Genomic DNA, 112,541 nt, shown 5'->3' with positions numbered 1-112,541 from the left:
CCACCATCGCCGCCGGCACGGCAGGTGCGATCAGTTCCGGCAAGCGCTCCAGCGCCTCGCGCGAGGCGCCGCCCCAGCGCGGCAGCACCTGCACGCATTGCTGGCCATTGCGCTCGATCTGGCGGCACACGGCATCGGGCACCGTGCCATCCATGTTCGACAAATCCAGTACCACCACCGTTGGACGTGCCTGTATGCCTAGCAGGGCCGCCCTGCCCCATGCAGCCCGCGTCATGCAGCTCGCGCTGCCCGACGCGCAGGCGCAGGGTCGGTTCCGGCTGCGGCTCCGCCAAGGCGTGCGACGGGTCGAGCAGGTGCGCGAACAAGGCGGCGGTGTTGTCGCGGCCCCCGGCCTGCCACAACTGGCGCGCCGCCAGCCACTGCCCCGCTGCCGGACGGGCCTTGGCCGCCTGCAGCGCCGCTTCCGGCGGCTGCTCGGTCGACAGCTGGCGTAGCGTTTCCGGCGCAAAGCCTTGCAGGCTGCCTTGCCGTCCGCGCGACAGCAGGCTGAGCGTGGCTTCGCCATTCATGGCCAGCACTGTGGCTTGCGGCCGGGCGTGGCGCGGCAACGCTTCCTTCAGGTGCCGCGCCGGGTCGCCGAACAACGATACCGCCAGGATGCTGTCGGCCTGCGCCAGCCACTGGGCGGCTTGCTTGTCGTCGGCCGCCATCCACTGCGCCGGCGTGCGCAGCACGATGCGGTCCTGGGGATGGCTGGCGAGGTGGCGGTGGGCGGCCTCGATGGCGACGGGCGCTGCGCGCTCGGTGACGATGGCAAACAGCACGGCGGCATTGGCACGCGCGCAAGCGAACGCACATAGCAGGACCGCAATGGTCCGGGCAAAGGTAGTGGTAGGCACAGCAGGTTTCCGAGCACGCAAAACCACACCCCGGGTTTTGCACAATCAAAGTGACTGGCCGGTCTTCTGGCTCGCCTTCATCCTCGGTTGGCCTGGCCTTCCCGTGCGGTGCACAGTGGCGTTGGTCAGCTTCGTCCGGCTTACAGCAGCGGGGGCTGCGCCGGACTGGCGCAAGATGGCTATCTCGCGCGGCACCGGCTTCCCGTTTCACCTCCCTGCAGGTTTGCAGGAAGGCACCAATCACATAACGTGCGCCATTCTAACAGACCGCATTTGGCGAACAATCTAGCCAGAAGAACAACGACTGTTGTTAGAAAGATCCACTTCTTCAAAATGATTGGTAATTCGAGAGAATTAGGTATTTACTGCTAAGTACGCGTCAAAGAACGTGTCTGGGAGAGTAAAAATGCATAACAAGACAACATTACAAGTCCTGGCTGCCGCCTCTGGACTTGGGGATGAGCGCATCCAGGAACTCTGGGAAGGGGCAGATATGTATGCCCGTGCCCAGGCTGGGAATCCGGATTCGCCGCGCTACCAGCAGGTGCTGCATGAGCGCATGGCGGCCATGGTCGAACGCGAAGTGGCCAAACGCCACGCCGCGGAAGGCGAACCGTGGGTGCTGGCCGACGCCCACCTTGGCCAGATTGAAGTGTCGCTGTCCGACGCCCTCAAAGCCTTCGGCGGCCGCACGCAACACGTTATCCATTAGCAAGGCAAAGCCGCCAACACGGCTGTGAACCGCACCCCGATCCCGTGCCGTCCACAATGCGGTGCCTGTTGTACGGCGCCCGCAATCTCCAGCCCGATTCCCGGCATGCCTGAAGGCAAACCGGCGGGCGTGCCCTGCATCCAGCTCGATTCACACAAGCGCTGCAAGCTGTACGGCTTGCCCGAACGTCCCCCTGTGTGCGTCGCGTTCAGCGCCGACGAAGCGGTGTGCGGCGAGTCGCGCGAGCAGGCCATGCGTTGGCTGGGGTGGCCGAAGCGGTAAAATACTGCCCCATTATGAGTTTCCAATGCCGCCCAGCCTGTGGCGCCTGCTGCACGGCGCCCTCGATCACGTCCCCGATTCCCGGTATGCCGAACGGCAAGCCGGCCGGGGTGCCTTGCGTGCAGTTGGGTGACGACAATCTCTGCAAGATCTTCGGCCAGCCCGAGCGCCCGGCGTTCTGCGGCGGCCTGCAACCCTCAGCCGAAATGTGCGGTGGAAACGCGCGGGCAAGCCATGCACTGGCTGACTGCGCTCGAATTGGCCACGGCGCCCTGAACACAGCTGCAGCGGGCATTGGAAACGATTCCCGGCTAGAATGTTCAGCTATGAATCAAGCCATCGACCAACGCCACCGCCTTTCCACCCGCCTTGCCTTCCTCACTGCGGGGCTTGCCATGTCCGCCTGGGCGCCCCTGGTGCCCTACGCCAAGGAGCGCCTGCAGCTGGCGGAGGGCCCGCTTGGCCTGCTGCTGCTTTGCCTCGGCTTGGGCTCGCTGCTGGCGATGCCGCTGACCGGCGCGCTGGCGGCGCGTTTCGGCTGCCGCAAGGTGGTGCTGTGGTCGGCGCTGGCGGTCTGCCTGGCCCTGCCCGGCCTGGCACTGGCGCCGACGCCGATCCTGCTTGGCCTGGTGTTGTTCGTGTTCGGCGCCTCGCTGGGCACCATGGACGTGGCGATGAACGTGCAGGCCGTGATCGTCGAAAAGGCCAGCGGCGGCGCCCTGATGTCGGGCTTCCACGGCATGTTCAGCCTGGGCGGCTTCGCCGGCGCGGGCGGCATGGCGCTGTTGCTGTGGCTGGGCAGCGGCCCGCTGCTCGCCTGCCTGGCCATCGTGGCGCTGATCGTGCTGCTGCTATGGCGCGCCAGTCCCGACCTGCTGCACCAGCCGGAAGCGCGCGACGGCGACACCCCAAGCTTCGTCATGCCGCACGGCGCCGTGATCTTCATCGGCGCGCTGTGTTTCATCGTCTTCCTGGCCGAAGGCGCCATGCTCGACTGGAGCGCGGTGTTCCTGACCGCCGAACGCGGGCTGGAAGAAGGCCGTGCCGGCCTCGGCTACGCCGCCTTCGCCGTCGCCATGACTGTGGGCCGCCTGACCGGCGACCGCGTGGTGGGCCGCTTCGGCGGGCGCCGCGTGCTGCTGGCGGGCGGACTGTGCGCCGCTGCCGGCTTCTTCACGGCGGTCGTATCGCCGACGCCGGCCGTGGCGCTGGCCGGCTTTGTGCTGGTCGGCCTCGGTGCCTCGAATATCGTGCCGATCCTGTTCACCGCCGCCGGCAACCAGCGCGCCATGCCGGCCAGCCTGGCGATTGCCGCCATCACCACCATCGGCTATGCCGGCATCCTGGCCGGCCCGGCCATGATCGGCTTCGTGGCCCACCTGTCCAGCCTGACCCTGGCTTTTTCCATCCTTGGCGGCGCCTTGTTGCTGGTGGCCGCCAGTAGCCGCCTGGTGCGGGTCCACAGCTGATACAGCGCAAACCGGTGCCCCGGCAACGGGGCTACTCTTGACTCATGTGCATCGGTGGGCCGCGCTCATGGTAAGCTTCGTGCCCGCGCAGCATCCCGCCCGCGTTTCCCCACCGAAACACATAACAGAATCACAATGGATATCGTTCTCGCGCTGAAGGCTCTGATCATGGGTCTGGTCGAAGGATTTACCGAGTTCCTGCCGATTTCCTCCACCGGCCACCTGGTGCTGGCGGGGAGTTTGTTGAATTTCACGGGCGAGAAAGCCAAAGTGTTCGAGATCGCGATCCAGGGCGGCGCCATGGTTGCCGTGATCTGGGAGTACCACAAGAAGATCGGCGAAGTCCTGTTGGGCATGTTCAGCGAGGCGCGCGCGCGCCGCTTTGCACTCAACGTGGTGGTGGCCTTCATTCCGGCCGCCGCGCTGGGATTCCTGTTCGAAAAGAAGATCAAGGCCGTGCTGTTCGCGCCGGAACCGGTGGCGCTGGCCTTCATCATCGGCGGCCTGATCATCCTGTGGGTCGAGCGCCGCGCCATGAATAATCCGGTCGCCGTGCGCGTGCAGTCGGTGGACGATATGACCCTGCTGGATGCGCTGAAAGTCGGCTTCGCCCAGGTCTTCGCCCTGATTCCCGGCACCAGCCGCTCCGGCGCCACCATCATCGGCGGCATGATGTTCGGCCTGTCGCGCAAAGTGGCCACCGAGTTCTCGTTCTTCCTCGCGATCCCGACCCTGTTGGCCGCTACCTTTTACTCGCTGTGGAAGGATCGCGCGCTGCTGAGTGCTGCCGACCTGCCGCTGTTCAGCATCGGCGCCGTGGTGGCCTTCGTGTCGGCCTTCGCCTGCATCCGCTGGCTGCTGCGCTACATCAGCACCCACACCTTCACTGTCTTCGCCTGGTACCGCATCGTGTTCGGCCTTGTGGTGATTGCCACAGCCTACTCCGGCATGATCGTCTGGGCCGAATAAAAGAATGCAAGACCAGGAAATCAACCAGCGCGCACTGCACCTGCTCCAGACCGTATTCGGCTACCCAGCCTTCCGCGGCCAGCAGGGGGAGATTGTCGAGCAGGTCGGCAATGGCGGCGATGCCCTGGTGCTGATGCCGACCGGCGGCGGCAAGTCGCTGTGCTACCAGATTCCCGCCATGCTGCGCGAAGGCGTGGGCGTGGTGGTGTCGCCGCTGATCGCACTGATGCAGGACCAGGTCGACGCGCTGGCCGAAGTCGGCGTGCGCGCGGCCTTCCTGAACTCCACCCAAACCTACGAAGAAGCGGCGCGCATCGAACGCCTGGTGCGCACCAACCAGATCGACCTGCTGTACGTGGCGCCGGAACGGCTGCTGACACAGCGCTGCTTCGACCTGCTGCAGGATTCCCAGATAGCGCTGTTCGCCATCGACGAAGCGCACTGCGTATCGCAATGGGGCCACGACTTCCGTCCGGAATACATCAAGCTGTCGGTGCTGCACGAGCAGTTCCCGAACGTGCCGCGCATTGCGCTGACGGCAACCGCCGACCAGCAGACGCGCGCCGAGATCATCCACCGCCTGGCGCTGAACGATGCCGCGCAATTCGTCTCGTCGTTCGACCGCCCGAACATCCGCTACCAGATCGTCGAGAAAACCAATGGCCGCAAACAGCTGCTGGACTTCATCACCGCCGAGCATGCGGGCGATTGCGGCATTGTGTACTGCCTGTCGCGCAAAAAGGTGGAAGAGACGGCGGAATTCCTGAACGAGCATGGCGTGCGCGCCATGGCCTACCACGCCGGCATGGAGCATGCGAAGCGCGCCGCCAACCAGGCACGCTTCCTGCGCGAAGAGAATATCGTGATGGTTGCGACGATCGCCTTCGGAATGGGCATCGACAAGCCGGACGTGCGTTTCGTCTGCCACCTAGACCTGCCGAAATCAATCGAAGGCTACTACCAGGAGACCGGCCGCGCGGGCCGCGACGGCATGCCGGCCAGCGCTTGGATGTCGTACGGTCTGCAAGACGTGGTGCTGCAGCGGCGCATGATCGACGAGTCGGAAGCGGACGAGAACTTCAAGCGTGTGCTGTCGACCAAGCTCGATTCCATGCTGGGCCTGTGCGAGACCCTGAGCTGCCGCCGCATGCGCCTGCTGGAGTACTTCGGCGAGCCTGCCACGCCTTGCGGCAATTGCGATACCTGCCTGATTCCGCCAGTCTCCTTTGACGGCACGGTGCCGGTGCAGAAACTGCTGTCGGCGATCTATCGCTGCGACCAGCGCTTTGCGGCCGGCCACGTGATCGACGTGCTGCGCGGTGTCGAGTCCGAACGCATCCAGACCTGGCACCACGACAAGCTGTCGGTGTTCGGCGTCGGCGCCGACCGCAGCGAACAGGAATGGCGCGCCATCCTGCGCCAGGTGATCGCACTGGGTCTGGTCACCGTCGACCACGAGCAATTCAGCTCGCTCAAACTGACCGACGCCGCGCGCCCGGTGCTGAAAGGCGGCCAGAAAGTACAACTGCGCCAGTACCAGAAACCGGTCAAGCAGAAACGCAGCTCGGCGCCGAAGGGCTACGAGGAAAGCAACCTGGATGGCGACGAGCAGCGCATCTTCGACCGCCTGCGTTCGTGGCGCATGGGCGCGGCACGCGAGCACAGCGTGCCGGCCTATGTGATCTTCAACGACGCCACGCTGCGCGAAATCGCCAAGGTGCGCCCGGCCACGCTGGACGAGATGCGCGGGATTTCCGGCGTGGGCGAGAAAAAACTGGTCTCCTACGGCGACGAGATCGTCAGGCTGATCGCCGACCTGGGCTGAGGCGCCAGCTTCCCAGCAGCGCCAGCCCGGCCAGCAGCAGCGCGCCCTGCGCCGGCTCCGGCACGGGCGACAGCAGGAATATCGCCCCCTGATCCCATTCGTTGCCCCCGCTGACGAGAATCTGGCCGCCGACATTGATGTCCCAGGCGCGTTCCAGGAACCAGCCGGCATATTGTTCCTCGTTCCACAAGTGGTCCAGCACGTATGGCCGGTCCTGGTACCACAGCATGGCGCGTTCATAGGCACTTTCTCCCACGACGCTGCCGGCATCGTTGATGTCGAAGGCATACCGGGGCCACAGCTGCTGGAATTCCCGTTCGGTACCGCGCACGAGCAGCGTGTGGGCATAGCCATTCTCCTGGTAGCCAGCCCGGCGGCCCTCGTTGTTCAGCGCACTGGCGTAAAAGTCATACGGCGTGTGGTCGTCGCCGAAGACGCCGTCGCGCCAGCTCCTGATGCCGAATTCGTCGGTACGGCCGCCCAGCACCATGCCCATGTCATTAATGATGGTCGGCCCGTAATCGTCAAAGAGTTGTGGCGCCCTGCCATCCGCCCACTGGATGAAACCGACCGCTCCGCTTCCCGTCCCGAGCGCCTCGTAGTTGTAGCCGACAATGTCGCCGCGGTTGTTGATACCGGCAGCGACACCGCCCGCACCGGCGCTCTGCACCAGCTCCATCGCACCACCGTTTCGCCACATGAGCGCTTGCGGCTTCGCAAACCCTGGAATGAAGCCGTTACCGATCACCGTTCCCTGGTTATTGAAGCCGGTAATGCTCAAATCGTTGACGATACCGGGCAGGCGCACCACCGAACCATCGGGACTCCAGATGAGCGCCTTGCCATCTTGCCCTATGCCCGCCACCTGGCCAGCGTCGTTCAGGAACTTGGGCATGAGGCTTGCGTCGAACCGGGTCGCGCGGTATGTGGGCGCTTCTTGCGCATAAGCGCTGCAGGTCAACAGCGCCAGCAGGGATGAAGACAGGACCCGCGCAAACAGCTTGCGCTGCCCCAACCCGTGCAGCGCGAGCAGCGTGAGTCCTGCCAACAGCAGTATTGCGCCGCCTGGTTCAGGTACCGGCAACAGCAGGAAGGCCGCATCTCCAGCGCCGAAGCCGTTGGCGAGAATTGCGCCGCTGGCGTTGATGTCCCATGCATTGAGCAGAGACCAGCCCGAATATCGGGCGTCGTTCCAAAGGTGATCGAGCACGTACGCACGCCCGTCGAACCACAACATGGCGTGATTGCTCCACTCCGTAAAGCCGACCACGCTGCCGGCATCGTTGAGAGCTGTACCGGAGCCGGACCATAGTTCCTGCAGTTCGCGCTGGCCGTTGCGCTCGATCATCGAGAACGCGCGCATGGCGTCATGACTGCCTGACATGCGGCCCTCGTTGTTCAATCCGCTGATGTAGAGATCGTTAAACAGGGATTCACCAAAGACGCCGTCCTGCCAGCTCCTCAGGCCCCAGGCATCGCTGCGTTGCCCCAGCACCAGGCCGCGGTCGTTGATCATTTGCGGCTTGTATTCGTCAAACAGTTGCGGCGTGCTGCCGTCGCCCCATTGGATAAAGCCAAGCTGCCCCGATCCGGTATCGGACGCGCCGGCCATATAGCCGATAATGTCGCCACGGTTGTTGATACCCTCGGTGTAACCCCCGAGGCCCTTGAATGGCAGGCGCTGCACTGAACCGCCATTGCGCCAGGCCACGGGCTGCGGCAGGCTGTAACCAGGGATCATCGCATTGCCAACCACCGTACCCTGGTTGTTGAAGCCTGTGATGGTGACCTCACTGGCGGTGCCAGGCAGCTGCAGTATGGAGCCATCCGGATTCCAGATGGCCGGCCTGCCATCCTGGCCGATGCCTGCGACCTGGCCAAGGTCATTCAGTATTTGCGGCCGGAACTGCGCATCAAACTTGACCGCCTGATATGAGGGCGTGTTCTGGGCGTGCGCTGTGCAAGCCAGCAGCGCCAGCACAGACAGCAATATTCGAGCAAACCTGGGCATGGCAACCTCCTGTAAATTGGACAGGAGCTAATGCTGCGCCGACGCTGCAGGCCGCGCGCGCGCCACCTCAAATCGTGCGCACAGGCGCGATAGTCTTGCGCGCTATAGCGCGATGCTAGCCGCTGACGTGGTCAACTGGCGATAGCGGCCTGGCGGCGCGCCGACCGCTTCGCTGAAACGATGGGTGAAGTGGCTGAGGTCGGCGTAACCGCACGCTTCGGCGACTTGCTGCAGCGGCAAGCGGCCCGCGCGCAGCAGGCCGCGCGCTCGTTCGATGCGGCGTGCCGCGATCCACGCCGAGGGCGGCATGCCGAAGCTGATGCGGAACATGCGGGCCAAGTGGAATTCGGACATGCACGCGAGCTGCGCCAGCATGCCGAGCGTGATGTTCTGGTCAAGGTGGGCTTCAATGTATTCGTGCAGCCGGCGCCGCACCAGGGGTGCCAGGCCGCCGCGCAAGCGCAGGCCGGGCTTGCTCATCGACTGCGAGTGCAGCAACTCGCTCAAGGCCTCGTGCGTGATTTCGTTGGCGCGCAGTAGTTGGTCGGCGTCGTCCCACGGCTGCTGCAGCAGGTCGCCGCACAACTGCACCAGTTTCGCATTCTCAAAATAGGTGCGGTCCTGCAGCGTAAGCTCGCGCGGCTCGCGGTCCAGCTCCGCCACGGCGCGCTGCGTGAAATGCTCCGGCATGAAGTAGACGTGCAGCATGCGCAACTGGCCGCGCACCACCCACTCCGACTCATGCCAGTCCGGCAGTGAACAAAGTCGCTGCGGCGCGCCGTACTGGCCCGGCAAACCTTCGCGCTCAACGCTATAGCCGCCGCCCAGGTAACAGGACAAGGTGTGATGGCCTGGCTGGCGGTACTCCGTCAGCGCCTCCTCCGTGCTGCGATGCCAGACCGCTGCCGCCAGCCCGTCACCGAGCCAGGCAAAACGCTCCAGCGTCGCATCGGTGCCGGACATGGTGCGGAACACAGCGTGCGACATCGCATCGCCCGGCGTCCCCGCCAGCGCCGCGCGCGCCGCCGCTCCCACGCGCTTGCGCGGAACGGCATCATCAAGTTGTCCGGTCAGAGGCTTCACGCCGAAAAGTCTAGCACGCCCTTTTCAGCCCTGCCGACGGGCTATCCGATTTGCGCAAGATCAGACAAAGGCTGTCGGGAAGATTTACAGTCACACCCAACCCAAATACCACTTATCCATAAGAATCAGTAACTTGCTTGCATGGGGTATAAAAATTGCTTATTGCATTTGAGTTAATACTGTCAACAAGCTACTATTCTGAAAGGAATGATCGATGAAAAAGCTCGCTTGCCTCGCAGCCCTGTCACTCGCCTTCTCCGCAGCACAAGCAGGGCCGATCCAGCTGGACCTGACCAGTGGCACTTTCGCCAACAACAATGGCTCGGCCGTGGTTGATACCTACACCGAGGACGGTTTTCGCCTGCGTACGGTGCGTGCAGGAGACCATTTCGATCCAAATTTCCTGGGCGACATCGGCATCCACAACGGCTTCCAGAATGCCGATAACGTGAGCTGGGTCATCGACTTCTTCGGCGCCAGCTTCAACCTGGTCAACATCAATATCGCTGCTTACGTCGATGGCGCAACCTCGATCACCGTGACCGGCTCCAACGGTGTCACGCAAGTCTTGTCCGGACTCGGTACCCTGGCCATTGCCGGCATGGGCGACGTCACTTCCGTTGTCTTCAATATCGACCAGGACGGCGGCACGCAGGGCTTTGGCTTCTCCGAGATCAACGTCGACACCACGCCAGTGCAGCAAGTGCCTGTTCCCGGCACGCTGGCGCTGCTCGGTCTCGGCCTATCGGCGCTGGGCATTTCGCGCCGCCGCGCGGGGAAATAAGCTGAAAACCGCCGGTGTGCACCAAGGTACACTGGCGGTTTCCCGCGCCCGAGTCATTCATGTCCCCCATTCCTTGCCTGTCCCGATTGTGCTTGCCCGTCGCCTTGTTTTTCTCAGCGCCTGTCTTTGCCGCCGACAGCCAGCGGCAAACACCAGTAATGTCGACGCAACAAGCCGACAGTCTTGTCGCAGCACTGAAATCGGGAGAAATTGATCGATCGCCGCTATCGTCGCTCCCGCAAGTCGAAGGCGCAGATATCACTCGCCTGACCAGTCGGACTGGCTTGCCTTACATTACGCCAAGCGACAACGAAGACTACTTCGCCTTCAGCGCAGCGGCGGGCAAAAAGCACTATCTCTTCTGGTTCACTGTCACGCCCCGCTTACCGCAGGGCGCCGGAACGCCCACCCTGGCCGCCATCCTGGAACATGGCAGGGTGACCCAGTACCAAGTGATCTCTTTAATTCCAGGCAGGAAGGAAAGCAAGCAGCTTGCCTGCCATTCCCGCGAACTTGGCCCCGACTGCACATCGCTCCCGTCGGACTCAAATAGCAGCAAGATCAGACAACCAGCCCCGCGCAATTGACGGCATGCTGGGGGCACTATGAATATTGCCCTCTACCTCACCACGGTGCTCATCTGGGGCACCACCTGGATCGCGATCAAATTCCAGCTCGGCGTCGTCGCAGCGCCGGTGTCGATCGCTTATCGCTTCTGGATTGCGGCGCTGGTACTGATGCTGATCCAGCTCGTGCGCAGGCAGCAGATCCTGCCGCCGCGTTCGGGCTGGCGCTATCTGGTCGCGCAAGGCCTGGCCCTGTTCTGCTGTAATTTCCTGTGCTTCTATTACGCCACCATGTGGGTGCCGAGCGGATTGGTGGCGGTGGTGTTTTCGACCGCGCCGATCTGGAATGCGATTAATGGGCGCCTCTTCATGCAGCGGCCGATCCGCCGGCAGGTACTGGGTGGCGCGGTGCTGGGATTGGCGGGCATCGTGATGTTGTTCCTGCCTTCCATGCAGGGTCACTGGAACGATTCCGGCATGCTGGCCGGCCTTGGACTGGCGCTGCTTGGTACGCTGTGCTTTTCGACCGGCAACCTGCTCTCCAGCCGCATGCAGGCGCTGGGCATGCAGCCGTGGCTGACCAACACCTGGGCCATGCTGTGCGGCGCCACCATCCTGACGATTGGCGCGCTGGCCCTCGGCATGCCGTTCAACTTCGACCCAAGCCCGCGCTATGTCGGAGCACTGCTCTACCTGGCAGTGCCGGGATCGGTGGTTGCCTTTACGGCTTACCTGCTGCTGGTGGGGAGGATGGGGCCGGACCGCGCGGCTTACTGCACGGTACTGTTCCCGGTGGTGGCGCTGACGGTGTCCACCGTCTTCGAAGGCTACCAGTGGAGCAGCATGGCGCTGGCCGGGCTGCTGCTGGTTATCGGAGGGAATTTGCTGGCCTTCATGCCGGCGCGGGCCAAGACCCAGGCGCCGGCGACTGCCTAGCTTACTTCTTGGTGAACACCAGGTCCCACACGCCGTGGCCCAGCTTCAGGCCACGGTTTTCGAACTTGGTCAGCGGGCGGTAAGCCGGCTGCGGCGCGTAGCCTTCCGCAGTGTTCTGCAGCGCCGGCTCGGCGCTCAGCACTTCCAGCATCTGCACCGCGTAATCTTCCCAGTCTGTCGCCAGGTGGATGTAGCCGCCCGGCGCCAGGTGCTCGCACAGAGTCTTCACGAATGCGGGCTGGATCAGGCGGCGCTTGTTGTGGCGCGCCTTGTGCCAAGGATCAGGGAAGTAGATATGCACGCCTGCCAGCGAACCGGCCGGGATCATATCGCGCAGCACTTCCACCGCATCGTGCTGGATCACGCGCAGGTTGCTGATGCCCTCTTCGCCAATCATCTTCAGCAGGCTGCCCACGCCAGGCGTATGCACTTCGACGCCGATGAAATCCTTCTCCGGCATGACCTTGGCAATGTGGGCAGTGGTGCCGCCCATGCCGAAACCGATCTCCAGGATCACCGGCGCCTTGCGGCCGAAAGCCTGCTCGTAATCCAGGGCTTCCTTTTTGTGCTCAATCAGGAATTGCGGGCCGAACTCCTTCAGTCCACGTTCCTGGCCCGTGGACAGGCGGCCAGCACGCGTAACGAAGCTGCGAATGCGGTGTTCGGTCGGGTCATAGAGCATTTTGCCCTTTGGCGTGGATTCGGAAGACATGGCTAAACGTGCAAGGAAAAGGGGCGATTATACCATTCCGGTTTTATCGCCCGGCCTGCGATAATAGCGGGTCTTGTCCCTTAGGAAGCCCCCTGAAATGGCCCTCGCACTGAACATCCTGATCATCGTCCTGGCACTGGTAACGCTGTATTTCCTGCTGAAGGGCGGCCCGAATGCCTCGCAAGAGCCGGCGGGCAAGCCGGTGGGCGGCTCCTATACCCCGCTGCCGCAGGGCGAACCTGTGCACCACTGGAGCGACGAAGGCCGCTTCCAATTGGAAGTGCTGGGCGAATCGCGCTACTCGGACACCATCCGCGCGCTGGCCGGCGAACATGGCGAGGCCGCAGCCGAAGCCCGCCACAAGGCGCTGCTACTGGCGGACGACAACAATCCCTACGAAGACAAGGCGGTGGCGGTCTTCCTCAACAATGAAATGGTCGGCTACCTGGCGCCGAAAGATGCCGCGGCCTTCCGCATCATGCTGGCGCGCCAGGAAATCACCGGCCAGCTCACGTCGACCGACGCCGTGATCCGCGGCGGCCAGGTGTACGAAGGCAAGCGCCTGGCGTACGCCGTGTGGCTGGATGTTAACTTGTCGTAAAGCCCCCACGCACAATTGAGTTTTTGGCATCTCTATGCCATATTGCGGTTTTGTAATTTTTATAATTCCGCAAAGGATGTCCCATGAAGACCAAACTCGCCCTGCTGCTGCCAGTCCTGCTGCTGGCCGCATGCGCCAAGAAGCATCCGGAACCTGAAGCAGCACCGGCTACCGCTCCAGCCCCTGCCACTGCAGCCGCTGCTCCGGCCCCGGCACCTGCCGCCGCACCGGCACCGGCACCGGCCGCTGCCGCAGTAGCCGGCAACAATCCGCTGCCGACGCCAGAGCTCTCGACAGATAACATGAGCGACGAGCAAAGGGAAACCGCCAAGCGCCAGGCCAAGCTCGATTACTCGAATATGGAACAAGGCTATATGGCCGATCCTGCGGCACAGTGGGCCAGCGCTGCCAGCGCCAGTTCGATCTACAGTGACAGCTACAACGCTTCCAAAGCAACCGGCAAAGTCGATGGCAGCTACTGGTCTACCAAAGACGGCGATGTCGGCTTCGATTCGCTGGAAGTGACCTTTGAAAAGCCTGTCAACGCAACCCAGCTACGTGTCGCGGTGGTCGAATCTTACGGCCTGGAAGGCATCACCAAGATTGAGCTGCAAGATACCGACGGCAAATGGAACACCATCTGGTCCGGCGTGCACAGCGTGAAAGCCGACCATCGCGGCCCGCGCACCTGGTTCGTGCAGCCGATCGAGAAAACGGCATACAAGGCCAAGGCAGCGCGCATCACCAAGTCCAACAACATGACCAGTCACGGACTGCAGATCGACGCCGTACAGCTGGTAGGCTCCTGATCAGGCGCCCTGCCTTTGCCGACAGGCGTATGATGTCTCCAGCAGCTAGCAGGAGACAACCATGGAACGCGAACGGGCAAAGGCAGGGGATGCGGTGCGGCCAATCGGCTGGCGCCATAAGATGCTGGTGATCCGCACCACGCCGGGCCGCTCGGGCCGGAACGATGACGAGGACGTGCTGTGCCGATGGCATGACAGCGACGGCGAGCACCAGCAAACCTTCAAATCAGGGCAGCTTGAAGTCCTGAACTCGGCCGCGCAAGCCCGCAACCCGCGCGGCCGAACGCTTATTTGAGCAGGCCGAAGACCTTGGAAATCGCCTTGCTGCCGTAGGAAATCGGATTCTCGCGGATCTTCTTCTCTTCTTCCCCGATCATCAGGTACAGGCCATCCAGCGCACGCTGGGTGACGTAGCTTTCCACCGAAGCCTGTTCTTCAGTGGCAAGGCCGAATTTGGTGGCCTGCGCCATCGCGTTGTTGAACTGGCCGGACAGCTTGGACTTGTCCGTCACGCCCTTCACGATAGGCTTGAATTTCACCGCCAGCGGCGCAGCGGTCTTCTCCTTGAAGAAATCGGTGACCGAGGTTTCGCCGCCGGTCAGGATCGCCTTCGCATCGCTCAGCGTCATCGATTTGACCGCATTCACCAACAGCGGCTTGGCCAGCGGGACCGCTTGCTCGGCAGCGCGGTTCATCGCGTTCTCCAGCTCATCGAGTTGTTCGCCGCGGCCGGTCATTTCCAGGAGCGGGCGGGCTTTTTCCAGCACGCGCGGCAGCTTGATACGCACTGCATCGTTGTTCAGGAAACCGCCTTCAACACCCAGCTTGCCCACCGCCGCCACCGAGCCGGCTTCCAGCGCGGCTTTCAGGCCGCCGCCCGCTTCCTTCTCGGTCAACGCGTCCAACGGGTTGGCAAAAGCGCCGGCGGCGAGCGCCAGGCCGGCCAGCAGGGTAGATACTTGTTTTGTGATGCTCATGGCGCACCTCCTTGGTTACAAAGTCTCAACCCTACCATATGCAGCAGGCTTCCAGGCAAGACTCGCCACCGCTGCCAGCACGCAAACCATGCCGGCCAGTTGCGGCGGCGTAATCGCTTCATGCAGGATGATGTTGGCGAACAGCGTGGCCGAGATCGGCGACAAGGCCGTGAACAAAGCGGCCTCCGTCCCACTGACGCGCGCCGATCCGGCATACCACAGCACGAAGCCAAGCACAGTCGGCACCAGCGCGTAGTACAGCACGGCCTGCAAGGCGGCGGCATTCATGCTGATGCGCCACGCCTGCTCAAAAACCAGCGCGGCGCCGCCCGCAAGAAGCAGTCCCAGGGCGCACATCAAGGTCGACAGCGGCAATGCTTCAATCGGTGCGCTCAGGCGCTTGTTCAACAGGATGAAGAACGATTCGCACGCCACCGCGGCCAGTACCAGCGCCATCCCCAGCATTTGCCCCGCCTCGTTCGCAACGACGGGCGCAGGGCCGGCGAAGCGCCAATGCACGCCGCTCGCCACCAGCACGCCAAGTGAGGCCAAGGCGATCGCGGCCAATAAACGCAGCGTCGGCCTTTCGCCAAGCCCCAGCACTGCAAATGCCGCGGAGATGATCGGCAGCGTGCCAACCAGCACGCCCGCAGTCGCTGCGCTGGTGAACGACATCCCGGAAATCAGCAGTACGGTATAACCGACGCTTCCCGCGCCGGCCTGCAACAAAAGCAAAGCAGCATCGTGCCGCCCGATGCGCGGCCAGCGCACCCGCAACAGCCAGCACAGTGCAAGGAATACCGGCAACGCCACCATGAAGCGTAATGCCGTCGCCGTGAACGGCGGCAGTCCCGCCGCAATCACCTTGCTGGCCACCACCGTGCTGCCGACCGTCACCATCGCCAGCGCGCAATACAGGTATCCCACCATATTCAGCCTCCATCAACGAAAGCTGAAGGCTAAACCATCTTGCGAATTCAGGGCTTGAACGAAATTGCAAAGGCGCCGGGGGCGACGCCGTATTTGCGGGTGAATACGCGGGTCATATGGCTCTGGTCCGCGAAGCCGCTGGCGGCAGCGGCTTCGGCCAGCGCCATGCCGCAAGCAATCAGGCGGCGCGCCAGCAAGATGCGGCGATGCAGGAGGTAGGCGTGCGGCGTAAAGCCCGTATTGCGGGAGAATGACCGCACCAATTGGAAGCGGCTCAAGCTGCAAGCATCTGCCAGCTCGGACAACGACCAATCTGACAGGGGATCGTCTTCCATCATCGACTGGGCGACAGCGGTGGGCGCAGGCGTAGGCGCGGGAGCAGCGCGGCGACGGAGCAAAGTGCGCGCCATCAGGTCGAGCAAGTGGTGCTCGGCAGCCAGGCGCGCTGCCGGCAGCGCCGATGTGGCTGCAGTGTAGGCACGCATGAAACCCACGGCCAGGCAGGCATCCTGCAGCACTGGCGCCCTGAACTCAAGCGAAGCGCCGCCAGCGCCGACGTCCGCTTCGCGCAGCAGGTCGGCAGCAAAGCCAGGTTCCAGATACAACATCTTCCAGCTACGCCCGCCGTCACCAAGCGGCGCACCGTCATGAACCTCGTTCGGGTTCACGGTGATCACATCGCCCGGGCCAGCCTCCACCATGCCGCAGCTGCTGAATGACTTTGATCCGCCTTGCATGAGCAGGCCAATGCCAAACTGTTCGTGGGTATGCCGGGAAAAGGATTGGCTGCTATGCGCTTCCACCGCCTGGATGCGTGCATCACCGCACGGTAGCACCTGGAAGTTCGCTTTGGCCATTGTCAAAGTAGAGTTGGATTGAACTGCACCCGTTTGCCCCGCATGATAAGCGGGGCTTCGGGGCTTTGACAATGGCCAGTGCCAGCGGTCAGTAACTGCCCCGCAGCTTTCTGAATACCAGGTTCCGAACTTCATCGACAGCGACCTGGAATCCGGTGATCGCCCTGTTTTTACCTCGAATGAATTTAATGCCGGCCATGAAGCGTTTGTCGCCAGCAAACATGTCTGGATTCGTCGGTTTGAACTTTACCGTGCCCACCCGGATATTGTCTGCGGTGAGTCCGCCAGGCCCTGCATCAAGGACAAAAGAAGAATTCAGTTCTTCGCTGTAAAAGGTTCCGGCAAATTGCGCCAGTTCGTTTTTCGTGTAAGGAGTCGGCTTGTAGGATTCGTAAACAATCGGGTCGCTGCCGTCCATGGTGTATTGCAGGTCCAACCCAGATTTGGTTTCGACGAACTTGATGATGAATGTATCGTCGCCTTCAACCTTCACCTGGAAGACCGCTCCCCCCAATGGAAGCATCTCACGCCCTTCCGCCCCTTCGGTCCTGCTGAAATGCAGTGCGCCGTCCTTGACATAAACTTTTGCGGAAAATGCGCGCACTGGATTCCAGTAGTCTCCCGCGTACTTCTGCATCTGCCCGGCAGTCAGCTTGACGGACGCGATCTTGCCGTAATCGATGTTTGAGGGCTGAGGAAAATGGTCCTTCAACAGAACGGTTGCCAGGCGCATGCCGTAACCTCCGCTGTATGCCAGGCCGGAGCTCAATGTGACCACCGTGAAGTCCTGGCCGGGGAAGCGGAATATGGAACTCGCATAGCCGCCGGAGGTCCCCACCTGGTAGACCTTGGGAATGCCACGCTCCTGGCCAACGTGCTGCTGGCCGTAAATCGAAACGCTGGAAATATCCTTCACAACCGCGCCGCCGTCGAGCCGTATGGGCGACTCCAGCTTTTCGACCAGCGACTGAATGCCGGGCGCCCTGGACGAGACGTGCGCCCGCCAGATTCCCATGTCCCTGACGGATGTGTAAAGGTTGGTTGGACCGGCGACGTTGCCGCTGCCATAGTCCTTCTTGTAAGTTCCGTTCTCGCCAAGGCGATAAGGTATGGCCGTGTTCAGCAAAGGAACACCGTCGTCATAGACGAACAAGGTATTCGACATTCCCAGCGGAGCGAAGATGCGATCCCGGCAGTAGACGTCGAACGCCTGGCCCGAAACCGCTTCCACAATTTTGGCCAGCACGACGAAGCGCGTATCACCGCCCGGGGAGTACGCCTTACCCGGCTTGAAGTTCAAAGCCTTCTGGCTGCTGATGAACTGCAGGATCGTCTTGTGCTGCGCGGGCTCCCTGGACTCCCATCCTGCCAACGCTTTCAATACCTTATAGCCGTGCAGGCCGTCAGTTGAACTCAGCAAATGCCTGACCGTGAGTTTTTCTCCGAAATCCGGCATGTCGGGCAGGTACTTCCGGACATCCTCGTCGAGCTGAATCTTTCCCTGCTCCTCCAGCATCAGCGTGGCGATCGCGACAAACTCCCACGCCAGTTTATCGACCTGGAATTTGGTATCCACGGTTGCCGGGATTTTGTGCTCCAGGTCAGCGCTTCCGAAGGCCTTCTCGTAGATCGGCTTTCCGTTCCTGAGCGCGACGATCGCCAGCGCAGGTTTGTCGGGGGAATTCACTTCGCCAAGGATTTTCTCGATTGCTTGTGCCGACTCTGGATCGATATCATTCGCTGCGTATCCCGCCAAGGGCAAGGACAGCAGGCATGCGAGCAGCAGGTGCGGGACCACTAGGTAGTTAGTTTTCATCGCGTCTCCTCACTTTTCCTGAATGGTGTCGATGACTTTCTGTGCGACCGAAGCCGTGGCGGAAGGATCCTGCCCCGTAATGATCTTGCCGTCCGCGACGTGGAAATCGTCCCCAAACTTCTTTGAATAGACAAAGTTCCCGCCGTTCTTACTGATTTCCTTGTCGATCGAGAATGGGAAGGTCTTGTAGTAGTCAGCCTTGATGTCTTCAAACATATCGGGGAAGCCGGTCACTTTTTTGTTCAGGAAAACGGACTTGCCATCCCGGTCTTTCAGATGCGCGATCCCCGCGGTACCGTGGCAGACAGCCGATATGACGCCGCCATTTCCATGAATCCTTGCCGCGATCTGCTGGATGCCCTTGTTCTCTGCAACGCCAAACATTGCCGAGCCACCGCCGCTGAAATAGACCGCCTTGTAATCGTCCGCATTGATCTGCTCCGGCCTGCTGGTATTTTTCAACAGATTCATGAACGCCGGATCGTACAAATGTTCTTTTTGGACGCTATCGGACGTCTTGATATAACCCAGGGGAATGGCACCGCCATCGGGGCTGACAAAGTCCACGGTAAAGCCATTCCGTTTGAAGATTTCATAGGCGACCGCGATCTCTTCGAAATGGTTGGCGGTATTGAGATTCGTATTGCCGTAGGTATGCTGATTTGAGGTGACGAACAGGATTCTTTTGCTGTCTTTTGGAATTTCTTTCCACGTGAAGCTCTTCTGGATAATCTTCCAGGAGCCCTGGTATTTCAATAGCAGGAAATAGTCGGTGTATATCCTGTAATTCGGCACAAGAATTTCAGCCTTTGCCGTTGCCGCATTCTTTTCAACGTCGATCGCCAGGATCCGGCCAATACGATTGACTTTTTTGCCCGATGTTACTCCTGCGATGTACTGTTCTCCTGAGCGCACCAGGAGCTCATTCGCTTCGTTAACGCCGTGCAGCTTGAAATCCGGGTGAAAGGCTTTTCTGAGTTTGTCCGGCTCGCCATTCGCCGTGCCTTCAAAATATTCCGTGAGCGTTTTGGTGATTTGCTCAGTATCAGTTTGAGCCCGCGCCGGCAGGCAAAGAGATAGGAAAGCACCAAGGACGGCGCTCAGGAAAATATGTCGATTCATGGATTGACCCTAAGTTGTGGATAGAGCTGACAACTTAGCGGCTATGCGGCGTCCCGAAGTCCCGAACCATGATTCCGGACTCCGGATATATGATTTCGTAGTGTTACGAGGCGAATTCTGCGCGGTAGCTGGCCGGGGTCTGGCCGACTATCTTTTTGAAAGCCGAAAAAAATGTGGAGTTGGAGTTGAAGCCGCTGCGTTCGGCGACAAGCTCCATGTTCAGGTGCGATTCGCGGACCAACAGTTCCTTCGCGTGCTGGATACGGAACTCATTGATATAAAGATTAAAAGTCTTCCCGTGATTATCGTTGATAACCTGCGATATCGTTGTTTGCAGATTGCCGGCTTTCCGGGCCACGAGAGCGAGATTTAAATTTGGATTTAAATACAATTGATCGCGGTGCATTAATTCATCCAACGAGTCCAAAATGGCGCGGGCGTCCTCTTCGGCCAATTTCCGATTCTGGTATTTATCGTTTTTTGTTGCCTCTGGTTTGGCATCGGCCCGCAGGAAATACGTCAGGAGCGTGATATGGACGGTAAATGTGAAAGAAATTGCTCCGACGATATACGACGTAAAGCGCGTGCTGGCGTATGCAACCAGGATCACGCAGCTGCTGAAATAAACACTTTGGAGAAGGATGGCCTGCCGGTTAAATGCCTGTGCCCGCCACATGAGCCGGCCAGCCAGGACCAGGTATCCCAGCCAATAAACATGGATGCCGGTAATTGCACAACGCCAGGCATACGGATAGTCGGAAAACGGCAAAAACACGCCCAACCCGGCAATCAATGTGGGCGGCACAAGATGCCAGCGCCACAGTTTGTCGCCCGTGGCCTGAGCCAGGTCCGCGAGATAGCAGCTCACATACAGGTAGGTCAGCGGTCCGATAAACAAACAAGCCGAGATGCCGATCTGCAGGAAACCGGCGGCGAGATCAGGATTGAAATAGAAGAAAGAAGATTTGACGGTGCGGATACCGACTGCCAGCAACAAGGCGCCCAGCATGCAGTTCGCCATGCGATGAGTGCGGCGAGTGAAGAAGTAACACGCCAGGAAGATCCCGTTGACCGCTCCCAGCGCACTGAACAGAAATAGAAGTTGGCTTGAAATCATGGCAACATCATGCCATGTCCAGCGCTCTTTTTCGAGACCTGAGGAATGGAGCGGGTGAAGGGAATCGAACCCTTATATTAGGTTCAGGGAGAGTCAAACCTCATACACCCTTCTGCCACAAGGAATTATAACGTGCATCTGGATGCATATTGCGCGCTTTAAGGCTATCTAGTAGAACCGCCTGGTCGAGTTTGGTAGAAATTCAGCGACACGAATTGATGACCGTCCAGTTCTAGTGATCAAAGCAAGGCGTTCGGACCATGACCGCGGTACGGCTTATTGACTGCTCTAGCCTCTTGGAGAGCTTCGAGTCCATTCATTCAATTTCCATCAACGTGGGGGCATTCCATTTGGATGAGTTTTATAAAAATATTCAGCCGCCAAGTATAAAGCGTGCGTTAAATGCTCCCAGCAACGATTAGTGGGATAAATTTCATCGGCAGGGTTATGCAAGCCTTGATGCACGTTGGTATTTCTAACCGCATAGAGCGCGGCAGCAAAACTTCTAAGAGTCTCCGCAGGATTTTTTCCGTCGAATCGTCCCGTCAAGCAAGCGATATTCACAGGTGAGCAGGAACTAAAAATTTCTAACGGAATGAGTTCGAACAACGACATAATTGACGCCTGCTCGGTATATGACCATGAGGCGTTTTTCTTGCATTGATCAAACAATGTGAACTCACTGACCTGGCTGTTCAGCGACGCCTTCAATTTCATCATCCAAGGGAAATAGTATAGCCCCTCAATAATTCTATAGACCTCCAAGAAACTATGTTTCCAATGACTAGCAGATAAGGAAGTATAAATATTTTCTGCGGGCACATTCCCTATATCAACAAGCCGACCGGCGGAAGCAATAATAGGTTCAGTGACGAATGATGATCTGAAAGGATCATACTTTATAGAAAAATCGCAAAGAATATCCCATTTAGAAAGATTTGCGGCATTAGAAATATCAAAGACATAATATTCGTCATACAATGCTAAGAGTTGATCAGAATCGACAGAAATATTACTTCCGATATCAAGCATATCAACAATCGAATTCGGATTACCAACAAACCTCTGAGAGGGAAGAAAACTTCCTTGAAGGCTGTACGAAAATGCGAGCACATGCGAAATGGAAAGCTCTTGCTGAATCCCACCTGCAGACTCAATATTTCCAATCACATCATAGATTTGGCTTTCCGTCAGATTAGATAAGGGAAGAAATAGATAATTTCTTCCATCGAATCTAAAATCAAAATATGCACGAGACTGTGGGCCCAGCACAACATCTTCGGGTTCCTTGATGGCAAATTCCACAGAACTACCTAGCTTCGCCGCATCTGAGAATTTTATAACACCAGCCTTAGGTATTTGGTCGACCAATTTAAAAATAGGATTAAATACAGACTTTAAAAAGCCATTTACATCAAATACCTTAATTTCTTTAATGTTGGAAAATCCAAAATCATCGTAATTCTCGACAAAATTTATTGAAAAATGAGAGCCAGCAAACGACAAAAGCAAGGTAAGATCGGAAATCGGAACATCTCGGGAAATTTTCCAGACTTTGAAAGCGCCGAAGACCGAGCACGCAACATCGAAATCTAATTCAAAGGATTCACCAACTTGCGTAGCTCCCAATCTTTGAGTAAGACTTGCCGCTGTAAACGAGGGGTCGATACGAAGCCGAAGGCGATTAGCGACAAAAAAAATGAAGGGGTCTATGTCTTTTACAACGTCAAATCTAAATTCATCAGAATATTTCTCAAAACTTGCGTCGAATGCACCGGTGCTTGCAGGGCGGTGAAGAACGAGAAATTTTTCACCGGCTTTTGTCGTCAAGATGACACAAAAACCATCCGGACCGACCACCGCAGGAGATTTTTTATCAAATAACAATTCCTCCAAAATTTTGGACGTAGCCATCCTCTCCGCAGACACTTTTTTTGTGCGGACATTATTTGAAGGAACACCAAGCACATTCGCAAATGGTGCAACGAATGAGTTAAGCACGGGAGCCCAGTCCATTGCCATTTCAATATGCAAGCCAACCGGCTCTAAAATTAGAAATTCGCGTTACATTATTGAATATCGCCATGAATGCTTTTTCAAAATACTCACGTTCAAAGCGACCAACTTGCGATGTTCCAACCTTATGCTTTGCGATTCGCTCTTCTAAGTCTTCAAAATTTAGAATTTCTGCTTTCTCTTCCATTGATTGAGCATTACTCAACAATTCAACAATACGATTTATATTTATCTCGACAACATTAAACTTTTCATCGACCTTTGACCAAATTGGATCAAATCCAGGTGCATCAAAGAGATAAATTGCGAGCGCCGAAATAAAACCTGCCTTCGCTGGAAACCCTCTAAACAGTTCTCTACCTTGGCTATATCGCGAAAGTGGCATATCCACGGGCGCTTCAAACTTCGATATCTCAGAATTGAGACGGCTAAGCATTTTCAGCGCTCTGGTAAAGTAATCAATGAAATCGACGTGAGAGGAAGACTCAATCATGTCCAAGCGAACAAAATCTTGTGCGATATGATCCTTCAGATTTAGCTCTCGCTTTCTAGATGAGAATATTAGGAGTAACTCAACAACGTCTTCCGTCTCGTACTCCGCAGCACTAAGATTTGAACGCCGCCCAACATCTTTGGACAAGAACTCTAGACCATACCCTTGCGCCTCAACACGCTTTAGTAACGGACGATATACAGCTTCAAGCTGGCGAGCGACATCCCAAGGAACTTGCCCCGTATTCAGTACCAACATACGATAAACGAGGTTATTCGCACCGTCAGTAACCCAAAATTCCACTCTCAGGTTGCTCAAAACTGCATCTGCGTCAATTGCCAATGCTTCAAGAAGAGCCGTCGTACGTTGCATACCATCAATAATTGAAAGTCCACCTGGCGCTGCATCCTTTACGAATGCGAGAACTTGTTCAACGCTTTCAAAAGAGTTGACCCTGTCGGGGTAGTCTTTGGGATCAGCAAGTACCCCTATAACGATTGGAGGCAAGGACACCCCCTTTAAAATGTCCGCAACCATTCGCTCACGAATCGTTTTGGCCGTTTTTGTTTTCAGCGCAGCTCGCTGCCCAGGAATCCCACCTTGGTCATTTTTATAAATATGGCCGACCATATCGAGGTAATTACGAACGGGCATATCAACCAAAAATGATGTGCAGCGCATTTTGCTCTGAATTAGCTTATGAAACATTTTCTTACCCTTTATTTGTTAGCATCAACACCAACAGAAAAATACTAATGATCCTGCTAAGCCCCTACCTCTAACGGTGACGTCCATAATCGGGGAGCCAAATAAATTTATTGCGATAGTATGGCATAGAGCCGGGCGCGGCACATGAGAGGCGCTTATATGCAATTCAAGCGACCGATTTATGCCACATAAACTGGTCAAAACTCATCTGGGATCGGCTAATGTTCACCTACTTCAGCGATGAGAGCGGTCACTCCGGCGACCTGGCTGCAAGCACCGGAACAAACTTTGACTTCCAAGGACAAGCCCTATTTCGCACTTGCCGCAGTTGGATACTGGCAGTGCGCTGCAGCCGTTCCGCGAGCGATGGCAACTGGTCGCAGCCGGTCGGGCGTTGTGAATGTGCAGGACTTCCACAGCGATTCCCATCGTGTGCCTTGCTCGAACTGAGGTACACGGAGATCATACCCATTGGCGGTCGACGCAGCATGGATCGAGCACCAGCTTGGTGAACAGTTCACTTTCCCCGAAGCTCTGAACGGATCGGATGAGCCCCCCTGCAAGACTAGCTTGGACCCTCGATGAGATCGCGAACGCGTTGTGGCCAGGATGTTTGCGGGACGGATAGGCAATTCCGTGCACGGCGCCTTGATGGCCAGAGATAACCTGATCTAGTTGAACGCCGAGCCATTGGGACAAGCCATAATCCGGGCTTCGCAACATGTCATACACTCCCAGCTTGCTTGCGGCATGGCCCGTCAGATCGAGCAGGTGCAACGGTTGGTCGAAGACCAACGTTGCGATCAGCGCTCGATCCGCGCCGGGGGAGATGATGAACTTGCCGGGCATGGTCGCTGGGTTTTTGCAAAGCTGGGCTTCCCAGGTTGCTGTGAAGGGAAGCGGTGCGGCGTATACCCAGAAGAACGGAAATGCCCCCGCCGACGTTACCTCGTCCGGCGGACCGAAGCGATAGCCACGCGTAACTGCAGCTGGCCAGACAGCATCGGGCACCCAGGCTGCACGATAAATGGGCGTGCCGGGCGGAATGATCAACAGATCGGCCGACAAGATGGTATGCAGAAGTTCTATTGGCGGCAGTTTTAATGCAGTAACTTTTGGTACTTGAAGATTATCTGGCGCGTATGCCATGGTTTAGCCTGTATTTTCGGGCACCCCCTGGTTCCTCCACTTTGCCAAGTCCGAAACTCTTCGAACCCTTACATACGTTGGCAAACTCAAAAGAGCTTGCTGGCTGCTGTGAAGCGCGTCGCGGGACTCGAATGGTTTTCCAGCCATCACTTCAGCCGGGGAAAGTTCATTGAGTTCATCCGCAGCGCAAATCCAGAAAATGTGAACTTCGCTGCTCGGCTTCCCATCGAGTAAGGTCAGCACCGGGGGTATCAGTTCAGGAACTGGCGCAATAAACTGCCATGCCGGAAACTCCCTACCAATACTTCGCCCGAGCGGAGTGGTGCAATAAAATCGCCCTTGTTCCACTGCGCGGTATAACGACGCCTGAGACAAGTCCACCCAGCCTTGCTCGAGGACTTCCGAGACCTTTAGTTTTGACACCGGTAGCCGATCTGGCCCGCTTACTGCGTCGCTACTGCGAACAAGAGATTCTTGCACTTCTTGGACAGCTTGCTTCGCCAATTCAACTGGAAGCATCTGGTCAAGTCCTTGAGCTAGTGAGTCAATTTTCTCCCGAACTAATTGGGAAAAGTAATCGACCAAGCGCTTCTCATTTTCGCTCAAAGGGGCAGCGGTGCGCGAGCCAGCATGGCGTTCTGCAGTCGGTGTCATAGGTCAGTCCTCAAACAGCGCTAGGCGGAGCGAACGTGGGATGCGTCACATTGATTTGACGGACGCGATAAGCCGCAACGGTCTGTGGGCAGACCGTAGATTTTGCCATGTTGTGCAGTACCGCCATGCGGATAAGACCCGAAAGCGTCTTTTTCAAATTCGCGAAATACTGGCGGCGTGGTGCACGGCATTTTAAGCCGGCATCGATTGCCTTGTGGATGCGCGCTAAGTCATCCAGGAAGCCACGATACATCAGCTCGAATTCGCTAATGTCGTCGCGCACCTTCCGTTGGTTCTTGCTAAAAGCCCATGCTTCAAGAATGCGACGCAGCTTCGCGAAATCGATGCGCGCTTTTGCTTCTAAAGCAACATCATGCGAAATCCATACCGCTGCCATAACATCCTCCGAGGCACATTAAAGGTTTTGCTCAATACACTCAGGATACCCCACATTCCCAAGTTTATCAAGTTTATCGCAACTCCCAACTTTCCCAGAAATTTCACACTGGCATTTTTAAAGCTCGCAATGATCGCCTCGCCGCGCGGGGCGGCAGGAGTCTCCAATAGCGGGCCGAATTTGGTATCAAAGAGAAATTCCTAGTTACAAAGTGGTAACTTTTTAGGTATGATGCCAATCAGATCATAAATGAATAGTTTCCCGGGAGCACTTCTTGGCAGTCTACGTAGACAACGCTCGAATAGCATGGCGTGGACATCAATGGTGCCATTTGGTCGCAGATTCCCTTGAAGAATTGCATTCATTTGCTAAGACACTGGGCCTTAAGCGTTCTTGGTTTCAAGCTCATGCTTCGCTACCTCACTACGATGTCACCGTTGAAGTAAGGGGCATTGCCATAAGTCACGGCGCCGTAGCGGCAGATCGACGCACTTTAATCTCTCGTGGTCGTCAATTAAGAAGCGAACTGCTGGCAGGGGCGCCACAGTTACGCTTGTTTGACTGACAAAGGTTGCCTACGAGACGTACCAGTATTTCGGGTTGGCGCAACGTTGATTGGCTTATCACTATGTACTTAAGCGCGGAAACACTTGACGATCTCCTTTTCAAGCTCTATCGCCACCTGCTGCGCAAGCGCGGCTCGTCCGACATCGTTCCAACTAAAGGCCCTGCAACCGAAATCAACGGTGCCTTACTTCAGATCAAGAATCCCCGAGCACGTCTAAGTCGGACCGAGCGTAAGAATACATTCTTCAGCTGCCTCGGCGAATTTCTTTGGTACCTTGCGGGCACGGACAAAGTGAAGTTCGTCCAGTATTACATCAAGGACTATGGCAAGCACTCGGACGATGGCGGAAAGACCACCTATGGAGCTTACGGACCTCGTCTTTTCAATCTAAATGGGAGTATCAACCAGGTTCAGAATATTATTGATACGTTAAAAGCAAGCCCATCATCTCGCCGAGCAGTCATCCAACTATTTCGCGGCGAAGACTTAGCCGATAACCTCGAGAGCCGGCGAGAAGACTTGCCCTGCACCTGCACGTTGCAATTCACTGTCCGCGGTAACCAATTACATGCAGTGGTCATGATGAGGTCCAACGACGCATTTCTCGGGCTGCCACACGATGTCTTTGCGTTCACAATGCTTCAGGAGCTTATCGCGCGCTCATTAGGCGTAGAAATCGGCCCCTACAAACATGCGGTTGGCAGCCTTCATTTGTACACCAAGGATACTCAAGCCATACAAGACTACCTCGATGAGGGCGTGCAGGAACGCATTCCAATGCCGGCAATGCCATTTGGCGATCCCTGGCCATCTATCAAAAACCTATTGAAAGCCGAGCGCGCAATTCGCCGAGGCCAGCCGCCATCGTTCTCGAACCTCGACCCATATTGGTGTGACTTCGTGCGACTGCTCGAGGTCTTCCGCTATACACAGGACTCCACTCGCGGCGAACATCAAAAACGAATCGCCGAAATAAAAAAACAGATGAGTTCCCGTGTCTACGATGGCCATATTTTGAAGCGCCAACGCAGGTTACCCAAGCCTCGTCAGTCAATGGAACCGATGCTCTTTGATCCTGCAGAACTCGATGCTCTCCAGCAGTTGCGGACTGGTGACGAAGCAAAACGTTAAGAACTTTAGGACGTATTTCTACTATGAAGAACCCTAACCTCGCAGCAAGACTAGAACAACAGCTTACAGACTATCGCATCAATGGAAAGCCCCTACCAGGGCTCCCCTCTAATGCCGAGACAACTGCACTTGTCGCGCAGATGGTCGATAGTGTCGCGCGCATCAAGTTTGTAAAGACTATCGCAACACGAGACATCTCGCCAAGGCGCCTTGATCCGAAAGACATCATGTTTGACCCACTGCGAGCGGCCATCCATAACATCAGGAGCGGCAACGAAGATGAAGCTTTTTGGTTAGTATTCCTCTTTGTTCATTGTGGGAAGCATCTGAGAAAAGGATATGGTCTGCTGCGAATGGTCTACGGAGCCTTCAACGACCAGTTTATTTGGACGTGGGATCGCTTCTCCGCCAACCCCAACCACTTCTCCTTATGGCTTCACCAGCATCTGGATGAGATAAAGGCACAGCGAAGGAACTTCCCTTTCGGCAATCACCGCAAGTATGAAAGTCTCGCCCATCTCGATACTACACTTGCAAGCTACGCTGAATGGGTTGGCCCGAACCGCTCCCACCGCACACTTATCGACGCCGCCAAGGCGGAGGCAGGCACTGATCCAAAGGAACTGTTCGACTATTTGTACTACAGCATGGATGCCGTTCACCGATTTGGTAGAACTGGAAAATTCGACTTCCTAACTATGGTTGGGAAAATGGGTCTTGCAGATATTGAACCTCCCTCCGCTTATATGATTCACGGAACAGGACCTGTGGACGGGGCGCGCTTACTTTTCAGTGGGGCGAAAGAAAATGAATCGCTGTCCAAAAAGAAGTTGGATCAATTAGCCATAGACCTTGATAAAGTGCTAGGCGTCGGCATGCAGGTAATCGAAGATTCGCTCTGCAACTGGCAGAAGAGCCCAACTCGGTACCTAGCATTCCGAGGTTAATTGCTCCCACTTGTATCGGGTTTTCAAGCGATTAAAACGATCTGGCCGGACCAGGCCTCGAAACTGCATCTGACCTAATACGATGCCGTAAGAAACGCCTGCGTCGCGAGCCAACCTCATAATCCCAATTAAGGTTTTTGAGGCTGCCGGCAGGCGCTTTTGCAGCTCGCGCGACATCAACTGGTCCATCGCAAACTGATTGGCCTCTTCTTCCCGCGGTGACTTGGGGCCATCAGATGTTTCGAGTATCAGCAGGTCGGTATCCCAATGCAAAATCAAGTGACCAGCTTCATGGAAGAAAGAGAACCAGAATTGGTCGTCGGTTAAGTAGCGGAACGATAAAAGCAATACGGCTTTACTCGGGCTGGCGAAAAAGGTTGCGCCACTTGCGCGGCATCCTTTCGGCGCTTTGACGGTTACAACAGCGACCCCTGCTACTGCACAAAGTGCTCTTAGCTTGGGCAGAAAATCCAATGGATCTTTAAGCTGGGTTAAGCTACGTATCTTAGGCAACTGTGCAGCAAAACGCTCAGGATTCCATTCCTGACACTCAATACGCTCGGCAAGAAGTTCTCCTTGCCTTAGCCATGCAGCAGTAGCTGGCGCGTCTTCCAAGTATGCGTCGGTGGTACGGAAAGCAGCCGCCGCCTTTACGTCAACATAAGTTCGATACCACGCATCTAAATTCGGTACGCCAAAAAACTCGAGGCAACTACGGAGCTTCTCAGCCTTATCCTTTGTCGAGTCGACCCAACCTAGCGTTTGCATTTCCTTAAGCGGCAAACTCTTGAGCCAATCCTTATAGCTTTCACTGTCTGGGTCAACACCGTCGCACAAATCGGACAACTGCTTACGGTATTGCTCTTCACGGCGCAGCCAGAAGCAAGCAGGAGTTCCAAGCGCAGCTTCGAGGCCTTCAGCGACCCGAGCCGTCAAGGCACATTGCCCCGCTAGAAGATCGTCTAGCTCGAGCTCGCTCATGTCAACCAGACGAGCTAGGCGCGCAGAGGCAACCCCTCGTGACTTCATCAAATCAGAAATTGTTCGGCCTGGTGGAACTGCCCACATCGGAGCAAAATCAACATCAGTTCTCATTGGCACGCTCAATAGATAAGATTTTTACTCGGGTTACCTGCGACCAGTCCAAATTTCCTGGTACTCCAGGAGGAGGCTTGTGATTGGCTGATAAAAGAATTCGATAACAATCGTCAATGAAAACAACAATTCGGTCGTTGGCCGCTTCGTCAAATTCAGCAAATCCCCAATGGACCAAATCAGCAGGCGAGTTCGCTGCCCTAAGGTCCGCCAACCGCGCATGAAGCGACGGCCCCACGATTCCGCCATATTTCCGCTTTGCCGAAATAGTGCTCTCGCAAACTTTTCTAAGATTCTCGTCTTGAAACGCCAGTTGTATAGGCATCGGATTAATTTTGTCGGCAGCTATTACCTGGATGCCGACGCTTCATTCCCATCACGTGCGTCGTGGACCAATTGGATACGCTTTCCCGCTTCTGCTACACAAAAGTCGAATCTTTGTGACGCATTTAATATTACCATTCTATCAAAGCCTATAAGGCGATGGCAAAAAGACGAGACTAAGCAGTGTCGTCCGCTACAAGAGAAAACGAAGGGACACATGGCCACAAACTGGAAAGACTACCAAGAAGAGGCCGCCGCGCTATTTCGCTCGATGGGACTCAGTGCTGAGACCGACGTGACGCTCCAAGGTGTTCGCACTAGTCATGATGTCGATGTAGTGGTTCAGTCCGTGCATGCAGGGTTCGAGGTGACCTGGCTCGTAGAGTGTAAGTTTTGGAAAACTCCCGTGTCAAAACTCCACGTGCTTGCTCTTCGAGAGATCGTTGCAGACCTGGGTGCGGATAGGGGAATCCTACTGTGCGAGGCCGGATTTCAAAGTGGAGCAATTGAAGCTGCGAATCTGACCAGTGTTCAAGTCACGAACCTTGAACGGGTTCGTGTCACCGCTGGGGGCGATATCTTAGCAATGCGCCTACGTGAGTTGTATGACCGGATCGAATCCTGTCGACAGCAGTATTGGGAGATGTCAAAGGGGGAGCGCATCAAGCATGGACTACGCGACAACGGCTGGGAGTATGGCTATTCTGGAGCACGCACAGTGGAACTATGTGTAGAGCTTATTACAAAGGCTTTCCGCGGCACTTATCCGTTTCTGTCGGACTCCCATCTTGGATTAATCGAACTCGGGCCAGATAAAGTGTTTCGTTCTGCGGAAGATGTGCTTACGGTAGTGGCTCCCAAAGTTGAGGAGCTAGAAATGAAGATTCAATCTGCAAGAGGCGCTATTGCAAAAGGCAATTGAGGCCATCAATGATAAAAGAGGAATCGTCATACCGCCCTTCTGCTTCAGGAGAGAGTTCTGGGCACTCAACGGCAAAATCGTCAATCAAGACAGAGATTGGTCAGGTTTTACCGACAGGCCCCCATGGCACTGACTCCGCCACTTTTTCACATGCACGATGACGGTACCGTCAACAAGTTTTGAGAACACGAGGCGATCTCCAGCCACCAACCCAATGGAAGTGCGGAGTTTCTTCGGAAGCGTAAAGCGTCCCTTAGCATCAAGTGTCACGAGCATTGTCACCGCCAGCCCCTCGCTTTGTGAGGTTTCGGAAGTTAGGCACCGCTAATGGCCCTAACTAAATCCAAAAGCTAACGTCCGCCTCGTAGCACTTCAAGATACTCAGCGAGACGCGCCCGCTCATCGAACGACATCTCACCCCACACCTGCACCACATATGCCAGTCGGTCGTCCTCAGCGTAAAAATATGAAGCTGGGACCATTAGGGCTTCAGCCAGTTTAACGGTGATCGCATAGGGTGGCTCATGAATCCCGGCTTCATACCGAGAAATTCGTGCACTGGCCGTATGTTCATCCAAACCGATCTGAACGCCAAGCTTATCCTGGGGCAGGCCAGCTCTTTTACGGGCTTGCCGTAAGCGTTTTCCAAAAACGGACGCTAACTCTTTCTTTAACATTCTACGATAGTCGTAGAATTTTGTTGAGATTTCTCTACGAAATTCGTAGAATTGCCAATCGAAAGTTCTCTTTTTCTCCGCCAGGTAGAGCGGATTCCTTAACACACGACCTTAAAGGGATGACTCCATGGATCAGCCTAAGTTCACAGTGCCAGACGACTTCCCTCGTCCTCGACACGCTGGAGCTGTCGCCGGCTTCCAGCCGAAGCTACTTCGCGTTCAATATGAAGGAAACTACTACGCTCCAGGGTGCACGCCGCCGGAGCTGCGCCAGCGCTGGGATATTTGCGAGGACTTAGCACGACAGTTCGTTGAAAAGTCACGGGAATCAAAAGCTGGCAAAAGAGCCCACATGTCGGAAGCGGAAATTCTTGACCAATATTGTGCTCGGGCGATGAAAACCGGATGGGGGTCCGACGACGAAATGAGATGGGTTTTTCGCCGCGTAGCCGCCATTCTAAATTGGCCTGTTCCGAGCTCCGCTATAGCGCCAGCCGAATGAATGGCTAAACTGCTTCACGCTCAAATACTCGTCGATGGATTGACCACGCCGGCATATCACGTATTGAATGCGGCATTTGAACACGCTATGAACGCCCCAGCTGATTCAATCCATAGGCTGCCCCTTGTAGACGTCTACAAGCGCGCGCATCTTGCCACCAGGACGTCTCGACTTCATTTTGCGCAGATCGTAGAAAGTGCAAAGCATGCGACGGTGGAGCTTGATCGTGTGGATATCACACACCCTGAAAACGAGGCCGAACACATAGGCTGTTGGCCAGCCTTTGAAGCGACCGCTGTCACTGATACCCATTTCGAGTTCACTTTCTGCCGGTACGTGCGCTTGGACCGTGTGTTTTTTAGCGGGTACTGGCGCTCTGGAAACGGCAGCCCGCAATGACCCAGTCGCCAGGCTTTACGAGCGTAGGCAGCGAATCACGCTCGCATCCATCGGAATTGGATTTCCGCCCCTCGAACGTAGTGGTGTACCTCGATTTTGACGGTGTTCTTCACTGCGATGAGGTCTACTGGTCGCCGAAAACTGGCATCTATATGCGGACACCAGGTAGAACCTTGTTCGAATGGATGCCAATCTTGGAGGAGCTTTTAGCTCCATACCCCGACGTGAAAGTAGTGCTTTCGACGTCGTGGGTCAGGGTCAAGGGTTTTGGATATGCGAAGAAGCAGCTGACACCATCACTACAAAGTCGCGTCGTGGGAGGCACATTCCACCGCCGTGAAATGCGGAAGTATCTGTTCGATAGCATGTCACGTGGTGCCCAGGTTCACGCCGACGTCCTTCGTCGTAGACCGAGGGCCTGGTTCGCCATCGACAATGATGATAAGGATTGGCCAGCCAGCTGCCGTGAAAATCTAATCAAGACAGAGGATCGGACTGGGCTTAGCGATCCAGCAATTCAGGCAGCGATTTGCGAACGATTGGCATTGCTCGAGACAACTAGATGCCCTACGCAGTCTACATGACGCATCTTCGGCAACCGTGGCCCTTTCGAGAAAACACCCGGCCAGCGCTAGGTGCATGAAGCCGGGAGGCGGGTAACTAGAAGCGCGCTATATGTGCCTGCTGTCGTGCCCCGTCGCCACACCCGGTGCTTAGGAACTCTGCAGAGCGTCTTCATACGAACGCCTTGCCAAAGAAGACAGTGATTGGTGCGGTCATGCGCAACTTGTGCGCATGATGTTTGCTGTAGTTCGATCTAGTGTCGCGTATCAGCCAGATTATCCCCGAGACCGTCAAATGAGCTAAACTCACCGGCGACTGAAAACGGCCAGTATCGGTCTTTCTCCAACGTCGACTTTTCGAAGCAAACATATGGAACTGCGGCAAGAACTAACACCACCACAACTCGATGGAAAACTTGTTGATCGGCTCGTCCAGCTTGCCGATGCCATCGACGGCAACCCAAGTCAGGCTCTGTGCGCCGAGTTCAACAAACTCGCAGGCACGGAACTTCCTGTGAGCTTTTTTCAAGGTGTGTACGGAAGCGAAAACCACGCTAACTTTGTGCGGAGGGTGCTGCACAAACAGCGCATCAAACCTGTGCCAGATGTTACTCGAGAAGAGCTTGTTGAAATTGTCCGGCGCGCGATGAAACCTGATCAGGATGGGTTGCACGAGGCATACATGGCTGTGTTCGAATGTAACGTGCCACGGCCACACGCATCAAATCTAATTTTCTATCCGGCTGACTACGACTCCAATAACGACACATGGGGCAACGGAAAACCGATAAGCGACTACGATCCGAACCCTGAGGAAATCGTCGATTGCGCTCTCGATACAACCACTTATCAGCGGTGAATTGCTGGGAACCGGAGCGACAATGGGCGAAACATGCCTACGGCCGTGTTCTCGATATAGCGTCAAGTACAGCACTTGAAAATCGAGACAGTATCTGAGAGGGCTGTATGTTGCGTTAGAGTTCTGCAAGGCCGCTACTGGCTCGAAAGCAGGTATTGGCAGCGCGGCATGTTAGATTGGCGATTTAAAATAAGCAAGAAGGGCAATAGTGAGCATAGATTCAGCACCCGACAATCCTGCCCGAAACGTCCTCGCTGCCGGAGTGACAGACGCTGCCGTCCTTGCGGCTGTCGCTCGTTCCGGGTACCCCTTGCAGACCATAGTAGCTGAAAAGCTGGCTGCTGAATTTCATGTTCGGGAAGAGTGGAGCTATTTGGACAGAGACAGCAAGGGCCTCCGAAGCATGGATGTTCTCGCAAGCCGCCCATTGTTCGGGTTCAACGAGCCCCAGCCGCGCGCCCGACCCACGCTCAATATTCTCATCGAGTGCAAAAAATCTGAGCTGCCATTTGTGTTCTTCGCTAATCGGCACAAACCTTGGCTTCCGAATTTCCCGCTCGTGGCAGGGCTGAAGTCTTCCAATATAGAGCTTGTCACTGACGACGATTTGTCAACATTCACGCTGCCTGTTTTAAGTGTGCTCGGTCTGGACAATCACAGATTCGTTAAGGACGTGCCCATTTCCAGTATCTTCAGCAAATGTGCGCGCCGATCTGGCGGAGAGTTGGAACTCTCAGGGGAGGACTCATACAACGGGATAGTTCTCCCTTTAATCAAGGCCGCAGCACACTTTGAGCAGACTGAGGCGCCTCGCACGACCTTCTATTACTTTGATGCTCACCTGGTAGTTCCCGTTGCCGTTCTTGATGCTCCTATGGTGCTGCTCGAGACAACTGAGGCTCAGCCGGTAGCACGATTGACGCCTTGGGTCCGGGTGGCGCGACATGAGTATGACAAGGACACAGAAGATTGGATGAAAGATCGGCTTTGGGCGCTAGATGTCGTCCATGTGGATTATCTGGATACTTACATCAAGGAGCACCTTCAACCATTTGCCGAAGAATTCTCTCGGAGAGCACTCGCTCACCAAGAGGAATTAGCCACTGGTCAGGGGTTTGTGTCGGGACTTAGCGCAAGCTCTTACGAGGATATTGAAAACCGATTGAAGCCGAGACCGATCATGAACAAGGCGTTTAGAGGCGTGAGCATCATGCGGCGATTCATGACGTTCCCGTACTGGCTTTGGAAAAACAGATGACCAATACTGGTCACCGTTCGGCAACGGGCTCCACGATAGTCCGTTCGACACAGACGCCCGACAGCGGTCAACTCCGGCGCTAAGCGTCCGCTACGGTGCGGAAGCTGCCTGCCCACAATCTCTGTCGGGTAATATCTACGCTACTAAAGTTTAGCGGTGCCTCATCTCCGGTTACCTCCGCCGCTGTCAGGCTGGGTGCGCGACAAGAGAGATACCGCGTCACTTTCCAATCCAGGAATTCGCAGAAAGCCAGTCCAAGAAGACCTTCGCTGCATCTCGATCAACGATGACGTTACTTCTTAGGGGCGCCCCCAAGTCAATAATGCAGCCTCGGCCAGAATCGACACTGACCAAGCCTTCGAAATGCTCTAATACCAACCACAGAGCTTTGCAGGCCTGGGCGCGCTCGTTGGACAATAGAACAATCTCATTAGCCGAGTCGCCTAACGCCTTAACCGGAGGTGCAAGCGCTGGTTCTCGGCTCACCCGTTCCTCAAGATCAGAGATGTACAGCCTCAACCTTTCGTTGTCTCGCTTGGCGTTTGCGAGGTCCAACTCTATTAAATGAATGCGGGCCTGTGCAATCGGATCACTCACTTTTGTTGTGGCGCCGGAGCCTTTCGCCAACATGTACTTATGTAAGTGCGACTTGTAGGTCTCGTTCCTAAGCAGAGTCGTGTAGCTACAGGGGCTGTCCCTTTTTTCGACAATGGTAAGTTGCGCGGCTACTGCTGTCGCCAATGATGTGATGTGCTCAAATTCTGCACGCGACCTCTTCAGCGATTTCAGATATTCTTTGATCGCAGACTCTCGTCCCGATACGGCCGACTCCTGATAGTGCCTACAGTTGGAAGTTTTTTTCATCAGCCATCCAAGCGGTCACTTGCAGTAGTCCCTGAAAGTATTGAGATACTTCGATTCGGCAACGCATCCAGAAATTCATTCGATTCAAGAGCGTTCTTAAGGTCGTCGAACGAGAACTCGTACGCAGCCACAATCGAACGAAGTAGGCCAATGCATTCTGCCCTCGGGTTCACACTGGGCTCGAGGGTTAGCGCCTCCCGCACGCGGCCTGTTTTCGCAAGAAGCTGCCGGCGAAACAGATCGAAGCGAGCTCGAATCTGTGGGCTTTCAAGTGAAGGAAATGCCTCGCACTCCTGAAGTCGCGCCAGAACATACTCAATAGAGCGAGTGGGGAACAGTACCCGCTTGAGGTCACGCTCCACAATTTCTGGTTTTCGCACATGCCAAATCTTTGAACTCGCTCCTGCCACAATTCGTTGACGCATAACTTCTAAAATCTCCGCCGACATCTGCCATGCCGCGAGGTCTTCTGCTAGAACATAACGCGTCTCTTCGAGAGCATCGATTTCCTCGCTCGAGTAATTCAGCCGCTCTGCCTCTGCGATTCGCCCCTCAATTTCAGTCAAACCTTCATGCACTTGACGGATTTTTGCCGTAAGTGCAGGAAGATGGTCTATCGACCTAACAGCGTAATTGCAAGGTCCACAGCGGCGCCACCCCCTTAACTCTGCCACCACTTCCGCAGGACAATGGCCGCCGTAGGGGCAAATCTCCGTCTTCGTCTCAATTGCTCCGGCCCCGCGAGTTGCACGCAGCAGCTCCACCCCACTCTTAAGCCGCTCAGACAGACTCAAGCTTATGAAGCCATAAGCTGAAATAGCTTCATCGGGCTTCGTCCGCAAGCTAGCAGACAAGTTCGAATTAACGTCGTCAGCCTTTATGTGCGGAGACCCAGGGGAAGGCGCTGCTCTCAACATTGCTTCGTAGCCCTGCTCGTATCCGATGGCCTTTAGATGAAGGTGTTGTCGCTGCTGCTCAGCAAGCGTCTCCTCTTCATCCAGAACAACATAATGGTAGACGGTCGCTTCAGTCTGCCCCTGAGGTGTACTGTCAATGGTGGACACTTCCGTTTCAAGCAGCCAGCGCCTGTTTGCCGAAGTTCTCAGCGAACCTCGCTGGCGACTCGTAACCAAGGCGCGAATGGCGCCGCTGGCGGTTATAAAAAATCTCGATGTACTCCTTGATGGCTGCCTCCGCGTTGGCCCGTGTAGCGTACCTCTGATGATGAATCATTTCGTTCTTCAAGCTGCCCCAAAAGCTCTCCATAGGCGCGTTATCGAAGCAGTTCCCCTTGCGCGACATAGAGGCCCGCATTCCGAACTGCGAGACCAGCTTGCGGTAGTCGTCAGCGCAGTATTGGCTCCCCCGGTCAGAGTGCAGGATCAGCCCTGGCGCCGGCCGCTTACTCCGCACCGCCCGCCACAGCGCTTTCGCCGTCAGATCCTGCGTCATTCGCGCGCCCATGGCATAACCGACCATCTCGCATGTGAAGACGTCTTTGATGCCCGCCAGGTAGAGCCATCCTTCCTCGGTGGCGACATAGGTGATGTCGCTAACCCAGGCCTCATTCGGCCGTGTCGGCGCGAAGGTCTGCTCCAACAAGTTCGGCGCCACCGGGAAGGCGTGCTTCGAATTGGTCGTCGCTTTGAACTTCCGCTTTTGCTTGCAGCGCAGACCCAGTTCCCGCCGCAGCCTTACGATGCGATCACGCCCTGCGTCAAAACCTTGTGCGGCCAGCTCTGGCTGCAAACGCAACGGCCCGTAGGTCTCGCGCGTCTGCGCATGGGCGGCCTTGATGGCGACCTTCAATCGCTCGTCATCTTGCCGTCGTTGAGATGGCGGGCGACCCACCGCTGCATAGAAGCCGCTGCGCGACACCGAAAAGACCCGACACAACAAGCCAAGCGGGTATTCAAGTCGCACCGATTTCATGAACGCGTACCGGGCAGCGACTCCCTCGCAAAGTACGCGGTGGCCTTTTTTAATACTTCCTTTTCCATCCGTTCGACAGCCAGTTCTTTGCGCAACTTGGCGACTTCCGCTTCCAGTTCGGCGACGCTACGGCTGCCTGGAGGCGCAGCAGCATCGGTACTACGTTTGGCGGCGCTTACCCAGTTGGCCAACGTCCCTTTGGGTATCGCAATCCGCTTGGCTGCTTCCTCAAGCGTCAAGCCTTGCGCCAGTACCAGCTTCACCGCCTCGGCCCGAAACTCTGGCGTGTATGTTGTTGATTTCATGATTTCACTCCCTTTGACAAGTTTATCAAATGGAAGTGTCCGAAAAACTCAGGTTACCTCACCCGTCCAGTAGCGACCTATTAGGTCAGCGGGTAGGATACTTATGGCTTGCGAAACCACGCTTACACGCGCGCTATGTGGAGTGATATCCGACTTAGGAAAAATCGCACATCGTTCCGATTGCGACGCCCCGTACTCACGAAGTCTGTGCTCCAAGTCTGGCGCACCGAAATCTATTCCACGAGGAAGTAGCCGAAAAAGAGTAATGTCTTTACCGGTAATAGGTACTAGCATGCCCTGCAATGCGGACAGCAATCGCATCCAGCAAGCAGAGTAAATATCGTCGCTATGTGGGCTACCATCCGCATAATAAGCAAACAATGGAAGAATCTTTCCAAATTTACTTTCTAAGTTCTTGTTGTAATAGATTTTGTTTGCAAAGCCTTGAACGGCAATTTCCTCACACCAGTCACGCTGCAGTCGAAGAATCTCGATGACGCGAAAGTTGACGAAAGGGCGCCATCCCGCCATCTTGACCTTGTCAGTATTGACGTAGAGCTCTGCAAACTCCTGTGCCGCTTCCACATCAGCCAAATGGCGATCAAATGAGATGCGATCTAACCACTGAATATGATTCTGGCGGAGCCCTGTGTAGAGCGAAACCACGATCTGGTGAAGTGCGTGTGGGTGCGGCACCATTGCTGATAGCCCGTTTTTAAGTAGGCGCCTCCCGAAACCAAAGACGTTTGGCACTTCCCAAAGTGGAAACGCCTTACCTTGATACCAGACGAGCGGTACAAAACCGAATTGGTCTTGATGCTCCATGCAATCAATGGTCTTTGCTTCCCTACTAAACCTCGCCAAATAATCGGGGGCAACCTCTCCCGCCAAGACACGTTCAAAGATCACCTTTGATAGCTCAGCCAGCGCCTCGGATAGCGACAAGAACAGCTTGAAGACTTTTCTAGGGATTGGTCGCTTCCTGGTCCCAGAGCTTCTTTCCGACCGCGGATAGTCATGTCGATGAAGAGGCTGACGAAAGCCGTCTGAGGAAGGCAACGAGTCGCCGTAACGCTCGATGAACGCAAATAGCAACTCAACCTGTTTTAGTATCGCATAATGGCTTGTGTTACTCCACTCTCTGATGCCACCAACAACCATTAAGAATTCAACAAAGGGCATCGGCCGTTGTCGGCCTTCAAGCAATCCCAAATCCGAAACGAACACCGCCGCAACAAGCTTTTGGGGCGAGGATGGAAAATCATATTCAAAGCCAGGGTTTGCGGCGTACCAATAGGCGAGGTATCCAAAGAGGTAAATGTTCCAATACCCTAACGCGGCAACTCTGCTTTTCTTGCTTTCAAGCTTAAATTTACGCAAGAATGAGCGCTCAATTTTAAGCCAAACTTCCGATGCACCTTTCAAATCCATTTCCAGTCCAGGCAGGACCTTCAACTCAGCAAGAGCACCTGGCTCCATAGTAGATGGATTCTGACTTGCAGCAATTTGAATTAGGTTGCTATTGCCCTTTCCGAGCGAGTTCTCCAAATCTTGCAGCGCCCGAACCGGTCTAGAAGTCATCAGAACAGCTCGCCAGCCATCCCCGTTGATTGGCGAGTCCTTACCGTATTTCCGTCCTAACAAATCGGAAAGCATCAGCAATCCAAGGTCCGCATGCCCAGTAAAGCCAGTGTCCTCATTGGCCACCTTCAATGCTAACAAATCATCATAGTTTGCATCAGCAAGTTCGAGCCATCCTGCCGCGACTAGAATTCGCTGTCCCATCCATACAAGACGTTCACGTTGAATGGAATTGTATGCCTCGAAGACAGGCTCAGTTTGCACTGCTCCATTTCGGTACTCAACCGAGCGTATTAATCTAAGCAATTCAGGCAGCGCGTCGAATGGGATCAGTTCTCGCCTACATACAATTCGCCCGCTCCTGTCCTTGAAATACCCCCGAGGCCACTTAAAAAAGAAAGGAAGGACAATTGCCCGGCGAATGTGCAACGCAATCAAGAAGACTGAAAAACCTCGTTTCAGAGGCTCGAAATAGGACTTACGAAAACCACCATTACCTGGTCCGGTTACTTCAGGGTTATTTATCACTCTGCCGTAGAGCTCATACGTGCATTGTCCCGATCTCATGCTTACAAACCTAAGGACATCGCACACATAGTCTTCGTCAAAAATTTCAGCCTTTTCCGTCAGAACGAATTCTTCGATATGTGCCGGGAACGCAGCTTCAGAGAAGCTCTTCGTTGAAACAGTCCGCAAATCCAGGCCTTGGAGCTGATACGCTTGGAGAATCCATTGGGAGGCATCGGCAAAAGCTTCTTTAACGCTTTTTAGAAATTCGTCACCTGACTGCAGGAAGACCAGCTCAGACTTAGAAGTATTGATCACGTTGCGCCCTTCTCTTGATTCAACTGCGCTTCTACCTCTGCTAGCCGAGCCAGCAAAATCTTCCTCTTAAATTCGTTCAGCGAAACCGCGTCGCCATGACTAAACAATTGCAGGTTTGCATAGCGAAGCTCGGCGTCCAGACGATCCATGTCAATCCGAGCGTACTTCGCTGTATCCTTGGCATGCTTGTGTCCCATTAGCTTCTGCACTGTTCCAAGCGGCAGTCCATACGATCCATTTGGCCGCGGAAAAAAATTAAGTAGGTAGGTTCCATACATGTGCCGGAACGAATGGGGGCCTTGAATGCGTTCGACTCCAGCAAGCTTTACGGCTCGTCGAAGGACTCCATTTCTTGAGCTCGCTGAAGCCAAGAAATATGGGGCGCCTTGGAACGCCCCTTCGTCGTACTGAAAAACAAAACTATGTCTCCCATGCGGGACGTATTCATATCTAAGGTAGCCAGCGAGTGCTTCGAAGAACCAAGTAGCAAAGGGATCAATTAGCAAGGTCGCTACGGTTGTTCGACCTTTCCATACCAATTTATCGCGCTCTATTGGTTTGAGGGATAGATATGAAGCGCAGTTTTTCCGGGCGGTAGGGTCTACCAATCGTACGGACTGGGCGACCATATCTATGTCCTCCCACAGTAGTTGTAATGCCTCACTAATCCGGCATCCACTTGCGGCACATAACGCATATAGGGCTTTATCTCGATAGGTGCGACAGTAGCCTAGAGTTTCGAACACTAAATCAAACGGAAATGCTCGCTCGTGGTCGTAAGTGATCTCTGGCATCGCTGTACGTAACGAAATGCATTCGATAAACTTGGGGCCGCCGGCGATCACTCCCGCCATCATGGAATTCGCAAACAATGCTTGACGCTGAAAGGCTGGAATGACTCGTCTCTCATTCAACTCGACAAACAGTTTTTGAGGGTCTACGAAATGGCAAACACCTACCTCCGTCAGCTCCAGCATTTGCGCTCGCACACGCTCGTTCAGCCTAAGAAGGTATCGAATTGCAGCATGCTTGGTTGCAGATGAAAACCCCGAAATGCGAGGTGAAGGTAGCGTCTTGCTGATGTTCCGAGCGATTTCGCTGCCGGCATCCTCCCCAAACACCAAATACTCGTCATAGGCACCGATGATGTCGCCTAGCATTTCACGACTAACATTTCCGCTTTCCGTGATCTGCGGGCAGATCGAAGCTTCAAACAAGTAATTGAGAAATTCAGCGACCCATCGGCTGTAATGCCTACGCGTGTGGTAAGGCAGTCGCATAAGCGAATTTGCGAAAATCTCATATGCATGAACCGGCCTGCCATCGGGACCGAGCAAACGCCAGGACTCCCGACCATCTTTCAATGACCTGATTAAGGAGACGTTCTTCAGAATTGACTTGCTCACACTTCCCCCGCTTGGCTTGACTACATTCGAGTCTATGCCAAGCGCAAGTCGATTATTCAATAACCCACTGATTTAAAAGGAAATCTATAACAAAATGAGCGAAGAAAGCCAACTCTTCTGTGGCTGTGGGGTCACTACACGGCGTCGATACGGTACAAGTAGGAACGTTCTTGGCACCGAATCGGCCCGCACTAGCGCGAGCTGGGTCAAGAACCGACAATGCAGAGACTGGCTACGAGTCTAGATGCACATTCGGAAACCGAAAAAGCTGAGGAGGGATACCGAAAAAGCGGGTGAAGGGAATCGAACCCTCGTATGAAGCTTGGGAAGCTGCCGTTCTACCATTGAACTACACCCGCACCGATATCGCGAAGTCTAATGTGCATCTGGTAGAACATGCAATAAGAACCCTCGTATGAAGCTTGGGAAGCTGCCGTTCTACCATTGAACTACACCCGCGTGCCACGCATTCTATGCGGCTTTGCCCAATGTTGGCAAGAAGGACACTCGCTGGTGTCCGTCCTTGCAACTCAAACCCTGAATGAATGAACGGCTAGCCGTCGGCAGTGAAGCCGAGCGTATAGATCCCCAGTGTCGCACGTCCGCCGCGGATGCGTAGGCCTGTGTGACGCAATACCCCTTTCGGTATCGCGCATGTAACGTTCTATGTCGTATTGAAAAATCGGGGCCGGGGATGACGTGCTAGTGCAGAATGTCCGGGCCACTCAACTTCATGGACGTCCAAATGAAACCAACTGTAGCGCTCAGCATCGCACTGGCCATCGCCGCAAATGCCGCGCATGCACAAACCGCCCCTGCGGCCGATCCGATTTCATCGTTGGTAGGCCAGCTCGAACTGGAGAAATACAAGGCCACCATCAAGAGCCTGACCAGATTCGGCGACCGCCGCCAGGGTACGGAACGCAATCGCCAGGCGCTGGATTGGATCGAGGCGCAGTTGAAGGCTTACGGCTGCTCCAATGTGGAGCGCCTGCAATACCAGTTCACCGAGCCGGCCGTGCGCGGCAAACCTGCGGTGGCGGCCGGCGGCGGTGCCGGCGGCCCTCCAGGCCAGGGCGGCAGCACCCTGTTCGGCAACCGCGCGCCAACCGGCGTGAACAACGATCCCATGAAGCAGCCGGATGAACGCCTGCGCGCACTGAATGCGGAACAGACGCCGCAAGGCACGTCGCTGCGCGAGAATGTCTACTGCACCAAGATCGGCAAGACGCGGCCCGATGAAATGTACATCGTCAGCGCCCACATGGACGGCATCGGCTTTGGCGAGGCGGCCAATGACGACGGTTCCGGCACCGCGCTGGTGATGGAGCTGGCGCGTATCTTCAGCGCGCCGGACGTGGAGACCGAACGCTCTATCCGCTTTGCCTTGTGGAACAACGAGGAGACCGGCTTGAACGGCGCCGCCGCTTACGTCGAGCAGCGCAAGAACCTGCAAGGCATCGAGTCGCCGAAGGGTTCCGGCAAATATCCTGAACCGCGCTGGCTGGGCATGATCCAGCACGACATGATGATGTTCGACCATGGCATGCCCGTGCCGAAACTCGATGACGCGGGCAAGCCGGTGCTGGATGCCAAGGGCCATCCAGTCTACGTGCTGCCGAAAGAACAGCGCGCGGAAGCGGACGTGAACATCGAATTCCAGTCCAACTCGAAACAGGCGGAAGCTTCGGCCAGGCTGGCGTGGGACTTCCGCGCGGCGAACGACAAGTACGCGACCAACTATCCGGCCGCCGTCGGCTTCCACATGACCAATACCGACTCCACGCCTTTCATGGACCTGGTGCCGTCAATCTCACTGCGCGAGAACGAGCGCGGGCAGCAGATCGGTTCCGGCTGGAATCCGCACTGGCACCAGCCGACCGACCTGTATTCGAACTATTCGGACAAGGACTTCCTGCTTGGCCTGAACGCGGCACAGACCACGCTGGCCGGCGTCGCCAGGCTGGTTGGCGCGAAAGTCGTCAAGCCTTAACGCCACAAGGGGTCGCTGGCCATCAAGGCCGTGGCCCAATCAGTAAAGGCGCGCACGCGCGACGACAGCCTGCGCGCATATGGGTAGACAAGGCTGATCGGCATGCTGGCCAAGTGCCAGTCGGTCAGTACCTCCACCAGCGCGCCGCTGCGCAAATGCGGTACGGCTTCCGCTCGGGGGATATTGAGGATGCCGAGCCCCGCAACTCCCGATGCGACATAGGCGGCTGCGCTATTGAAGCGCATAGCCGGCATCTGCTCGATGGTGTAGCGCTGTTCGCCGCGCAGCAGGGTTTGTATGTGCTGCCGGCCCGTGGCCGCGAAGACGAAGCCGAGGTAGCGGTGCGCCGACAGGTCTTCCACCGATACCAGGCGCGCTGCCGATGCCAAATAGGACGGTGCGGCGCATAAACAGAACTGCATATTCCCCACAGGCCTTGCGACCAGGTCCTGGTCCGCTACCGCACCGCCGCGCAAGGCGCAATCGATTCCCTCCTGCACCAGATCCACCACGCGCTCACCGCAACCGATATCGAGCTGCACATCCGGATAGCGCGCGGCGAAATCCGGCAAGGCGGGGATGATGAGTCCCGTGCCGACCGGCGACGGCATTTCAACCCGCACGCGGCCGCGCGCATCGTGGCGCGAAGACTCCAGTTCATCCAGGTCGTCGAGCAGCGCTCGGGCCCCTTCGTAATAAGCCGCGCCGTCGGTGGTGGGCGATACGCGGCGCGTGGTCCGGTGCAGCAGCTTCATGCCGAGGTGCGCCTCCAGCCCCTGGATCTGGCCGGAGATGGTGGTCTTCGGCACACCCAGCGCTTCCGCCGCGCCGACGAAACTTCCTACTTCCACGATGCGGCAGAAGGCGCGCATTGCCTCAAGACGGTCAAAAGCCATGATTGTTCGACTTTTCGTATATTTAAAACGTAAAAGGCCAGTTTATCCGCATTCTCGTTCAGACTAAAGTGGATTCATCAAAACCAATCGGAGCAAACCACCATGAAACGCATCAACTACTACGCCGCCGCCCCGAACGCCATGAAGGCCATGATGGGCCTGGAAGCGCAATCGCCGAATCGCTGCTTCCGCTCAGCCTGCGCGAACTGGTCAAGATCCGCGCCTCGCAGATCAACGGCTGCGCCTACTGCATCGACATGCACAGCAAGGACGCGCTGAAGAACGGCGAAGACGTGCGCCGCCTGATGGCGCTGCCGGCCTGGCGCGAAACGCCTTTCTTCGACGAGCGCGAACGCGCCGCGCTGCTGTGGACCGAAACGCTGACCGAGCTGTCGAAAAACGGTGCACCGGATGAAGTGTATAGCGCCGTCGCCGCGCAGTTCAGCGAGCAGGAACTGTCGGAACTGACCTTCCTCATCGGTACCATCAACGCCTGGAACCGCTTCGGCGTCGGCTTCGCGATGCAGTTACCGAATTAACTCCGACACAACTGTTTTGGCGGAAAAACCACGAATGGCCACGCTTTCCGGCGCGGCCATTCGTCGATCTGCTAGTATTCTCAGCGATCTTTCCCAACTGAAACAAAGTGTCAAAAATGCGCAGCACACTTATCGCAGCCGAACACGAAACCCTGCTTGAAGATGGCAAACCCATCGTCATCACCACCGACCTGCAGGGCCGCCTGACCTATACCAATTCGACCTTTATCGCTGTCGGCGACTACGCCGGCGAAGACTTAATCGGGCGCCAGCAAAAGGCGCTCTACCACCCGGACATGCCGGCCCAGGTCGATGAAGACATGCTGCGCACCACGATGTCGGGCGAACCGTGGCGCGGGCTGGTGAAATACCGCCGCAAAAATGGCGGCTACTTCTGGTGCATCGCCAACGTCACGCCCGTGATCGAGAAAAACCGCACTACCGGCTTCATGGCGGTCTGCACCAAGCCCAAGCCGCAGCAGGTCAAGGATGCCGAGGCTTTGTACCGCACTGTAAAGGGCCCGAACCAGGATGGCGTGCGCATTGCGCGTGGCACCGCTGCCGCGAGCGGGCGCAAGAAGATCACCAACGCACTGCGCGATATCTCGCTGTCGCAGCGCATGGCGCTGTGCTTCGGCAGCATGACGCTGCTGGCGCTGTCGATGGCGCTGCATGCCGTGCTGCCCTATTCTGATTTCGCGCTGCACCTGCAGGCATTGCTGCTGGTGGCGCTGGCGCTGTACGGCTGGTACAACCTGCATCGCGCCATCGTGGCGCCGGTCCAGGCCTGCATCAACGCCACCCGCATCCTGGCCGGCGGAGACCTGACCACACGCATGGCGGTTGACCGCCACGACGAACTGGGCCAGCTGCAGGCCTTCGTGCGCCAGTTGAACCTGAACCTGGCGTCGATCCTTGGCGACATCCGCGGCAACTTCGCGCTGACCCGCAGCACCACCACGCAAGTGCGGACCGCGAACGTCGACCTGGCGGCGCGCACCGAAGCGCAAGCAGCGAACCTGGAACAGACCACGGCCCATATAGGACTGATCACCGGCACCGTGAGCCAGACTGCCGATAACGTGAATACCGCCAATGGCGTGGCGACCGAAGCGACTGCGCTGGCCGAACGCACCGGCGTGGCAGTGGCACAGGTAGTGACAGCGATGGACGAGATCCGCGCGTCCTCACACAAGATCGTCGACATCATCGGCCTGATCGACGGCATCGCTTTCCAGACCAATATCCTGGCCCTCAATGCGGCGGTGGAAGCGGCTCGCGCCGGTGAGAGCGGACGCGGTTTCGCCGTCGTTGCGAGTGAAGTGCGCAGCCTGGCGCAACGCAGCGCTGCGGCAGCTAAAGACATCAAGGCCCTGATCGATGCTTCGGCCGACAAGATCGAAGGTGGTGCCAGCGTGGCTACCACGGCCGGCAATGATATGGATGCGGTGATTGCCGCCATCGGCCGCGTAGCCGTCATCATGGGCGACATCCGCGGCGCCACGCGCGAACAGAGCGACGGCGTCAATCAGGTGAAAGACGCCATCGTGCAGCTTGACGAGGTGACGCGCCAGAACAGCCAGATGGTTGAAGAAGCCTCCGCCGCCACCGGCGTGCTGGACCTACAGGCGCAGGCCGTCGCCAAGGCGCTGGAAGTGTTCAAGCTGCCGCCGCAAAGCAACAGCAAATCCAGGCGCCCCTGACCACGCGCGGGGGCGCTTACTCGGGCGCCTCCACCGTGTAGCCTTTGGCCTGCAACTCGAGCAAGTAATTCTTCGGGCCGAGCAACTGGCTTAACGACAGCACTGCGAACGTCGTACCGTTCGCCTCAAGCGCACGCTCCGCATTGGCCAGCCAGGCCTTGCGTGCCGATTGTTCCGCGTGCCGCAGCTTTTCGTTCGACTTGAAGGCTTCATTGTCGAAGACCGCCTGATTGCATGCTTCTTCGCGATCCGCGAAATTGAGCGCGGCAATCTTCGACATATCGCCGACCGCCCAGGCATTGGCGCGCACACGCATGGCGTCGATATCGGATTCCAGGCGCTCCACCGTCTTGGCGAAGCAGTCGGTATCGGCGCCGGGCGAGTTCTTGAATGCCTTGATGGCCTGGCCGGGATTTTCCAGCTCCATCTCGAAGCCGCTCGGGGTAACCTTTACCTTGTACTGTTTGACCAGCTTATCCAGCTTGTCATACACCCCGGTGCGCGTGGTCAAGCCATTCTTTTCCAAGCCGGACCTGTAAAGCGTGTCGGCAGCGAACATGGGACGTTCACGTTCGATGTCCTCGTTCTTGCCGATGTACTTGGCCTTGAGCACCTGCCAGCGGTCATAAGTCTCTGCGGGCAGCACGTCGATCAGCTTCGCGCCATCCGGGTTGTTCTTGAAGCCGATTGCGTAAGGCAGCAGCTTCAAGCCGCCCCAAAAACCCACTTTGATGCCGAATGAAGGTTTCGGCAAGTACTCCTGCGACTTGGCGATGATGGATTCCACCTCTTTGGAACGCCAATCCATCTTGATCGGCAAAGGCGAGTAATCGCCGAACACGTACATCACATGTTCGCCTTTGCTGACCTTCCACAGTCCTGGACCGGGGCGCTGGCCCGTGATCACAACCTGTTCACCTTCAAGCGCCGGCGCTTCTTCCTGCGCCCAGGCGCTTGCCGCCAGCAGGCTGAATGCCATGGCGGATATCACTTTCCTTGTCATCCTCTTACTCTTTCTGAATGGTTAAGAGAATGGCAATATTACATCAGCCACTGGGCTGTCACCTCCCCTTGCACAGCCAGCGCTGCCAGGCCGATGCAAAGGGATGCCAGCGCTATCGGCGTGCGCCTCACTAGTAGCGATCGTCGAAAGCGAAGAGCGGCTTGCGCTTGCTCCACTGGCCTCGGGTGAAGTCCGGGAAGTCCAGCGTCTGGAAGTTCTGCGCGATCGATTGCTCGGACAGCGGCGTAATGGCACTCCACGTCACCGCGTCGTAGATATCGATCGGCATCGGCGCGCGCGCCTTCAACGCTTCCACGAAGGCGTGGATCACGAAGTAATCCATGCCGCCGTGGCCTGCGCCGGCTGCTTCGCCGGCGTACTTGCGCCACAGCGGGTGGTCGAACTGGTCCTGGTAAGCCTGGAAGTCGTCCCACTGGTGCGGCTTGCTCTTGCCTTCGATATGGATGGAATGGTTCACATCCATCCACAAGCCGTTGGTACCCTGCACACGGAAGCCCAGCGAGTAAGGGCGCGGCAGCGAGGTATCGTGCTGCAGGACGATGGTCTCGCCGTTCTCGCAGGACAGCGTGGTGGTCACCACGTCGCCCAGGTTGAACTTCACCTTGCCGCTCGGGTGCTCGGCACCGCCGTGTTTGACGATGTAATCGTGCAGGCCGCGCGCCTTGGTGGCGAAGGTGTTGATGCGGGTGAAGCGGTTGCCGCGGTTGATGTTGGTGTACATCGCGCACGGGCCGATGCCATGGCTTGGATACAGTTCGCCATTGCGCTGCACCGAGTGTTCAGTGCGCCACTTCGCTTCCGACCAGCCCTTGGCGCCGAACTCGATGCCGCTGCCGTATGGCTTGGCTGGATCGCCGTTGTTGAACTTCACCGCGCGCAGGTCATGCTGGTAGCCGCCCTGCAGGTGCAGCAGTTCGCCGAACAGGCCGGAGCGCACCATCTGCAGCACCGCCATCACATCGCGCCGATAGCACACGTTCTCCAGCAGCATGTAGGGCGTACCGGTCTTGAGCTGGGTGTCCAGCACGTCCCAGTGATCCTTCAGCGTCACACCGGCCACCACTTCGCAGCCCACGGGAACCTTGGCCTGCATGGCGTCGATCGCCATTTGCGCATGCCATTCCCATGGGGTGGCGATGATCACGCCATCGAGCTGTTTCGAGTCCAGCATGCGGCGGTAGGCCTGCTTGTCACCGTCTTCGCCATAGGTGCGCGGCTTGGGTTTGCCGGCCTTTTCGAACTGCGACAGGGCCTTGCCCAGCATGATCGGTTCGATATCGCACAGCGCTGCCACTTCCACGTCGTCACGGCGTACCAGCTCGCGCAGCAGCACCTGGCCGCGCATGCCGGTTCCGATCATGCCGAGCCGGAGCTTTTCGCGGCCGCCGGCTGCAAAGGCTGTCGGCAGCAGCAGGCTGCCCGCCAGCGCGGCGCCGGCGGTGAGGAAGTGTCGTCGATTGAAATGCTTGTCCATCTATTCGTTGCCTCTTTGGTTGGGTCGCAGGTTACCAGAATTTGTAGTTGGCCGAGAGCGAGAAGACGCGGCCGAACAGGTTCTGCTGGTGGTTGTAGCCCTCCCAGCCGTTCGGGTCGTAGTACGGCCTCTTATCGGTCACGTTCTTGATGTTCAAGCCCAGGTCCAGGTTCTTGACCGGTTTCCAGTTGAAGCCCAGGTTGACGGTGTAGAACGACGGCTGGCCGCCGCACAGGTTGTCCGGCAGCGCCACGCCGCCGGCCGTGCATTTCTCCGGTGCGTTGTCGGTGTCGTACGCGCCGTATGCCCACTTGGCCTTGCCGGTGTAATTCACGAACAGGCTGGTCACCAGGTTCTGGTAGGTCCAGTCGGCATTGAAGGTGGCACGCAGGCGCGGCGAATCGTAGTAGCCGACATAGTTGCCGGAGAAGCCGGCGCCGTCTTCATAGTTGTAGGTTTCGCGCTTGCGGATGGTGAAAGCGGCGCCGGTACCCAGCTTGCCGTATTCGCCCAGCGAGAAACGGGCGCGCGCATCGATGTCGAAGCCGTCCAGCAGGGTGCGGCCGCGGTTGGAATAAGAGTTGATCAAGCCACCCAAGTTACCAACCGAGTATTTCGGCATGCCGGCTTCGACGCAGGCAGGCAGGTTTGCCAGGTTGTTGCACATGTTGACCACGGCGGCCATATTGGCGCGGTCGGCATCGCTCAGTTCATTGCGGATCGCCTGGTTGGTGCCGGCCAGGCTTGGGCCGTGTTTTTCCACCAGTTCTGTGAACAACTGGTTGAAGTCCTGGCGCACGATCTCGTTGCGGCGGTACACGAACCAGTAGTCCAGCGAGATGCTGACGTCCTTGGCCGGCTGCAGAACCAGGCCCAGGGTCGAGATCTTGGCCTTCTCCGGGGTCAGGTTCGGGTTTGGCGGGGTCAAGCCGCCAACGGTGGTCGAGCAGTTGGAGTTCAGCAGGGTCTTGCCCAGGTCGCGGTCGGTCGCCGTGACAGACTTCTGCAACAGCTTGGCGATGCCATTGGTTTCATCGCAGCGCACGGTGTCGCGGATGCCGCCCACCTGGGCGAATACGCCGCCGCTGCCCGATTCGGCCAGGTTAGGCGCGCGGAATCCTTCCGAGTAGGTGCCCCGCACCATGACCTCGGGACGCGCGCGCCATTGCACGCCGACTTTGGGTGCCAGGTTGGCGGAGAAGTGCGGGTACTTGTCCAGGCGCGCCGCGGCATTGATTTCCAGCGTATCGGTCAGCGGCACCACCACCTCGCCGAACAGCGCGCTGACAGTGCGCTTGCCGTCGAACCATGAACCGCCCTGCTGCGTAATCAGGCCATTGGCGGCATCCTGGTTGCCGGGGGTATCGAAGCTCTCGCGCATCAGGTTGGTGCCCACGGCAGCGCGCACTTCACGCTCGCCCAGCTTGAACAGCGTACCTTCCACCTTGGCATCGAAGGTGATCAGCTTGGTCCAGGACTGGATGTCGAAAGTTGGGAACGCCTCGCGGATCAGGGCAGCATTCGATTCGCTGATTTCGCCGAACTTGAAAGCGGGGTTGTCGGCGATATAGACGCGGCCGGTGACAGGGTCCTTGGTGGTCGGGCCGAAGGCTTTCTCGAAGCCCTTGGTGTTGATGTTGGTGGTCTGGTACAGCGTGGAGTGGCTACCTGCCACGCCCAGCGCGGTCTCGAAGTCCCAGCTGCCGGCCAGGTGGCCGCGCAGGCCGGTCAGCACGCGGTAGTTGTCGTCCAGGTTCTTCTGGCCGAAGTGGCCGACCGCGTCCTGCAGGATGTAGTTCAGGCCTGCCGCGCCGCCCATCTTGGCTGCCATGTCGGCATCCAGCTTGCCCTGCAGGTAGACGTTGTTCGGGCCCAGGTAAGGATTGACGAAGGTATTCAGGCTGGTGCCGGTGTTGCGCGAGAACCAGTTGCTGGTGGTGCCGCTGTTGAAACTGCGCGGGCCGTTCTCGCCGCGCAGCTTGATGTGGGTGAAGGCGGCTTCGGCGAATACTTCCAGGTCTTCGCCCAGCTTCATGCGGCCGGACAGGAAGCCGGTTGCGCGGTCGGAGGTCGGGCCGGTGTCCAGCGAGTAAGGCAGGTTGTTCCACACGCAGCGGGTGCCCGATGCTTCGGTGATCGTGGTGGAGCAGCCGCTCACTGCGCGCTGGGTGCGGGCATTGTTCTTGGTTGGATCGAATACGAAGAAAGTGCCCGGATTTGGTTGGCCAGGCTCGCTGCCGACGCCAAGGCGGAAATTGGAAATGAAGTTCGGATTGTTGACGTAGAAGTAGTCCGGGCGCTTGTCGTAGGTATCGGCCAGCGCAATGCGGTCGCGCTGGTAAACGTTCAGGGACGCCATCACGTTGTAGCCGTCGTTCGCAAAGTCGCCCTTGCCGTACACCAGGCTGGCCTGGTGCTCGCCGTAAGCCGAGACTCTCTGCGAATGGTCGGTGCTGACCTTCGCTTCCAGGCCCTGGTAGTTCTTCTTGGTGATCACGTTGATCACGCCGGCCACCGCATCGGAGCCGTACACTGCGGAAGCGCCGTCGGTCAGGATTTCCATGCGCTCGATTGCCGCGGTAGGGATCGAGTCGATGTTGACGAACATGGTCTGGAAGCCGGCCGGCGCGCCATAGAACGACAGGCGGCGGCCGTTCAGCAGCACCAGGGTGCCTTGCGCGCCGAGGCCGCGCAGGTTGGCTTGCGAGGCGCCGTCCGATCCGGTGAACATGGAACGGAAGTCTTGCTGTGCCGGGCGCGCGGCCGGCAGGTTGTCCAGCACCTGCATCAGGGTGCGCGCGCCCATGTTTTCGATTTGCCTGGCGTCGATCACCTGCACCGGGGATGCGGTTTCGGCGTTGATGCGTTTCAGGCTGGAGCCGGTTACTTCCACGCGATGGACCTTCTCGCCTTTTTCGTCCTTCTTGTCATCCGCTCCATCGGCTGCCAAGGCGCCGCCGGCAAATCCAATAGCTGCCAGCGCAGCGATCAATTTCTTCAGTTCCACTTGCATCTCCTTTTTTTAGTTTGCAAAACGCCCTCCCCGGTCCGAAGAGGGGTTCGTTCTTAGTGACGAAACTATGCGGTCAGCGCGTTCGGACGGTGGCGCCCTCTGTGCCTAGCAGTACGGCGTTGGCCCAGTTGCCGCAAACCTGGGCAGGTTGGGCGCCGCGCGCACCCAGGGTTCGCAGGCTGAGTTGCTGCAGCCCGCGTACATCGATTTCAGGTTTGACGACGGCGGGCGCAGTTACCAGGCCGCTGTCGTACAGCAGGCGCTCGCCGCTCCAGACCTGGAACTGCAAGCCGCCGGCGCTACGGCAGCTATCGTCCACGCCAAGGTCGGCGCGCAGCAGGTTCCAGCTGCCTTCCAGTTGCAGGTCGATGCGGCTGGAAGGACCGGCGCCCAGGCCCTTGCGGAACCACAGGCCGTTCATGCGCATCTCCTTGCCTTTGCCGGCAGGGCGATCGCGTCCGACACCTTTTGGCAGCGGCAGGTCCGACAGGAAGCTTTGCAGTTCGGCGCCTTCTTTTGCACGATGCTCGAGGATGCGGAAGGTGGACAGCACGATCGGTCCGACTTCGGCCGGCTGCATCGCATTGATTGCCTTGGCTGGCGCCTGCGCTGCGGCCGTGACCATTGGGTCGGTGGATGCTGCGCCTTCGCCTTCCGGGTTTTGTGTGCTGAGCACGCGGAAGCGCAGCAGGCGGCCTGCGGTGGCAGGGAAATTGATGGTTTGCGTTTCCTTCTGCAGCTTCAGGCGGCCCGTGAAGCTTGGCTTGCCCCATTCGCCATTGGTGTCGGCAATGTAGATTTCATAGTCGCGTACCTGGCCGTGCTTCCAGTGCTCGTCGCTGCGAGGGGCAATCTCGATACCATCCACCAGGCGGCGCTCGGTAAAACCGATGGTCCATTCGTGGGCGCCGGTGCGGATCGACTGGTTGCGCGTGGTGCGGAACCATGTCGTGGATTTCTCGTCGAAGGCGTTCTCCAGCGGGTGGCCTGGCTCCTCGGCTGGGCGGTTCACCACCAGCAGCGCGTCCGGCGGCAGCGCACGGCCCAGTTCCGGCGCTTGCGGGAAGCTGTCGTCCTGCGCGGCCAGCGTTTGCGCGCCCTGCACGGTGATTTGCAGGGACTGGCGGATGTCCTGTTTTGCCGTTTTGACGTACAGCGTGCCGTTGCGCTCTTGCGGGTCGTAGAACCAGCCCTCCGCAGCAGCTTCATACGCCGCGCGCTCGGCCAGCACCGGCAGAGTGCGGTTCATCATGGCGACGGTGGCCGGCTGCTGGCGGGTCAGCATGCGCAGGGCGTAACTGCGGCGCGCCTCTTGGCCTGCGTAGCTGCCTTCGACCGGTGTGATGTCGACGCTGACCGCGCCGCCTGCTTCACGCATACGCAGCACTTGCTGGCTGAACGCCCCCTTCTGGTACTGGCGCGTATTGCCGTCATCCTCATACAGCGTGAACGAGGACTCGCCGTGCGGATACAGGTCCAGTGTCAGCACATCCTTCGGCTTCTCGCCGTCGTACAGGACTTCGGGATACATCGGCAGGATTGCACCGGCGCGGACGAAGACGGGCAGCTTTTCGAGCGTGACCTGCAGGTCGATATCGCGCCCAGCTGCGCCGGCAGTCGCCTGGCGGCCATCCCAGTATTCGAACCAGGTTCCCTGCGGTAGGTGGATCGCCTTGCGCCAGCCTTGCGACACCGCCTGGCTGCGATACACGGGCGCTACCAGCATGTCGCGGCCAAGCAGGAACTGGTACTTGTGCGCCTCGCTGAAAGCGGCAGGGTCGGACGCATAATCCCACATCATCCCCCGCACCAAAGGCGCGCCCGTCTGCTCCGCCTCGCGCGCCAGGGTGTACATATACGGCGTCAGGCGCAGCTTGAGTTTCAGGTAGCGGCGGTTGATGCTGCGGTAAGGCTCATCGAACCACCATGGATGCTTGCGCGCGTTGGCCGACCATCCCGACATCCCCATCAGCACCGGAGTGAAAGCCTTCCACTGCAGGTCGCGGGTATAAGTCTCGGGGCTGCCGCCGAAGATCGCATCCACGTCACCGGTGGCATATGCCTGGCCGGACAGGCCGGAGCCCACCAGCGTCGGCACGTGCCAGCGAATGTAATCCCAGCTCGCGCTCTGGTCGCCGGTCCACGCCACCGCATAACGCTGCGTGCCGGCCCAGCCCATGACGGTCCAGATGAAAGGCCGGCTGTCGGAGTTGTCCAGGATGCCGTCGTAGGCGGACTTGTTGGCATCCAGCGAGAACTGGTAACCCTTGCCGGTCCACGCCACGTCCAGCTTTTGCACGCGGCTGCCGGCGGTGCCGACTTCCCATTTGATCTTGTCGACCCCGTTCTCGGTCCAGAGACCGGTGCGGAAACCATACTTGGCCAGGCCCTGCACGGTTTCCGGCAGATTGGTGTAGCCGCACCCGTAGCCGTCGTTCGGCAGTATCCAGCCGCCCGGCATATCGTTCTCACGGTATTTGCGCGCTACCGCATCGACAACGTCCGGCGTCTTGCCGCTCGGGCCATCGCTCCAGCCTTTCGGCACGGTGCCGGGCTTCTTCACGTTGTCGCCATCGTTGTAGCAATCGGCGTCGCCGTATTCCAGCGCCCAGCGCGGCAGCATGCGCGCGCGGCCGGTCCATTCGGTATAACGCGCCAGCACATCGCGCACGTCCTTGCCGACAAAGTAGTAGGCATCGAAGCGCGGCTCGGCGTGCTGCAAAGCCACCACATCATGCTGGCGCAAATCGTAGCTGCCGTCCGACCAGGTGTTGCGCAGCATGCCCCAGCCGCGAGAGCTCATGAGGAAAGGCGCCGGGCTGGGGCGATCGCCCTCTTCCCATCCGCCCGAATACGACACGTCAAGCTGGCGGCCCTTGAATTCGAAGCGTCCATTCTGTTGCCCGCCGCCGAAGAAACGCTCGGCCTTGTCGCTGGAAAGGGTCTGCACGCTGGCTTTGTCGCCCAGCTCCAACGGCTGCACTTCACGCCACAGCGGCTGCGTTTCACCGGCACGGAACAGGGTGAATCGCAGCGGATTGCGCTCGATGCGCAAGGTCAGCCTGGAGGTGCTCAGCAGAATATGGTCAGGCTGTTCGCTTACGCTATGCTCGATGTGTGCGGCCGGCTTGCCGACCACGATAGCGGCAGCCTTGTCGCCGGCATCGCTCAGCTTTCCCTTCGGGCCGGCCCAGATGCGCAGCACGTCATCCTGCAGCAGGCTGACACGCACAATGGCGCCGGATTCGGTTGCCAGGTCCCAGGATTGGCCCTCGGCCGTAGCGGAAGGCGCGGCGGTCATGCTGCGTAGTTTCCCGAGCGGGGCAGCCAGGACGGCGCCGGTGGCCAGGAACATGGCGGCAGCGGCAATTGCAGTGCGGGTGAGTCTCTTCATAAGCCTGCCTAAGGTGCAAGTTTTTTCGTTTTGATGGACCTACTTTAGGAATAAAAGCAAAAAAGGTCAACAAAAAGAAAGAAAACTGCGCTTTCGATTCAAAATTCGACGATTTTAGCTTTCGTTTTACCGATATTGCAGTGCAATAGCTTTCGATTAGTAGCGAATGCGCAACGCGATATGCCGGATTGCGGCGCCTTCCGGTGCGTTTCCGCCGATCGGCGACCGGATAACTTCTTTCGTTTTTCTTTCGTATTTGACTTTTCGAAATATATTATTTATGCTTTGAGCCAACTTAAAACTTTTCTTTTTTCGATGACTACCCTCCTTCAGCGTGAGCCACAAGCCTGGCGCAACATCAGCGGCATCGATACCGCCGAAGAGATTGCGCAGCAGCCGGCCCTGTGGCGCGAACTGGGCACCAGCCTGCAAAGCCGCGCCGCCGACGTTGCCGCTTTCCTCGGTGCCTGCTTGCGCAATCCGCAGCAACGCGTGATCCTGACCGGCGCCGGCAGCTCTTGCTATGTGGGCGAGATCGTCGCCGATGAACTGAACGCCGCCTGGCCTGTGCAAGTGCGCGCGGTGGCGACCACCAGCCTGTTGACCCACCCGGAGCTGTATCTCGATCCGAATGCGCCGACCCTGCTGGTCTCCTTCGCCCGCAGCGGTAGCAGCCCGGAAAGCCTGGCCGCCGTGGAACTGGTGCGCGACATGGTGGCCGATGCACGCTTTCTGAATATCACCTGCAATCCGCAAGGCCAGCTGGCGCGCAAGGGCGATACCGATGCACGCACTTTCAACCTGCTGATGCCTGCCGCAAGCTGCGACCGCGGCTTCGCCATGACCAGCAGCTTCACCTGCATGCTGCTGGCCGCTTTGTGCGTGTTGGGCAAAGGCGAATGGCAGGAACGCCTGGCAGCGCTGGCGCAAGCCGGCGAGGCCGCGCTGCGCGACTGGGCTGCACCGGTGGCGGCACTGGCGGCACAGCCAGTGGAGCGCGTGGTGTACCTGGGCAGCGGCCCGCTGGAGGCGTTGGCCAAGGAATCGGCGCTGAAGATCCTGGAACTGACCGGCGGCCGCGTGCTCGCCATGTCGAACACCGCGCTCGGCTTCCGCCACGGCCCGAAATCTGCGCTGAACAAGCAATCACTGGTGGTGCTGTTCCACAGCAGCCAGGCGCTGTCGCGCCGCTACGAAGAAGACCTGCTGCAAGAGCTGCGCCGCGATGGCGTGGCCGGCTCGGTGGTCACCGTCGGCACCGGTTCCGATATTTCCGTTGCCGCACCGATGCTGCCGGACGCCTGGCTGGCACCACTGTGGCTGCTGATGGCGCAGCAATACGCCCTGCACCAGTCGGCTGCGCTGGGCCTCACGCCCGACAATCCCTTCGCCGACGGCACCGTCAACCGCGTGGTGCAAGGCGTCACCATTTATCGCCATGACCAGTTCTGAGCACACCGGCTATCACGGCATCGACATCGGCGGCACCAAGATCGAACTGGTGTCCTGGATCGATGCCGGCGCAGAGTTGCAGGAAGTGTTCCGCGAACGCATTGCGACTCCTTCTGCCGACTTCAATGAATTCGTCGCCGCAATCGTCGCCCTGGTAGCACGCGGCGACGCGGCGCTTGGAGCGCCGGCATCTCCCGCCGCAGTCGGCATCGGCCTGCCCGGCGTGATCGACAGCGCCACCGGCCGCCAGCTCAGCTCCAATGTGCCGGCACTGAACGGCCGCCTGGTCGCCGCCGCGCTGCAGGAGGCCCTGGCGCGACCGGTCATCATCGGCAACGACTGCCAGTGCTTCGCCCTGTCGGAAGCGCAAGGCGGCGCGGCAGCCGGCCTGCCCAGCATGTTCGGCGCCATCATCGGCACCGGCGCCGGCGGCGGCTATTGCGTCGAAGGCCGCCTGCTGCGCGGCTTCAATGCCATCGCCGGCGAATGGGGCCACTGGACTGTGCCGGCGCCGCTGCTGGCCCTCTACAAGCTGCCGCTGCTGGACTGCCCTTGCGGCAAAAAGGGCTGCCTGGAGCGCTATGTCTCGGGTCCCGGCCTGTCGAAACTGCACTCCCATATCGGCGGCGACGGCGCCGAGCCGCTGGCCATCGTCGCGCGCGCCAACAACGGCGATGCGCTGGCCGCGCAGGCATTGGCGATCCACCTCGACTTGCTGGGCCACGCGCTGGCCGGCCTGGTGCTGGCCTACGACCCGCACGCCATCGTATTGGGTGGCGGGCTGTCCAAGCTCACGCACCTGTACCAGCAGTTGCCGGCTGCCATGCGCCGCCACCTGTTCCGCGGCGTGCAAACGCCACCGGTGCTGCCGCCGCGTTTCGGCGATGCCGGCGGTGCGCGCGGCGCCGCCCTGCTGGCGCGCCAACAAACCGAATAAGGCGACCATGAACCTGCCTGCCCAGCATTCCCCAATCCTGCAAATCGTCCAGGCCCATCGCACCGGCGCAGCGGTCGGCCTGTACAGCGTTTGCTGCAGCCATCCCACCGTACTGCGCGCCGCCATGCAGGTGGCCGCGCAATACGGCACGCCGCTGCTGGTGGAGGCCACCTCCAACCAGGTGGACCAGTTTGGCGGCTACACCGGCATGCGGCCGGCAGAATTCCGCGACTACGTGCATCACCTGGCGCAGGAACAAGGCTTCCCGGCCAATCGCCTGGTGCTGGGCGGCGACCACCTCGGCCCGAACGCCTGGCAATCGCAGGACGCCGCTACCGCCATGGCGCACGCCGAAGTGCTGATCGACGCTTACGTGTCGGCCGGCTTCCACAAGATCCACCTCGATTGCAGCATGCGCTGCGCCGACGACCAGCCGGTGCTGAGCGACGAGACGGTCGCTGCCCGCGCGGTGCGCCTGGCAGGCGTCGCCGAACAGGCGGCGGCGCGCGCCGGCCTGCCGCCGCCGGTGTACGTGATCGGCACCGAGGTGCCGGTGCCGGGCGGCGAAGCCTCGCTCGAGCAGGCCCTTGCCGTCACTGCGCCGCCAGCTGCCGCACGCACCCTGGAAGTGCATCGCAGCGCCTTCGCCGAGGCCGGACTGGCGGACGCATGGCAGCGCGTGATAGCCATGGTGGTGCAGCCGGGCGTGGATTTCGACCAGGCCAATGTGCAGCACTACAACGCGGCGGCCGCCGTGGAATTGTCAGCCTTCGTGGCCGGCCAGCCTGGCCTGGTGTTCGAGGCCCATTCCACCGACTACCAGCGCGAATCGAGCCTGCATGAAATGGTGCGCGACCACTACGCCATCCTCAAGGTCGGCCCGGCCGCCACCTTCGCCCTGCGCGAAGGCTTGCTGGCGCTGTGCCTGATCGAAGAAGCCCTGCTCGGCAAGCAACAAGCCTCGCGCCTGATGGACGTGCTGGATGAGGTCATGCTGGCCAAGCCGAAGCACTGGCAAAAGCATTACCTGGGCAGCGCCGAAGAACAGCGCCTGATGCGCCGCTATGGCCTGTCGGATCGCTGCCGCTATTACTGGGGCGAACCGGAAGTCGCCAGCGCCGCCAGCCAGTTGTTCGGCAACCTGGCCGGGCGCAGCATTCCCTTGCCTTTGCTGAGCCAATACATGCCGGAGCAATTCCTCGCCGTGCTGCAGGGCGAACTGGCCGCCGAGCCGCAAGCCCTGCTCGAACACAAGGTCGGCCGCCTGCTGGCGCAGTATGCGCGCGCCTGCAGCGCCAACGCTGCCGCCATCTGGTAAGCTCGACGTTTTTACACCCAGCCACAGAAGACATGCGAAATACCAGCCAACGCCGCGAAACCATCCTGCAGGCGATCGTACAACATGGTTCGGTCCAGGTAGCCGACCTGGTGGACAAGCTTGGCGTCTCCGCCGTCACCATCCGCAGCGACCTCAGTGTGCTCGAATCGCAAGGCCTGGTACAGCGCAGCCACGGCGGCGCCCTGCTGGCGCGCACCCCGCCGACCGAACACACGATCCGCCAGAAGGATTCCCTGAACCAGGCGCAGAAGGAGCAGATCGGCCTGCTGGCTGCGCGCATGGTGCAGCCGGGCGACAACGTGATCATCGACTCCGGCACCACCACCATCTCGCTGGCGCGCCACTTGCGCGACGCCAACGACGTGACGGTGCTGACCAATGGCTTGAACATTGCGTGGGAACTGGCCGATGCGCCAGGCGTGGACCTGATCCTGACGGGCGGGCGCCTGCGCAAGCAATCGCTGTCGCTGCAGGGCGCGCAAGCCGAAGCCTGCCTGTCCGCCTATAACTTCGACAAGCTGTTCCTCGGCGTCGACGGCTTCGACCTGCAGTTCGGCATCACCACCCACCACGAAGCGGAAGCAAACCTGAATCACAAGATGGTGGAGCGCGCCAAGAAGGTCATCGTGCTAACCGACGCTTCCAAGTTCGGCCGCGTGTCGCTGCACCGCATCGGGCAACTGGACCGCGTGCACACCGTCATCACCGACGCCAGCATCAGCACCGAATACCGCGAAGGGCTGGAGAAGCGCGGCATCGAAGTGATCGTCGCGGAGTAACGATGCTTCAAGGCCGCATCCTCACTCCCGACGGCTGGATCAACGGCAGCATCGCCTTCGGCCAGCGCATCAGCAGCATCACTGAAGGCCCTGCCGAGACAGGCGCGGGCTTGAGCATCATCCCCGGCTTCGTCGACCTGCATGTGCACGGCGCTTCTGGCGTCGACATCATGGAAGGCGGCCAAGCCGGCGCCGTAGTGGCGCGCAGCCACGCGCGGCACGGCACCACCGCACTGCTGGGCACCACGCTGACCGCCAAAGAGGATTCGATCCGCCATGCATTGCAAGGCCTGGCCGGCGTCATCGCGCAGCGCCCGCAGCACGGCGCGCGCATGCTGGGCGTGCACCTGGAAGGCCCGTTCCTGAACCGCCGCCGCCTGGGCGCCCAGCCGCCCGACGTGGTGACCGGCAGCGTCGCGCTGGTGGAAAGCTACCACGCGCTCGCGCCGATCCGCGTGCTGACCATGGCGCCGGAGGTGACGGGCCACCTGGAACTGATCCCGCACCTGAAAAACATGGGCATCCGCGTCCAGATCGGCCACAGCGCCGGCAGCTACGACGACGGCGTGGCCGCCCTGCGCGCCGGTGCCGCCGGCTTCACCCACCTGTTCAACGGCATGAGCGGCATGAGCCACAAGGAGCCGGGCATGGTGGACGTGGCCATGGCGCACGCCGAATATGCAGAAATCATCCCCGACCTGCTGCACGTGCACCCCGGCGCCATGCGCGCCGCGCTGCGCGCCATCCCGCGCCTGTACGGCGTGACCGACGCCACTTCCGCCACCGGCATGCCGGACGGCGAGTATGCGCTGGGCACCCAGCGCGTGTTCAAGTGCATGGGCTGCGTGCGCCTTGCCACAGGTTCGCTGGCCGGCTCCGTGCTGACCATGGACCAGGCCCTGCGCAACTTCGTCAGCCTGGGCATGGAAGTGGCGGAAGCTTCGCAGCGCCTGTCGCTCTTCCCTGCCGATTACCTGGGCGAGTCGCAGCGCGGCCGCCTGGCGCCGGGAGCGTGGGCAGACATTGTCGTGCTGGACCAGTCTTTACACCCGGTGGCCGTCTTCGTCGAAGGCGAGGCCATTCCACTCTCATAAAAATATCAGGAGATCCAATGCAGGCCTTATCCATGCGCTATTTACTGTTTATCGCCGGGATGGGCGGCCTGCTTTACGGGATCGACGTCGGCATCATTGCCGGCGCCCTGCCTTACCTTGAATCCACCGCTTCCGTCGCGTGGAAGCTGAGCGTGCAGCAACTGAGCTTCATCGTTGCCGCCGTGCTGCTTGGCTCCGTGCTGTCGTCGCTGTTCGCCGGCGCCATTGCCGACGCCATCGGCCGCCGCTGGGCGATGGTGCTTGCCGGCGCCCTGTTCACCATCAGCATTCCCCTGATCGCGCTGTCCGACGGCTACACCCCGTTGTTAATGGGCCGCCTGCTGCAAGGCATCAGCGGCGGCTTGATCGGCGTAGTGGTGCCTTTATACCTGGCCGAATGCCTGCGCGCCGAGCAGCGTGGCCGCGGCGCCGCCCTGTTCCAGCTCCTGCTCACCATCGGCCTGGTCGCGGCAGCCGTGATCGGCCTGGTGCAGGCACAGAACGTGGAAGGCGCAACGCAAGCAGCGCAAGCCTTGCCGGAGGCCGCGCGCGCCGCCGCGCTGTTCGACGCCAAGGACCACGCCTGGCGCAGCATCTTCTGGATGTGCCTTGCACCGGGACTGGTATTTACTTTCGGCAGCGTGCTGCTGGCCGAATCGCCGCGCTGGCTGGTGCAGCGCGGCCGCATCGAGCAGGCCCGCACGGCCCTGCTGCGCACCCGGGCCGCCGCCGAAGCCGATTCCGAACTGCGCGATATGCAGGCTGCTGCCGGCGTCGCCGTACGCAACGCAAACTCCGGCGAGCCCACCGAAGGCGATATTGCCGCGGCACGCGGCGTCGTCGCCGGCCGAGGCGGTGCGCCGGCATCGCGCAGCGCGGTAAGCGCCGCTGCCGCCGACGACCGCCTGCTGAGCCGCCGCTACCTGCTGCCCTTCCTGCTGGCGTGCCTGGTGCTGGCCTGCACCCAGGCCACCGGCATCAACTCCGTGCTGGCCTACGTGGTCAACATCCTGAACCAGGCCGGGCTGCCCGGCGCCACCGCCAACATGGCCGACGTCGGCCTCAAGCTGCTGAACGCCATCATGACCGTGGTGGCCGTGCTGCTGGTCGACCGCAAAGGCCGCAAGTTCCTGCTGATGCTGGGCAGCGGCGGCATCGTGATCGCCCTGCTGGCTGCCGGCCTGTTGTTCCGCAGCGTCGAAAGCGAACAGCGCGACGTGAGCGCCATAGTGGCCGCGCAAGCCAAGGGCGACACCCTGTCCTTGCGCCTTGACGCGAAAGCCCTGAAGGCACTGGGCGCGCCGGCCGGAGCCGATGCCGCGCCGCAGTTGCTGACCGTATCCTACTCCTACGGCCCGTTCACCAATGTGCAGACGCGCCGCAGCGACGACCCGGCGCTGGCGCCGATGGTGCTGTCGCGCGACGACACCGTGCAGCCGGACAGCGTGATCGGCGCCTTCTTCCGCCGCCTGCACCTGAATCCATTTGCCGACCCGGCGCAAGGCAGCAACGCCCCGCTGCGCATCGAGCAGGCGCAAATCGGCGCCCTGCCTTCGGTGGCGCATGGCTGGCAAGTGACGCTGGCAATCTGCCTGTTCGTGGCCAGCTTCGCCGTTGGTCCCGGCGTGTGCGTGTGGCTCGCGCTGTCGGAGCTGATGCCGACCCGCATCCGCTCCAACGGCATGAGCATCGCGCTGCTGGTCAACCAGTTCGTTTCCACCACGATTGCGGCCGTCTTCCTGCCGACCGTTGGCCGGCATGGCTACGCCGCGATGTTCTTCTTCTGGGCAGGATGCACGGTGGTGTACTTCCTCACAGCCGCCTTCCTGCTGCCGGAAACAAAAGGAAAGACGCTGGAGGAAATTGAAGCGCACTTCGCGCGCTAGCGCAGTGGCTTGAAAATCAAAAGTCGGGGTCAGCTCCGGCAATCGGACACGGGCTCAGCCGCTGGCGGCTGAGCCCGTGTCCGATTGCCGGAGCTGACCCCGACTTTCAATTGGGAAGGAGTTACGGCTTGCCGAAGTTGGTCGAACGCGGGCCGTACAGGATGCCGTTGCCGCCGCCGACCGACAGCATGCGGCTGCTAGCCACGCCGGCCATTGGATAGGCTGCGTCGGTGTTGGTGTTGATGATCTGCTTGACCGCAGCGGCCACCAAGGCGCCAATCAGGCCGCCACCGCCATTGTTATTGTTCTGCTCCGCGCTGGAGGCGCTGGCCTGGCCTTTCCACAGCAGGGTGCCGGTCTTCAGGTCCACCAGCTTGGCTTCGGCCGCCACCACCACTTCACTGTTCAGCAGCGTGTAGACGGAACCGTACCTGGTCACGGTCACATACAAGCCGGCATCGGCGCCGAAGATCTCGTGCAGCTTCTGCACGCTGACGTTGTGGATGTCGGGAGCGTTGGTCAGGCCGTTCTGCTTGAAGGTCTCATCCACCGCAGCAACCGGCAGCACGTAGTAGCCGGCTTCGGCCAGCGGATAGCTCAGCTGCGACAGCATGCCGTAAGTCGCTTTGACTTCCGGCGAGTTGTTCAGCGGTGGCAGCACCACGATCGACTTCGGCTGGGCGGCCTTGAACGCGGTGTAATCGTAGGGCTGTGCCTGGTGGTGGGCGCAACCCACGAAGAACAGCGCAGGCAGCAGGCACGCCGCCAGTTTCATGCATTTCTTGATCATTGAACGGCTTTCTTCGTATTCTTCAGCAAAAAGTCCATATACGCGGCGGATTCAGGGAACAGCAGCTTCTCAGCCTCGAACTCGGCTGCCATCTGTTCCGGCTTGCCGGTCACCGAGTACAGCAGGCCCAGGTGAGCGTGATAACCAGGCGGCGGGATCATGCCTTTTGCGTTGATCTTCTGCAGGTCCTTTTCCAGCACCGCGATTTGCGCCTCCGGGCTCTCGCCCTTGAAGTACTGGTAAACCTGCGGCTGGTAGCTCTCCCACTGATAGATCGTCGGCTGCTGGTGTTTGCAGCCGACCAGCGCGACGGCGATGCCAAGCGCCAGGGCCAGGCGGCGCATCATTGGCGCGCCTCGCGACCGAAGGCGCCGGCTTCCATGCCGCCCACCAGTTTTTCCACTGCTTCGCGCATGGCCAGGTCCAGCACCTTGCCGTTCAGGGTCGAGTCGTAGCTGGCGGTGCCGCCAAAGCCCAGCACTTCGCGGTTGGACAGGCTGTATTCGCCTGCGCTGGCGGCCGAGTACACCACTTCGGAGGTAGCGATATTGACCACGTTCAGGGTGACCTTGGCGTATGCCACCTGGGTCTTGCCACGGCCTGCGATGCCGAACAGCTGGTGGTCGCCCACTTCCTTGCGGCCAAATTCAGTTACGTCGCCAGTGACCACGAAGTCGGCACCCTTGATGTTCTGGCCCTGCTTCTTGTAGGCCGCTTCCTGCTGCAGCTCCTGCATATTGTCGCGGTCCAGCACATTGAAGCGGTTGGTCTGCTGCAGGTGCGAGATCAGGATGGTCTTGGCCTGGCTGCCGAGGCGATCGACGCCGTCGGAGAACACGCCACGCATGAAGGAAGAACGGTTGTCGAACTTGCCGACCGCCACCAGGGTGCGCGGGCCGGTGTAAGGACGCGCGGCGCTAGCGACTTTTTCCACCTGGATGGCTTGGTGGCTTTCGGTTGCGCAGCCGGCCAGGGCCGCTACAGCGAGGACAGATGCCAGAATTTTTTTCATATCAATAAATTAATAGAGTTTTAATTTATGTAGTATATAGTTCCTTCCGGCAATGCACAAATTTAGTTGCTAAAAAGTTACGCCAGGTGATGCGCCCGGCAGACATTGCACGCGGTTGGCAAATACGTCACTATGGCGCTGCATCTTCAGCGCTGCGCGCGACGCGTCGATGTGGGTACGGTTGCGCAGGGCGCGACCCACATATCCAGGAATCACATCAATGAATATTTCCGCCCTGCTGCTTGCCACCGCATTCGCCGCCGCGCCCAGCGATGGCATGTTCGAACCGGGCCTGGTGTCCGATAACGGCGTCTTCGGCTTCACGCTATCCCCCGATGGCCAGCACGCGCTGTGGGTGCAATCGGGCGGCGCCCGGACCAGGCTGGTGATCGTGGAGTCGCATAAGGTGGACGGCAAGTGGCAGGCGCCGGCGCCGGTGCCATTCTCCTCCACCGACGGCTCGCGCGACATCGACCCAGCCTTTGCGCCAGACGGCAAATCGATCATCTTCCAATCCAACCGCCCGGTGCCCGACAAGCCGGCCCGCACAGGCTTCGACATCTACTCGGTGGCGCTGCAGGATGGCCGCTGGGGACCGTTGCTGCACCTCGGCCACGACATCAATAGCGACGAATCCGAATCATCCGGCTCGATTGCCGCCGACGGCACGATTTACTTCATGAAGAACGGCGCCGAAGGGAAATCCGACCTGTGGCGCTCGCGCCGGGTGGACGGCAAGTACCGCGCGCCCGAACGGGTGGCAGAACCGGTCAGCACCGGCCCATGGCGCGAATCGAATCCCTTCATCACCGCCGACCAGAGCTATCTGCTGTACTTCTCCGACGTGCCGGGCGGCGCGGGCGACATGGACCTCTACATCAGCTTCAACGGCAAGAACGGCTGGAGCGCTCCCAAAAATATCGGCGCTCCGTTTAACAGTGCGCAAGCCGAATTCACGCCGTTTGTACACGGCAATCGCCTCTACCTGGCGCGCCAGGTCAAGCAAGGCGAGCGCTTCATCGAGAACATCTACTCCTATCCGTTCGACCCGGGCAGCTATCGTTAATTAGGCCGATGACCGTAGCTGAGGACACGGGTAATCAGCCAGTTGCCGGTTTTATTGCTCCAGACAATCGCGAAGTCGGCCAAGCCTTCGCATTGGCCGCTGGCGAATTGGCAGAAGCGATGCGAGCCGGTTTCAATCGCACCGAAGTCCTTGATCGGGGAGACTTTGAGCGAACCCGGAACCAGCTCGCGACGGAAATTACCGCACACGTATTTTTGCGTATTGGCGATCATGTCCTGGCGCGACCAGGTAACCCCACCTGTGTCGTGGTAAAACTCCACGTCTGGTGCAAAAAAGCCGGCGTGCTTCTCGAGCTGCTCCGGCGCGCTGCAGTGGTTGAAGGCATCGAACGCAGCGGCGTCGAGATCGGCGATGGTCTTGACCAAAGGCTCGCCAGTAGCAGCCGACGCGGTCGCGGCCGCCATGGCGAACAGGGTTGCAAGCAGCTTGCTCAGCATTTTCATGAGAATGTCCAAAAATTAGGTGTTGCCAATGTAGCATGCCTGCTAGCTGGCGCTCGCCTGAAAAATAATTTGTGCAACGCACAAAACCTGTGCTATACTGCGTTTCGTGGTGAAGTACTCGAGAATTTCACCCTGTAGCACCAAACATTGGTCACAGGCCGGCACCTTGCAGATAGCATTGGCTGACCGCTTCGCACCGTGCAGATAGCACGGGCTGTAGCAGCGATTGAAATATTGGCATTACATTGAAACGAAGCCCGCAACAACGCGGGCTTTTTTTTCGCACCTCGCCCAACCAATCGCAAAGGAACCCACCATGGCAAAAGAAGAACTGATCGAAATGAACGGCGTGGTCACCGAGATCCTGCCGGAGCAACGCTTCCGCGTAGACCTGGACAATGGTCACAAGCTGATCGCCTACACCGGCGGCCGCATGAAGAAAAACTTCATCCGCATCATCGCCGGCGACAAGGTCACGCTGGAGCTCTCGCCGTACGACCTGAACAAAGGCCGTATCGTATTCCGTCACATCGAACAGCGCGGCACTTCCGGCCCGCGTCCACCGCAGCGTCGCCGCTAAGACTGAGGTCAAGGGGTCAGGGTGGGGACATGCCTATCGCGCGCCTGACCAAAGCGCTTTCTTCGGGCGTAAGCTTGCCCCGGCGACGACGTACAGGTAACCGGCGACTTGCGTAGTCCCGCACCATCGCATGTCGTCCCAAATCAGATGGCTTCGCCTGCCGTCGGATGCGTATGCATTTCCCGTCTCTCGTCTCGTCGCGTAGCTCTCGCATCAATTCAATCAAGGGCTTGCTTGCGACAAGCTCAAGCTCATGGCGTCAGCCCGTCGAGCATTCGCGCTTCCAAAAGAAGGCCGAAGTTTTTGTTCCGGGTGCCGGCACAATGGCTTTCAAACTAATGATATCTGCGCCATAGTCAACGCCAGCAGCGTTAGACCATGTATCAGGTTCGTGAAATTCCATCGGATATCCCAAGCTTCATTGAGGCGGCAAACGCCCACTGCATGCCACGCTTTGCATTCAAGCGGGCAGCAGTCCGGGGGCGGCGCGCAATGCGTCCAACTGGTGCGGGGCGAGACGGGCGGCCGCGGCGGCAAGGTGGCGCGTAGCGGCCGGCTGTCCGCCGCGTTCGGCAAGCGACAGCCAGCGCCAGGCTTGTTCGGCGTCCGCTGGCGTGCCCTGGCCGGACAGGAACATCAGGCCGGCATTGAGCTGGGCGCGGGCGTGGCCTTGCTGTGCGGCGGCCAGGTACCAGGACAGCGCTTGCTGGAAGTCGCGCGGCATGCCCTGGCCATTGTCGCAGCGCAGGCCAAGCGTGAAGCAGGCCAGCGTGTGGCCTTGCTCGGCGGCCTTGCGGTACCAGGCATTCGCTTGCAGCAGGTCGGGGGCGGGACCGTCGTCGCGATCGTGAATCTGGCCCAGCATGAACTGCGCGGCAACGTAATCCTGGTCGGCGGCGCGGCGGAACCAGGCCAGCGCCTTGCGCCCATCTTGCGGCACGCCCTGTCCTGTTTCATAGCGCAGGCCGATGTCGAACTGGGCGCGCAAGTGGCCCTGGTCGGCCGCCTTGCGGTACCAGAAAACGGCTTCCTGCTGGTCGCGCGGCACGCCCTGCCCTTGTTCATACAACAGCGCCAGATGGTATTGCGCGGCGGGGTGGCCGGCTTCCGATGCCTTGCGGTACCAGTGTGCCGCTTCCCGGTGATCCTGCGCCACACCCTGGCCGTGGTCGTAGCACTGGCCCAGGTTGTTCTGGGCGCCGGCGTGTCCCAGTTCGGCGGCGCGGCGGTACCATTTCAGCGCCAGCGCTGCGTCGCGCGGCACGCCGTTGCCGTTGTCATAGATCAGGCCCAGGTTGAACTGGGAGCTGACATGGTCCTGTTCCGCCGCCAGCGTGTACCACTTGATGGCGCGCGCGGCGTCGGCCGGCACGTCCTGCCCTTTATCGTAGCGTAGCGCCAGGTTGAACTGGGCGGCGGCATAGCCTTGGTCCGCGGCTTTGCGGAACCAGCCCAGCGCCTGCTTGCCGTCCTGCGCCACGCCTTGCCCGTTGTCGTAGCGCAGGCCGAGGTTGAACTGGGCGCGCGCATAACCCTGCTCGGCGGCCTTGCGGTACCACATGATCGCTTGCGCGAAATCCTGCGGCACGCCCTTGCCGGTGTCGTACATCATGCCCAGGTTGTTCTGCGCGCCAGGATCGCCCTGCTCGGCAGCCTTGGCGAACCAGTAGCGCGCCCTCTCGGTATCGTGCGGCACGCCCTGGCCTTTGGCGTACAGCCAGCCCAGGTTGTATTGCGCGGCGGCGTAACCCTGTTCCGCCGCCAGCTGGTACCAGTGCGCGGCTTCGGCAAAGTCGATGTCGGCGCCCTGCCCCTTCTGGAACATCACGCCCAGGTTGTACTGGGCATGCTCCAGGCCTGCGTTGGCTGCCTGGCGATACCAGGCCACGGCCAGCTCATGGCTTTGCGCCACGCCCTGTCCGTTGAAGTACATGAAGCCCAGGCTATGCTGGGCGCTGGCCACGCCGCGTTCGGCCAGATGGCGCAGGCGCAGGAATTCGTCGACTTCAGTCTGGGCGTGACGCTGCATGGAAGTTCAGGCCTGGCTCGCCAGGCGCAGGCCGGCCGGGACGGCAACGGCAGGGGCGTCCGCCTGGTTCTGCGCCGCCAGTGTTTCCATGAAGGTGCTCAGCGCGATCGGCCGGTGATACAGGTAGCCCTGCATGGTGGCACAGCCGTTGGCAGCCAGGTAGCGTGCCTGCACTTCGGTCTCCACGCCTTCCGCCACCAGGTGCAGGCCGAGGCCGCGCGCGATCGAGATGATGGCCAGGATCACCGGATAGTGGCCGTGCTCGTCGTGGATCTCCTTGACGAAGCTCTGGTCGATCTTGATGGTGTGGATCGGGAAGCGGTGCAGGTAGGACAGCGAGGAATAGCCGGTACCGAAATCGTCGATGGCGACCGATACGCCCAGCTGGCACAGCTTGTTCAACTGCTCGATCGCGTATTGCGGGTTGCGGATGCAGATGTTCTCCGTGATCTCGACTTCGATCTGCGACGGCGAAATCTGGTAGCGCACCAGCGCATTGCGCATCTTCTCGAAGAAGTCGCCGCGGTCCAGGTATTGCGGCGACAGGTTCAGCGACAGCCGGATATTGTCGGCGCCGGCCGCATTCCACAGCAGCAGGTCGCGGCACAGCGCGCCGATCATCCAGTCCGAGATCGGCAGCATCAGGCCGTTTTCTTCGGCAAACGGCAGGAACTCGCCGGCCGACAGCAGGCCGCGGCTCGGGTGGTTCCAGCGCATCAGCCCTTCGGCGCCGATGATGCGGCCGGATGCCATGTCGACCTGCGGCTGGTAATACATTTCCAGCTCGTTGTTCTCCAGCGCCTTGCGCAGCGACTGCTCCAGCGCGATCTTCTGGTGCGACATGTCCTGCATCGAAGGATGGTAGAAGCTGTGGCCGTTCTTGCCCTGCGCCTTGACCTGGTACATGGCGATGTCGGCGTGGCGCAGCAGCTCCTCGATCGATTCGCCGTCGTTCGGATACACCGCAATGCCGATCGAGGCCGAGATGTGCACCACGTGGCCGTCCAGGTCGAACGGCGACTGCAGCACTTCCTGGAACTTGTCGGCGATCGCCCTGGCGTCGGCGCGGTCGCGCAGCTCGGGCAGCACGATGGTGAATTCGTCGCCGCTGTGGCGCGCCAGCGTGTCGCCCTTGCGCAGGCATTCCTTCAGGCGCCGCGCGGCCTGCTGCAGCAATTCGTCGCCTTTCACGTGGCCCAGCGTATCGTTGACCAGCTTGAAGCGATCGAGGTCGATGAACATCACGGCCAGCTCGGTGAGCTTGCGCTTGGCCTGAATCACGGCCAGCCCCAGGCGGTCCTTGAACAGGATGCGGTTCGGCAGGTCGGTCAGGATGTCGTGATAGGCCTGGTAGGAGATCATCTCCTCGGCGCGCTTGCGGTCGGTGATGTCGCGCGCCACGCCATAGGTGCCGAAGAATTCGTGGCGCGACACCTCCTCGCCCGGCACGTGCATGCCGATCGCGTTCAAGGAAATCGTCATCAGGGTATTGCTGAAGGTGCGGTCGCCGGCGGCGCTGTTATTGCACTTCAGGCGCAGCTCCACATTGCGCGAGGCGCGCTCGTCGACGCGGCGCTCGTTGAACACATAGCGCGCCCGTTCCTGGTCTTCCTCGTGCACCAGCAGCGAATAGTGGCGGCCGATCAATTCGTCGCGCGAATATCCCAGCAGCTGGTAGGCGCGGTCGTTGACGAAGGTGAAGCAGCCTTCATGGTTCAGGGTGTAGATGATGTCGGGCGAGCTGTCCACCAGGTAGCGGTACATCTTTTCCGAGTTTTCCAGGCGCTGCGCGATGCGCATGTTCTCCACCGCCAGGCGGCGCTTTTGCAGCGCGTTCTCCACCGTCTTGATCAGCTCCGGCGGGTTGTATGGCTTGCGCAGGTAGTCGTAGGCGCCGCGCTTCAAGGCGCCGATGGCGGCCTCGATGCCGGCCTCGCCGCTCATCACGATCACATCGCAGTCGATCTCGCGCGCGTTCACGAAGTCCATGATGTCGTGGCCGCTCATATCGGGCAGGCGCAGGTCCAGCAGCAGCAGGTCGAATTGCTGGCGGTTCAGATGGGCCAGCGCTTCGGCGCCGGTGGCGGCGGTGACCAGCTGGTAGCTGTCCTGCACCCGCAGCAGCTCGTACAGGGAGGACAGCAGGCGCGGTTCGTCGTCTACCAGCAGCAGTCGTGGCTGGAATTCCGGTGCCGGGGTCGGGGGCTTCTGGATCATCGGGTTCATGCGGGCCTTATGCGGAATCCACCACGCCGCGCGCCTGCACCGGCGCCAACTGGCTGGTGCTGCCGCGAGCCGGCAGCAGGAGTTCAAACGAGGTGCCGTTGGCGCCGCTGCGGCAGCTGATCATGCCGTTCATTTTCTTGACCAGGCTGTGTACGATCGACAGGCCCAGGCCGTGGTGCTTGCCTTCCTTGCTGCTCTTCACGGCGGTAAACAGCTTGGCCAGCACTTCCTGCGACAGGCCGGGCCCGGCGTCGCTGACCACCAGCTCCACGTACAGCCGGCGTTCGCGGTTGACCAGGCCGCGGTTGGCCAGTTCGATGCGGCCGCCGTCCGGCTGCGCCTCGATCGCATTCTTGACCAGGTTGACCAGGATTTGCTTGAGCAGGTCGGCGTCGCCGTCGATTTCCTGCGGTCCGTCCTGCATGCGCGTGAGCACCTGCACCGAAGCGGGCAGGAAGTCGGTGGCGCGGAACAGGCGCAGCACGTCTTCCACCACGCGCGCCACATTTGTCACGCAGCCGCCTTCGCTAGGCTGCAGGTCGGCCAGGCCGTTGATCAGGTGGCCGACGCGGTCGATCTCCTCGTTCAGGATCGACATCTCGGACACCACCGGCTCGCGCCGCGCCAGCTTGGCGTCCAGCACCGACAGGTAGTTCTTGATGATGGACAGCGGGTTGTTCACCTCGTGCACGACACGGCGCGAGGCTTCACGGTATTCCTCGGCCACGTGCGCCAGCTGGCGGCTCGCGTGGCCGCGCTCGGACAGGGCAGTCTCCAGCGCATTGGCGGCCTGGCTGCCGAAGGCTTGCAGGAAGCGCTCCTTCTTTTGCAGCAGCGGCAGTTGCCAGGCCGGCACGCCGCCTACCAACATGCCCAGGCAGCGCTGGCCGGCCACCAGTGGCAGGCATACCAGCGCTTCGCTGCCGACGATGCGCAGCAGCTGTTCTTCGGCGATGCCCAGGCCAGGGCTGGCGCCGGCGCTGGAACCGGCGCCGGCGCGCGCGGCAAACGCCAGTTGGCGCTGGTTGGCGGCATCGGCCAACAGGCCGGGCTTGTTGAGGGGCACCAAAAATTCGGCCAGGCGCTGCTGCGCTTCGCCCGTGCCGGCGCCTTGCAGCGCGTGGCCGGTCGGGCTCTCCAGCAGGATCACCGTGCTCTCCAGGTCGAACAGCATGCGCGCCGAGCGCGTCATGGCATCCAGCATGCCGGCCTCGCCCTGCTGGCGCGCAAAGCACTGCCCCATCTCCTGCACCAGCACCATATTGCGCACTTCTTCCGACAAGCGCGCCTGCACCGGATCGAGCGGCACCGTCGGCGCGGCGGGCGGCGCCGGCACGTCGTCCGCGCCGGCCAGGTCGATGCCCAGCGCTTCGGCGGCGCGCGCCACCTGCCGCGCGGCCGACTTGACGAAGGCGTCCAGCTTGTCGTCCTCGATGCCGCACAGCGCGGCCGCGGCGGCCGCGCTGTGCGGCGCGTCGGCGTGGTAGCACAGCTGGTGCGCCAGGCGCACGATGCGGATCAAGGGATGCGCCGCTTCCAGCCGCTGCACCGGTTCGTGGTGGTACAGCACCGAGTCGGCCAGGAAGGAGTCCAGGTTCCAGCGTTCGATCAGCCAGGCGCCCGCTTCGGCGTGGGTGATTTCCAGGGTGCGCAGCTCTACTGCGCACAGCTCATCGTCGTCGCGCGCGCTGAAGTTATAGGCGTATTCCTTGGGTGCCGTGGCCAGCAGCGCCAGGCGGCCGACATTGTGCAGCAGGCCGGCCAGGTAGGCTTCCTCCACCTGCGGGTAGTCGAGCGCGCGCGCCAAGTCGCGGGCGATGACGGCGGTGGTCAGCGAGCCTTTCCAGAAGGCGCGCAAGTCGGTGCTGCCGCTGTGCGGGAAATTGTTGAAGGTCTGGAACACCGACTCGGAGATCACCAGCGTCTTGATGGTGTCGGTGCCCAGCGCGACCAGGGCCTGCTCCAGGCCCAGCGTGCGCTGATGGCGCTGGTAGGCCGAGCTGTTGGCCACGGCCAGGATCTTGCTGGCCATCCCGGCATCCTTGGCGATCAACGCGGCCAGCTCCGGCATGCCGGCATCGTCGGCTTGCAGGAGCTCAATCAGCTTGATCAGGATCTGCGGCATGGCGGGGAGCCGCGCGATCAGCAAGCGATTGCGGATGTCTTGGTCGGGATGTTGCATGGGGTCTTAGCGGCTGTCTTCCGGCTTGCAATCCACTACGCAAATTGGCATAAATATACTATAACTTAATAGCAATACAAATTTCTGGCGGCAATAAACTGCATTTGTGTAGAAAGAACTACACTCTTGGTACTAATTTACTTAATACCAACAATATTTTCAAACAGGCACTATCTTGCGCCGGAGTGAGCGCGCCGTCAACCACAGTCCCAGCGCGACCAGCGCCAGCGCCAGCTGGCCCGCTGCCAGCCACAGGAAGGAATGCGAAGCGAGCGGCGCCAGCACGCCGGCCACCAGGGCGCCCAGCAGGGTGGTGGCAAACGATTGCACCGAGGCCACCGTGCCGCGGATGTGGGGGAACAGGTCGAGCGCCAGCAGGGTGGCGGCCGGCGCCGCCATCGACATGCCGAAGGTGTAGAAGAACAGCGGCAGCACGCTCCATGGCAGCGCCGGCCCGGCCAGCAGGTGGTAGCCGAGGTTGACCGTGGCCGCCGTGATCAGGAAGCAAAAGCCGATCCCGATCTGGCGCATGAAGCTGGTCTTGCCGGCGATGCGGTTGGCGGCCAGGGCGCCCAGGAAGATGCCGGAAACGGCCGGCACGAACAGCCAGGCGAATTGATCGGGTCCCAGGTGCAGCTGGGCCGGCAGCGCCACCGGCGCGGCCGTGATGTACAGGAACAGGCCGGCGAAGTTGAAGGCCACCACGCCGGTCTTCAGGTGGAACAGCGGCGAGGACAGGATGGCCTTGTAATTGCGCCACAGGTAGCGCGGGTTGAACGGCTGCCGCTTGTCGCGCGGCAGCGTGTCGGGCAGGCGCAGGTAGCAGACGATGAACAGCAGCACCGTGTAGCCGGCCAGCGCCAGGAAAATGGTGCGCCAGTCGGAATATTTGACGATCAGGCCGCCCAGCACCGGCGCCACGGCAGGTGCGATGGCGAAGATCATGGTCACCAGCGACAGCAGGCGCGCGGCGGCGGCATCGGCATACAGGTCGCGGATGATGGCGCGCCCGACCACCACCCCGGCGCCGGCCGACACGCCTTGCAGCACGCGGAAGAACCACAGGTATTGCACCGAATGCGCGGCGGCGCAGCCCACCGTGCCCAGCAGGAAGGCCACCAGCGACACCAGGATCACGTTGCGGCGGCCGAAGGCGTCCGACAGCGCGCCATGCCACAGCACCATGCCGGCAAAGGCCAGCATATAAGCTGTCAGCGATTGCTGGACTTCGATCGGTGTCGCATGCAGCGTGGCCTGGATGTTGGGAAATGCGGGGAGATAGGCGTCGATCGAGAACGGCCCCAGCATCGACAGGCTGGCCAGCACTGCCGCCAGTGCCCCCGGCCCCAAAGGCTTGCGCTGCCGCGCCTCCGGCTCAGGAATGGCGACCGGGGCGTCGGGCGGCGGCGGGGGCGTAGGCGTAGAAAGCATCAAATGTCCACTTGGGGCGGTACGGCGTTCCGGCAGGAACGGAAGTGGACATTTTCGCAGGAAATGTCCACTTTTGTTCCTGACCCCAAAGTGGACATTTACTCGCTGGCGGGCGCGTCGGCCTGCGGCTTGCGGTTGAAGCCGGCCACCATGTCGAAACGGAACAGGCGGCATTCGAGCGCGCCGTTGAAGAATGGCGTCTTGCGCGATTCTTTCAGGCGCAGCATCTTCGGCAGGCCCAGGTCGGCGGTGAACAGGTAGGCGGTCCAGCCGGAGAAGCGCTGCTTCAGCGTGGTCGAGAAGGCACTGTAGAAGCTTTTCGCCAGTTCGTCCTCTTCCAGGCCGGCGTCGCCGCGCACGCCGATGCGCTCGCCGTACGGCGGGTTGGTCAGCAGGATGCCCGGCTCCTTGCTCGGCGCCTGCACCTGCTGCGCTTCGATCTGCTTGAGCGGGACCTCGAACAGGATGCCGGCGCTCTTCAGGTTGTGGCGCGCCATCGCTACCATGTCGCCCGAAATATCGGAGCCGAAGATGGTCGGCTCGGCCGGCAGCGGATTGGGCTTGAAGTCGCTCTTCATCTGCAGCCACGGCTCCGGGTCGAAGTCGTGGAATTTCTCGAAGGCGAAGCGGCGCCGCGCGCCCGGCGGGATGCCCTGCACCATCTGCGCCGCTTCGCACAGGATAGTGCCGGAGCCGCACATCGGGTCGAACAGCGGCACGCCCGGCTTCCAGCCCGACACCCGCAGCAGGCCGGCGGCCAGGTTCTCGCGCAGCGGCGCGTCGCCGGTCTCTTCCCGCCAGCCGCGCTTGAACAGCGCTTCGCCGGAGGTGTCGAGGTAGACCATGAACTGGCGCTGGTCGAGGAAGCCGAAGATGCGCATGTCCGGTTCGCGCGTGTTGACCGACGGGCGTTTGTTGTACATGTCGCGGAAGCGGTCGCATACCGCATCCTTGATTTTCAGCGTGGTGAATTCCAGCGATTTCAACGGCGACTTGATGGCGGTGACGTCAACCCGGATGGTGTGGTGCACGCCGAACCATTCTTCCCAAGGTTGGCCCAGCACCAGGTCGTAAATGTCGTTTTCGTTCTGGTAGTGGCACACGCCCATGCGCATCAGGACGCGCGAGGCGATGCGCGAATGCAGGTTGATGCGGTAGGCGTCGTACAGGTCGCCGGAGGCGTGCACGCCGCCGGGGACCTGGTTGTGGACCTTCATGGTCGGGCTCATGGCCGCGATTTCGGTCAGTTCTTCCGCCAGGGCGGCTTCCAGGCCGCGCGGGCATGGGCAGAAATATGATGGCATTTGGGGGACCCTTTATCCGTTGTTTGAATCAAAACCGGTAAACCAGGGTCTGACCCAAGGGTCAGACCCGCCTACGCGGCCGTCACCGGTCGGGTCAGACCCTTGGGTCTGACCCTGATTTACCGGTTTTAGAAAGGCTTGACGACCACCAGAATCACGATCGCCAGCAACATCAACACCGGCACTTCATTGAACCACCGGTAGAACACATGACCGCGCGTATTGACGCCACGTTCAAATTTTTTCAGCAGCGAGCCGCAGGCGTGGTGGTAGCCCACCAACAGCAGCACCATGCCTAATTTGGCATGCAGCCAGCCGGGCATCTTGGCGCCGTATTGCAGCGCCACCAGCCAGATCCCGAAACCCACCGCCGGCAGCGCCAGCATGGTGGTGAAGCGGTACAGCTTGCGCGCCATCGTCAGCAGCCGCTCGGTGCTCGGGCCCGAGGTGTCCATCGCCAGGTTCACGAAAATCCGCGGCAGGTAGAACAGCCCCGACATCCAGGACACGATGAAGACGATATGCAGCGCTTTGATCCAGAGCATTCGTTACTTTCTAATCTCTCCGTGGCCGAACACCACGTATTTAAGGGAAGTCAGGCCTTCCAGCCCGACCGGGCCGCGTGCGTGCAGCTTGTCGTTGGAGATGCCGATCTCGGCGCCCAGGCCGTATTCGAAGCCGTCCGCGAAGCGCGTCGAGGCGTTGATCATCACCGACGACGAATCGACTTCGCGCAGGAAGCGCATCGCCGCGCTGTAGTCCTCGGTGACGATCGCTTCGGTGTGCTTGGACGACCAGGTATTGCAATGTTCGATGGCGGCATCCAGCCCGTCCACCACGCGCACCGCCAGGATCGGCGCCAGGTATTCGGTGGCCCAGTCTTGTTCCGTGGCGTGCGCCAGGTGCGGGTAGGCGCAAGCGCTCAGGATGGCGTGCGCCTCGGCGTCGGCGCGCAGCTCGACCTGCTCGCTGGCGTAGCGCGCGGCCAGCTGCGGCAGCACTTCGGCGGCGACGGCGCGCGCCACCAGCAGCGTTTCCATGGTGTTGCAGGTGCCGTAGCGGTGGCACTTGGCGTTGAAGCCGATGTCGAGCGCTTTGGCGAGGTCGGCGCGTGCGTCGATATACACGTGGCAGATGCCGTCCAGGTGCTTGATCATCGGCACCGTGGCTTCTTGCATCAGGCGCGCGATCAGGCCCTTGCCGCCGCGCGGTACGATCACGTCCACGAACTGCGGCATGGTGATCAGGGCGCCGACGGCGGCGCGGTCGGTGGTGTCGACCACCTGCACGCCGTCAGCCGGCAGGCCGGCGCCGCTCAAGCCGTCGGCCACCAGGCGCGCCAGCGCGCGGTTGCAATGGATCGCTTCCGAGCCGCCGCGCAGGATGGTGGCGTTGCCGCTCTTGATGCACAGGCCGGCCGCGTCCACCGTCACGTTGGGGCGCGCTTCGTAGATGATGCCGATCACGCCCAGCGGCACGCGCATCTGGCCGACCTGGATGCCGGATGGGCGGATTTTCACGTTCGAGATTTCGCCCACCGGGTCGGGCAGCGCGACCACCTGGCGCAAGCCTTCCACCATGGTGGCAATCGCCTTGTCGGTCAGCGCCAGGCGGTCCAGCATGGCCGGCGCCAGGCCGGCGGCGCGCGCGGCGGCCAGGTCTTGCTGGTTGGCCTCGCGCAGGGCCGGCGCTTCGCGCTCGATCGCTTCGGCGATCAGCTGCAACGCACGGTTGCGGGTGGCGCTGTCGGCGCGCGCCATGGCGCGCGATGCGGCGCGGGCGCGCTGGCCGATGTCCTGCATGTACTGCTTGATGTCCATTTGATTACCCTCTTGCGACGCGCAAAGCCAATTGCAGCATGGCATCCCACTGGTCGCCGGCGAACGCCTTGGCGCGCAGCCCCTTGACCATGCGGTCGACCTGGGCCGCCTGCTGCATCGCCGCCTCCAGCGTGGGTAGCGCAATGCGGCGCAGCGCCGGCTCCATCAGCCGTTCGCGCGGGCCCCAGATGCGGTATTCCTTCAGGAGCGCCGGCAGCGGACGGCCCTGGGCCATGCCTGCCTTTAATTTTAGCAGTGTGCGGATTTCTTCGGAGACGGCCCACAACACCAGCGGCAGCGCCTCGCCTTCGCCCTTCAAGCCTTCCAGCATGCGGATCAGGCGCGCGGTGTCGCCTGACAGCATGGCTTCGGACAGCTTGAACACGTCGTAGCGCGCCACATTGAGCACGGCGTCCTGCACCTGCTGGTGGGCCAGCTTGCCCGGCTCGTGCAGCAAGCCGAGTTTCTGGATTTCCTGGTGTGCCGCCAGCAGGTTGCCTTCGACGCGGTCGGCGATGAAGTCCAGGCTGGCGCGCTCCGCGCTCTGCCCTTGTGCGGCAAGCCGGTTCGCAATCCATCCCGGCAGCGCATTGCGCTCGATGTTCGGGATGTCGATGTACACGGCGGCCTGCTGCAAGGCCGCCACCCATGCCGCCTTCTGCGTCTGCCAGTCCAGCTTGGGCAGCGTGATCAGCGTCAGGTTGTCGGGTGATAAATCTTTCGCGTAAGCCTGCAGCGCGGCGCCGCCATCCTTGCCCGGCTTGCCGGACGGGATGCGCAGCTCGATCAGCTTCTTGTCGCCGAACAGGCTCATGGCCTGATTCGCCGCCAGCAGCTCGCCCCATTTGAAGTTGCGTTCGACCGACAGCACCTCGCGCTCGGAATAGCCTTGCGCGCGGGCGGCGCGCCGGATCTTGTCGGCCGCCTCCAGCGCCAGCAAGTGTTCGTCGCTGGTGATCACGTACAGCGGGGCCAGCGTCTTGGCGACGTGGCCGTCCAGGGCGTCGGCGCGCAACTGCATGGCGCGCCCTTAGCGGACCGGCGGCGCGGCCGGCGCGGTAGGGGCGCTCACGTCGGGCGCCGACAGCACGCCAGGCAGCACGCCGGACGGGGTCGGCGCCGGCGCCGGGTTGCCGGGCTTGATGGCCGCCATGCGGCGCATCATCTGCTGCACCAGGTCGGCCTGCATGTCCTTGTACAGCAAGGCTTCTTCCTGCTCTTTGGCCAAGAGCTGGGTCTCGCTGAAGGTGATCGGGCGGCCCAGCACGATATTGGTCGGCGCCAGCAGTTCATTGCCGGCCTTGTCGGTCACGCGGAACAGGATGTTGTAGCTGAGCAGGTATTCGCGCACGCGGCCATTGCTGTTCAAGGACAGGATCGACTTGGTGCGGGTCTTTTCCGGGTTGGTCAGCACTTCGATCACGCCGTCCGCCTCGGCCTTGCTGGCCGCCACCGTGGTGTGGCCGTTGACGCGGATATTGCGTTTCAGCTCGATCGCCAGCGGCGACGACTCCGGCAAGCCCACGTACATGGCGTTGAACGGCAGCGTATACGTGCCGCCCGAGCCGCGCAGGTGGAAGCCGCAGCCGGTGGCCACGGCAGCTACGCCCAGCGCAGCCAGCGCCAGCATGGTGCGGCGCAGGGCGCCGCGGGATTTCAGAGTCGTCGTCATCTTTGCCTTACACCACGATATTGACCAATTTGCCCGGTACCACGATGACCTTCTTCGGCGCGCCTTCCAGGAACTTCTGCACGCTTTCCTCGGCCAGCGCGGCCGCTTCAATGGCAGCCTTGTCGGCGGCCTTCGGCACTTTCACCGAGCCGCGCAGCTTGCCGTTGACCTGGATCATCAGCTCGATCTCGGACTGCTCCAGCGCGGCCGGATCGACCTGCGGCCAGGCTGCATCCAGGATGTCGCCGGCGTAAGCCATTTCCTGCCACAGCACGTGGGTGATGTGCGGCGCCACTGGATTCAGCAGGCGCAGGAAGATGGCATAGCCTTCGGCCAGCACGGCCGGCTCGACGCCTTTGGCCGATTCCAGCGTGTTGAGCATCTTCATGCAGGCGGAAACCACGGTGTTGTACTGGATGCGCTTGATGTCGTAGTCGGCCTGTTGCAGCACCTTGTGCACTTCGCGGCGCAGCGCCTTGCCGTCATCGGTGGCGGCAACGGCGGCCAGCGGCGAACCGGCAGCGCGGATCGCGTCCCGCTGGGCGAAGCCGAAGTTCCACACGCGCTTCAGGTAGCGGTTGGCGCCTTCCACGCCGGAGCCGGACCACTCCAGGGTCTGCTCCGGCGGCGAAGCGAACATGGTGAACAGGCGCGCGGTGTCGGCGCCGTATTGCTCAATCTGCACTTGCGGGTCGATGCCGTTGTTCTTCGACTTGGACATCTTCTCGATGCCGCCCAGATTCACCGGCGCTCCGTCGGCCTTCAGCACGGCCGATACCGGGCGGCCGCGGTCGTCGGTGGTCAGGGTCACGTCGTCCGGGTTGAACCAGTGCTTCTTGCCCGAGGCTTCCTCGCGGTAGTAGGTCTCGTTCAGCACCATGCCCTGGGTCAGCAGGTTGGTGAACGGCTCGTCGAACTTCACCAGGCCGAAGTCGCGCATCACCTTGGTCCAGAAGCGCGCGTACAAGAGGTGCAGCACGGCATGCTCGATGCCGCCAATGTACTGGTCCATCGGCATCCAGTAATCGTTGCGGGCGTCGATCATCGCCTGCTCGCTGCCCGGCGAGGTATACCGCATGTAGTACCAGCACGAGTCGACGAAGGTGTCCATGGTGTCGGTCTCGCGGCGCGCCGGCTTGCCGCATTGCGGGCAGTCGCACTTGAGGAAGGCTTCATGCTTGTTCAGCGGGTTGCCGGTGCCGTCCGGCACGCAGTCTTCCGGCAGCACCACCGGCAGGTCCTTTTCAGGCACCGGCACCGAGCCGCAGGAATCGCAGTGGATCATCGGGATCGGGGTGCCCCAGTAGCGCTGGCGCGAAATGCCCCAGTCGCGCAGGCGGAAGGTGGTCTTCTTCTCGCCCAGGCCCTTGGCGGCCAGGTCGGCAGCGATGGCTTCCAGCGCTTCGCTGTAGCGCAGGCCGTCGTACTTGCCGGAGTTGGTGACCACGGCGACGGCCTTGTCGCCGTACCATTCCTGCCAGGCCTCGTCGCTGAAGCTCTGGCCTTCGGCGGCGATCACCTGCTTGATCGGCAGCTGGTATTTTTTCGCGAAGGCGAAGTCGCGCTCGTCGTGCGCCGGCACGCCCATCACGGCGCCATCGCCGTAGGTCATCAGGACGTAGTTGCCGATCCAGACTTCGACTTGTGCGCCGGTGATCGGGTGGCTCACGAACAGGCCGGTCGGCATGCCCTTCTTCTCCATGGTGGCCATGTCGGCCTCGATCACGGAGCCCATCTTGCATTCGGCGATGAAGGCTTGCAGTTCCGGCTTGTCCTGCGCGGCGTGGGCGGCCAGCGGGTGCTCGGCGGCCACGGCGCAGAAGGTCACGCCCATCACGGTGTCGGGACGGGTGGTGAACACGAACAGCTTGCCGTCATTGATCAACTGGCCGTCGGCGCCGGCGATGCTGTGCGGGAAGGCGAAGCGCACGCCGGTCGACTTGCCGATCCAGTTCGACTGCATGATGCGCACGCGCTCAGGCCAGCCCGGCAGCTTGTGGTCGACGTAGTCCAGCAGCTCGTCGGCGTAGTCGGTGATGCGCACGTAGTACATCGGGATTTCGCGCTTTTCGATCAGCGCGCCGGAACGCCAGCCGCGGCCGTCGACCACCTGCTCGTTGGCCAGCACGGTCTGGTCGACCGGGTCCCAGTTCACGGTACCGGTTTTCTGGTAGATGATGCCTTTTTCCAGCATCTTCAGGAACATCCACTGGTTCCACTTGTAGTATTCCGGCTTGCAGGCCGCCATCTCGCGCGACCAGTCGATCGCCAGGCCCATCGACTCCATCTGCTGTTTCATGTGGTCGATGTTGGAATAAGTCCATTTGGCCGGCGGCACGTTGTTGGCCATGGCCGCGTTTTCGGCCGGCATGCCGAAGGCGTCCCAGCCCATCGGCATCAGCACGTTGTAGCCGTTCATCCGCAGGTAGCGGTACATCACGTCATTGATCGTATAGTTGCGCACGTGGCCCATGTGCAGCTTGCCCGATGGGTAAGGCAGCATCGAGCAAGCGTAGTACTTGCCTTTAGGGAAACGCGGGTCGTTTTCGACCGCCTTGTAGGCGTCGATCGCCTTCCAGTGCGATTGGGCGGCTTGTTCGACTTCTGCTGGACTATATTTTTCTTGCATGATGGAGCGCACTAAAATGAGAGGATATGAACCGGACATTATAACAATGCATTGGTGCGGCGCGTCAGAATGAGATATCAGGAATTTCCGCCCCCGCCGGGGCTAGCCGGCTTGGTGGACTGCTTGTGGCTGTCCGATGCCCCTGCCGCGCCGCCGGCGGCCGCCGCGCCGGCCCCGGTCTTGCACCGGGTGCTGCCGGATAATTGCACCGATATCCTGTGGCAGGACAGCGGCGCGGCTTTCTTTGTCGGCATGATGAGCAGCTGGTTCGATGTGCCGGCGGCGCGCCCCGTGCGCACGGTGGCGGTGCGCTTTCGGCCGGGGGCGGCCAGCCTGTTCCTGGGGCCGGGACAAGCTCCCATCGCGCTGGCCGGCCTGGCCGACGAGCGCGCCGAGCTCGAGCTGCTGTGGGGCCGCTCGGTTGCCGACCGGCTCGGCGACGCCCTATGGTCGGTGGCGCGCAGCGATGCCGAACGCCTGGCGCTGCTGACCGAGGCGCTGTATGCCCGCCTCTCGGTTGCCCCGGCTGGCGCCCGCGCCGCCACTGCCCTGGCCTCGCGCATCGCCGCCGCCGCACCGGCCGGCCAGGTGCTCGCCTTGCGCGCGGTGACCGAACTGGAGTCCAGCGGCGGGGCCTTACGCGTGGAAACGCTGGCGGCCGCGCTTGGCGTCTCGCGCCAATACCTCGCCAACCAGTTCCGCGACCACGTCGGCCTGTCGCCCAAACTGTTCGCCCGCATCTGCCGCTTCCGCGCCGCCCGCGCCTCCGCCCTCGCAGCTGAGCCTGGCCAGCAGGGGCACGACTGGGCCAGCCTCGCCCTCGACAGCGGCTACTTCGACCAATCCCACCTGATCCGCGACTTCCACGACTTCACCGGCACTTCGCCCGACGCCCACTTAGGCAAGCGGTGAGCCGCCCAACTCTGTCGCGAGAAAGTGCGATTTTCGGCCCGAATTGGCCTGACCAAACCGCTATTTCGTGCGAATTTCGGGAACTTTCCGTGATTTCGCCTGTCCAAAGGAAAAAATCACGAAAAAGGCCTAAAAATCGCACGAAATAGCGGTTTGGTCAGGCCAATTTACGGCAAAAATCGCACTTTCTCGCGAGGGAGAAGAAAATGACACCGAACCTTTGTATCGCCGTCTCCGCATCCACGCTGCGCGCCCTGCTCGACTTCCAAAGCGAGCATGACAATGAAATTGATCCTGCCGACCTGGCCGACCTGGCCATCCGCGACTGGCTGCACCAGCAACGCGAGCTCGCCAAACCTGCCGGACAGCGCGACTACTTTTGGAAGAAGCTCTTCCTTCCGGACGGCACCCGGCTGCGGGTCTCCAATCACATGACAACGCGCTATGCCGCAGTCGTTGGGGATGACCTTGTCTATGAGGCCATGACAACTTCCCCCAACCGGTTTGCGCAGATGACGCTTGGATCAGCGCGCAACGCCTGGGAGGTCGTTTATATTCAGATGCCAAGCCAGCGAGAATGGAAGCTGGCGCTGCGCTTGCGCTACGCGCTGGAAGCCGAGGCGCGCCGGGCAGCCAAGCACCCGCCAGCACCAGCGCGGTCGCATCCTTCCCCGCCACCCGCCCCGCAGCGCGCCGTGCCCGCCGGGGTTCTGCCTGCGCCACAATTGCGGCCTGACTGCGAAGAGCGGCGTAAGGCATTCCGCCGTGCAGAAGACCTGTTGCTCGACTAGTTTCCATTTTTCCAATCGCGAAGGCGGAGGGCATGGCAAGATGCGCCCATCACCCACCCATACAGGAGAACAGCATGATCAAAGGCCTGCGCACCGCGATTTACCCTACCCCCGACCTGGAAGCCGGCAAAGCCTGGTACAGCAAGGTATTCCAGAAAGAGCCCTACTTCGACCAGCCGTTCTACGTCGGCTTTGAAATCGGCGGCTTCGAGCTGGGCCTGCTGCCGGACGGCGAGCCCGGCAAGGCCGGCAGCCAGATCTACTGGGGCGTGGAAGACATCGCGCAAGAAGTCCAGCGCATCCTCGCGCTGGGAGCGAGCACTCACTCTGAAATCCAGGAAGTGGGCGAAGGGATCAAGGTGGCCGAACTGGCCGACCCGTTCGGCAACGTCCTGGGCCTGATTCAGAACCCGCATTTCGACAGGGCCAAGGTCGCGTGATACCATGCACCCCCTATGCGCAAACGCAATAACAAATCCATCCTGATCAAGACGCCCGACCAGATCGAGCTGGCCCGCGTGGCCGGCCAGCTGGCGGCCGACGTGCTGACTTTCATCGCCCCGTACGTCAAGCCGGGCGTCACGACCGCCCAGCTGGACCAGCTGTGCAACGACTACATCGTCAATACCCAGAAAGTCATCCCGGCCAACGTCGGCTATGGCGGCTTTACCGGCACCGTCTGCACCTCGGTCAACGAGGTGGTATGCCACGGCATCCCGTCAGACAAGAAGCTGCTGAAGGATGGCGACATCATCAACATCGACGTGGCGGTCATCAAGGATGAATGGTTTGGCGACACCAGCCGCATGTACTACGTCGGCACGCCGTCGAAAGCGGCGCAGAAGCTGTGCGAAGTGACATATGACGCGATGTGGGCCGGCATCCGCGCCGTCAAACCGGGCAAGCGCCTGGGCGACGTCGGGCATGCGATCCAGAAGCTGGCCGAAGCGGCCGGCTATAGTGTGGTGCGCGATTATTGCGGACATGGCATCGGCATGGTGTACCACGAAGACCCGCAGGTGCTGCATTACGGGCGTCCCGACACCGGCCTGCTGCTGGAGCCGGGCATGGTGTTTACCATCGAACCGATGATCAATGCGGGCAAGCACGCCACGCGCGCGCTGCCGGACGGCTGGACCGTCGTGACGGCCGACCGGTCGCTGTCGGCGCAGTGGGAGCATATGGTGGCGGTGACCGAGACCGGGTTTGACGTGTTGACGCTGGCGCCGGGCGAGCAAAACCGGTAAACCCGTGCCTGCCGCAAGTTGGGTCTGACCCTTGGGTCTGACCCGGATTTACCGGTTTTAGCGCAAGGTCAGCTTCAACGCCGGCTTTTCGCCGTAATCGTCGTAACGCTCATTGATGCCGCCGACGCAGTAAGTAATCTCTTCCAGCAAATCGGCCGGCAGCTTCGCCGCGTCAGTAATGACGATCTCCAGCACCTCGTTCGGCTTCAGCCTGAACTTGGTCATATTATCCTCATCGCGCAGGTAGGACAGGCAGTCGACCCAGGCATCGATAGTCGCGCCATAGCCCGACGGGAACCCAAGTTCCGCCTGGCAGGCTGCGTGGAAAGCTGCTTCATCGCCGATCGCGGCGCCGTTTAATGTGGCAATAGCCATTATTTCTTTTCCTTCGGATCGGTGACAAACCCAATGCGGGTCAGGCCATGCGACTGTGCCGCCGCCATCACCTGCGCCACCACTTCATAGCGGGTATCCTTGTCCGCCCGCAGCTGCAACTCCGGCTGCTGCGGCAAGCCCGCCGCCTCGGCCAGGCGCTGTTCCAGCTCGCCGGCCTGCAAGGCATCGTTATTCCAGTAAAGCGCGCCGGCGGCATCGATAGCCACGGTCACGGTATCGGCTTCCTGCTGCAGCGACTTGGCCTGCGCTTTCGGCAGCTCCAGTTGCACCGCATTGGTAAACATCGGCGCGCTGATGATGAAGATCACCAGCAGCACCAGCATCACGTCCACCATCGGCGTGACGTTGATGTCCGCCATGGCTTCCTTCTGCCGGTGATGGTTGAAGGAGCCGAATGCCATCAGTTCAATCCCGCGCCAGGTAAGCGTGCAAGTCGTGCGCGAAGGCGTCCAGCTCGGACAGCGTGATGCGGTTGATGCGGTTAAAGCCGTTGTACGCCAGCACCGCGGGAATCGCCACGGTCAGGCCGACGCCGGTCATGATCAAGGCTTCACCCACCGGCCCGGCCACCTTGTCGATCTGCACCGTGCCCTGCGCCGACACTGCCGCCAGCGCATGGTAGATGCCCCACACGGTGCCCAGCAGCCCGACAAACGGCGCGGTGGAAGCGATCGACGCCAGCAGCGTCAGGCCCGATTCCAGCCGCGTGGTCGAGACGTGGATCGCATCGCGCAGCACGCGCGTCACCTGCTCCGAACGCCCCATCTCGGCCGCGATACTGCCATTCTTGGCATGCGCCAGCTGGTGGGCGCCGGCCTGCGCCACCGCCGCAAAAACGCCTTCCCGGTCGCGCGCCGCCATCAGCGCCACCCCATCGGCTACCGACGGCGCATCCCAGAACCCCTGCACCACCGGCGCCGCGCGCCGGATGCGCCACGAGGCCCAGCCCTTCCACAGGATGAAGAACCAGGACGCGAGCGACATCGCCAGCAGCAGATAGGCCACGGCGTGGCTGATCGCATCGCCGCGCTGCCAGTAGCTGGCGAAGGTAAAGTGCTCCATCAGCCGTTCAGGCCCAGCACGTCGTACATATCGTACAAGCCGGTCTTCTTGTCGGCCAGGAAAGCTGCCGCGCGCAGCGAGCCGTTGGCATAGTGCTGGCGCGACGAGGACTTGTGGCTGATCTCGATGCGTTCGCCCTCGGTGGCAAACATCACGGTATGGTCGCCGATGATGTCGCCGCCGCGCACGGTGGCAAAGCCGATCTGCGAAGGGTCGCGCGGGCCGGTCACGCCTTCGCGCGCGAACACGCCGCACTGCTTCAGGTCGCGCCCCAGCGCATCGGCAATCACCTCGCCCATTTTCAGCGCGGTGCCGGACGGCGCGTCGACCTTGTGGCGGTGGTGCGCCTCGATGATCTCGATGTCGTAGCCGAGGTCGAACTGCTTGGCGGCAAACTCCAGCAATTTCAGGGTCACGTTGACGCCCACGCTCATGTTCGGCGCGAACACGATCGCGGTTTTCTGCGCCGCCGCGGCGATCGCCGCCTTGCCCGCCTCATCAAAGCCGGTGGTGCCGATCACCATCTTCACGCCGTGCTCGGCGCAGTAAGCCAGGTGGGCCAGGGTGCCTTCCGGGCGAGTGAAGTCGATCAGCACGTCGGCGCCGGCCAGGCCGGCAGCCAGGTCGGCGGTGATCGCCACGCCGGCCGGCTGGCCGGTGAAGGCGGCGGCGTCGCTGCCCAGGGCTGGCGCGCCCGCGCGGTCCAGGGCACCGGCCAGGCGCGCCTCGGGCGCCTTCTGCACCGCCTCGATCAACATATGGCCCATGCGGCCGCTGGCGCCGGCGATGGCGATATTCAATTGCGTCATCTTGCTGTTCCTTAAGGCTGCTTGGTGCCCGATTCCTGCCCGCCCGGCAGCGGCGCCTTGCCCGGCGCCAGGTTGCCCTTGGCATCCTCGGCCTTCTTGAAATCCTTGATCGGGCCGGCGATGCGCGCGATGTATTCCTGTTCGGTCGGCAGGTTGCCGCCCTCGAAGCGCTCCACCTTGTCATCCTTGTCGAAGAACACCACCACGGTGCTGGTGGTCAGCTCGCCATTGCCCTTGGCCAGGCGGAACGGGTAATCCCAGCGCTGGCCGTGGAAGGCGTCCGCCATCAAGCGGCGTGCCGAGCAGGAACTTGACCTGGTCCTTGCTCATGCCGTTCTTCAACTGGCCCAGCATCTCCTGGGACACGAAATTGCCCTGCTGGATGTCGGGCCGGTACGGCGAGAAGAACCAGAAGAACTTCTGGGTCGCGGTGATCTGGGTGGTCTGGGCCCCCTGCGCGGCTTCCACCGGGGCCACGGCGGCCGGCTTGCTGGCGCAGGCCGCCAACAGGGCGGCAGCGGCCAGCGCAGTGCTACGTTGCAACAAAGACAGCAGGGTCAAACGCATAGTATGCATACCTCAATTCCGTGAGCAGAAGTGCCTAAAACGCTATATCATAAAGCACTTCCCGCAACTGACGTTAGCAAACATGAGTAACAGCCCTACCGACCTGAAGGCGTCCGGCCTCAAGGCTACCCTGCCGCGCCTGAAGATCCTCGATATTTTCCAGAGCAGCCCCGTGCGCCATTTGACGGCGGAGGACGTGTACAAGCTGCTGCTGGCCGAGAATATGGACGTCGGCCTGGCCACCGTGTACCGCGTGCTGACCCAGTTCGAGCAGGCCGGCCTGCTCAACCGCAACCATTTCGAGAGCGGCAAGGCGATTTTCGAGCTCAACGAAGGCTCGCACCACGACCACCTGGTCTGCCTCGATTGCGGCCGGGTGGAAGAATTCGTCGATGAAGAGATTGAAAAGCGCCAGCAAAGCATCGCCGCCGAGCGCGGCTTCAAGATCGCCGAGCACGCGCTGGCCATCTACGGCACTTGCACCAAGGACAAGTGCCCGCACCGCCACTGATCAATGGTTGCTGAGCGCGTTTGACAGCAGGCGCGAGGTGATATCGACAATCGGGATGACCCGCTCGTAAGCCATGCGAGTCGGCCCGATCACCCCCAGCGTGCCGACGATCTTGCCATTCACCTCATACGGCGCGGTCACCACGCTCATTTCTTCCAACGGCACCAGCTGCGACTCGCCGCCGATGAAAATCTGCACGCCGGACGCCTTGGACGAGACGTCCAGCAGCTGCATCAGGCCGGTCTTCTGCTCGAACAGGTCGAACATGGCGCGCAGCGAACTCATATCGGAGGACAGCTCGGCCACCGACAGCAAGTTGCGCTCGCCGGCAATCACCATGTCGTCGGCCGATTCGGCCATCGCCTCGCTGCCCGCCTCCACCGCCGCCTGCATCAGGCGCCCCATATCGTCGCGCAGCTGGCGCAGCTCGTGCTGCAGGCGCCCGCGCACGTCCTCGAACGACAGCCCGGAATAGTGCTGGTTGATGAAATTGGCCGACTGCTGCAACTGGGCCGGGGTGTAATCGACGTCGGTCAGCAGGATGCGGTTTTGCACGTCGCCGCCGGGCGAGACAATCACCAGCAGCAAGCGCTTCTCGCCCAGGCGCAGGAATTCGATCTGCTGGAACACCGACTCGTGGCGCGGCGCCAGCACCACGCCGGCAAACTGGGTCAGCGAGGACAGCATCTGGGCCGCATTGGCAATCAGCTTTTGCGGCTGCGGCGAAGCCACCTGCAAGCCGGCCTGCACCGCGCGTTCGTCGATGTGCTGCACCGTCAGCAGGGTGTCGACAAAGATGCGGTAGCCGCGCGGGGTCGGCACCCGGCCCGCCGAGGTATGCGGGCTGGCCACATAGCCCTGCTCTTCCAGGTCGGCCATCACGTTGCGGATGGTGGCCGGCGACAATTCCAGCCCGGACCATTTGGACAGGGCGCGCGAGCCCACCGGCTGGCCGTCGGCGATGTAACGCTCGACCAGGGCTTTGAGCAGGGTTTGGGCACGGATATCGAGATGCATAGGTCTATTCTGCCAACTGTTGTTCCAGCCACGCAAGCAGTTCATCGAGCGTGGCGCACATTGCCTCCGGCTGCGCGGCGCCGTCCGGCAGCGCGGCGCCGCGCCGGTTCATCCAGACCGCCCGCATGCCGGCCGCCTGCGCCCCCGCCACGTCCAGCGCCAGGTCGTCGCCCACGTACACCGCATCGTGCGGCGCCACGCCCAGCGCCTGGCAGGCGGCGCGGAAAATGTCCGGCGCCGGCTTGGCCGCGCCGAAATGGGCGGCCGCCAGCGAGACCTCGAAATGGTGGGCCAGGCCGATCACTTCCAGGTCGGCATTGCCATTGGAAATCGTGCCCAGTTGCACATGCTGGCGCAGCTTGAGCAAGCCCGGCAGCACATCGTCATACGGCGTCACCGCATTGCGCGCGGCGAAGAAGTGCGCCATGGCGCCGTCGACGTGGGCCGCATCCTCGCCGGCCGCGGCAAAGGCCGCGTGCAGGCCGGCGCGGCGCAGCCGGCCCAGGTCGATCAGCAGTTCGGGCTGGGCCGCCGCCAAGGCGGCGCGCTGCGCGCGCAAGGCCTCGATCGACCACTGCGCCGCCACTTTCGGCGCATGCGCCGCCAGCCAGGCGTGCAGCGTGACTTCGGCCTCGGCAATCACGGGCGCAATCGGCCACAGGGTGTCGTCCAGGTCGAACAGGATGGCTTTCGGCTTCATGGGCGCATTGTACCGCGCCGCGGTTGCAAGCTGTTACAAGGGAAAAGCTGGTCAAATCGGCTAAAGAAGTGGCAAATGCACTAAAATAGGCGCCGATTTGTCCGCGCAAGGCGCGCCACCGACTGGAGAATGTGGAATGAAGAGTAAGTATCTGTCTGCCGCCGCCGCGCTGCTGTGCGTCGCCGGACTGGCCGCCTGTGGCGGCAAGGGCTCTGGCAGCTTGAACCTGGGCGTCCAGGTATTCGGCATCGACCGCGCAGGGCTGGTGCTGCAGAACAATGGCGGCGACGACCTGACCATCACCGGCACCGGCAACGCCCTGTATTACTTCAAGACCCTGATGGCGCCCGACTCGCAGTTCAACGTGACGATCAAGACCGCGCCGGATTATGTCACGTGCAAACTGGCCAACAATACCGGCAAGATCAATTACTACACCTACCAGCAGACCAGCGTGACCTGCACCCCGGACGCGTTCACCCTGGGCGGCACCGTGAGCGGCCTGAGCGGCAGCGGCCTGGTGCTGGCCAATGGCGCCCAGACCCTGGGCGTGACCGCCGACGGTGCCTGGCAATTCGCCACCCCGATTGGCAACGGCAGCGTGTACGGCGTGACCGTACTGACCCAGCCGGCCAATCAGACCTGCACTGTGACGGGCGGCGGCAACAATCTGGGCGCGGGCACCATGCCGACTTCGGCAGTCACCACCGTGCTGGTTACCTGCGTCACCAAAGCTAGCTAAGAAAGAATCCCGATGAAAGCAAAATTTATTGCCGCGGCCCTGCTGGCCGCAGCCCTGGCCGCCTGCGGCGGCAAAGCCAGTTTCACCCTCGGCGGCAGCATTAGCGGCCTGGCCAACCAGGGCCTGATTCTGCAAAACAATGGCGGCAACGACCTGCCAGTCAACGCCGGCGCCACCAGCTTCAGCTTCCCGAACGGCATCAGCTACGGCACCGAATACAAGGTCAGCATCAAGCAACAGCCCGACCACATGACCTGCGCCTTCCTGGGCGGCACCGAAGTGGGCTCGGCCGGCCACACCACCAGCATCAATATCGTGCTCAGCTGCAGCCAGAACGCCTATACCGTGGGCGGCACCGTGGAAGGCTTGACCGGCGGCGACCTGGTACTGGTCAACGGCAGCGCCACCGGCAGCTTCACGGTCACCAAGGGCGCCACCAGCTTCACCGTGCCAGGCACCATCCCGGTCGGCACCGCCTACGGCGTCACCGTGCTGACGCAACCGGCAGGCCAGACTTGCAGCGTGTCCAACGGCAGTGGTGTGATGGGCGATGCGCCGCGCACCAATATCGTGGTGAAATGCACGCCGTGATATAAGCAGGAGGAATGACTGGGATTACCAAAATAAATTGGATCAATATGCGGCGACGCAGCATAATTACTCCCGTCTCCTCCACTTCTTAACAGAAATGGATTCAGCCCGCTCCCTGAGCGGGCTTTTTTTTATCCAAGGCGCCCGCTGCCTCTGCCGTGCCAGTCTTGATGAGCGCGATATTTGTAAGCTATAGTCGCCTACTGTTTCAAGATCCAAGCGGCATTGCCGGAAAACTTTATGACCTCAGACGGCGACCAGGGCCAACCGCTAAAACTGCTGCATGCAACACAAGTTGCCTACACGGCAGCATTCTTCTTCCTTCCGCTCTCCAAGGCATTCCTGTTTATCTTGCTGGCGGTCGCCTTCATGCTGTTTGTCGCGGGCGGCGGCTTTGCCAGGGCGCTGCGCGCCTGGCGCAGCCTGCCATGGACCGTGCCGGCGGCCATCCTGGCCGCCTTGCCCGTGTTGTCGATGCTGGTGCATCCGAGCAGCGCCAAACCGGTGGTGCACGCCGAGTCCAGCTACTACTGGATCATTGCGGTGATGACCTTCCTGGCCGCCAGCCAGCTGCGCATCCTGCCCTGGCTGCGCGCGCTGCTGGCCGGCACCCTGGTCGGCTTCCTGTATGCCGTGCTGCCCTACAAAGGCTGGTGGCCGCTCGATCCACCGTCGCTGATTGCCAATTACATCCTGCATTCCCAATTCCTGGCGATCGGCGTGGTGTTGCTCTCGATCCTGTATAAACATGAAACCAGCAAGCGCATCCGCCTGGCCTACGCGGTCGGCATGGTGCTGTTCTTCGCCGGCCTGAGCTCCGGCATGGGGCGCACCGGCATGTGGGTGGTGCTGGTCTTGCTGCCTTTCATCATCACCAACCTGTTTACCAAGCAGAACCGGGCCAAGGCGGCCCTGCTGTGCGTGCTCGCCTGCGCTGCGCTGCTGATGGCTCCCACGGTGCAAAAAAGGATCAAGGACGCCGCCAGCGATATGCAGCTGCTGCAGCAGAACGTCACGCAAACCTCGCTTGGCTATCGCCTGGAGATGTGGAAGACCGCCTGGGGCGTATTCCGTGCCCATCCGCTGGTGGGCGGCGGCCCGGCCGGCTTTGAAGCGGCCTGGACCAGCCAGCCGAGAGGCGCCGAAGGCAAGGCATTCGTCGAGCCGCACAATGCCTTCCTGTTCTACGCCTCCTTTTACGGGATCTTCGGGCTGCTGGCCCTGCTCTGGCTGTATGCGGCCGTATTCTGGACCGGATGGCAGCGCCGCCATTCCTTCGAGGGCGGCGTGGTGCTGGCCTTTGCCCTGATGCTGATCCTGTTCAGCTTTACCAATACCGTCTTCATGGGTTCTGTCAGCCGTGCCTGGGTGATGCTGTTCCTCGGCCTGCAAGGCGCCCTGTTGGCCCAGCTGCCCCCGGCGCGCAACCTGAAGGCGAGTCCCGCTTGAAGCCCCAGACACCCCACCTGCTATTCATCTGCCCCACCGTAGCCGCCTACATCGGCGGCACCGAAACGGTGGTCAGCCAGCTCTGCCAACGGCTCAAGGAGCAGGCCCGGATTACGCTGTTAAGCGGCGACCCCGGCAACGGGCAGCAGCGCCTGTTCGACCTCGAAGGCGTTGAGTTGCAGACCTTGCCTTTCGTCGCCCGCGACTCGCGGCTGAACCACGTGCTGAGCAAGATCCTGATGACCAGCCGTTTCAAGATCGAGAGCTACAGCTTTTTCAGGTCGCTCAAGCAATCGGGCATCGACTTGTCGCGCTACGACTACATCGTGACTTTCTATGAAGCCGACGCCTACCTGCTGTCCAAGCGCTACCCCGCGCTGCGCCAGCGCTTGCGCCATTTCCTGCCGGGGGTATCGATGCGCGGATTCTTCCGCCAGGTCGCGCCCAAGGATGTGTTTTACCTGGGCTACCGGGCGGCCGAAAAAACCAAGCGCAAATGGGGCCTCGACATCCAGTCGCTGCCGCTCGGCGTCGACGATGGCTTCTTCCCCGCCAGCCCGCCGCCCTACCCCAGCGACAAGCGCCTGCTGTACATCGGCCGCCTGGACGGCAGCAAGAATGTGGACTGGCTGGCCGACTTCTTCATGCAAAGCGGCCTGGCGCAACAAGGTTACCACCTCGATATCGTGGGCGATGGCCCGCTGCTGGAAAGCCTGCTGGCCAAGTACGGCAGGTCGCCCCATGTGACATTCCACGGCCGCCAGCGGCAAGAGCAAGTGGTCAGCCTGTTGCGGCAAGCCTTGCTGCTGCTGCATCCGACCGATCTCGAGAGTTTTGGCCTGACGATCCTGGAAGGGATGGCCGCCGGGATCCCGGTGCTGACGCACGAACTCGACAGCATCAAGATCTGGGCCAAGGACCATCCACGCTACCCGGCGCACCTGGACGCCGCCGCCTGGCGCAGCGAGATCGTGAAATTCGAGCAAGCCGCCTACTGGTGCGAGGTCAGCGCCAGCAGCCTGGAATATGCCAAATCCTTCACCTGGGACCGCGTCGCCAGCCAGGTCCTGCAACTGATCACCAAGCACTAACTTGAAAGTCGGGGTCAGCTCCGGCAATCGGACATTCGCGCAGCGAATGTCCGATTGCCGGAGCTGACCCCGACTTTCAAACTGGCAGGTTGGCCAGCGCCACGTAGGCTGCCACCGGCACGGCTTCCGGCCGGTCTTGCGGGTTGATGCCGGCCGCCACCAGTTGCGCTTCGGTGAACATGCCGGCCACGCAGTTGCGGATCACCTTGCGGCGTTGCGAGAAGGCTTTCTGCACCACCGCTTCCAGGCGCGCCTGGTCGCAGGCCAGCGGCTGCTCGATCGGGATCATGCGCACGATGGCCGAATCGACTTTCGGCGGCGGGTCGAAGGCGTCCGGCGGCACCACGAACAGCATGGCCATGCGGTAGCGCCATTGCAGCATCACCGACAGCCGGCTGTATGCCTTGGTGCCCGGTTCGGCCACCATGCGCTCCACCACTTCCTTTTGCAGCATGAAATGCTGGTCTTGCACCACGGGCGCGAATTCGGCCAGGTGGAACAGCAGCGGCGACGAGATGTTGTAAGGCAGGTTGCCCACCACGCGCAGCTTCTTCCCTTGCGGTACCGGGATGTAGCCAAAGTCGAACTTCAGCGCATCGCCGGCGTGGATGGTGAGCTTGTCGCGCGGGTAGCGCTTCTCCAGGCGCGCCACCAGGTCGCGGTCCAGTTCCACCACGTGCATATGCGGCAGCGACTTGAGCAGCAGGTCGGTCATGGCGGCCAGGCCGGGGCCGATTTCCACCATGGTGTCGCCGGCGGCCGGCGCGATGGAGTCGATGATGTCGCCGAGGACGCGGTCGTCCTGCAGGAAGTTCTGGCCGAAGCGTTTGCGGGCAATGTGTTTCATATTCAGTCTTTCTTATTGGCTGGCCTGGGCCATCTGCAGCGCCGCTTCCAGCGCAGCCTGCATGCTGGAACAGTCGGCGCGTCCCAGGCCTTGCGCGGCCAGGTCGAGCGCGGTGCCGTGGTCGACCGACGTGCGGATCAGCGGCAGGCCGAGCGTGATGTTGACGCCGTGGCCGAAGGTGGCGTACTTCAGCACCGGCAGGCCCTGATCGTGGTACATGGCCAGCACGCAGTCCGCGTCTTTCAGGTATTTGTGCTGGAACAGGGTGTCGGCCGGATACGGGCCGCGCGCATCGATGCCGCGCGCGCGCGCCGCTTCCAGGGCCGGTGTGATGGTGTCGATTTCTTCGCGGCCCAGGTAGCCGTTTTCGCCGGCATGCGGGTTCAGGCCGGCCACCAGGATGCGCGGGGCGGCGATGCCGAACTTGCTGCGCAGGTCGGCCTGGATGATGTCCAGCGTCTGCGCCAGGCTCTGTTGCGTGAGCGCGGCGCTGACTTCTTTCAGCGGCAGGTGGGTGGTCGCCAACGCTACCCGCAGCGGCATGCCGTCGGCGTCGCCCGCCAGCAGCATCACCACGCGGGCGGTGCCGGTCTGCTCGGCAAAGTACTCGGTGTGGCCGGAGAACGGCACGCCGGCATCGTTGATGGTGGATTTTTGCACCGGCGCCGTGGCGACGGCTTCGAACCAGCCGGCGCGGATGCCTTCAATCGCGGCGTCCAGCGTGGCAAGCACGTAGCGCCCGTTTTCCTTGTCCAGCACGCCCGGCTGTACGTGGGCGCCCAGCGGGATGTCCAGCGCGCACAGGCGGTCGGCGCCGAAATGCGGCAGGCCGGCGTTGCGCGCCGCCATGGTGGAAATGGCGCTGACGCGGATCTCCGGATCGATGGCCGACGCGGTCATTGCCAGGAAGGCGGCATCGCCCACCAGCACCGCATTGACCTGGTGCCGCATGGCCCATGCCGCGCGGATGGCGATTTCCGGCCCGATGCCGGCCGGCTCGCCGGTGGTGATAGCAACGACGGGGCGCACACCCTGGCGCCGCGCTTGCAGTTTGGCGCTCATGGTCGGCCCGCCTGCTTATTTCAGCGATTCGTCGCGGAATTCGACGTAGGCGCGGTCGCGCACCTGGCGCTGCCAGTCTTCCACCGCTTCCACCAGCTTGCGCTCGCGCAGGGCATTGCGCGCGGCGGCGCGCTGCTTCTCTTTCGAGACGTCGTCCGATTTACGCTCCAGCACTTCGATCAGGTGGTAGCCGAAGGAGGTCTCCACCGGATCGGATACCTGGCCCAGTTTCAGGCCGTTCATGGCCTGTTCGAATTCCGGCACCGTGTCGCCCGGGTACAGCCAGCCCATGTCGCCGCCCTTGCTGGCGCTGCTGTCGTTGGAGAACAGGCGCGCCAGTTCCTCGAACTTGGCGGCCTTGTTGTCCAGGCGCTCCTTCAGTTCCAGCAGCTTGCGCTTGGCGTCGGCCGCGCTCATGGTCGGCGTCACCTTCAGCAGGATGTGGCGGGCGTGGGTCTGCTGCACGGTCTCCTGCGCGGCCGCATCGGCCATGCTGCGCTTGTCGACCAGTTTCAGGATGTGGAAGCCGGCCGCACTCTTGATGATCGCGCTGTTCTGGCCGGGTTTCAGCTTGTTCAGCGCCTCGGCGAAGATCGGCGGCAGGGCGCTGCCCGGGCGCCAGCCCACGGCGCCGCCCTGCAGCGCGTCGGAAGCGTCCGAGTAGGTGGCGGCCATCTTGGCGAAGTCGGCGCCGGTGCGCAGCTGGCGCAGCACTTCCTCGGCGCGCTTCTGGCGCTGGCCGATCACGTCCGGCGAAGCGTTTTCCGGGATGCGCACCATGATCTGCGAGATGTTCAGCTCGAACTGTTCGGATGCCGCCGCTTTCTCGGCAGCGATGAAGTTGTCCACTTCCGCTTCGGCGATATTGATCTTGTTGTCGACCTCATATTCGCGCAGGCGCTGCATCACGATCTCTTCGCGGATCTCTTCGCGGAAGGAGGCGAAGGTGGTGCCATCTTTCTCCATCTGGTTGCGCAGTTGCTGCACCGTCATCTTCTGCTGCTCGGCGATGCGGGCGATGGCGCGGTCGAGCATATTGTCGTCGACCCGCACTCCCATTTCCTTGGCCAGCTGGAGCTGGGCGCGCTCCACGATCATGCGCTCGAGCACCTGCTTGCGCAGTTCGCCGGCGTCAGGCAGCGCCAGCTTCTGCTGCTGCATGCGCGCCACGATGGTGGCCACGCGTTCGTTCAGTTCGCGCTGGGTGATCACTTCGTCGTTGACGATAACGGCAATCGCGTCGATCGGCGCATTGGCCGATTGGGCCGGCGGCGTGAAGCCCTTCGATGGCGCCGCCTTGGCGGCAGCCGGTGCTGCCGGCTTGGCACTCTTGGCGTCCTGCGCCAGGGCCGGGACGGCAAGGGAAGCACACAGCAAGGCAACAACTAGTTTGATCGGGTGCATATCTGAGGCGCTCATGTATCAGTGTTGAGGAAATCGAAAGCTTAACGCACGCCTTCATTGACGCGGCGATAGCCGGGGATGCTGTTCTTCAGCACCTCCAGCGGGTTGCCGAAACCGAGCTTGGACAAGCCGTTCAACTCCAGCTGGAAGAAGAACTGGGTGGAATTTTTCTTGGCGGTGGTGACGAAGCGCTGCGCGCCCATGCGGAATACCCAGCAATCGCAGTTGTATTCCAGCCCCACCACGCTTTCCAGCATCTTGTGTTCACGCAGCGAGTACGACATGCGGCCCACGCCGAACCACTTGTCCGAGATCGGCCACTGGGCCGACAGGTCGGCATTCTTGAAGCTGTCACGCACATAGCGGTAGCCCGCGTTGAGCACCTTGTAGGTGCCAGGCGTGTACTGCAGCGACATATTCGAGGTGGTGACCTTGCTGGTGCTCGGGTTGTACTGCACCAGGCTGTCGATGCCCCAGGAATTGGAGATGCGGCCGGTGGCCGCCAGCAGCATGTCGGAACGGGTGCTGTTGACCGGCGTCGAATTGTCGATCTGCACCCGCTGGTCGGCGAAGTAGAAACGCTGGCCGAACGCCAGGCGCAGGCGCTCCGCGCCACTCGACTCCAGGAAGCGCGACACCACCGCCGCCGTCACCTGGTTGGCGTCGCCGATGCGGTCGGAGCCGACAAAACGGTTCTCGCTGAAAATCTGCGAGAAGTTGAAGGTGGCCGGCGCGGTGTCGAAGTTCGGGAACTGGTCCTGCTTGCGGTACGGCGTGTAGACGTAGAACAGGCGCGGCTCCAGGGTCTGGGTCAGCTGCTTGCCGCCGAACTTGGCGTCGCGCTCGAACACCAGGCCCGAATCGAGCGAGAAAGTCGGCACCGCGCGCTGCAGCGAGCGCGATGGATCCGTGCCGAATTCGTCAAGCTGGTAGGCGCTGGCGTTCAGCATCACTTTCGGCGTCACGAAATAGGAGGCGCCGATGATCGGGTAGCTGACCTGCGGCACCACCACCATGCGGTTGCCCTTGATCAGGTCCGGGTGCCAGAAGCGGGTCAGCTCCGAATCGAGCTGCCAGTCGAACCCGCCGACGTCATAGCGCGCTGCATGCAGGTTGATGGCCGGCAGGCGGTCGTAAGGACGCGAGACGAACAACGACGGGTCGGCCGGCCAGCCCGGATCCTGCAGCACGTGGTATTTCTGGGCACGCGCAGTCAGGCTCCAGTACTCGCCGCCGTAGTCGGTGCGCAGCTCCTTGAGCAACTGCCGCTCGGCCGACGAGGAAACGGTCTTGGAGAAGTCGTTCGGGTAGTTGTTGTCCGACGCGGCGCGCAGGTTCCAGCCATAGGTCCAGTCCTTGGCCAGGTTTTGCGTGTGCACGGTATGCAGCTGCCAGCGGTCGCGGTTGGCTTCCTTGTCGTTCGGCAGGTACTCCAGCAGGGTCCTGCCCTCGTAGTAGTTGCCGGCGTCGGTTTCGCCGATATAGCGTGCCACCGCGCCCAGTTGCAGGCCACGGCGCGAAATATAGCGCGGGTACAGCGTCAGGTCGCGGTTGGGCGCGATATTGAAGTAGTACGGCACCAACAGTTCCGCCCCGCCGCGCGAGGAGTAGGACGGGGTCGGCGGCAGCCAGCCGGAGCGGCGCGCGCCCGACAGCGAGAACGACATCGCCGGCGTCCCCAGGATCGGCACGTCCTTGAAGTAGATCAGGGTGGCGCCGGCCGTGCCGACGTCGCGGCCCTGGTCCAGGTTCAGCGAGCGCGCCTTGACGTACCAGTCCGGGTTCGGACCCTGGCAGGTGCTGTAGGTGCCGTCCACCACCTGGGCTTCGTCGTCGTTCAGGAAGTTGATGCGCTGCGCCTTGCCCTGGGCGTTGTTGGTTTCGAGCTGGTAGGTCGGCTGCAGCGCATAGCCGCGTGCCGTTTCCATGTTCAGCTTCAGTTCATCGGCGGTGTAATAGTCGCCGAAACGCCAGAGACGCACATTGCCCTTGGCCTCCAGTTCCTGCTCCACCTGCTGGAAGCTGGCCGAATCGGCGGTGACGCGGGTCTTGTCGTGCACCACTTCCACGTCGCGCAGCAGGCGCAGGTCGCGCTCCGGGCGGCCGGACATGTCTTCGGCGCGCACGGTGGTCGGTGCGTTCTTGTCTTCCACGTGCGGCGGACGTTTGGCGGCGGGATGCGACTGCGCATGGGCAGACATCGCCGTGGTGGCGGCGGCAATGGCGGTCAAGGCGAACGCCCAGCGCTTGGAGTTGGGGGGTGCCAGGAACCGGGTCATGGGTGGGGCGCTTGAAACACCATAAAGGCGATTTTTTAATGTGAATCCCTTATTATATGGGAATCTTTACCACTCACTGGATTTCGCAGGCTGCTTTAATGTCTTTATTATCTAATTCACCATCCCCAGCCGCCGATCCACGCCTTGCCGAGCTCACCGAATGGCTGCAAGCTACCGGCCTGGTGGATACCGCCTCGGCACGCCCGGCGTCCGAGGACGCCAGTTTCCGCCGCTACTTCCGCGTCGACGTGCTGCCGCAGCACCGCGCCGCCCACGGCGCCACCCTGGTTGCCATGGACGCCCCGCCGCAGCGCGAGAACGTGCCGGCTTACGTGAAAGTCCAGGGCTTGCTGGAAGCGGCCGGCGTCTCGGTGCCGAAAATCGCCGCCGAAAACCTGGAGCAGGGCTTCCTGCTGCTGTCCGACCTGGGCAGCACCACCTACCTGCAGGCGCTGGACCACGATTCGGCCGCCACCCTGTACGCCGAAGCGTTGTCGTCCCTGGTCAAGATCCAGCAGGCCAGCCAGCCCGGCGTGCTGCCGGAATTCGACCGCGCCTTCATGCTGCGCGAACTGACTATCTTCCCTGAGTGGTACATCGGCAAGCACCTGGCCACCACCCTCAACGAAAAACAGCAGCAGGAACTGGACCAAGTGTTCGAGGCGATCCTGGCCAACTGCCTGGCCCAGCCCCAGGTCTTCATGCACCGCGACTACCACTCGCGCAACCTGATGTGGATGGACCAGGGTAATCCCGGCATCCTCGACTTCCAGGACGCGGTATGGGGCCCGATCACCTACGATTGCGCCTCGCTGCTGCGCGACGCTTACATATCGTGGGACGAGGAACTGGTGCTGGACTGGCTGATCCGCTACTGGCAGCATGCGCGCAGCGCCGGCCTGCCGGTGAAGAAGGACTTCGATGAGTTCTACAAGGACTTCGAGTACATGGCCTTGCAGCGCCACCTGAAGATCCTCGGCATCTTCTGCCGCCTGAACTACCGCGACGGCAAGCCGCACTACCTGGGCGACCTGCCGACGGTGATGGATTACGTGCGCAAGACCGCCAACCGCTACCGCGACCTCAAGCCGCTGATCAAGCTGCTCGATACGCTGGAAGGCGCCGCGCCGCAAGTCGGCTACACGTTCTGAGGGGCGCCGCATGAAAGCCATGATCCTCGCCGCCGGCCGCGGCGAACGCATGCGGCCCCTGACCGACACCTGCCCCAAGCCGCTGCTGACAGTGCGCGGCCGGCCGCTGATCGTCTGGCACATCCTGAACCTGGTGCGCGCCGGGATCACGGAGATCGTCATCAACCACGCCCACCTCGGCCACATGATCGAGGCAGCGCTGGGCGACGGCGCGCAGTTCGGCGCAAAAATCCGCTACTCGCCGGAAGCGGAAGCGCTGGAAACGGCAGGCGGCGTGGCCAACGCCCTGCACCTGCTGGGCGAGGAGCCGTTCCTGGTGCTGTCGGGCGACATCTACTGCCCGCATTTCGATTTCTCCGAAGCGCTCGACGTGCTGAAGGACAAAGACCACCGCGGCGATCCGTATCCCGCCCACGTGCGCGACATTGCCTGGATCTGGCTGACGCCGAATCCATGGCACAACCCGGAAGGCGACTTCGCGCTCAAGCTGTACACCGTTTCCGGCCAGGGTTCGCCGAAATGGAACTTCGCCAATATCGGCGTGTACCGCCCCGAAATGTTCGCCGGCATCACGCCTGGCCAGAAGGCCGGCCTGGGCAAGCTGCTGTTCGAGTTTGCCGACCAGGGCCGCATCGGCGGCGAGATCTATCAGGACCAATGGGTCAACGTCGGCACCGTACGCCAACTGGAAGACCTGAACGCATGAAACCATACGCCGACCGCCGCGCGCGCCTGCTGGCCCAGATGGAAGCGGGCAGCGTGGCGGTGATCGGCACCGCGCCCGAAGCGACGCGCAATGCCGACACCGAATACCCCTACCGCCACGACAGTTCGTTCTACTACCTGAGCGGCTTCAGCGAGCCGGAGTCGGTGCTGGTGCTGGTGGCGCCGCGCGGCGACGCCGCCGCGCAATCGATCCTGTTCTGCCGCGAGAAGCACCTGCAATCGGAGATCTGGGACGGCTACCGCTATGGCCCCGATGCCGCGCGCGAAGCATTCGGCTTCGACTCGGCCTTCCCGATCGATGCGCTTGATGAACACATGGTGCGCCTGCTGTCCAACGCCGGCGCCCTGTACGCCCCGCTGGCACGCGGCGGCGAACAGCAGCAGCGGCGCTGGTTCGACGGCGTGCGCAGGCTCGCGCGCAGCGGCACCAGCGCGCCGCCCGTGCTGCGCGACCTGCCGCCACTGGTCGACGAGATGCGCCTGTTCAAGGACCAGCACGAAAGCGCCATCATGCTGCGCGCCGGCGAAATTTCCGCTGGCGCCCATGCCCGCGCCATGCGCTTTGCCGGCAGCCACGGCGCCGGCACTGTCGAATACGAGCTGGAAGCCGAGCTGCTGCACGAATTCCGCCGCCACGGCGCCCAGTTCCCGGCCTACACGCCGATCGTCGCTTCCGGCCCCAACGCCTGCGTCCTGCACTACAACGCCAACAACCGCCGCACCCGGGACGGCGACCTGGTGCTGATCGATGCCGGCTGCGAGCTTGACGGCTACGCCGCCGACATCACCCGCACCTTCCCGGTCAACGGCCGTTTCAGCCCGGCCCAGCGCGAACTGTACGAGCTGGTGCTGGCCGCGCAGCAGGCCGCCTTCGATGCCATCAAGCCGGGCCGCAAATACCACGACGCCCACGACGCCGCCGTGCAGGTGCTGGCGCAGGGCATGCTGGACTTCGGCCTGCTGCATGGCACGCTGGACGAAGTGCTGGCAGAGAAGAAATACACGCAGTTCTACATGCACGGCACCGGCCACTGGATCGGCATGGACGTGCACGACGTCGGCCTGTACCGGGACGTGGCGCGCGAAGACAAGCCATCGCGCCTGCTGCAAGCCGGCATGGCGATGACGGTGGAACCAGGCATCTACGTGCGCCCGGCCGAAGGCGTGCCGGAAAAATACTGGAACATCGGCATCCGCATCGAGGACGACGTGATCGTCCGCGATAACGGCTTCCAACTGTTGACGGGCGGCGCGCCCAAGACGGTGGCCGAGATTGAAGCTTTGATGAAATGATTGATTACGATATCGCCATTTGCGGCGCCGGCCCGGCCGGCATGGCGCTTGCGGCACTGCTGGTGAAACGCGGCGTGGACGCCGCCCGCATCGTACTGGTGGACGCCAAGCCTCTGGAACAAGCCATGCAGGACCCGCGCACCCTGGCCCTGTCCTACGGCAGCCGCCAGATCCTGGAGCAGGTCGGCGCCTGGCCGATCCATGCCACCGCCATCCACGAAATCCACGTCTCGCGGCGCGGCCAGTTCGGCCGCAGCATGATCACGCGCGACGAACACGGGCTGCCGGCGCTCGGCTACGTCACGCGATACGGCGCCATCGTCGAAGCGCTGGGCAATGCCTGCAAGCGCCTCGGCATCGCCGAGCTGCGCCCGGTGCGCGTCACCGGCAGCGACGAAGCGGCCGACAGCGTCACGCTGCACCTCGAAAGCGAAGGCCGGTTTGCGCGCGTGTTGCGCGCCGCCGTGGTGGTGCAGGCCGAGGGCGGCCTGTTCGGCGAGCAGGCCGACAAAGCCGAAACACGCGACTACCGGCAAACCGCCATCATCGCCCAGGTACACACCAGTGCCCCGATAGCGCACCGCGCCTACGAACGCTTCACCAACGAAGGCCCGCTGGCCCTGCTGCCGCAGGACGACGGCTATTCGCTGGTCTGGTGCGCCAGCCCGGCCAGCGCGCAAGCCATCCTGGCACTGGACGATGCCGCCTTCCTCGCCAAGCTCGGCGAAACCTTTGGCGAGCGCCTGGGCAAGTTCACGCAAGCCACGCGCCGCCTGGCCTTCCCGCTCGGACTGAACGCCGGCGTCACCGGCAGCGCACGCAGCGTGGCCATCGGCAATGCCGCGCAAACCCTGCACCCGGTGGCGGGACAGGGCCTCAACCTGGGCCTGCGCGACGCCACCGAACTGGCACGCGCCCTGGCACGCGGCGCCACGCCGCAAGCACTGGAGCAATACGCCGTCCAGCGCCGCCAGGACCGCCAGCTGACCGTGCGCCTGACCGATACCATGGCCCGCATCTTCGCCAGCGAATCGATGCTGCAGCCCCTGCTCGGCCTGGGCCTGGCTGCCATCGACGTCGCCGCCCCGGCCCGCGCCGTGCTGGCAGAACTGATGATGTACGGCCGCCGCTAAAGGAAAATCAATGTGCCGCCTCGCCTGCGCCCTGCTTACCGCCCTGCTGGCGCCGGCCGCGCAGGCACGCGACACGATGACCTGGCTCATGCCCGACATCCCGCCCGCCTCAATGCCGGTGGACGGCAAGCCCACCACCGGCATTGCCGACCAGATCGTGCTGTATCTGAGCGCTCACTGGCCCGCGGTGGAACACCGCTTCATCTACGCCAATCCCAAGCGCACCTGGCTGATGGTGGAGCGCGGTGAGCGTGCCTGCGTCGTGGCCGCCCTGCGCAACGCAGAACGCGACAAGCTGGCTTACTTCGTCAACACCAACCTGGTGCCCCCGCTGCAACTGGTGGCGCAGGAAAATACCGTGCCACGGCTACCACTGAACGCCCATGGCGAAGTCGATATGGAAAAATTATTGGCCGATCCCGCCTTGCGCGGCATCATCGTGGAGCGCCGCAGCTACGGTGCCGCGGTCGACTTACTGCTGGCAAAGCGGCCCGCCACGTCAAGGCTGGAGACCACCTCGGTCGGCGACTACGGCCGCAATGTGCTGAAGCTGGTTTCGCATGGCCGCGCCGACTACACGCTCGACTACGACTACGCCCTGCAATACGCCAGCCGTACCGAGCCCGATATCGGCGCATTGAAAACGGTGCCGATCGCGCAAAACAACAAGCCCATGCTGGGCGGCATCGCCTGCCCGCGCAACGCCTGGGGCATGGCGACGGTGAAGCGCATCGACCAGATCGTCGGCACTGCGGAAGGCGCCGCCGCCATGATCAAAGCGCAGAACAGCTGGCACACCCAAGCCTCGCAGCAACGCTACGCCGTCCAGATCAACGAATTCCAGCGCCAGCGCGCCAAACCTACCCACTAGGATACGGAAGAGCCCGTGTCACACCATGGGGTCACACCCCAAGTGTGACACGAGCTCGGCTGTTGCAAAGCAGAGCCCGTGTCCCGATTCGGGTGTGACCCCAAGGTGTGACACCGGCTGGGCCGTGGTTACTCGACGGCTTTGACCATGTCTTCCAACACTTTCTTGGCGTCGCCAAACACCATCATGGTCTTGTCCATGTAGAACAGCTCGTTGTCCAGGCCTGCATAGCCGGACGCCATCGAGCGTTTGTTGACGATGATGGTCTTGGCCTTGTAGGCCTCGAGGATCGGCATGCCGGCGATCGGCGATTTCGGATCCTTCGCCGCCGGATTCACCACGTCGTTCGCGCCCAGCACCAGTACCACGTCGGCTTGCGCGAATTCGCTGTTGATGTCTTCCATCTCGAACACCTGGTCATATGGCACTTCGGCTTCCGCCAGCAGCACGTTCATATGGCCCGGCATACGGCCTGCGACCGGGTGGATCGCGTACTTTACCGTCACGCCGTGATGGCCCAGCTTCTCGACCAGTTCTTTCAGCGCGTGCTGGGCGCGTGCCACCGCCAGGCCGTAGCCGGGAACGATGATCACGGTTTCCGCATTCTGCATCAGGAATACGGCGTCGTCGGAGGAACCCGATTTCACATTGCGCTGGGCCTGTGCGCCGCCGGCCGCTGCCGCGGAAGTGTCGCCGCCGAAGCCGCCCAGGATCACGTTGAAGAACGATCGGTTCATCGCCTTGCACATGATGTAGGACAGGATCGCGCCCGAGGAACCCACCAGCGAACCGGCAATGATCAGCATCGAGTTATTGAGCGAGAAGCCGATACCCGCCGCTGCCCAGCCGGAGTAGGAGTTCAGCATCGAAACCACTACCGGCATGTCGGCGCCGCCGATCGGGATGATGATCAGCACGCCCAGCACGAAGGCAACCGCCGTCATTACCAGGAACGGGGTCCAGGCCGGCTCGTTGCCGCCGCTGAACACGAACACCAGGCCCAGGCCGACCATGACCAGCGCCAGCACCAGGTTCAGTATGTGCTGGCCGCCGAACACCACCGGTGCGCCCTGGAACAGGCGGAACTTGTACTTGCCTGCCAGCTTGCCGAACGCGATCACCGAACCGCTGAAGGTGATCGCGCCGACAAAGGTGCCGATGAACAGCTCGATGCGGTTACCGACCGGCAGTGCCTGGCCGCGTGCCACGATGCCGAAGGCGTGCGGTTCGGACACTGCGGCGATAGCGATGCAGACTGCCGCCATGCCGATCAGCGAGTGCATTGCCGCCACCAGCTCCGGCATCTTGGTCATCTCGACGCGCTTGGCGAGGAAGGCGCCGATGCCTCCGCCCACCAGCACGCCCAGCGCCACCAGGCCGAGGCCCAGGCCGCCCGAGCCGGAACGCGCATGCACGTCCATGCCGAAGGCGCGCGCCGCGGCGGCTACCGCTTCCGCCGCGTGGTTCGCTTCGGCCGCGTCGGCCTTCAAGCGCATGATCAGCGCGATGGTGGTCACGGCGGCAATCGCCATGCCGGCCATGCCGAAGGCATTGCCCTTGCGTGCCGTTGCCGGCGACGACAACCCTTTCAGCGCCTGGATGAAGCAGACAGACGCGATCAGGTACATCATCGTGACAAGGTTCATGGTGATGAAGCTCATGCCTTGGCCTCCTTCTCGGTGGCCGAAGCCGCAGCACCAGCCGCAGGCGCCTTTTTTTCCTTCTTCTTGAACATCTCCAGCATGCGCTGGGTGACCAGGAAGCCACCGAACACATTGACCGCGGCCAGCGCCACGGCGACCGTGCCCATGATTTGTCCAACCAGGCCTTCGGTCAGCGCTGCCGCCAGCATGGCGCCCACGATGATGATGGCCGATACAGCATTAGTTACCGCCATCAGCGGCGTATGCAGCGCCGGTGTGACGGTCCAGACCACGTGGTAACCGACATACACGGCCAGCACGAAGATGATCAGGTTGATGATGGTGTGACTGACTTCCATTCCCGCCTCCTATTTCCGCAACTGCTCGCCGCCGTGGCAGACCAGCGTTGCTTTGATGATTTCGTCCTCGCGGTCGATGACCAGCTTGTCTTCTTTATCAAAGACCAGCTTGAGGAAGTCGAGCACGTTGCGCGCATACAGGGCGGAGGCATCCGCCGCCACGTGGCAGGCCAGGTTCGGCTCGCCGACGATATGCACGCCATGCTTGACGACCGTTTTGCCCAGTTCGGACAAGGGGCAATTGCCGCCCTGCTCCACCGCCAGGTCGACGATGACGGAGCCGGGCTTCATGGCCTTCACGGTTTCTTCGGAGATCAGCACCGGCGCCGGGCGACCCGGGATCAGTGCCGTGGAAATGATGATGTCGGCCTGCCTGGCGCGTTCATGCACCAGCTCCGCCTGGCGTTTCATCCATTCAGGCGGCATCGGGCGCGCATAGCCGCCGACACCCTTCGCGATTTCGCGCTCTTCGTCGGTCAGGTAAGGCACGTCGATGAATTTTGCGCCGAGCGACTCCACCTGCTCTTTCACGGGCGGACGCACGTCGGACGCTTCGATCACGGCGCCCAGGCGCTTGGCTGTGGCAATTGCTTGCAGGCCGGCCACGCCGACGCCCATGATCAGCACACGGGCAGCTTTCACGGTACCCGCTGCGGTCATCAGCATGGGCATGAAACGCTGGTAGGTATTCGCGCCAACCATCACGGCCTTGTAGCCCGCGATATTGGCCTGGGAGGACAGTACGTCCATCGACTGCGCGCGCGTGATACGCGGCACAGCTTCCAATGCAAACGCGGACAGGCCGGAAGCCGCCATGGCCGCAATGTTTTCCCCGTCAAAGGGATTCAGCATGCCGACCAGCACGGCGCCCGATTTCATCTGGGACCGTTCGTCGGCGTTCGGGGCGCGTACCTTCAGTACCATTTCCGCGCCCAGTGCTTCTGCGGCGGTGCCAATCGTGGCGCCGGCAGCGGCATATGCTTCATCCGTCACCGAAGCTGCAATGCCGGCTCCCGCCTGCACTACCACCTGGTGTTTGACAGCCAGTTTCTTGACCGTCTCGGGCGTTGCCGCCACCCTGGTCTCCCCCGGCCTTGACTCGGCCGGTACGCCAATCTTCATAATGCCTCCAATAGTGGGAAAAACTGACTAAAATCTAACATGAAATGTTCTACAACCAACATTACCTGTGCCGAATTGTTGCAATGCACAAGCTTTTCACACCGTGGCAACAACGAACCGGCGAGATCAGGCTACAATGTCGGGTCTTCTGAGGATGGACTAACATGCCGCGCACCTGGAAACCGAATGTCACAGTCGCTGCCGTCATAGAGCGCGACGGGAAGTTTCTTCTGATTGAAGAAGAAACCAGTGACGGCATTCGCCTGAACCAGCCGGCCGGCCACCTCGATCCCCTGGAGTCGCTGGAACAGGCGGTGGTGCGCGAAACCCTCGAAGAAACCGCCTACGATTTCACCCCGACCGCCCTGGTAGGCATGTATATGTCGCGCTACCGCTCGGCGCGTACCGGCCAGTTGGTCACCTTCCTGCGCTTTGCCTTCTGCGGCGAGGTCGGTAGCTACTATCCGGAACGGCCGCTGGATGAAGGTATCCTGCGTACGCATTGGATGACGCGCGATGAAATCGCGGCCTGCCGGGAACGCCACCGCAGCCCCCTGCTGCTGACCTGCGTGGATGAGTATTTGGCTGGCAAGCGCGCTCCGCTGGAAATCCTGCACACCCACGTGTCGGTATTCGAGGAAGTCTGAAGACTTCCTCTAAGTTTGGACGATTTACAACATGAGCAAGAAAAAAGTGGTCATCGGCATGTCCGGTGGCGTTGATTCTTCCGTTTCCGCTTGGTTACTGAAAGAGCAAGGCTATGAAGTCGTCGGCCTGTTCATGAAGAACTGGGAAGACGACGACGATTCCGAATTCTGTTCCTCCCGCCAGGACTGGATCGACGCGGCCAGCGTGGCCGACGTGGTGGGCGTGGACATTGAAGCGGTCAACTTCGCCGCCGAATACAAAGACCGCGTGTTCGCGGAATTCCTGCGCGAATACCAGGCCGGCCGCACCCCCAACCCGGACGTTTTGTGCAATGCGGAGATCAAGTTCAAGGCCTTCCTCGACCACGCCATGCAGCTGGGCGCGGACCTGATCGCCACCGGCCACTATGCGCGCGTGCGCCACAACACCGCGACCGGCCGCCACGAACTGCTGAAAGCCGTCGACCACACCAAGGACCAGAGCTACTTCCTGCACCGCCTGAACCAGGCGCAGTTGTCGAATACCCTGTTCCCACTGGGAGAAATCCCGAAAACGGAAGTGCGCAAGATTGCAGAGAAACTGCAGCTGCCGAATGCCGCCAAAAAGGATTCCACCGGCATCTGCTTCATCGGCGAGCGCCCGTTCCGCGAATTCCTGAACCGCTACCTGTCCTACCAGGCCGGCCCGATCAAGACGCCGGACGGCAAGGTGGTGGGCGAGCACGTGGGCCTGTCCTTCTACACCCTGGGCCAGCGCAAGGGCATCGGCATCGGCGGCGTGAAGACTTACCAGAACGCCGACGGTTCGTCGGACGCCTGGTACGTGGCGCGCAAGGACGTTGAAAACAATACGCTGTGGGTGGTGCAGGGCCACGACCATCCGTGGCTGCTGTCGGAAGCGCTGCACGCCGCCCAGGCCAGCTGGGTTGCCGGCGTGGCGCCGGAAGCGGGCCGCATCAGCGCCAAGACCCGCTACCGCCAGGCCGACGTGCCGTGCGACGTTGCCGCCAACGGCGACAGCGAGTTCGCGCTGAAATTCATGGATGCCCAGTGGGCGGTCACCCCGGGCCAGTCGGCCGTGCTGTACGACGGCGACGTTTGCCTGGGCGGCGGCATCATCAACGGCTCAAACTTCGTCTGATCCCTCGGCCGGGCCGGCGCCTTGCGCGTCGGCCTGCGCCTTCTGCTGCCGCTTCACCGCCGCGATGATGGTGTTGCGGATGGTCTTCAATACCGTACCGCCATTGAACGGCTTCACGATATAGCCGTTGATGCCCATGGTATGGGCTTTCTGGATCGTGGCCTGGTCGAATTCCGACGACACCATGAAGATCATGGCTTTCGGCCAATCCTTGCGCATGGCCAGCATGGATGGCTCATCAGCCTCGATGCAGTCGCGCGCGACGCAGATGATCTGGGGCTGGTGTTTGATCAGCAGCACATTGCCTGCCAGGCAAGTATGCGCCTGGCCGACCACGTCGTAGCCGCCGTCGATCAGCACTGTATTGAGCAGGCCGCGTGCAATGGCGCTGCTGTCGATAAGAACCGCTTTTAACATCAGGAGGGTTAACGGTGGTCCCAGGCCAGCATATTCCAGCTCACGCCGATCCGGACGTCCGTTTTTAGTTGGACCAATTGACGAGAAAGATACAACATCTCGCGCTCTTTTCGTAGGCTTTCGCCGACTTTGTCCTTCAGGATGCCTGCGCCGGCCATGATTGCGTCCAGAGTGCCGTAAGTTCGCAACAGTTTAGCCGCGGTTTTTACGCCCACGTTGGAGACGCCGGGGATGGAATCGGTTTCGTCGCCCATCAGTGCCAGCAGGTCCGGCAGCATGCCGGGCGTGACGCCCCACTTCTGCTCGACCCAGGCGCGGTCATGCCATTCGGATTTGAAATGGTCCCAGATGCGGGCGCCTTCGGCGATCAGGCAGTGCAGGTCCTTGTCGGTCGTGGCCACCACGGCCTCGCCGCGGTTTTCACTGAGCCAGCGGGTGACCACGGTGCCGATCACGTCGTCGGCTTCCACGTCGGGGATGGCGATCGGGCACATGCCGATATTGGTGAGCTGCATGTAGAACTGGGGCAGCGCTTCGCGCAGCACTTCGGGCATCGGCTGGCGGCCTTCGCGGTAACCCTGGTACAAGGTGTGGCGCCAGGTGGTACCGCCGTAATCGAAGGCCGGCAGGATGTGGGTGGGCTCGTGGCCGTTGACCAGGCGCTGGAACGCGCTGAACGCATGGCGCATCGCTATCTCGGCTTTGAGGTCGGAGTCCGGCTCCGGACTGGCCTCATACACACGCCGCACGATATTCAAACCATCAATGGCCAACAATCTTCCCGTCATGCCGCCATTTTACCGCACAGCTACTTGGTCCCGGCCATTGCTTTTGGCCGCTGCCAGTGATCTTACTTGAGGCGTGAACGCACTTCCATCAGGGCAAAGCCGAGCAGGTTCATGCCCGTCCATTCGGATGGGTTTTCGGCATACGGCGAATCGGCGGCAAAGCCGCTGCCCCACACGAAATCAACTGGGCTTGCCTCCACCAGCACCTGTTCTCCAGTGGCGAGCAGAAACTTGCGCAAAGGAGGATTCTGGGAAAACTTCGCATGGTTGGCCTTGACCACAATGTCCCAGCGGTTCTCCGCCCAAACCTCTTCATCGAAGCCTTCCACTGTGCGGCCGGCAGCTTTCGCCACAGAAGGGTTGGGCGAGCGCAGGATGCGCTCCAGCGCAGCCGCATCGCCGAACAGGCGAGCCTTCCCTGCCATCATGAAGTGCTCGGCAGTCGGGTAGCGCGTGCCATCGATGACAAACCCGGCCTCGAACCATTGGCTGAAGCACGACTTTGTAACAGCGCCGTTCTTGGCAGGCCTATGCCCCCAGAACAGCAGCATCTCGGGCTGTCCATGATCTTGAATGTGCTGGCACAACTCGACGACATTTCTCATTTCGATTCCTCTCCAGTGAACAGCGCTTCAAAGGCGGCGACCGATGCCCCCTTTCGGTCAAGCACGGCAAAGACCACGTGCTCAAACGCGTTGCGGTATTTGGGGTTGCGCAGCAAATGCTGGGCGAACCAAGCTGCCATGTCCGATGGCTTATTGCCGAATACACCGCACCCCCAGGCGCCAAGCACCAGCGCCGTATGACCGTGGTGAACGGCAAGTGCCAGCAGCATTTCGATACGCGCCAGCATGGCCGCTTCGAGCTCGCCGAGACGCTCAGGTTCGTTGCGTGCGACTGCGCCGCGATTGACGGCCGGCGCAGTGACCATCGAGGCGAGATACGGTTCGTCCAGCAGGCCGTAATCGTCATCGCGGAATACCGGCACCTTGGGCGAATAGATCATGTCGTCCAGGTAGATGCACGACTTGT

108 protein-coding genes, 1 tRNA gene, 2 pseudogenes and 1 riboswitch (1 of these 112 running past the window's edge) are annotated in these 112,541 nt (G+C 60.9%); of the genes and pseudogenes, 49 read left to right on the top strand and 62 right to left on the bottom strand.

Features of this window, described 5'->3' with window-relative positions; translation table 11 throughout:
* Window positions 1-235, bottom strand: partial view of a cobaltochelatase subunit CobN gene (locus ACQ4MM_RS06120; protein WP_431476553.1) — the 5' portion only. It extends 926 nt beyond the left edge of the window; only the first 235 of its 1,161 coding nucleotides appear in the window; it begins with the start codon at window positions 233-235; the stop codon falls past the left edge of the window.
* Here ACQ4MM_RS06120 and ACQ4MM_RS06115 point away from each other — a divergent pair.
* The 8 genes and pseudogenes from ACQ4MM_RS06115 to recQ all read left to right on the top strand — a co-directional run bounded on the left by ACQ4MM_RS06115 (window position 234) and on the right by recQ (window position 6,117).
* Window positions 234-455: a hypothetical protein gene (locus ACQ4MM_RS06115; protein ID WP_431476552.1), complete on the top strand. Its 222-nt coding sequence runs from the start codon at window positions 234-236 to the stop codon at window positions 453-455. The two genes, ACQ4MM_RS06120 and ACQ4MM_RS06115, sit on opposite strands and share 2 nt — an antisense overlap.
* Before the next feature lie 30 nt (window positions 456-485).
* Window positions 486-821 carry a hypothetical protein gene (locus ACQ4MM_RS06110; RefSeq protein ID WP_431476551.1) on the top strand — a complete coding sequence of 112 codons (336 nt, stop codon included), beginning with the start codon at window positions 486-488 and terminating at the stop codon, window positions 819-821.
* A gap of 78 nt (window positions 822-899) precedes the next feature.
* A riboswitch (cobalamin riboswitch) is annotated at window positions 900-1,116 on the bottom strand.
* Window positions 1,117-1,266: 150 nt separating this feature from the next.
* On the top strand, window positions 1,267-1,572 hold the full coding sequence (locus ACQ4MM_RS06105; RefSeq protein ID WP_431476550.1) for a hypothetical protein: 306 nt from the start codon (window positions 1,267-1,269) through the stop codon (window positions 1,570-1,572).
* Window positions 1,573-1,596: 24 nt separating this feature from the next.
* The gene (locus ACQ4MM_RS06100) at window positions 1,597-1,854 is read left to right on the top strand and encodes a YkgJ family cysteine cluster protein (protein WP_431476549.1); all 258 of its coding nucleotides are present in this window, start codon (window positions 1,597-1,599) and stop codon (window positions 1,852-1,854) included.
* 14 nt (window positions 1,855-1,868) lie between these two features.
* Window positions 1,869-2,130 (top strand): annotated as a pseudogene (locus ACQ4MM_RS06095) (YkgJ family cysteine cluster protein).
* A 50-nt stretch (window positions 2,131-2,180) separates the two neighbouring features.
* Entirely contained in the window at window positions 2,181-3,323 is a 1,143-nt protein-coding gene (locus ACQ4MM_RS06090; protein WP_431476548.1) for an MFS transporter, read from the top strand.
* A gap of 135 nt (window positions 3,324-3,458) precedes the next feature.
* Window positions 3,459-4,292: an undecaprenyl-diphosphate phosphatase gene (locus tag ACQ4MM_RS06085; protein WP_431476547.1), complete on the top strand. Its 834-nt coding sequence runs from the start codon at window positions 3,459-3,461 to the stop codon at window positions 4,290-4,292.
* 4 nt (window positions 4,293-4,296) lie between these two features.
* Window positions 4,297-6,117, top strand: coding sequence for a DNA helicase RecQ (gene recQ / locus ACQ4MM_RS06080; RefSeq protein ID WP_431476546.1), 1,821 nt, complete (start codon window positions 4,297-4,299; stop codon window positions 6,115-6,117).
* Here the strand turns inward: recQ and ACQ4MM_RS06075 are convergent.
* The gene (locus ACQ4MM_RS06075; RefSeq protein WP_431476545.1) at window positions 6,092-8,128 is read right to left on the bottom strand and encodes a PEP-CTERM sorting domain-containing protein; all 2,037 of its coding nucleotides are present in this window, start codon (window positions 8,126-8,128) and stop codon (window positions 6,092-6,094) included. The two genes, recQ and ACQ4MM_RS06075, sit on opposite strands and share 26 nt — an antisense overlap.
* A gap of 102 nt (window positions 8,129-8,230) precedes the next feature.
* A complete protein-coding gene (locus tag ACQ4MM_RS06070) occupies window positions 8,231-9,115 on the bottom strand; it encodes a helix-turn-helix domain-containing protein (protein ID WP_431476556.1) in 885 nt (294 codons plus the stop codon).
* 310 nt (window positions 9,116-9,425) lie between these two features.
* On the opposite strand from ACQ4MM_RS06070, the gene ACQ4MM_RS06065 reads away from it, so the two are divergent.
* From ACQ4MM_RS06065 to ACQ4MM_RS06055, 3 genes are read left to right on the top strand one after another with little or no spacing between them, the layout of a single operon-like run.
* Entirely contained in the window at window positions 9,426-9,995 is a 570-nt protein-coding gene (locus tag ACQ4MM_RS06065) for a PEP-CTERM sorting domain-containing protein (protein WP_431476544.1), read from the top strand.
* Window positions 9,996-10,054: 59 nt separating this feature from the next.
* On the top strand, window positions 10,055-10,582 hold the full coding sequence (locus ACQ4MM_RS06060) for a hypothetical protein (protein ID WP_431476543.1): 528 nt from the start codon (window positions 10,055-10,057) through the stop codon (window positions 10,580-10,582).
* A gap of 18 nt (window positions 10,583-10,600) precedes the next feature.
* Window positions 10,601-11,497, top strand: a complete 897-nt coding sequence (locus ACQ4MM_RS06055) for a DMT family transporter (RefSeq protein ID WP_431476542.1) — start codon at window positions 10,601-10,603, stop codon at window positions 11,495-11,497.
* A 1-nt stretch (window position 11,498) separates the two neighbouring features.
* On the opposite strand, the gene trmB is transcribed toward ACQ4MM_RS06055, so the two are convergent.
* Window positions 11,499-12,179 (bottom strand): tRNA (guanosine(46)-N7)-methyltransferase TrmB, encoded by a 681-nt coding sequence (gene trmB / locus ACQ4MM_RS06050; RefSeq protein ID WP_431476555.1) that lies wholly within the window; start codon window positions 12,177-12,179, stop codon window positions 11,499-11,501.
* Window positions 12,180-12,306: 127 nt separating this feature from the next.
* Between trmB and ACQ4MM_RS06045 the strand changes: the two genes are divergently transcribed.
* From ACQ4MM_RS06045 to ACQ4MM_RS06035, 3 genes are all read left to right on the top strand, one after another.
* A complete protein-coding gene (locus tag ACQ4MM_RS06045) occupies window positions 12,307-12,810 on the top strand; it encodes a hypothetical protein (RefSeq protein WP_431476541.1) in 504 nt (167 codons plus the stop codon).
* An 83-nt stretch (window positions 12,811-12,893) separates the two neighbouring features.
* Complete coding sequence (locus tag ACQ4MM_RS06040) at window positions 12,894-13,619, top strand: hypothetical protein (RefSeq protein WP_431476540.1); 726 nt, start codon at window positions 12,894-12,896, stop codon at window positions 13,617-13,619.
* Between the two features lie 61 nt (window positions 13,620-13,680).
* Window positions 13,681-13,914, top strand: coding sequence for a hypothetical protein (locus ACQ4MM_RS06035; protein ID WP_431476539.1), 234 nt, complete (start codon window positions 13,681-13,683; stop codon window positions 13,912-13,914).
* Here ACQ4MM_RS06035 and ACQ4MM_RS06030 read toward each other — a convergent pair.
* From ACQ4MM_RS06030 to ACQ4MM_RS05980, 11 genes are all read right to left on the bottom strand, one after another.
* Window positions 13,907-14,596, bottom strand: coding sequence for a DUF4197 domain-containing protein (locus tag ACQ4MM_RS06030; protein WP_431476538.1), 690 nt, complete (start codon window positions 14,594-14,596; stop codon window positions 13,907-13,909). The two genes, ACQ4MM_RS06035 and ACQ4MM_RS06030, sit on opposite strands and share 8 nt — an antisense overlap.
* Before the next feature lie 15 nt (window positions 14,597-14,611).
* Entirely contained in the window at window positions 14,612-15,526 is a 915-nt protein-coding gene (locus ACQ4MM_RS06025; RefSeq protein WP_431476537.1) for a DMT family transporter, read from the bottom strand.
* Window positions 15,527-15,573: 47 nt separating this feature from the next.
* Entirely contained in the window at window positions 15,574-16,383 is an 810-nt protein-coding gene (locus ACQ4MM_RS06020; protein ID WP_431476536.1) for an AraC family transcriptional regulator, read from the bottom strand.
* Between the two features lie 88 nt (window positions 16,384-16,471).
* Window positions 16,472-18,199 carry a serine hydrolase domain-containing protein gene (locus ACQ4MM_RS06015; RefSeq protein WP_431476535.1) on the bottom strand — a complete coding sequence of 576 codons (1,728 nt, stop codon included), beginning with the start codon at window positions 18,197-18,199 and terminating at the stop codon, window positions 16,472-16,474.
* A gap of 9 nt (window positions 18,200-18,208) precedes the next feature.
* The gene (locus ACQ4MM_RS06010; RefSeq protein WP_431476534.1) at window positions 18,209-19,321 is read right to left on the bottom strand and encodes a nuclear transport factor 2 family protein; all 1,113 of its coding nucleotides are present in this window, start codon (window positions 19,319-19,321) and stop codon (window positions 18,209-18,211) included.
* A gap of 103 nt (window positions 19,322-19,424) precedes the next feature.
* Complete coding sequence (locus ACQ4MM_RS06005) at window positions 19,425-20,438, bottom strand: helix-turn-helix domain-containing protein (protein ID WP_431476533.1); 1,014 nt, start codon at window positions 20,436-20,438, stop codon at window positions 19,425-19,427.
* 330 nt (window positions 20,439-20,768) lie between these two features.
* Window positions 20,769-22,460, bottom strand: a complete 1,692-nt coding sequence (locus tag ACQ4MM_RS06000; protein WP_431476532.1) for a hypothetical protein — start codon at window positions 22,458-22,460, stop codon at window positions 20,769-20,771.
* 1 nt (window position 22,461) lies between these two features.
* Complete coding sequence (locus ACQ4MM_RS05995) at window positions 22,462-23,655, bottom strand: hypothetical protein (RefSeq protein WP_431476531.1); 1,194 nt, start codon at window positions 23,653-23,655, stop codon at window positions 22,462-22,464.
* Between the two features lie 462 nt (window positions 23,656-24,117).
* Window positions 24,118-24,804 (bottom strand): RES family NAD+ phosphorylase, encoded by a 687-nt coding sequence (locus tag ACQ4MM_RS05990; RefSeq protein ID WP_431476530.1) that lies wholly within the window; start codon window positions 24,802-24,804, stop codon window positions 24,118-24,120.
* Between the two features lie 3 nt (window positions 24,805-24,807).
* Complete coding sequence (locus ACQ4MM_RS05985) at window positions 24,808-25,458, bottom strand: hypothetical protein (RefSeq protein ID WP_431476529.1); 651 nt, start codon at window positions 25,456-25,458, stop codon at window positions 24,808-24,810.
* A 10-nt stretch (window positions 25,459-25,468) separates the two neighbouring features.
* On the bottom strand, window positions 25,469-25,855 hold the full coding sequence (locus ACQ4MM_RS05980; protein ID WP_431476528.1) for a hypothetical protein: 387 nt from the start codon (window positions 25,853-25,855) through the stop codon (window positions 25,469-25,471).
* 274 nt (window positions 25,856-26,129) lie between these two features.
* Here ACQ4MM_RS05980 and ACQ4MM_RS05975 point away from each other — a divergent pair, with 274 nt between their 5' ends.
* From ACQ4MM_RS05975 to ACQ4MM_RS05965, 3 genes are all read left to right on the top strand, one after another.
* On the top strand, window positions 26,130-26,420 hold the full coding sequence (locus ACQ4MM_RS05975; protein WP_431476527.1) for a DUF4031 domain-containing protein: 291 nt from the start codon (window positions 26,130-26,132) through the stop codon (window positions 26,418-26,420).
* A gap of 63 nt (window positions 26,421-26,483) precedes the next feature.
* Window positions 26,484-27,554, top strand: coding sequence for a thymidylate synthase (locus tag ACQ4MM_RS05970; protein WP_431476526.1), 1,071 nt, complete (start codon window positions 26,484-26,486; stop codon window positions 27,552-27,554).
* A gap of 23 nt (window positions 27,555-27,577) precedes the next feature.
* Entirely contained in the window at window positions 27,578-28,501 is a 924-nt protein-coding gene (locus tag ACQ4MM_RS05965) for a hypothetical protein (RefSeq protein ID WP_431476525.1), read from the top strand.
* Here the strand turns inward: ACQ4MM_RS05965 and ACQ4MM_RS05960 are convergent.
* Window positions 28,484-29,596, bottom strand: coding sequence for an ImmA/IrrE family metallo-endopeptidase (locus ACQ4MM_RS05960; RefSeq protein ID WP_431476524.1), 1,113 nt, complete (start codon window positions 29,594-29,596; stop codon window positions 28,484-28,486). The genes ACQ4MM_RS05965 and ACQ4MM_RS05960 overlap by 18 nt on opposite strands.
* Window positions 29,597-29,897: 301 nt before the next feature.
* Here ACQ4MM_RS05960 and ACQ4MM_RS05955 point away from each other — a divergent pair, with 301 nt between their 5' ends.
* On the top strand, window positions 29,898-30,842 hold the full coding sequence (locus ACQ4MM_RS05955) for a restriction endonuclease (RefSeq protein WP_431476523.1): 945 nt from the start codon (window positions 29,898-29,900) through the stop codon (window positions 30,840-30,842).
* Window positions 30,843-30,926: 84 nt separating this feature from the next.
* Here the strand turns inward: ACQ4MM_RS05955 and ACQ4MM_RS05950 are convergent, their stop codons facing one another.
* Window positions 30,927-31,118: an AbrB/MazE/SpoVT family DNA-binding domain-containing protein gene (locus ACQ4MM_RS05950; RefSeq protein WP_431476522.1), complete on the bottom strand. Its 192-nt coding sequence runs from the start codon at window positions 31,116-31,118 to the stop codon at window positions 30,927-30,929.
* Window positions 31,119-31,192: 74 nt separating this feature from the next.
* Window positions 31,193-31,624: a helix-turn-helix domain-containing protein gene (locus ACQ4MM_RS05945; RefSeq protein ID WP_431476521.1), complete on the bottom strand. Its 432-nt coding sequence runs from the start codon at window positions 31,622-31,624 to the stop codon at window positions 31,193-31,195.
* A gap of 397 nt (window positions 31,625-32,021) precedes the next feature.
* Here ACQ4MM_RS05945 and ACQ4MM_RS05940 point away from each other — a divergent pair, with 397 nt between their 5' ends.
* From ACQ4MM_RS05940 to ACQ4MM_RS05925, 4 genes are all read left to right on the top strand, one after another.
* Window positions 32,022-32,420: a hypothetical protein gene (locus tag ACQ4MM_RS05940; protein WP_431476520.1), complete on the top strand. Its 399-nt coding sequence runs from the start codon at window positions 32,022-32,024 to the stop codon at window positions 32,418-32,420.
* Window positions 32,417-33,004, top strand: a complete 588-nt coding sequence (locus ACQ4MM_RS05935) for an HAD domain-containing protein (RefSeq protein ID WP_431476519.1) — start codon at window positions 32,417-32,419, stop codon at window positions 33,002-33,004. Before ACQ4MM_RS05940 ends, ACQ4MM_RS05935 begins: the two co-directional genes overlap by 4 nt.
* Before the next feature lie 349 nt (window positions 33,005-33,353).
* On the top strand, window positions 33,354-33,842 hold the full coding sequence (locus tag ACQ4MM_RS05930; RefSeq protein WP_431476518.1) for a hypothetical protein: 489 nt from the start codon (window positions 33,354-33,356) through the stop codon (window positions 33,840-33,842).
* Window positions 33,843-34,050: 208 nt separating this feature from the next.
* Entirely contained in the window at window positions 34,051-35,100 is a 1,050-nt protein-coding gene (locus ACQ4MM_RS05925) for a hypothetical protein (RefSeq protein ID WP_431476517.1), read from the top strand.
* A 219-nt stretch (window positions 35,101-35,319) separates the two neighbouring features.
* Here ACQ4MM_RS05925 and ACQ4MM_RS05920 read toward each other — a convergent pair whose 3' ends face one another.
* The 6 genes from ACQ4MM_RS05920 to ACQ4MM_RS05895 form a co-directional block, all read right to left on the bottom strand.
* Entirely contained in the window at window positions 35,320-35,964 is a 645-nt protein-coding gene (locus tag ACQ4MM_RS05920) for a hypothetical protein (protein WP_431476516.1), read from the bottom strand.
* Entirely contained in the window at window positions 35,964-37,028 is a 1,065-nt protein-coding gene (locus ACQ4MM_RS05915; RefSeq protein ID WP_431476515.1) for a hypothetical protein, read from the bottom strand. The genes ACQ4MM_RS05920 and ACQ4MM_RS05915 overlap by 1 nt, the downstream gene beginning before the upstream one ends.
* Window positions 37,029-37,035: 7 nt before the next feature.
* Window positions 37,036-38,201 (bottom strand): IS3 family transposase gene (locus ACQ4MM_RS05910; RefSeq protein ID WP_431476514.1). Its coding sequence is split into 2 segments (ribosomal slippage): window positions 37,036-37,949 and window positions 37,949-38,201, totalling 1,167 coding nucleotides; the frame shifts between segments, so codons are not numbered across the junction.
* A 48-nt stretch (window positions 38,202-38,249) separates the two neighbouring features.
* On the bottom strand, window positions 38,250-40,607 hold the full coding sequence (locus ACQ4MM_RS05905; protein ID WP_431476513.1) for a hypothetical protein: 2,358 nt from the start codon (window positions 40,605-40,607) through the stop codon (window positions 38,250-38,252).
* Window positions 40,604-42,013, bottom strand: a complete 1,410-nt coding sequence (locus ACQ4MM_RS05900; protein ID WP_431476512.1) for a tyrosine-type recombinase/integrase — start codon at window positions 42,011-42,013, stop codon at window positions 40,604-40,606. Before ACQ4MM_RS05900 ends, ACQ4MM_RS05905 begins: the two co-directional genes overlap by 4 nt.
* Before the next feature lie 288 nt (window positions 42,014-42,301).
* Window positions 42,302-42,372: transfer RNA gene (locus ACQ4MM_RS05895), tRNA-Gly, on the bottom strand.
* A 386-nt stretch (window positions 42,373-42,758) separates the two neighbouring features.
* Between ACQ4MM_RS05895 and ACQ4MM_RS05890 the strand changes: the two genes are divergently transcribed.
* On the top strand, window positions 42,759-44,006 hold the full coding sequence (locus ACQ4MM_RS05890) for a M28 family metallopeptidase (protein ID WP_431476511.1): 1,248 nt from the start codon (window positions 42,759-42,761) through the stop codon (window positions 44,004-44,006).
* Here the strand turns inward: ACQ4MM_RS05890 and ACQ4MM_RS05885 are convergent.
* The gene (locus ACQ4MM_RS05885) at window positions 44,003-44,902 is read right to left on the bottom strand and encodes a LysR substrate-binding domain-containing protein (protein ID WP_431476510.1); all 900 of its coding nucleotides are present in this window, start codon (window positions 44,900-44,902) and stop codon (window positions 44,003-44,005) included. The two genes, ACQ4MM_RS05890 and ACQ4MM_RS05885, sit on opposite strands and share 4 nt — an antisense overlap.
* Window positions 44,903-45,004: 102 nt before the next feature.
* On the opposite strand from ACQ4MM_RS05885, the pseudogene ACQ4MM_RS05880 reads away from it, so the two are divergent.
* Both ACQ4MM_RS05880 and ACQ4MM_RS05875 read left to right on the top strand, forming a co-directional pair.
* Window positions 45,005-45,441: pseudogene (locus ACQ4MM_RS05880) on the top strand (carboxymuconolactone decarboxylase family protein).
* A 116-nt stretch (window positions 45,442-45,557) separates the two neighbouring features.
* On the top strand, window positions 45,558-47,144 hold the full coding sequence (locus ACQ4MM_RS05875; protein WP_431476509.1) for a methyl-accepting chemotaxis protein: 1,587 nt from the start codon (window positions 45,558-45,560) through the stop codon (window positions 47,142-47,144).
* Between the two features lie 16 nt (window positions 47,145-47,160).
* On the opposite strand, the gene ACQ4MM_RS05870 is transcribed toward ACQ4MM_RS05875, so the two are convergent.
* From ACQ4MM_RS05870 to ACQ4MM_RS05855, 4 genes are all read right to left on the bottom strand, one after another.
* The gene (locus tag ACQ4MM_RS05870) at window positions 47,161-48,123 is read right to left on the bottom strand and encodes a TraB/GumN family protein (protein WP_431476508.1); all 963 of its coding nucleotides are present in this window, start codon (window positions 48,121-48,123) and stop codon (window positions 47,161-47,163) included.
* Window positions 48,124-48,277: 154 nt separating this feature from the next.
* Entirely contained in the window at window positions 48,278-49,642 is a 1,365-nt protein-coding gene (locus ACQ4MM_RS05865) for a Gfo/Idh/MocA family protein (protein ID WP_431476507.1), read from the bottom strand.
* Between the two features lie 31 nt (window positions 49,643-49,673).
* Complete coding sequence (locus tag ACQ4MM_RS05860; protein WP_431476506.1) at window positions 49,674-52,655, bottom strand: TonB-dependent receptor plug domain-containing protein; 2,982 nt, start codon at window positions 52,653-52,655, stop codon at window positions 49,674-49,676.
* Between the two features lie 73 nt (window positions 52,656-52,728).
* Window positions 52,729-56,049, bottom strand: a complete 3,321-nt coding sequence (locus ACQ4MM_RS05855; RefSeq protein WP_431476505.1) for a TIM-barrel domain-containing protein — start codon at window positions 56,047-56,049, stop codon at window positions 52,729-52,731.
* A gap of 315 nt (window positions 56,050-56,364) precedes the next feature.
* Between ACQ4MM_RS05855 and ACQ4MM_RS05850 the strand changes: the two genes are divergently transcribed.
* The 6 genes from ACQ4MM_RS05850 to ACQ4MM_RS05825 are packed head-to-tail and all read left to right on the top strand — an operon-like array spanning window position 56,365 to window position 63,536.
* Window positions 56,365-57,501 carry an SIS domain-containing protein gene (locus tag ACQ4MM_RS05850; RefSeq protein ID WP_431476504.1) on the top strand — a complete coding sequence of 379 codons (1,137 nt, stop codon included), beginning with the start codon at window positions 56,365-56,367 and terminating at the stop codon, window positions 57,499-57,501.
* Complete coding sequence (locus ACQ4MM_RS05845; RefSeq protein ID WP_431476503.1) at window positions 57,488-58,438, top strand: ROK family protein; 951 nt, start codon at window positions 57,488-57,490, stop codon at window positions 58,436-58,438. Before ACQ4MM_RS05850 ends, ACQ4MM_RS05845 begins: the two co-directional genes overlap by 14 nt.
* A 7-nt stretch (window positions 58,439-58,445) precedes the next feature.
* Complete coding sequence (locus tag ACQ4MM_RS05840; RefSeq protein ID WP_431476502.1) at window positions 58,446-59,756, top strand: D-tagatose-bisphosphate aldolase, class II, non-catalytic subunit; 1,311 nt, start codon at window positions 58,446-58,448, stop codon at window positions 59,754-59,756.
* Window positions 59,757-59,788: 32 nt separating this feature from the next.
* Window positions 59,789-60,556 carry a DeoR family transcriptional regulator gene (locus ACQ4MM_RS05835; protein WP_431476501.1) on the top strand — a complete coding sequence of 256 codons (768 nt, stop codon included), beginning with the start codon at window positions 59,789-59,791 and terminating at the stop codon, window positions 60,554-60,556.
* A gap of 2 nt (window positions 60,557-60,558) precedes the next feature.
* Window positions 60,559-61,650, top strand: a complete 1,092-nt coding sequence (locus tag ACQ4MM_RS05830; protein ID WP_431476500.1) for an N-acetylglucosamine-6-phosphate deacetylase — start codon at window positions 60,559-60,561, stop codon at window positions 61,648-61,650.
* A gap of 17 nt (window positions 61,651-61,667) precedes the next feature.
* Complete coding sequence (locus ACQ4MM_RS05825) at window positions 61,668-63,536, top strand: MFS transporter (protein ID WP_431476499.1); 1,869 nt, start codon at window positions 61,668-61,670, stop codon at window positions 63,534-63,536.
* A gap of 121 nt (window positions 63,537-63,657) precedes the next feature.
* On the opposite strand, the gene ACQ4MM_RS05820 is transcribed toward ACQ4MM_RS05825, so the two are convergent.
* Genes ACQ4MM_RS05820 through ACQ4MM_RS05810 form a run of 3 tightly spaced genes read right to left on the bottom strand, consistent with a single transcriptional unit; the run spans window position 63,658 to window position 65,338 of the window.
* Window positions 63,658-64,326, bottom strand: coding sequence for a DUF799 domain-containing protein (locus ACQ4MM_RS05820; protein ID WP_431476498.1), 669 nt, complete (start codon window positions 64,324-64,326; stop codon window positions 63,658-63,660).
* Window positions 64,323-64,673 (bottom strand): DUF4810 domain-containing protein, encoded by a 351-nt coding sequence (locus ACQ4MM_RS05815; RefSeq protein WP_431476497.1) that lies wholly within the window; start codon window positions 64,671-64,673, stop codon window positions 64,323-64,325. The genes ACQ4MM_RS05820 and ACQ4MM_RS05815 overlap by 4 nt, the downstream gene beginning before the upstream one ends.
* Window positions 64,670-65,338: a CsgG/HfaB family protein gene (locus ACQ4MM_RS05810; protein ID WP_431476496.1), complete on the bottom strand. Its 669-nt coding sequence runs from the start codon at window positions 65,336-65,338 to the stop codon at window positions 64,670-64,672. Before ACQ4MM_RS05810 ends, ACQ4MM_RS05815 begins: the two co-directional genes overlap by 4 nt.
* Window positions 65,339-65,558: 220 nt before the next feature.
* On the opposite strand from ACQ4MM_RS05810, the gene ACQ4MM_RS05805 reads away from it, so the two are divergent.
* The gene (locus ACQ4MM_RS05805) at window positions 65,559-66,404 is read left to right on the top strand and encodes a TolB family protein (protein WP_431476495.1); all 846 of its coding nucleotides are present in this window, start codon (window positions 65,559-65,561) and stop codon (window positions 66,402-66,404) included.
* Here the strand turns inward: ACQ4MM_RS05805 and ACQ4MM_RS05800 are convergent.
* Complete coding sequence (locus tag ACQ4MM_RS05800; RefSeq protein WP_431476494.1) at window positions 66,401-66,868, bottom strand: DUF4440 domain-containing protein; 468 nt, start codon at window positions 66,866-66,868, stop codon at window positions 66,401-66,403. The two genes, ACQ4MM_RS05805 and ACQ4MM_RS05800, sit on opposite strands and share 4 nt — an antisense overlap.
* A gap of 316 nt (window positions 66,869-67,184) precedes the next feature.
* Between ACQ4MM_RS05800 and infA the strand changes: the two genes are divergently transcribed.
* Window positions 67,185-67,448 (top strand): translation initiation factor IF-1, encoded by a 264-nt coding sequence (gene infA / locus ACQ4MM_RS05795; RefSeq protein ID WP_431476493.1) that lies wholly within the window; start codon window positions 67,185-67,187, stop codon window positions 67,446-67,448.
* A gap of 460 nt (window positions 67,449-67,908) precedes the next feature.
* Here infA and ACQ4MM_RS05790 read toward each other — a convergent pair whose 3' ends face one another.
* The 10 genes from ACQ4MM_RS05790 to leuS all read right to left on the bottom strand — a co-directional run bounded on the left by ACQ4MM_RS05790 (window position 67,909) and on the right by leuS (window position 82,741).
* A complete protein-coding gene (locus ACQ4MM_RS05790; RefSeq protein WP_431476492.1) occupies window positions 67,909-69,477 on the bottom strand; it encodes an SEL1-like repeat protein in 1,569 nt (522 codons plus the stop codon).
* A 6-nt stretch (window positions 69,478-69,483) separates the two neighbouring features.
* A complete protein-coding gene (locus ACQ4MM_RS05785; protein ID WP_431476491.1) occupies window positions 69,484-71,703 on the bottom strand; it encodes a putative bifunctional diguanylate cyclase/phosphodiesterase in 2,220 nt (739 codons plus the stop codon).
* Between the two features lie 7 nt (window positions 71,704-71,710).
* Entirely contained in the window at window positions 71,711-73,885 is a 2,175-nt protein-coding gene (locus tag ACQ4MM_RS05780; protein ID WP_431476490.1) for an HDOD domain-containing protein, read from the bottom strand.
* Between the two features lie 159 nt (window positions 73,886-74,044).
* Entirely contained in the window at window positions 74,045-75,316 is a 1,272-nt protein-coding gene (locus ACQ4MM_RS05775) for a multidrug effflux MFS transporter (protein ID WP_431476489.1), read from the bottom strand.
* 98 nt (window positions 75,317-75,414) lie between these two features.
* Window positions 75,415-76,620 (bottom strand): THUMP domain-containing class I SAM-dependent RNA methyltransferase, encoded by a 1,206-nt coding sequence (locus tag ACQ4MM_RS05770; RefSeq protein WP_431476488.1) that lies wholly within the window; start codon window positions 76,618-76,620, stop codon window positions 75,415-75,417.
* A gap of 128 nt (window positions 76,621-76,748) precedes the next feature.
* The gene (locus ACQ4MM_RS05765; protein WP_431476487.1) at window positions 76,749-77,165 is read right to left on the bottom strand and encodes a CopD family protein; all 417 of its coding nucleotides are present in this window, start codon (window positions 77,163-77,165) and stop codon (window positions 76,749-76,751) included.
* A 3-nt stretch (window positions 77,166-77,168) separates the two neighbouring features.
* A complete protein-coding gene (locus ACQ4MM_RS05760; protein ID WP_431476486.1) occupies window positions 77,169-78,440 on the bottom strand; it encodes a glutamate-5-semialdehyde dehydrogenase in 1,272 nt (423 codons plus the stop codon).
* A 4-nt stretch (window positions 78,441-78,444) separates the two neighbouring features.
* Window positions 78,445-79,461, bottom strand: coding sequence for a DNA polymerase III subunit delta (gene holA, locus ACQ4MM_RS05755; protein WP_431476485.1), 1,017 nt, complete (start codon window positions 79,459-79,461; stop codon window positions 78,445-78,447).
* A gap of 9 nt (window positions 79,462-79,470) precedes the next feature.
* Window positions 79,471-80,112, bottom strand: a complete 642-nt coding sequence (gene lptE, locus ACQ4MM_RS05750; RefSeq protein ID WP_431476484.1) for an LPS assembly lipoprotein LptE — start codon at window positions 80,110-80,112, stop codon at window positions 79,471-79,473.
* Window positions 80,113-80,119: 7 nt separating this feature from the next.
* Window positions 80,120-82,741, bottom strand: a complete 2,622-nt coding sequence (leuS, locus tag ACQ4MM_RS05745; RefSeq protein ID WP_431476483.1) for a leucine--tRNA ligase — start codon at window positions 82,739-82,741, stop codon at window positions 80,120-80,122.
* 69 nt (window positions 82,742-82,810) lie between these two features.
* Between leuS and ACQ4MM_RS05740 the strand changes: the two genes are divergently transcribed.
* From ACQ4MM_RS05740 to map, 4 genes are all read left to right on the top strand, one after another.
* Window positions 82,811-83,653 (top strand): AraC family transcriptional regulator, encoded by an 843-nt coding sequence (locus tag ACQ4MM_RS05740; RefSeq protein ID WP_431476482.1) that lies wholly within the window; start codon window positions 82,811-82,813, stop codon window positions 83,651-83,653.
* A 206-nt stretch (window positions 83,654-83,859) separates the two neighbouring features.
* Window positions 83,860-84,444 carry a hypothetical protein gene (locus tag ACQ4MM_RS05735; protein ID WP_431476481.1) on the top strand — a complete coding sequence of 195 codons (585 nt, stop codon included), beginning with the start codon at window positions 83,860-83,862 and terminating at the stop codon, window positions 84,442-84,444.
* Between the two features lie 74 nt (window positions 84,445-84,518).
* The gene (locus ACQ4MM_RS05730) at window positions 84,519-84,884 is read left to right on the top strand and encodes a VOC family protein (RefSeq protein ID WP_431476480.1); all 366 of its coding nucleotides are present in this window, start codon (window positions 84,519-84,521) and stop codon (window positions 84,882-84,884) included.
* Window positions 84,885-84,899: 15 nt separating this feature from the next.
* Window positions 84,900-85,691: a type I methionyl aminopeptidase gene (gene map, locus ACQ4MM_RS05725; RefSeq protein WP_431476479.1), complete on the top strand. Its 792-nt coding sequence runs from the start codon at window positions 84,900-84,902 to the stop codon at window positions 85,689-85,691.
* 57 nt (window positions 85,692-85,748) lie between these two features.
* Here map and ACQ4MM_RS05720 read toward each other — a convergent pair whose 3' ends face one another.
* The 6 genes from ACQ4MM_RS05720 to ACQ4MM_RS05695 are packed head-to-tail and all read right to left on the bottom strand — an operon-like array spanning window position 85,749 to window position 88,525.
* Window positions 85,749-86,066, bottom strand: a complete 318-nt coding sequence (locus tag ACQ4MM_RS05720) for a barstar family protein (RefSeq protein WP_431476478.1) — start codon at window positions 86,064-86,066, stop codon at window positions 85,749-85,751.
* Window positions 86,066-86,488, bottom strand: a complete 423-nt coding sequence (locus tag ACQ4MM_RS05715) for an ExbD/TolR family protein (RefSeq protein ID WP_431476477.1) — start codon at window positions 86,486-86,488, stop codon at window positions 86,066-86,068. Before ACQ4MM_RS05715 ends, ACQ4MM_RS05720 begins: the two co-directional genes overlap by 1 nt.
* A gap of 4 nt (window positions 86,489-86,492) precedes the next feature.
* Complete coding sequence (locus ACQ4MM_RS05710; protein WP_431476476.1) at window positions 86,493-87,149, bottom strand: MotA/TolQ/ExbB proton channel family protein; 657 nt, start codon at window positions 87,147-87,149, stop codon at window positions 86,493-86,495.
* Window positions 87,149-87,958 (bottom strand): 4-hydroxy-tetrahydrodipicolinate reductase, encoded by an 810-nt coding sequence (dapB, locus tag ACQ4MM_RS05705; RefSeq protein WP_431476475.1) that lies wholly within the window; start codon window positions 87,956-87,958, stop codon window positions 87,149-87,151. The genes ACQ4MM_RS05710 and dapB overlap by 1 nt, the downstream gene beginning before the upstream one ends.
* 11 nt (window positions 87,959-87,969) lie before the next feature.
* Window positions 87,970-88,245: an outer membrane protein assembly factor BamE gene (locus ACQ4MM_RS05700; RefSeq protein ID WP_431476474.1), complete on the bottom strand. Its 276-nt coding sequence runs from the start codon at window positions 88,243-88,245 to the stop codon at window positions 87,970-87,972.
* Window positions 88,139-88,525 (bottom strand): outer membrane protein assembly factor BamE, encoded by a 387-nt coding sequence (locus ACQ4MM_RS05695; RefSeq protein WP_431476473.1) that lies wholly within the window; start codon window positions 88,523-88,525, stop codon window positions 88,139-88,141. Before ACQ4MM_RS05695 ends, ACQ4MM_RS05700 begins: the two co-directional genes overlap by 107 nt.
* Before the next feature lie 82 nt (window positions 88,526-88,607).
* On the opposite strand from ACQ4MM_RS05695, the gene fur reads away from it, so the two are divergent.
* The gene (gene fur, locus ACQ4MM_RS05690; RefSeq protein WP_055934190.1) at window positions 88,608-89,036 is read left to right on the top strand and encodes a ferric iron uptake transcriptional regulator; all 429 of its coding nucleotides are present in this window, start codon (window positions 88,608-88,610) and stop codon (window positions 89,034-89,036) included.
* Here fur and hrcA read toward each other — a convergent pair whose 3' ends face one another.
* Both hrcA and ACQ4MM_RS05680 read right to left on the bottom strand, forming a co-directional pair.
* A complete protein-coding gene (gene hrcA / locus ACQ4MM_RS05685; RefSeq protein ID WP_431476472.1) occupies window positions 89,037-90,053 on the bottom strand; it encodes a heat-inducible transcriptional repressor HrcA in 1,017 nt (338 codons plus the stop codon). It abuts the gene before it with no gap.
* A gap of 4 nt (window positions 90,054-90,057) precedes the next feature.
* Window positions 90,058-90,753, bottom strand: a complete 696-nt coding sequence (locus tag ACQ4MM_RS05680) for an HAD family hydrolase (protein ID WP_431476471.1) — start codon at window positions 90,751-90,753, stop codon at window positions 90,058-90,060.
* 136 nt (window positions 90,754-90,889) lie between these two features.
* Here ACQ4MM_RS05680 and ACQ4MM_RS05675 point away from each other — a divergent pair, with 136 nt between their 5' ends.
* The 4 genes from ACQ4MM_RS05675 (at window position 90,890) to ACQ4MM_RS05660 (ending at window position 94,626) form a co-directional block, all read left to right on the top strand.
* Window positions 90,890-91,495, top strand: coding sequence for a hypothetical protein (locus ACQ4MM_RS05675; RefSeq protein ID WP_431476470.1), 606 nt, complete (start codon window positions 90,890-90,892; stop codon window positions 91,493-91,495).
* A gap of 12 nt (window positions 91,496-91,507) precedes the next feature.
* The gene (locus ACQ4MM_RS05670; RefSeq protein ID WP_431476469.1) at window positions 91,508-92,086 is read left to right on the top strand and encodes a hypothetical protein; all 579 of its coding nucleotides are present in this window, start codon (window positions 91,508-91,510) and stop codon (window positions 92,084-92,086) included.
* Between the two features lie 240 nt (window positions 92,087-92,326).
* On the top strand, window positions 92,327-93,535 hold the full coding sequence (locus tag ACQ4MM_RS05665; protein ID WP_431476468.1) for an O-antigen ligase family protein: 1,209 nt from the start codon (window positions 92,327-92,329) through the stop codon (window positions 93,533-93,535).
* On the top strand, window positions 93,532-94,626 hold the full coding sequence (locus ACQ4MM_RS05660; protein ID WP_431476467.1) for a glycosyltransferase family 4 protein: 1,095 nt from the start codon (window positions 93,532-93,534) through the stop codon (window positions 94,624-94,626). Before ACQ4MM_RS05665 ends, ACQ4MM_RS05660 begins: the two co-directional genes overlap by 4 nt.
* A gap of 76 nt (window positions 94,627-94,702) precedes the next feature.
* Here ACQ4MM_RS05660 and rsmA read toward each other — a convergent pair whose 3' ends face one another.
* Genes rsmA through ACQ4MM_RS05640 form a run of 4 tightly spaced genes read right to left on the bottom strand, consistent with a single transcriptional unit; the run spans window position 94,703 to window position 100,218 of the window.
* Window positions 94,703-95,473: a 16S rRNA (adenine(1518)-N(6)/adenine(1519)-N(6))-dimethyltransferase RsmA gene (gene rsmA, locus ACQ4MM_RS05655; protein ID WP_431476466.1), complete on the bottom strand. Its 771-nt coding sequence runs from the start codon at window positions 95,471-95,473 to the stop codon at window positions 94,703-94,705.
* A 12-nt stretch (window positions 95,474-95,485) separates the two neighbouring features.
* Window positions 95,486-96,535, bottom strand: coding sequence for a 4-hydroxythreonine-4-phosphate dehydrogenase PdxA (gene pdxA / locus ACQ4MM_RS05650; RefSeq protein ID WP_431476465.1), 1,050 nt, complete (start codon window positions 96,533-96,535; stop codon window positions 95,486-95,488).
* 15 nt (window positions 96,536-96,550) lie between these two features.
* Window positions 96,551-97,954 carry a peptidylprolyl isomerase gene (locus ACQ4MM_RS05645; RefSeq protein WP_431476464.1) on the bottom strand — a complete coding sequence of 468 codons (1,404 nt, stop codon included), beginning with the start codon at window positions 97,952-97,954 and terminating at the stop codon, window positions 96,551-96,553.
* 26 nt (window positions 97,955-97,980) lie between these two features.
* Window positions 97,981-100,218, bottom strand: coding sequence for an LPS-assembly protein LptD (locus ACQ4MM_RS05640; RefSeq protein WP_431476463.1), 2,238 nt, complete (start codon window positions 100,216-100,218; stop codon window positions 97,981-97,983).
* A gap of 98 nt (window positions 100,219-100,316) precedes the next feature.
* On the opposite strand from ACQ4MM_RS05640, the gene ACQ4MM_RS05635 reads away from it, so the two are divergent.
* Genes ACQ4MM_RS05635 through ACQ4MM_RS05615 form a run of 5 tightly spaced genes read left to right on the top strand, consistent with a single transcriptional unit; the run spans window position 100,317 to window position 105,392 of the window.
* Entirely contained in the window at window positions 100,317-101,369 is a 1,053-nt protein-coding gene (locus ACQ4MM_RS05635) for an aminoglycoside phosphotransferase family protein (RefSeq protein ID WP_431476462.1), read from the top strand.
* Window positions 101,370-101,379: 10 nt separating this feature from the next.
* Window positions 101,380-102,075 (top strand): N-acetylmuramate alpha-1-phosphate uridylyltransferase MurU, encoded by a 696-nt coding sequence (gene murU, locus ACQ4MM_RS05630; RefSeq protein WP_431476461.1) that lies wholly within the window; start codon window positions 101,380-101,382, stop codon window positions 102,073-102,075.
* Complete coding sequence (pepP, locus tag ACQ4MM_RS05625) at window positions 102,072-103,388, top strand: Xaa-Pro aminopeptidase (RefSeq protein WP_431476460.1); 1,317 nt, start codon at window positions 102,072-102,074, stop codon at window positions 103,386-103,388. The genes murU and pepP overlap by 4 nt, the downstream gene beginning before the upstream one ends.
* A complete protein-coding gene (locus tag ACQ4MM_RS05620; RefSeq protein ID WP_431476459.1) occupies window positions 103,385-104,521 on the top strand; it encodes a UbiH/UbiF/VisC/COQ6 family ubiquinone biosynthesis hydroxylase in 1,137 nt (378 codons plus the stop codon). Before pepP ends, ACQ4MM_RS05620 begins: the two co-directional genes overlap by 4 nt.
* Window positions 104,522-104,531: 10 nt before the next feature.
* Entirely contained in the window at window positions 104,532-105,392 is an 861-nt protein-coding gene (locus ACQ4MM_RS05615) for a TIGR02285 family protein (protein ID WP_431476458.1), read from the top strand.
* Window positions 105,393-105,520: 128 nt separating this feature from the next.
* Here the strand turns inward: ACQ4MM_RS05615 and ACQ4MM_RS05610 are convergent, their stop codons facing one another.
* The 3 genes from ACQ4MM_RS05610 to ACQ4MM_RS05600 are packed head-to-tail and all read right to left on the bottom strand — an operon-like array spanning window position 105,521 to window position 108,516.
* A complete protein-coding gene (locus ACQ4MM_RS05610) occupies window positions 105,521-107,053 on the bottom strand; it encodes an NAD(P)(+) transhydrogenase (Re/Si-specific) subunit beta (RefSeq protein ID WP_431476457.1) in 1,533 nt (510 codons plus the stop codon).
* On the bottom strand, window positions 107,050-107,394 hold the full coding sequence (locus tag ACQ4MM_RS05605) for an NAD(P) transhydrogenase subunit alpha (RefSeq protein WP_431476456.1): 345 nt from the start codon (window positions 107,392-107,394) through the stop codon (window positions 107,050-107,052). The genes ACQ4MM_RS05610 and ACQ4MM_RS05605 overlap by 4 nt, the downstream gene beginning before the upstream one ends.
* A gap of 9 nt (window positions 107,395-107,403) precedes the next feature.
* On the bottom strand, window positions 107,404-108,516 hold the full coding sequence (locus ACQ4MM_RS05600) for a Re/Si-specific NAD(P)(+) transhydrogenase subunit alpha (RefSeq protein ID WP_431476455.1): 1,113 nt from the start codon (window positions 108,514-108,516) through the stop codon (window positions 107,404-107,406).
* Window positions 108,517-108,680: 164 nt separating this feature from the next.
* Between ACQ4MM_RS05600 and ACQ4MM_RS05595 the strand changes: the two genes are divergently transcribed.
* Both ACQ4MM_RS05595 and mnmA read left to right on the top strand, forming a co-directional pair.
* Window positions 108,681-109,163: an NUDIX hydrolase gene (locus ACQ4MM_RS05595; RefSeq protein WP_431476454.1), complete on the top strand. Its 483-nt coding sequence runs from the start codon at window positions 108,681-108,683 to the stop codon at window positions 109,161-109,163.
* Between the two features lie 31 nt (window positions 109,164-109,194).
* Window positions 109,195-110,304: a tRNA 2-thiouridine(34) synthase MnmA gene (mnmA, locus tag ACQ4MM_RS05590; RefSeq protein WP_431476453.1), complete on the top strand. Its 1,110-nt coding sequence runs from the start codon at window positions 109,195-109,197 to the stop codon at window positions 110,302-110,304.
* Here mnmA and ACQ4MM_RS05585 read toward each other — a convergent pair.
* From ACQ4MM_RS05585 to ACQ4MM_RS05570, 4 genes are all read right to left on the bottom strand, one after another.
* Window positions 110,290-110,721: a response regulator gene (locus ACQ4MM_RS05585; RefSeq protein WP_431476452.1), complete on the bottom strand. Its 432-nt coding sequence runs from the start codon at window positions 110,719-110,721 to the stop codon at window positions 110,290-110,292. The two genes, mnmA and ACQ4MM_RS05585, sit on opposite strands and share 15 nt — an antisense overlap.
* A gap of 8 nt (window positions 110,722-110,729) precedes the next feature.
* On the bottom strand, window positions 110,730-111,509 hold the full coding sequence (locus ACQ4MM_RS05580) for a 5'-3' exonuclease (RefSeq protein ID WP_431476451.1): 780 nt from the start codon (window positions 111,507-111,509) through the stop codon (window positions 110,730-110,732).
* A 62-nt stretch (window positions 111,510-111,571) separates the two neighbouring features.
* The gene (locus ACQ4MM_RS05575) at window positions 111,572-112,114 is read right to left on the bottom strand and encodes an NADAR family protein (protein ID WP_431476450.1); all 543 of its coding nucleotides are present in this window, start codon (window positions 112,112-112,114) and stop codon (window positions 111,572-111,574) included.
* A partial coding sequence (locus ACQ4MM_RS05570; protein WP_431476449.1) for a TIGR02452 family protein occupies window positions 112,111-112,541 on the bottom strand: 431 nt, incomplete at its 5' end. The genes ACQ4MM_RS05570 and ACQ4MM_RS05575, both read right to left, overlap by 4 nt.

Source organism: Massilia eburnea (genome assembly GCF_050709955.1).
Lineage (GTDB): Bacteria > Pseudomonadota > Gammaproteobacteria > Burkholderiales > Burkholderiaceae_D > Rugamonas > Rugamonas eburnea_A.
Note: the sequence above shows the minus strand (reverse complement) of the source record. Positions and strands in the feature narration are given on the sequence as shown.

Coding starts and splice junctions, on each gene's coding strand:
- ACQ4MM_RS05770 (WP_431476488.1), bottom strand. CDS start 76,620: ATGCCATCATATTTCTGCCCATGCCCGCGCGGCCTGGAAGCCGCCCTG.
- ACQ4MM_RS05840 (WP_431476502.1), top strand. CDS start 58,446: ATGAACCTGCCTGCCCAGCATTCCCCAATCCTGCAAATCGTCCAGGCC.
- ACQ4MM_RS05675 (WP_431476470.1), top strand. CDS start 90,890: ATGAAGAGTAAGTATCTGTCTGCCGCCGCCGCGCTGCTGTGCGTCGCC.
- ACQ4MM_RS05820 (WP_431476498.1), bottom strand. CDS start 64,326: ATGATCAAGAAATGCATGAAACTGGCGGCGTGCCTGCTGCCTGCGCTG.
- ACQ4MM_RS05670 (WP_431476469.1), top strand. CDS start 91,508: ATGAAAGCAAAATTTATTGCCGCGGCCCTGCTGGCCGCAGCCCTGGCC.
- lptE (WP_431476484.1), bottom strand. CDS start 80,112: ATGACGACGACTCTGAAATCCCGCGGCGCCCTGCGCCGCACCATGCTG.
- ACQ4MM_RS05790 (WP_431476492.1), bottom strand. CDS start 69,477: ATGCAGCGTCACGCCCAGACTGAAGTCGACGAATTCCTGCGCCTGCGC.
- ACQ4MM_RS05585 (WP_431476452.1), bottom strand. CDS start 110,721: ATGTTAAAAGCGGTTCTTATCGACAGCAGCGCCATTGCACGCGGCCTG.
- ACQ4MM_RS05765 (WP_431476487.1), bottom strand. CDS start 77,165: ATGCTCTGGATCAAAGCGCTGCATATCGTCTTCATCGTGTCCTGGATG.
- ACQ4MM_RS06115 (WP_431476552.1), top strand. CDS start 234: ATGCAGCTCGCGCTGCCCGACGCGCAGGCGCAGGGTCGGTTCCGGCTG.
- ACQ4MM_RS05875 (WP_431476509.1), top strand. CDS start 45,558: ATGCGCAGCACACTTATCGCAGCCGAACACGAAACCCTGCTTGAAGAT.
- ACQ4MM_RS06065 (WP_431476544.1), top strand. CDS start 9,426: ATGAAAAAGCTCGCTTGCCTCGCAGCCCTGTCACTCGCCTTCTCCGCA.
- ACQ4MM_RS06055 (WP_431476542.1), top strand. CDS start 10,601: ATGAATATTGCCCTCTACCTCACCACGGTGCTCATCTGGGGCACCACC.
- murU (WP_431476461.1), top strand. CDS start 101,380: ATGAAAGCCATGATCCTCGCCGCCGGCCGCGGCGAACGCATGCGGCCC.
- ACQ4MM_RS05665 (WP_431476468.1), top strand. CDS start 92,327: ATGACCTCAGACGGCGACCAGGGCCAACCGCTAAAACTGCTGCATGCA.
- rsmA (WP_431476466.1), bottom strand. CDS start 95,473: ATGAAACACATTGCCCGCAAACGCTTCGGCCAGAACTTCCTGCAGGAC.
- ACQ4MM_RS05710 (WP_431476476.1), bottom strand. CDS start 87,149: ATGGAGCACTTTACCTTCGCCAGCTACTGGCAGCGCGGCGATGCGATC.
- ACQ4MM_RS06015 (WP_431476535.1), bottom strand. CDS start 18,199: ATGAAAACTAACTACCTAGTGGTCCCGCACCTGCTGCTCGCATGCCTG.
- ACQ4MM_RS05700 (WP_431476474.1), bottom strand. CDS start 88,245: ATGGCGGACGCCTTCCACGGCCAGCGCTGGGATTACCCGTTCCGCCTG.
- ACQ4MM_RS05940 (WP_431476520.1), top strand. CDS start 32,022: ATGGCTAAACTGCTTCACGCTCAAATACTCGTCGATGGATTGACCACG.
- ACQ4MM_RS05830 (WP_431476500.1), top strand. CDS start 60,559: ATGCTTCAAGGCCGCATCCTCACTCCCGACGGCTGGATCAACGGCAGC.
- ACQ4MM_RS05600 (WP_431476455.1), bottom strand. CDS start 108,516: ATGAAGATTGGCGTACCGGCCGAGTCAAGGCCGGGGGAGACCAGGGTG.
- ACQ4MM_RS06020 (WP_431476536.1), bottom strand. CDS start 16,383: ATGGCCAAAGCGAACTTCCAGGTGCTACCGTGCGGTGATGCACGCATC.
- ACQ4MM_RS05935 (WP_431476519.1), top strand. CDS start 32,417: ATGACCCAGTCGCCAGGCTTTACGAGCGTAGGCAGCGAATCACGCTCG.
- ACQ4MM_RS05815 (WP_431476497.1), bottom strand. CDS start 64,673: ATGATGCGCCGCCTGGCCCTGGCGCTTGGCATCGCCGTCGCGCTGGTC.
- ACQ4MM_RS05740 (WP_431476482.1), top strand. CDS start 82,811: ATGAGATATCAGGAATTTCCGCCCCCGCCGGGGCTAGCCGGCTTGGTG.
- ACQ4MM_RS05620 (WP_431476459.1), top strand. CDS start 103,385: ATGATTGATTACGATATCGCCATTTGCGGCGCCGGCCCGGCCGGCATG.
- ACQ4MM_RS05730 (WP_431476480.1), top strand. CDS start 84,519: ATGATCAAAGGCCTGCGCACCGCGATTTACCCTACCCCCGACCTGGAA.
- ACQ4MM_RS05595 (WP_431476454.1), top strand. CDS start 108,681: ATGCCGCGCACCTGGAAACCGAATGTCACAGTCGCTGCCGTCATAGAG.
- ACQ4MM_RS06090 (WP_431476548.1), top strand. CDS start 2,181: ATGAATCAAGCCATCGACCAACGCCACCGCCTTTCCACCCGCCTTGCC.
- ACQ4MM_RS06085 (WP_431476547.1), top strand. CDS start 3,459: ATGGATATCGTTCTCGCGCTGAAGGCTCTGATCATGGGTCTGGTCGAA.
- ACQ4MM_RS05850 (WP_431476504.1), top strand. CDS start 56,365: ATGACTACCCTCCTTCAGCGTGAGCCACAAGCCTGGCGCAACATCAGC.
- ACQ4MM_RS05640 (WP_431476463.1), bottom strand. CDS start 100,218: ATGACCCGGTTCCTGGCACCCCCCAACTCCAAGCGCTGGGCGTTCGCC.
- dapB (WP_431476475.1), bottom strand. CDS start 87,958: ATGACGCAATTGAATATCGCCATCGCCGGCGCCAGCGGCCGCATGGGC.
- holA (WP_431476485.1), bottom strand. CDS start 79,461: ATGCAGTTGCGCGCCGACGCCCTGGACGGCCACGTCGCCAAGACGCTG.
- ACQ4MM_RS05980 (WP_431476528.1), bottom strand. CDS start 25,855: ATGGCAGCGGTATGGATTTCGCATGATGTTGCTTTAGAAGCAAAAGCG.
- ACQ4MM_RS06005 (WP_431476533.1), bottom strand. CDS start 20,438: ATGATTTCAAGCCAACTTCTATTTCTGTTCAGTGCGCTGGGAGCGGTC.
- ACQ4MM_RS05970 (WP_431476526.1), top strand. CDS start 26,484: ATGTACTTAAGCGCGGAAACACTTGACGATCTCCTTTTCAAGCTCTAT.
- ACQ4MM_RS05580 (WP_431476451.1), bottom strand. CDS start 111,509: ATGACGGGAAGATTGTTGGCCATTGATGGTTTGAATATCGTGCGGCGT.
- ACQ4MM_RS05735 (WP_431476481.1), top strand. CDS start 83,860: ATGACACCGAACCTTTGTATCGCCGTCTCCGCATCCACGCTGCGCGCC.
- ACQ4MM_RS05960 (WP_431476524.1), bottom strand. CDS start 29,596: ATGAGAACTGATGTTGATTTTGCTCCGATGTGGGCAGTTCCACCAGGC.
- ACQ4MM_RS06025 (WP_431476537.1), bottom strand. CDS start 15,526: ATGGTGGGATACCTGTATTGCGCGCTGGCGATGGTGACGGTCGGCAGC.
- ACQ4MM_RS05800 (WP_431476494.1), bottom strand. CDS start 66,868: ATGAAAATGCTGAGCAAGCTGCTTGCAACCCTGTTCGCCATGGCGGCC.
- ACQ4MM_RS05930 (WP_431476518.1), top strand. CDS start 33,354: ATGGAACTGCGGCAAGAACTAACACCACCACAACTCGATGGAAAACTT.
- ACQ4MM_RS06070 (WP_431476556.1), bottom strand. CDS start 9,115: ATGTCGCACGCTGTGTTCCGCACCATGTCCGGCACCGATGCGACGCTG.
- hrcA (WP_431476472.1), bottom strand. CDS start 90,053: ATGCATCTCGATATCCGTGCCCAAACCCTGCTCAAAGCCCTGGTCGAG.
- ACQ4MM_RS05995 (WP_431476531.1), bottom strand. CDS start 23,655: ATGTTTCATAAGCTAATTCAGAGCAAAATGCGCTGCACATCATTTTTG.
- ACQ4MM_RS05835 (WP_431476501.1), top strand. CDS start 59,789: ATGCGAAATACCAGCCAACGCCGCGAAACCATCCTGCAGGCGATCGTA.
- ACQ4MM_RS05605 (WP_431476456.1), bottom strand. CDS start 107,394: ATGGAAGTCAGTCACACCATCATCAACCTGATCATCTTCGTGCTGGCC.
- ACQ4MM_RS05695 (WP_431476473.1), bottom strand. CDS start 88,525: ATGCGTTTGACCCTGCTGTCTTTGTTGCAACGTAGCACTGCGCTGGCC.
- ACQ4MM_RS06060 (WP_431476543.1), top strand. CDS start 10,055: ATGTCCCCCATTCCTTGCCTGTCCCGATTGTGCTTGCCCGTCGCCTTG.
- recQ (WP_431476546.1), top strand. CDS start 4,297: ATGCAAGACCAGGAAATCAACCAGCGCGCACTGCACCTGCTCCAGACC.
- mnmA (WP_431476453.1), top strand. CDS start 109,195: ATGAGCAAGAAAAAAGTGGTCATCGGCATGTCCGGTGGCGTTGATTCT.
- ACQ4MM_RS05575 (WP_431476450.1), bottom strand. CDS start 112,114: ATGAGAAATGTCGTCGAGTTGTGCCAGCACATTCAAGATCATGGACAG.
- ACQ4MM_RS05805 (WP_431476495.1), top strand. CDS start 65,559: ATGAATATTTCCGCCCTGCTGCTTGCCACCGCATTCGCCGCCGCGCCC.
- ACQ4MM_RS05760 (WP_431476486.1), bottom strand. CDS start 78,440: ATGGACATCAAGCAGTACATGCAGGACATCGGCCAGCGCGCCCGCGCC.
- ACQ4MM_RS05990 (WP_431476530.1), bottom strand. CDS start 24,804: ATGGCATACGCGCCAGATAATCTTCAAGTACCAAAAGTTACTGCATTA.
- ACQ4MM_RS05845 (WP_431476503.1), top strand. CDS start 57,488: ATGACCAGTTCTGAGCACACCGGCTATCACGGCATCGACATCGGCGGC.
- ACQ4MM_RS05635 (WP_431476462.1), top strand. CDS start 100,317: ATGTCTTTATTATCTAATTCACCATCCCCAGCCGCCGATCCACGCCTT.
- ACQ4MM_RS05680 (WP_431476471.1), bottom strand. CDS start 90,753: ATGAAGCCGAAAGCCATCCTGTTCGACCTGGACGACACCCTGTGGCCG.
- ACQ4MM_RS05825 (WP_431476499.1), top strand. CDS start 61,668: ATGCAGGCCTTATCCATGCGCTATTTACTGTTTATCGCCGGGATGGGC.
- ACQ4MM_RS05720 (WP_431476478.1), bottom strand. CDS start 86,066: ATGGCTATTGCCACATTAAACGGCGCCGCGATCGGCGATGAAGCAGCT.
- ACQ4MM_RS05890 (WP_431476511.1), top strand. CDS start 42,759: ATGAAACCAACTGTAGCGCTCAGCATCGCACTGGCCATCGCCGCAAAT.
- ACQ4MM_RS06045 (WP_431476541.1), top strand. CDS start 12,307: ATGGCCCTCGCACTGAACATCCTGATCATCGTCCTGGCACTGGTAACG.
- ACQ4MM_RS06075 (WP_431476545.1), bottom strand. CDS start 8,128: ATGCCCAGGTTTGCTCGAATATTGCTGTCTGTGCTGGCGCTGCTGGCT.
- ACQ4MM_RS05985 (WP_431476529.1), bottom strand. CDS start 25,458: ATGACACCGACTGCAGAACGCCATGCTGGCTCGCGCACCGCTGCCCCT.
- ACQ4MM_RS05920 (WP_431476516.1), bottom strand. CDS start 35,964: ATGAAAAAAACTTCCAACTGTAGGCACTATCAGGAGTCGGCCGTATCG.
- ACQ4MM_RS05610 (WP_431476457.1), bottom strand. CDS start 107,053: ATGAGCTTCATCACCATGAACCTTGTCACGATGATGTACCTGATCGCG.
- fur (WP_055934190.1), top strand. CDS start 88,608: ATGAGTAACAGCCCTACCGACCTGAAGGCGTCCGGCCTCAAGGCTACC.
- ACQ4MM_RS05965 (WP_431476525.1), top strand. CDS start 27,578: ATGAAGAACCCTAACCTCGCAGCAAGACTAGAACAACAGCTTACAGAC.
- ACQ4MM_RS06105 (WP_431476550.1), top strand. CDS start 1,267: ATGCATAACAAGACAACATTACAAGTCCTGGCTGCCGCCTCTGGACTT.
- map (WP_431476479.1), top strand. CDS start 84,900: ATGCGCAAACGCAATAACAAATCCATCCTGATCAAGACGCCCGACCAG.
- ACQ4MM_RS06010 (WP_431476534.1), bottom strand. CDS start 19,321: ATGAATCGACATATTTTCCTGAGCGCCGTCCTTGGTGCTTTCCTATCT.
- infA (WP_431476493.1), top strand. CDS start 67,185: ATGGCAAAAGAAGAACTGATCGAAATGAACGGCGTGGTCACCGAGATC.
- ACQ4MM_RS06030 (WP_431476538.1), bottom strand. CDS start 14,596: ATGAGCATCACAAAACAAGTATCTACCCTGCTGGCCGGCCTGGCGCTC.
- ACQ4MM_RS05885 (WP_431476510.1), bottom strand. CDS start 44,902: ATGGCTTTTGACCGTCTTGAGGCAATGCGCGCCTTCTGCCGCATCGTG.
- ACQ4MM_RS05950 (WP_431476522.1), bottom strand. CDS start 31,118: ATGCTCGTGACACTTGATGCTAAGGGACGCTTTACGCTTCCGAAGAAA.
- leuS (WP_431476483.1), bottom strand. CDS start 82,741: ATGCAAGAAAAATATAGTCCAGCAGAAGTCGAACAAGCCGCCCAATCG.
- pdxA (WP_431476465.1), bottom strand. CDS start 96,535: ATGAGCGCCAAACTGCAAGCGCGGCGCCAGGGTGTGCGCCCCGTCGTT.
- ACQ4MM_RS05645 (WP_431476464.1), bottom strand. CDS start 97,954: ATGAGCGCCTCAGATATGCACCCGATCAAACTAGTTGTTGCCTTGCTG.
- ACQ4MM_RS05810 (WP_431476496.1), bottom strand. CDS start 65,338: ATGAAAAAAATTCTGGCATCTGTCCTCGCTGTAGCGGCCCTGGCCGGC.
- ACQ4MM_RS05860 (WP_431476506.1), bottom strand. CDS start 52,655: ATGCAAGTGGAACTGAAGAAATTGATCGCTGCGCTGGCAGCTATTGGA.
- ACQ4MM_RS05870 (WP_431476508.1), bottom strand. CDS start 48,123: ATGGCATTCAGCCTGCTGGCGGCAAGCGCCTGGGCGCAGGAAGAAGCG.
- ACQ4MM_RS05775 (WP_431476489.1), bottom strand. CDS start 75,316: ATGCTTTCTACGCCTACGCCCCCGCCGCCGCCCGACGCCCCGGTCGCC.
- ACQ4MM_RS05785 (WP_431476491.1), bottom strand. CDS start 71,703: ATGAACCCGATGATCCAGAAGCCCCCGACCCCGGCACCGGAATTCCAG.
- pepP (WP_431476460.1), top strand. CDS start 102,072: ATGAAACCATACGCCGACCGCCGCGCGCGCCTGCTGGCCCAGATGGAA.
- ACQ4MM_RS06040 (WP_431476540.1), top strand. CDS start 12,894: ATGAAGACCAAACTCGCCCTGCTGCTGCCAGTCCTGCTGCTGGCCGCA.
- ACQ4MM_RS06035 (WP_431476539.1), top strand. CDS start 13,681: ATGGAACGCGAACGGGCAAAGGCAGGGGATGCGGTGCGGCCAATCGGC.
- trmB (WP_431476555.1), bottom strand. CDS start 12,179: ATGCTCTATGACCCGACCGAACACCGCATTCGCAGCTTCGTTACGCGT.
- ACQ4MM_RS06000 (WP_431476532.1), bottom strand. CDS start 22,460: ATGGCAATGGACTGGGCTCCCGTGCTTAACTCATTCGTTGCACCATTT.
- ACQ4MM_RS05865 (WP_431476507.1), bottom strand. CDS start 49,642: ATGGACAAGCATTTCAATCGACGACACTTCCTCACCGCCGGCGCCGCG.
- ACQ4MM_RS05780 (WP_431476490.1), bottom strand. CDS start 73,885: ATGCAACATCCCGACCAAGACATCCGCAATCGCTTGCTGATCGCGCGG.
- ACQ4MM_RS05615 (WP_431476458.1), top strand. CDS start 104,532: ATGTGCCGCCTCGCCTGCGCCCTGCTTACCGCCCTGCTGGCGCCGGCC.
- ACQ4MM_RS05715 (WP_431476477.1), bottom strand. CDS start 86,488: ATGGCATTCGGCTCCTTCAACCATCACCGGCAGAAGGAAGCCATGGCG.
- ACQ4MM_RS05855 (WP_431476505.1), bottom strand. CDS start 56,049: ATGAAGAGACTCACCCGCACTGCAATTGCCGCTGCCGCCATGTTCCTG.